The following is a 96,891-nucleotide window of genomic DNA, read 5'->3' as shown; positions in this document are numbered from 1 at the left end:
CTCCCCTTGCGGGAGGGGGGCAGGGGGAGGGGTTTGGCGCCGCCGCAACCGATGTCGAGCGTCGCCGCAGTCCGGCAGAAATCCTCGGAATCGTACGCCGGCTCTCGTCATCGACACCCCCTCCCCCTACCCCCTCCCGCGGGGGGAGGGGGAGGATAAAAATCCACGGCGGAGCGCAGGAGTGATTCTGAAAAGGTATCGCAAGCGGAGAGGCAATCTGTTCGCAGGCCGGCCGATCGGTGTGACAGCCGGCCGGAGCGCCCCAGCCCTATCCCCGCTTCCGCAGCCAGTGCGCGATCTCGCCGACGATGCCGCGGCGGAACAGCAGGACGACGACGACGAAGATGGCGCCGGTCACCACCGTCACCGGCAGGGCGGATTCGGCCAGGTAGTTCTGCAGCGTCACCACCAGCCCGGCGCCGACCACCGGGCCGACCAAGGTGCCGATGCCGCCCAGCAGCGTCATCAGGATCACCTCGCCCGACATCTGCCACTGGATGTCGGTCAGCGAGGCCAGCTGGAACACCAGCGCCTTGGTGCCGCCGGCCAGGCCGGCCAGCGCCGCCGACATGACGAAGGCGGTCAGCTTGTAGGCGTCGACCCGGTAGCCCAGCGAGACGGCGCGGGGCTCGTTCTCGCGGATCGCCTTCAGGATCTGGCCGAAGGGCGAGTGCACGATGCGCCAGATGACGAAGAAGCCGAGGCCGAAGATCGCCAGCACGACGTAGTAGAAGGTCAGCGACTCCGACAGGTCGAACAGGCCGAACATGCGGCCCTGCGGCACCGACTGGATGCCGTCCTCGCCGCCGGTGAAGGGCGCCTGCAGCGCGACGAAGAACACCATCTGCGACAGCGCCAGGGTGATCATCGCGAAGTAGATGCCCTGGCGGCGGATGGCCAGGAAGCCCATCACCAGCCCCATCGCCGCGGCGGCGGCGGTGCCGGCCAGGATCGCCGCCTCCGGCGGCCAGCCCCAGACCTTGGCGGCATGGGCGCTGACATAGGCGGCGCCGCCGAAGAAGGCGGCGTGGCCGAAGGACAGCAGGCCGACATAGCCGATCAGCAGGTTGAAGGCGCAGGCGAACAGGGCGAAGCACAGCAGCTTCATCAGGAAGACGGGGTACAGCACGTAGGGCGCGCCGAGGGCGAGGACCGCCACCGCCAGGGCGACCGCGATCCTCGTGCCGTTCAGGGCTTCCGCCCGGCCCTGATCGATCGCCGCCATCTCAGCGCTCCCGCCCGAACAGGCCGGCGGGGCGGACCAGCAGCACCAGCGCCATGATGACGAAGACCACGATGTTCGAGGCCGGCGGGTAGAACACCTTGGTCAGCCCCTCGAAGATGCCGAGCGCGAAGCCGGTGACGATGGCGCCGAGGATCGACCCCATGCCGCCGATCACCACCACGGCGAAGACGACGATGATCAGGTTCGACCCCATCAGCGGGCTGACCTGGTAGACCGGCGCCGCCAGCACCCCGGCGAGGCCGGCGAGGCCGACGCCGAAGGCGTAGGTCAGGGTGATCATCCGCGGCACGTTGATGCCGAAGGCCTGGACCAGGGTCGGGTTCTCGGTGGCGGCGCGGAGGGTGGCGCCCAGCGGCGTCTTCTCGATCACGAACCAGGTGGCGAAGCAGATCACCAGCGAGGCCAGGACCACCCAGCCGCGGTAGATCGGCAGCACCATGAAGCCGAGATTGACCGCGCCGGTCAGCATCGCCGGCGGGCTGTAGGGCTGGCCCGAGGTGCCGTAGAGGCTGCGGAACAGCCCCTCCAGGATCAGGGTGACGCCGAAGGTGAGCAGGAGGCCGTAGAGCGGGTCTAGCCGGTAGAGACGCGACAGGAACAGCTTCTCCAGCACGATCCCGGTGATGGCCACGGCGATCGGCGCCAGCACCAGCGCCGGCCAGTAGCCGATGCCGAGGAAGGTCAGCAGCATCCAGGCGGCGAAGGCGCCCAGCATGTACTGCGCGCCATGGGCGAAGTTGATGACGTTGAGCAGGCCGAAGATCACGGCCAGGCCCAGGCTGAGCAGGGCGTAGAAGGAGCCGTTGATCAGCCCCAGCAGCAGCTGGCCGAACAGCACCTGGGTCGGGATGCCGAGCAGCGGGATCATCGAACCGCTCCTTGCCGTTCCGGCCTGTCAGTCCCCAGCCCTCCGGCACATTCCGATTGCCTCTCCCGCTTGCGGGAGAGGTCGGAGCCGCGCCAGCGGCTCCGGGTCAGGGCCAACGGCCGTGACCCCGGGAACCGAGGCCTCAGTATCGTGAGCGGATCATCCGCTTGCTCGCGGCAGGGCCGTGCTCTCGGCGAGACCGCGACGCCCCTCACCCGGTCTCGCTTCGCGAGCCCGACCTCTCCCGCGAGCGGGAGAGGCAATCTGTTCTCGCGTCCAGGACCTGTCCGGGCGATCCGCAGATGTGCGAACGCCATAGCCCGCAAGGAGAGGGGAAGAAGCGCGGTCGGGGATCGCATTCCCATCTCAGACCCCCAGCGTCTCATGCAGCAGATCCATCTTGCCGGCCATCTCCTCGCGCCGGATCTCGGCCACCACGCGGCCGTCCTCCATCAGGTAGTGCCGGTCGGCGAGCGTGCTGGCGAAGCGGAAGTTCTGCTCGACCAGCAGGATGGTCATGCCCTGCGCCTTCAGCGTGCGCAGCACCTCGCCGATGCGCTGCACGATCACCGGCGCCAGGCCCTCGGTCGGCTCGTCCAGCAGCAGCAGGCGCACGCCGGTGCGCAGCACCCGGGCGATCGCCAGCATCTGCTGCTCGCCGCCCGACAGCTTGGTGCCCTGGCTGCCCGCCCGCTCGGCAAGGTTCGGGAACAGGCGGTGGATCTCGGCCAGGCTCATGCCGCCCTCGGCCACCTTCGGCGGCAGCGTCAGGTTCTCCGCCACCGACAGCGAGGCGAAGATGCCGCGCTCCTCCGGCACATAGCCGATGCCGGCGCGGGCGACGCGGTGCGGCGGCGTCGCCATCAGGTCGGTCCCGTCCATCCGGATGGTGCCCTGGCGGCGGCGCAGGATGCCCATGATGGCGCGCAGCGTCGTGGTCTTGCCGGCACCGTTGCGGCCCAGGAGGGTCACGGTCTCGCCCGGGAACACGTCGAGGTCGACGCCGTGCAGCACGTGGCTCTCGCCGTAGAAGCCCTGCAGGCCGCGGACATGCAGGAGAGGGGCGGGTTCAGCCATGGTCCGACCCCATATAGGCCTCGCGCACCCGCGGGTCGGCCGAAACCTCGGCGTAGCTGCCCTCGGCCAGGATCTCGCCGCGCTGCAGCACCGTGACCCGGTGGCACAGGTCGGCCACCACCGAGAGGTTGTGCTCGACCATCAGCACCGTGCGGTCGGCCCCGACCTTGCGGATCAGCTCGGCGATGCGGCCGATCTCCTCATGGCCCATGCCGGCCATCGGCTCGTCCAGCAGCAGCATCGGCGGGTCGAGCGCCAGGGTGGTGGCGATCTCCAGCGCCCGCTTGCGGCCGTAGGACAGGTCGACCGCGGCGGTGCGGGCGAACTCCGTCAGGTTCACCGCCTCGATCAGCTCGAGGGCGCGCGTGTCCAGCCGGCGCAGCACCCGGTCGGAGCGCCAGAACTGGCGCGACAGGCCTTCCGGCCGCTGCAGTGCCACCCGGACGTTCTCCAGCACCGTCAGATGCGGGAACACGGCCGAGATCTGGAACGAGCGCACCAGGCCGCGGCGCGCCACCTCGGCCGGCTTCAGCCGGGTGATGTCCTCGCCCTTGAAGGCGATGCGGCCGGAGGTCGGCTGGTGGAACTTGGTCAGCAGGTTGAAGACGGTGGTCTTGCCGGCGCCGTTCGGGCCGATCAGGGCGTGGATCGTGCCCTCGCGCACGCTCAGGTCCACGCCCTTGACCGCGATGAAGCCGCGGAAGGCCTTGGTCAGGCCCTCCGCCACCAGGATCGGCTGGGAATCCGCCATCAGCCGTCTTACTTCTTCGCCGTCAGCGGGCAGCCGCTCTCCTGCGGGTTCAGGAAGGCCTGGTCGCCGGGGATGGTGGCCAGCAGCTTGTAGTAGTCCCAGGGCTTGCTGCTCTCCGACGGCGCCTTGACCTGGAACAGGTACATGTCGTGCACCATGCGGCCGTCCGGCTGGACCTTGCCGTTCTTGGCGAAGACGTCGTCGACCGGCAGCTCCTTCAGCTTGGCCGCGACCTTCTCGCCGTCGTCGGTGCCGGCGGCCTGCACCGCCTTCAGATACTGCAGCACCGAGGAGTATTCCGAGGCCTGGACCGAGTTCGGCATGCGCTGGGTGCGCTCGAAGAAGCGCTGGGCGAAGGCCCGGCTCTCGTCGTTGCGGTCCCAGTAGAAATCCTCGGTCAGCACCAGGCCCTGCGACGCCTCGAGGCCGAGGCCGTGCACCTCGGCCAGGGTGAAGAGCAGGCCGGCCAGCTTCTGGCCGCCGGCGACGATGCCGAACTCCGCCGCCTGCTTGATCGCGTTGGCGGTGTCGAGCCCGGCATTGGCCAGGCCGACCACCTTGGCGCCGGAGGCCTGGGCCTGCAGCAGGAAGGAGGAGAAGTCGGTGGTGTTCAGCGGGTGGCGCACGCTGCCCAGCACCTTGCCGCCCTTGGAGGTGACGAACTTGCTGGTCTGCTCCTCCAGCGAATAGCCGAAGGCGTAGTCCGCGGTCAGGAAGAACCAGCTGTCGCCGCCCTGCTCCACCAGCGCGCCGCCGGTGCCGACCGCCAGCGCATGGGTGTCGAAGGCCCAGTGGAAGCCGGTGGTGGTGCAGGCCTTGCCGGTTAGGTCCGCGGTGACGGCGCCGGAGGTGATGGTGACCTTGTGCTTCTCGGCCGCCAGCGCCTGCACCGCGAGGGCGACGGAGGAGGTGGTGAGCTCGCTGATCATGTCGACGCCGTCGACGTCGAACCACTGCCGGGCGATGTTCGAGCCGATGTCGGGCTTGTTCTGGTGGTCGGCGGAGACGATCTCGATCGGGGCGCCCAGCACCTTGCCGCCGAAATCCTCGACCGCCATCTTCGCGGCCTCGACCGACCATTTGCCGCCGTAATCGGCATAGACGCCGGACTGGTCGTTCAGGACGCCGATCTTGACCACGTTGCCCGAGACCTGGGCCGCGGCCGGCCAGGCCAAGCCTGCGGCCAGCAGCCCGACAGCAACAGCGTTCCGCTTCATGGTGCCTCCCGATGACGGTGCATTCGCCAGGATTTTAAGTTTTCGGAACCCTGCCTGAGTCGGGGCGGGCGGTGCAATCGCCTTTTCGCAGTGCGGGAGGAAATCCGTTACTGTCTTCCGGTTCGAGCGGAGGAGTCCGATGCGGAACACCCTGATCGGCCTGGCCGTCCTCGCCGGGGCCGGCCCCGCGGCGGCCGGCGAGATCGCCAGCGCCTACACCGATCTCGATTTCGGCCGCGACTGCGCCACCGTCGCCATGGCCGGGCCGGATGACGGCGACTGGCAGGATTTCGTGTGCAGCGGCTGGCGCGGCTACCCGGTGCTGCTGTCGATCGCCGACCTGCGGGCTTCGGCCTTCTACGGATTCCCGCCGGCAGGCGACCGGCCGTTCGAGACCTTCGCCGCCTTCAACGCCGTCGGACCCAGGATCGAGTGGCGGATCGAAAACGAGGGCGACCGCAGCACGCCCTTCGCCACGATCCATCGCTGGACGGTCGAGGGGGCGGAGGGGCAGCGGACCGAGGTGCTGGTGGTGTCCAGGGTCGCGCAGCTGGCGGACCGGCAGGGCTGCGTCGTCGGGCTGGTGACGGCCAGCGGCCATCCCGAGGCCAACGAGGCCGCCCGCAGGCTGGCCGACGAGCGGGCGCGGAGCTTCGCCTGCGGCACCGACGCGCCGGTGGAGGTCGGCCGGCCGCCGGGCTTCGGAAGCCCTAGGACGAGCGGTTCGCGGGCGGCGCCGAGATGATCAGATAGTATTCCGCCGGCCCGGATGTGCGGTTCTCGAACCAGTGTTCGACGTCCGCCTCGAAATACAGGCAGTCACCCTCGTTCAGCACAGTCTCGTCGTCCGGGGTCGCGACGACCACGTGACCGCGGGAGACCACGACGTGCTTGCCGGTCCCCGACGGGTGCGGCGGCGAACGGCCGGTCGACGTGTTCGCCGGCAGATGGTGCAGAACGACCTCGACGGTCATGCCGGGCATGTTCGGTGACAGCAGGGAGCGTTCGAACCCCGTCTCCGGATCCCGGAACACCTGGCGCTGATCCTTCGTCACGAGCGCGAAGGCGCGGCGCGTCGGCGCCTCGTCGCCGACAAGGGACGAGAATGAGGCGCCGAGAGCGTGCGCGATCTGTTTGGCGACGCCGATGGTCGGGCTCTTCTCTCCCCGCTCGATCTTGGACAGCATCGCCCGGCTCACCCCGGACAATCGGGAGAGCTGTTCAAGCGTGAGAGTCTTCTGCTCGCGGAGGGTTCGGACACGGTCGCCGAAAGCGCTGGCGGCATCGCGTGCCCCGGGCCGGGCTTGTCCAGAGTTCCTCAAGTGGCTGCGCTTTCCGCTCGCGTGCTTCGGCGGCCATCCTAGATACGGGGCGGGCGCATGTCACCCGGGCGGCCGGCGCCGAGGCGCCCACGGGATCAGAGCGGCAGGAACCGATAGGCCTGACCGGCGCGCTCGACAGACCCGACGCCCGGGAAATCGAGATGCGCACCGGCGACGAACACGCCGCGCCGCGCCGTGCGCTCCAGCAGCCTCCGTCGGGTTGAACGCGCCTGACCCTGATCGGCATCGAACTCCCAGGTCAGCTCCGGCCTTTCGAACTGGATCGAGGGCACATGGATGAGATCCCCCCAGATCAGCAGAGTCTCGCCTCCGCCCGACACCTCGAATGCGGTGTGTCCGGCTTCATGGCCATGCGCCTGAACGGCGGTGATGCTGTCGCTCAGCCTGAAGCCGTCCCCGAACGGCAGACGCGACCGGCGAAACCGGGAAAGCCGTTCGTACCCGTCGAACATCGACACTTCCTCTTGCGGAACGAGCAGCCGCCGGAGGTTGGGAAAGGCATCCGAGCCGTCGGCGGCCACCAGGCCGTGGACGTGGTCCGCATGGGTGTGCGTGACGGCGACGGTCCCGATGCTCTCACGCGCCACGCCCGCCTCGGCCAGCGCATCGAGCAGCAAGCCCATCGTCGGCAGCCACGCATTCGCCGCGCCCGTATCGATCAGCACATGCTGGTCGCGATCGATCACCAGAAAGGCGTTGACCGACAGGCGGAGGTGCCCGTCGACCAGCCTCACCTGGGCCGGCATGTCCGATCCGAAAGGACGGTCGCCCGCCTGGCGCAGGCGGCTGGGCGGCATGTCCACATGGCCGTCGCGGAGGGCGATCACGGTGAGATCGCCGAATTCGTAGCGCGCGAAGTTCGTGCCGGACGCCGTCCTTTTCAGACGCGGCTCACCGGCCGAGGCATCGTTCTGCGAAGCGGCCGCACCGGCCGCTCCCGGACTGTTGCGATGTGTCATGGCGCCAAAGCCCTCAGATGACGGCACGGTTCGCTTCCATGGCGACGGCCGTGCCGAGGCCGGATCCAACCTAGGGTGTCTTCTATAGCAGAATTTAATCTCCTATAGAAGAATTTCCCTCAGTTCACCCCGCGCCCCGTCGCGAAGATCATCAGCCGGTCGAACAGCGCCGCCGGGATCAGCCGCTTGATCCAGAACACCGCCTTGGAATCGGCACCCAGGCGCAGCCGCGCCGGCATCCGCCGCGCCTCGGCCAGGCGCAGCAGCCGCGCCGCCGCCCGGCCGCTGATCGCGGCCGCGCGCTCCGGCGCCACCCCGCCCAGCGCCGCCCGCCGGGCCGCAGACCGGTCATATGCGCCGCGATAGGGCGAGTCCGCCGCCGGCACCGGGTGGTCCAGCCGGGCGTTGAAGCCGGTGTCGTGGCGCCCGGGCTCGACCGCGCAGACCTGCACGCCATGCGGCGCCAGCTCCAGCCGCAGCGCCTCGCTGAAGCCGGACAGGCCGTGCTTGCTGGCGCAGTAGATCGTCATGAAGGGCGTGCCGATGAAGCCGAGCACCGAGGAGATGTTGATCACCCGGCCGCGCCGCTGCCGCAGCGCCGGCAGCAGGTCGCGGGTCAGGAGGATCGGCGCCTCGAGGTTGGTCGCGATCTGGCGCCGGATCTGATCGTCGTCCAGCGCCTCGACCGGGCCGTAGAGGCCATAGCCGGCATTGTTGATCAGGCAGTCGAGGCCATCGGCCACCGCAGCGGCCGCCGCCGCCCGCTGCGCCGGGTTGGTGACGTCGAGCGTCAGCACGGTGACGCCGGGGATCGCCGCCAGCGCCGCCGCTTCCGGCCGGTCGGCGGGGCCGCGCAGCGTCGCCAGCACAGACCAGCCGGCGGCGGCGAAGCGCTGCGCCGCGGCGAAGCCGAAGCCGGAGCTGCAGCCGGTGATCAGCACGGTCTTCATGCGTCCTCTCCCACCGCTCGTGCCGAGATGCCGTGCTTGCGCAAGAGGTGCCGCAGCTGGTCGTAGCCGAGGCCGAGCGCGCCGGCGGCGCGACCCTGGTGCCCGCCATGGGCCTGCAGCGCCGCCTCCAGCCAGCGTTTCTCGACCGCCGCGATCTCCGCCCGGAAATCATAGGGCAGGGGCGGCGCGGCGGCGGGAGTCTCGGCTCCGGCGCCGGTCTGCTGGCCTTTCGGCCGCCAGGGCGAGGCGAAGGGGTCCAGCACGATCTCCACCACCGTCTCGCCCGGCGGCGTGCGATAGACCGCGCGCTCGACCGCGTTCTTCAGCTCGCGGATGTTGCCGGGCCAGGGATGGCCCTGCAGCGCCGTCATGGCCGCGGGAGCGAACCCCGGGAATCCCGGCCGGTCGAGGACATGGGCCATTCCTTGAGCGAAATGCGCGGCCAGCAGCGGGATGTCCTCCGGCCGGGCGCGCAGCGGCGGCACGGTCAGCACGTCGAAGGCCAGACGGTCCAGCAAGTCGCCGCGGAAGCGCCCGGCCGCGACCTCGCCCGGCAGGTCGACATTGGTGGCGGCGACGACGCGGACGTCGACCGTCATGGCCTGGGTGCCGCCGACCCGCTCGATCTCGCCGTACTCGATCGCGCGCAGCAGCTTCTCCTGCACCCGCAGGCTGGCATTCGCCAGCTCGTCGAGGAACAGGGTGCCGCCGTCGGCGCGCTCGAACCGGCCGACATGGCGGCGGACCGCCCCGGTGAAGGCGCCGGCCTCGTGTCCGAACAGCTCGCTCTCCAGCAGCTCGGGCGACAGCGCGGCGCAGTCCAGCTTGACGAAGGGCCGGTCCCAGCGCGGGGAGAGGAAGTGCAGCCGCGCCGCGATCAGCTCCTTGCCCGTGCCGCGCTCGCCGATCACCAGCACCGGCCGGTCCAGCGCGGCCGCGGCCGAAACCCGGTCCAAGAGGTCGACGAAGGCGGGCGCCTCGCCCAGCAGATGCGGCAGACCGTCGACCATGGGTTCCTTTCGGCGAAATGTTCCGAAGAATTGGAAATTCCCGCCGAAGGATCAAGGGCTGATCCGAGCGAAGCGGCGGAAACCGGCGGATTCGACTTTGGCACGGGCTTTGCAACCCAGGGGGATGACCCGAACGCATCGGGCTTGAGGAGGACCAATGAGCTACGGCTTCGACCCGACCGGCACCCGCTTCCGCACTGGCCGCAGCGCCGGAACCGCCGACTGGCGCCGCACGGGCGAGCGCCTGCTGGCCTGGATCAGCAGCCGGCCGACCGAGAACTGGGTGTTCTTCGGCGCCGGTGTGCTGATCGCTTCCCTGTTCCTGTAACAGCCCGCCCGCAAACTCGCCCCGGCGGCCGTCTGACGTGGCTTTCCGCGCTTCCGGTGCTCACGGACCTTCATGTCCGCTGCGCTCCGGTTCTCGAAACCCACGCCAGCCGACTCACCAGGACGAGCTTCCGGGCAGACCTTATGGATCGAAAGAGGACCGTGTGATGGGTATCTTTTCCCGCCTTGGCGACATCATCAACTCCAACATCAATTCCATGCTCGACCGCGCCGAGGATCCCGAGAAGATCGTCCGGCTGATCGTGCAGGAGATGGAGGACACGCTGGTCGAGGTGCGCGCCGCGGCCGCCCGCTCGATCGCGGAGAAGAAGGACATCCTGCGCAAGGTCGACCAGCTCGAAGCGGCGCAGGCCGAATGGCAGCGCAAGGCCGAGTTGGCGGTCGAGAAGGGCCGCGAGGACCTAGCCAAGGGCGCGCTGGTCGCCAAGGCCCAGGCCGCGACCGCGGCCGACCTGCTGCGCCGCGAGCTGGAGACGATCGAGGCCGCACTGGCCAAGACCAACGAGGATCTCGGCCGGCTCGAAGCCAAGCTGACCGAGGCCAAGAACAAGCAGAAATCCTTCGCCATCCGGCACGACGCGGCGCGCGACCAGATCCGCATCCGCACCCAGTTGCATGACGGAAGGATCGACGAGGCGCTGGCCCGCTACGAGCAGATCGAGCGCAAGATCGACACGCTGGAGGGCCAGGTCGAGTCCTTCGATCTCGGCCGGCGCAAGACGCTGCAGGACGAGTTCGCCGAGCTCGAAGCCGAGGGCGGCGTCGAGAAGGAGCTGCAGGCGATCAAGGCCCGCCTCGGCCGCACCGGCGGCTGATCGCTTTCGTCAAACCGGCCCGGCGTCTTCCGCCGGGCCGCAGACGCAAGGACAACCATGTTTCACGCCTTCTTCTTCGTCCCGGTCATCCTCTTCCTGGTGATCGTGGCGCCGATCTGGCTGGTGCTGCACTACGTCACCCGCTGGCGGTCGACCCGGACGCTGTCGCGCGAGGACGAGCGCATGCTGGTCGACCTGTGGGAGAGCGCCAAGCGGATGGAGCTGAGGATCCAGACACTCGAGAAGATCCTCGACGCCGAGGCGCCGCAGTGGCGGAGGCCGACGCCGTGACCGACCGCTTCACCGAATCGCCGAACCCGCATCGCCTCTACCGCGATCCGGACAACGGGGTGTTCCTCGGCGTCTGCGCCGGGATCGCCGCCTATTTCGGGGTGTCGCCCGGCAAGGTCCGCTTCGGCACCGTCGTCCTGGCGTTCATCTTCTTCCCGCACATCCTGATCGCCTATCTGGCGGCGGCGGTGTTCCTGAAGCGCCGGCCGAGGCTCTTGTATCGCAGCCCGGACGAGGAGGTGTTCTGGCGCTCGGTCTCGGTCCAGCCGGCCGACACCTTCTCCGCCATCCGCCACAACTTCCGCGAGCTGGAGCAGCGCCTGGTGGGGATGGAGCGCTACGTCACCTCCAGCGAGTTCAAGCTGAACCGGGACTTTCGCGACCTCGAAGGTCGTTGAATCTCCGGATCCACCCTGAAGAAAGGAGCCAGAAATGGCCGCTTCCTACCGACCGGACTACGACATCGTCTCGCCGCGCGGCACGCGCGGCAGCCTGAGCACGGTCGGCCATGTCGTCTATGCCATCTACGCCGTCTCGCTGTTCACCGCCCTGCCGATGCTGATCGGCGTGGTCATCGCCTATCTGGCGCGCGGCGACGCCCGCGGCACCGTCGGCTGGGACCACCTCACCTGGGCGATCCGCACCTTCTGGGCGTTCCTGCTGCTCGGCCTCCTGTTCGGCGCCCTGACCTGGGTGCTGGTCGGCTGGCCGCTCCTGGGCCTGCTGTGGCTGTGGACCGTCTACCGCGTCGTCCGCGGCTGGATGGCCGTCGCCAACCGCACGCCGCTGTACCGCTGACCCCGATGCATCGCTGAAACCAGGCCGGCGCCGCCGGCCGTCTGAGGAGGGATCGTGATGGGTTCGTTGCAGACCTTGGCCTTCCTGGCGGGACTGGGCACCGCCGATCCCTCCGCGGCGGAGCTGGCGGCGCCGATCGATCTCTCCGGGGTCGACACGGTGGTGGTGACCGGCGGCGGCCTGTCCGTCACCGCCACCACCGATCCCGGCCGGCCGCTGCTGGCGACGCTGCAGCGGTCGGAGGACTGCGCCGCGACCCTGCGGGTCGAGGGCCGCGTCCTGACCGTCGATGTCCGCGAGCAGTCCTCGGTCTGGCCGCGCGACTGCCGGCCGTCGCTGTCGCTCAACCTCCGGCCCGGCGCTGACCTGTCCCTGCGGCCGGCCGCGGTCTCGGCCACGCTGAGCGGCCGTTTCGGCGCCGTCGCGGTCGAGGTCCAGGCGGCCGAGCTGTCGCTGGCCGGCCAGGCCCGGACGCTCGACCTCTCGGCCCGGGCGCTGCAGGCAACGCTGCGCGCCAACGATCCGGGCCAGGCGATCCGCATCCAGGCCGACGCCGCCGATCTCGACCTCGGCTTCCGCCGCGGCACCCCGGTCAGCTATCAGGTCGACGCCCGGATGTCGGTCGTCGACAGCACCATCCCCGCCAGCGCCGTCGACCGGCCGCTGGTTTCGATCAAGGGCGAATTTGTCCGCGCCCGCATCGGCTACGCCGACTGAGCCTGGCGCACGGCGCCGGCCATCCCAGCATCCGCAGGTCCGATGCCGCGCCCCGTGGGGGCATAAAAGGGGGGGAATCGTGAGGATCCTGGCCTCGATGCTGGCGGCCGTGCTCCTGCTCGCGGCAGGACCGGCCGGTGCGGTCGGCTTCCAGCGAGCGACCGCGCCCGACCCGGACGACCGCCCGCTCGCCATCGGCATCTGGTACCCCAGCGACGCGGCGGTGCCGGAGCAGCCGAACACCCCCTTCGGCCAGGCGCTGGCGCTGGACGCGCCGGTCCTGGGCGACCGGCTGCCGCTGGTCGTGATCTCCCATGGCAGCGGTGGGTCGCTCGGCAGCCATGCCGGCCTGGCCAAGACCCTGGCCGAGGCCGGCTTCGTGGCGGTCGCGGTCACCCACACCGGCAACAACCGCAAGGACAACAGCTATCCGGCGGCGCGCCGGAACCAGGACCGGCCGCGCCATGTCAGCCGGGTGCTCGACTCCATGCTCACCGGCTGGTCCGGGCACGACCGGCTCGATCCCTTGCGGATCGGCATCTTCGGCTTCTCGGCCGGCGGCTTCACCGCCCTGGTGGCGATCGGCGGCACGCCGGATCTGCGGCTGCTGGTCGAGCACTGCCGGCAAGTTCCTGAGGAGCCGGCCTGCGCCGCAGGAGAGAAGAACAGTTCCGGCACGAGGCCGGCCGGGCGCCCCGCCCCCGTCTGGACCCATGATCTGCGCATCCGGGCCGCCGTGATCGCGGCGCCGGGCCTGGGCTTCGCCTTCGACAAGGCCGCGCTGGCCGCGGTCGCCGTGCCGGTCCAGCTCTGGACCGGGACCGCCGACAGGGTGGTGCCCGAGGCGACGAACGCCGCGCCCGTGCGCCAGGCCCTGCCGGTGCCGCCCGACTATCATCGGGTCGAGGGCGCCGGCCACTATGCTTTCCTGGCGCCTTGCAATCCGCGCCTCGAGCTGGCGGATCCCAAGGTCTGGGCGCGGGCGTGCGTCGATGCCCCCGGCTTCGACCGGGCCGCCTTCCATCGGCAGCTCGACAGCGATGTCGTCGCCTTCTTCCGGGGCCATTTCGGAGCCGATCCCTGACGGCTGGCGCCCCTGGAGATTTCCTTGGTCATTCTCCCGTTGTGCTTGTCGAAAGTAACCCAATGGGTTATTGTCCAAGCATGCACAGCGTCGTCGAAACGCCGATCTTCACTCGTCGTGCCGACGCTCTGCTGTCGCCCGAGGACCGGGCCGATCTGATCACGATCCTCGCCCTGACTCCGCGGGCCGGTGCCTTGATCCCGGGACTCGGCGGCATTCGCAAGATGCGGTTTGCGCCTTTGGGCCGGGGCAAGAGCGGCGCATTTCGGGTGATCTATTATCTGCTGGACGACGACACGCCGGTGCTGGCCCTGCTGCTCTACGGCAAGAACGAACAGATCAACCCGTCTGCCGAGCAGCGCAGGGTCATGCTCCGATTGGTCGAGATGTTGAAGGATGAGGCGCGGAAGCGCCGAGGGCATGGGAGAATCGACCGATGACAAAGCGTAGGGGTAAGGCGATCGATCTGGCCGACGAATTGGTGGCCTCACTGGAGCAGGCCGTCGCCATCGTCAAGGGCGACATGGCGGCCGGCCGCGTTCACGAGCCGGTCGAGATTCCGGACGTCGACGTGCGGGCGGCGCGCCGCCGGCTCGGCATGAGCCAGCCGGCCTTCGCCGCCGCGTTCGGCGTCGCGCTGCCGACTTTGAGGAAATGGGAGCAGCGCGTCCGCCGGCCGGAAGGACCGGCACGGGTCTTGCTGCGCGTGATCGAACGCGAGCCCGACGCCGTGCGGCGCGCGCTGGCGGGCCACGCGACATCGGATCCGCAGGGATGAACGTGAAGCCGATCCGCATCTTGTCGGCCCGTTCCCTTGCAAGTGCCGGCTATCGTCCTTAAAACAGACAATAGACACACCGATCTGCCGGCCAGATCCGGCGGCCGGCGCGTCTGTTGTCGTGTCCGGCTTCGTTCCGGGTCGGCAATCTTTACGGAAAATTGACATGGAGATGTGACCGCGCATGGCGCCGCAGACCATCGACTCGACTGCCTTCGCCGACAGTATTTCCGGCATGGCCCTGTTCCTCGACGTCGATGGCTGTCTGATCGACTTGGCGGAGCGGCCCGAGGACGTGGTGGTGCCGCCCGGCCTGATCGGCGATCTCGAGCGGCTCTCCGCCCGGGTCGGCGGCGCCCTCGCCCTGGTCTCCGGCCGGGCCATTGCCGATCTCGACCGGCTGTTCGCGCCGCTCTCCCTGCCCGCCGCCGGGCAGCATGGCCTGGAATGGCGCGCGACGCCGGCCGGGCCGGTCGAGCGCGTCCCGGTCGACCGCGCGGTGCTCGACCGGCTGGCCTCGTCCCTGGCCGGATTCGCCGCCGCAAAGCCCGGCCTACGGGTCGAGCCCAAGGGGGCGGCGGTCGCGATCCACTACCGCCAGGCGCCGGCCCTCGGGCCGGAGGTGATCGCCTTCGCCGACGCGCTCCTGGCCGGAACCCCGGGCTGGCATGCCCTTTCCGGCAAGATGGTGGTCGAGCTCAAGCCCGACGGCGTCGACAAGGGCGCCGCGGTCGACCGCTTCCTGGAATTGTCCCCCTTCGCCGGCCGCCGGCCGCTGGCCGCTGGCGACGACGTTACCGACGAGGACGCCTTCGCCGCGGCGCTGCGCCGGGGCGGCATCGCGCTCCAGGTCGGCGACAGGGAACCGACCGTGGCGAACCGGCGTTTGCCTGATCCCGCGGCCATGCGCGCCTGGATCGCACGCCTGGCCGCCTCCCGCTGACGAGAAGGGAACGGAATGGGCCGCCTGATCGTGGTCTCGAACCGCATCGCCCCGGTGGAAGAGGGCAAGGCGCCGCAGGGCGGCCTCGCCGTCGCGGTGCTCGCGGCCTTGAAGGAGACCGGCGGCATCTGGCTGGGCTGGAGCGGCAAGCTGGTGGCGGAGGCGACGGCGCAGCCGAAGCTGAAGCGCGCCGGGCCGCTGACCTATGCGATGCTGGACCTGACCCAGGCCGATTTCGACCTCTACTACAACGGCCATGCCAATTCGACGCTGTGGCCGATCTTCCACTACCGGATCCAGCTGACCCATTACAGCCGGGCGGCGGAGGACGGCTACCGCCGGGTCAACGGCCTGTTCGCCGACGCCCTGCTGCCGCTGCTGCGCCCCGGCGACCAGATCTGGGTGCACGACTACCAGCTGATCCCGCTGGGCCGCGCGCTGCGCGACCGCGGCGTCACGGCACCGATCGGCTTCTTCCTGCACACGCCGTTCCCGACGCCCGAGGTGCTGCGCACCCTGCCGACATACCAGGCGCTGCTGCAGGACCTCGCCGCCTATGACGTGGTCGGGCTGCACACCACGCGCGACCGCGACGCCCTGCTCGCCGCCTGGCACCGCAACTGGCGCGAGACCACCGACGGGCGGGTCGAGGTCGACGGCCGCCGGATCGTGGTCGAGGCGTTCCCGATCTCGATCGAGACCGAGGAGATCGCGGCCGACGCCCCGGCCGCCTGGAACATGCGGTCGGCGCACCGGCTGCGCGACAGCCTGGTCGGGCGCGACCTGATCATCGGCGTCGACCGGCTCGACTACTCCAAGGGCCTGCCGCGGCGCTTCGAGGCCTTCCGCACCCTCCTGGAACGCTGGCCGGACCGGCGCGGCCGGGTGTCGTTCATGCAGATCGCGCCGCCCACCCGCAGCGACGTCGCCGAGTACCAGGAGATCCGGCACCAGCTGGAAAGCCTGGCCGGGTCGATCAACGGCGAGTTCGCCGATATCGACTGGGTGCCGCTGCGCTACCTGAACAAGAGCGTGCCGCGCAAGACGCTGCTGGGCTTCTACCGCTCGGCCCGGGTCGGGCTGGTGACGCCGATGCGCGACGGCATGAACCTGGTCGCCAAGGAGTATGTCGCGGCGCAGGACCCGGAGGATCCGGGCGTGCTGGTGCTGTCGGAATTCGCCGGCGCGGCGGAGGAGCTGGACGCGGCGCTGATCGTCAACCCCTTCGACGTCGAGGGCGTGGCCGAGGCGCTGGAGCGGGCCCTGACCATGCCGGTGGAGGAGCGGCGCGAGCGCCACGCCGCGCTGATGCGGGTGCTGCGCGGCAACGACATCGGCCATTGGCGGCGCCGCTTCCTGGCGGCGCTGGAGGGGGCTGCGGCTTAGAGACCGTTTGGAAATGCTACTGGTGCGGCCGTCTGACGCCGGTTTCTGCGCTTCCGGTGCTCACGGACCCAAACGTCCGCTGCGCGCCGGTTCTCGAAACCACCGCCAGCCGACTCACACCAGCGCATTTCCAAACGGTCTCTTAGCGGACTACGGATACCGCTTCCGGATCGAGGCCTTCAGCGTGTCCAGCAGCACCGCCGTCAGCACCAGGGCGCCCTGGATCACCTGCAGGTAGAGCGGCGGCATGCCCATGATGTCGATCGCGGCGTGGATCGCGCTCAGCAGCAGCACGCCGGCAAAGACGCCGGAGAGACGGCCGGCGCCGCCCTTCAGGCTGACGCCGCCGATCACCACCGCGGCGAAGGTCTCGAACAGCATGCCGACGCCGAGATAGGGGGTGACGCGAGCGGTGCCGGCGGCCAGCAGCCAGCCGGCGAAGGCGGCGAGGCCGCCGGACAGCATGAAGGCGATCGTCACCAGCCGGCCGGCCCCGTCCTGCGCCGGTCCCGGCCGGCTGCCGGTCATGCTCAGGCGCCGGCCGAACGGGGTCCTGGCCAGGACGAGGCCGAACGCCACGAACACCGCGACCAAGATCCAGGTCGGCACCGGAACATCCAGGATCGTGCCGGCGCCGACGGCGCGCAGCTCGGCCGGCAGGCCGGACACCGCGCGGTTTCCGGAAGACGCCACCGCCGCGCCGAAGAGAATGACGTAGGCGGCGAGGGTGACGACGAAGGCGTTGACCTTGAACCTCACCACGAGCGCCGCGTTGACCAGGCCGATCAGGCCGCCCAGCAGGATCGCGCCGGCCAGCGTCACCGGCACCACCAGCCAGGGCGGGTCCGGCGCCCATCCCAGCCCGGGGCCCGTGGTGCCGAGGAGCAGAGCCGTCGTCATGGCCGACAGCGCCAGCACGGATTCGATCGACAGGTCCATCTGCCCGGCGATGATCACCAGCGACAGGCCGACGGCGAGGATGCCGACGAAGGTCGACTGCTGCAGGATGCCGGTGAAGGTGCCGGCCTGGAAGAAGCCGGGGATCGTCAGCGAGAACGCCGCCAGCACGGCCAGGAGGATCAGCCAGACGATGTGGTCGAGCACCGGCCCGGCCCAGACGGAACCGCGCCGGTCGGCGGTCGGGGACGCTGGCTGCGCCGCGGTGCGGTCCATCGGCTGGCCTCGGGCAATGGCTGCGGCATTCGCATGTCGAACCCCTTTTCGGCTCCCCTTGCCCGTCCCGCAAGGGGCCTGAAAGGCGCGACGGAGCCGTCGGCGCTACAGATACCGCTTGCGGATCGAGGTCTTCAGCGTGTCCAGCAGCACTGCGGCCAGCACGAGGACGCCCTGGATCACCTGGGTGTAGTGCGGCGGCATGCCCATGACGTTGATCGCGGTCTGGATCGCGGCCAGCAGCAGCACGCCGGCGAACACGCCGGACAGGCCGCCGATGCCGCCCTTCAGGCTGACGCCGCCGATCACCACCGCGGCGAAGGTCTGGAACAGCATGCCGACGCCGAGATTGGCGGTGGCGCCGGCGGTGCGGGCGGCCAGCAGCCAGCCGGCGAAGGCGGCGAGGCCGCCGGCCAGGACGAAGGCGATCATCACCAGCCGGTCGACCTTGATCCCGGCGCGGAACGGCGCCTGCGGGTTGCCGCCCACCATATAGAGGTGCCGGCCGAACGGCGTCTTCCGCAGCATGAAGCCGAAGACGACGAACACCGCGATCAGGATCAGCCCCGGCACCGGAATGCCGAAGAGATTGCTGGTCGAGACGGCGCGGATCTCGGCCGGCAGGCCGAAGACCGACCGGCCGCCGGACGACGCCACCACCGCGCCGCGCAGGGCGATGTAGCCGGCGAGGGTGACGATGAAGGCGTTGATCCTGAACCGCACCACCAGCACGGCGTTGACCAGCCCGACCACGCACCCCACCAGGACCGCGCCGACCAGCGTGACCAGCACCGCCAGCCAGGGCGGGTCCAGCGTCCAGCCCAGCCCGGCGCCGGCGGTGCCGAACAGCAGCGCCGTGACCATCGCCGCCAGCGCCATGGTCGATTCGATCGACAGATCCATCTGCCCGGCGATGATCACCAGCGACAGCCCGACGGCGAGGACGCCGACGAAGGTCGACTGCTCCAGGATGTTGGTGAAGATCCCGGCCTGGAAGAAGCCGGGGATGGCGAGGGAGAAGATCGCCAGCACGGCCAGCAGGATCAGCCAGACCAGGTTGTCGAGCACCGGCTCGATCCAGGCGCGCCGGCCGGCGGTCGGGGAAGCGGACTGGGCCACGGTGCGGTCCATCATCGGTCCTCAGGGAAGGGGCTGCCGCAACTCCCTCCGCCGTCATTGCGACCCCGGCCTTGAGCCGGGGGAAGCAATCCAGGGCAGCACGCGCCGGCCCCTGGATTGCTTCGTCGGCTTCGCCTCCTCGCAATGACGGTGAGGGAGGGGCGCTCGAAGGTTTTCGCCCGTCTCACTTCACCGGCTGCACCGGCGTGGCCGGCGGCTTCAGGTTGCCCCAGAAGCGCGGGTCGTCGACATTGGCCTTGGTGATCGCGGCGCCCGGGATCTTCAGGTTCGGGCCCCAGGATTCGATCGTCAGCTCGGATTTCAGCCCCAGCACGTCATAGGTGCCGGGCTTCAGCTCCTCCTTGGCCACGATCTTGTCGATGAACATCGCCAGTCCATAGGCCTGCGCGTAGAGCGGCTGCTCCACCTCCACCTGCTCCCAGCCCTTGCGGATCAGGTCGAGGCCCACCGGCGCGCCGTTCGAGCTGACCAGCATGACGTCGCCCGGCTTCTTGCCCTTGGCCTCCAGGATCGCGGCCACCGGCACCGCCAGATGCGCGGCATGGACGAAGACCAGGTCGATGTCCGGGTTGGTCAGCAGTTGGTCCGAGGCGATGTTGCCGGCGTTGGTCGCCTCCCATTGCAGCGCTGCCTGGGTGATGATCTTGACATCCGGGAAGGCCTTCATCTTGGCCTCGAAGCCCTTCTGGATGTCGAGCGTGTAGCTGTCGCCCGGGTCGCCCAGGATCTGCAGCACCTTGCCCTTTACCGATCCGTGGCGCGCCTTCAGCAGGCCCTGGATCTGGTCGGCCGCGATCTCGCCGATCTCGACCGTGCCGGCGACCGAGGTCAGGTCGAACGGGGTGCTCTTGATCTGCCGATCGAACACCAGCACCGGGATGCCGGCGGCCCGCGCCCGCTCCACCCCCGGCACCACCGAATCGAAATCGACCGCGGCCAGCACGATCGCCTTCGGCTTCAGCTTGATCACGTCGTCGATCTGGTTCAGCTGCAGGTCGGTGCGGTTCTGGGCGTCCAGCGACACCGTCTCGTAGCCGACCTGCTTCATCGTGCTGGTGATCACCGCCACCGATTCGGTCTGGAACTCGTCCAGCAGCGTCGGCACCAGGTAGTAGACCTTGCCCTTGTCCTGGGCGAAGGCGCCGCCCGCCGCCAGGGTCGCGAGGGCGATCGCGGCCGCCCCCAGGGTCCGTCGCGCAATCCGCATGATGCTGCCTCCTCTGTTCCGGTTTTCTTCAGGCGACGCGCTGCGTCACGTCGCCGGTGATCATCCGCACCACCTCCTCGGGGCTGGTCCCGGCCGTCGCCACGTCGCCGGACACCCGGCCGTGGCGCAGCACCACGATCCGGTCCGCCACCTGGAAGGCATGCGTCATGTTGTGGGTGATCAGGATCACGGCGACGCCCTGGTCCCGCACCCGCGCGATCATCTCCAGCCCCCGCCGGGTCTGCTCGACGCCGAGCGCCGCGAAGGGCTCGTCCAGCATCACCATCTTGCCGCCCCAATGGACGAAGCGGCTCAGCTCGATCACCTGGCGCTGGCCGCCGGACAGGTGCTCGACATTGGTGCGGACCGAGGGGATGCGGGTGCCGGCGGCGCCGAGCGCGCGTTCGGTGATCGCCTGCATCTCGCGCTCGCGCAGCACCGGAATGCCCAGGACCTTGCGGGTCAGCTCGCGGCCCATGAAGAAATTGGCGACGACGTCGACATTCATGCACAGCGACAGGTCCTGGTAGACCGTCTCGATGCCGCGCGCCTTGGAATCGGCCGGGCTGGCGAAGCGGCATTCCTCGCCGTCGAAGACCACGCGGCCCGCGGTCGGCTGCAGCCCGCCGGAGATGATCTTGATCAGGGTCGACTTGCCGGCGCCATTGTCGCCCAGAAGGGCCAGCACCTCGCCGGCGCGGGCGGTGAAGCTGACATCGGCCAGCGCCGTGACCGCGCCGAAGCGCATCTGGATGTGCTCCAGCCGCAGCAGCTCCCGGTCTCCGGTTGCGATCTGGGCGGTATCGGTCATGCCCGTCCCTCCGTGGCGATGGCGGTGGCAAGCCGGGCCGGCGGCGGCGCCGGCCCGGCCTCGGCGAACAGCAGGCCGGAGCGCGGCGACAGCAGGCCGGAGATGGCCAGCACCGCGGCCCCGACCAGCGCGTTGTCGGCGCCGATCGCGGACAAGGCGAGGCGCGGATGGGTGCGGTCGCTGCGCCGGCTGACGGAGGGCAGCAGCGGGTCCAGCCGCCCGGCGAGCCGGTGCAGGATGGCCTCCGGCATCTCCCCGCCCAGCACGACGCAGGCCGGGTCCAGCAGGTTCTCGATGCTGCAGATGGCGCGGCGCAGCGGCGGCACCGCGGTCTCGATCCAGGCGGCGACGGCGGGATGGTCGGCCGCCGCGGGATCGGCCAGGTCCAGCGCCACCCCGGCTTCGGCCAAGGCGGTGCGCAGCGCGTGCACCGAGACATAGGTCTCGAGGCAGCCCTCGTTGCCGCAGCTGCAGGCGCGGCCGCCCGGCACCACCGGCATGTGGCCGAACTCGCCGGCATTGCCCCAGGCGCCCTGGTGCACCTGGCCGTCGACCACCAGCCCGCCGCCCAGGCCGAAGCCGAAATGGATGTAGAAGACATCGCGCAGGCTGCGGCCCAGGCCGAACATCGCCTCGCTCAGTGCCGCGGCCGGTGCGTCGCCGCCGACGAAGGCGGGCAGGCCGGTCACCTGCCGCAGCCGCTCCGCCACCTTCACGCCGGCCCAGCCGGACAGGGTGGTGGGGCCGACGAAGCTCATCGCCTCGACATCGAAGGGCCCGGGCATGGCGAGGCCGACGCCCAGCACCCGGCCCGGCGCCGCCGCGCGCAGCCGCGCCACCATGTCTGCCATGGCCGGCAGCGCGGTGTCGGGGGTCGCGGCGGGCAGGGATGTCTGGGCGTGGTCGCGCACGGCGCCGGTCAGGTCCAGCAGCAGGCCGCGCAGGCGGTCCCGCATCAGCTGCAGCCCGACGGCGAAGCCGCCGTCCGGGTCGATCGCCAGCTCGATCGCCGGCTGGCCCGGACCTTTCGGCGTCTCGCGCCGGGCGGTCAGCAGGCCCATCTCCTCGAATTCGCGGATGATGTTGGTGATGGTCTGCGGGCTCAGCGCCACCAGCCGGGCGATCTCGGCGCGCGAAATCGGCCCGTGCAGGCGCACCGCCTCCAACACGATGCGCCGGTTGTACGGCCGTCCGAGATCCTGGTTCGTGCCCTTCAGCCGCGTCGCCATGCAGCCTCCCGACCCGAAGCGTGATCCCGGCGCCGGAATTCGTCAAACGGATTTATGAATTCGGTCGGAAGCGGCCGGGGGCCGGATCCTCCACAGGGTGCATCAGCGGCCCTGGGGAGCATCCGATCGGCCGAACTGACGCGCGGCCGGGTGTCGGGCATTGTCTGGAGTCGCCGCTGTCGAACCCCACCTGAGCAGCGGAACTGGTCTCGGGCACGAGATCGGGAGCCGGCGGCGAGGCGCCCCAAACAGCTGTCTCGCCGCCGGTGCCCTGCGCTCAGCCCGCCGCGGCGGCCTTGGCCTCGCGGCGGCGGCGGTGCAGGATCGGCTCGGTGTAGCCGTTGGGCTGGTCGAGGCCCAGCAGCACCAAGTCCAGCGCCGCCTGGAAGGCGATGCTGCGGTCGAAATCCGGCGCCATCGGCCGGTACAGCGGGTCGCCGGCGTTCTGGCCGTCGACCACCGCCGCCATGCGCCGCATCGTCTCCCGCACCTGCTCCTCCGTGCACAGCCCGTGCTTCAGCCAGTTGGCGATGTGCTGGGACGAGATGCGCAGCGTGGCGCGGTCCTCCATCAGCCCGACATCGTTGATGTCCGGCACCTTGGAGCAGCCGATGCCCTGGTCGATCCAGCGCACGACATAGCCCAGGATGCCCTGGGCGTTGTTGTCCAGCTCGCGCTGCACCTGCTCCGCCGCCAGGTTGCGGCCGCCGAGCAGCGGCGGGGTCAGGATCGCGTCCAGCTTCGCCTTCGGCCGGGACTTCAGCTCCTCCTGCCGCGCCGCGACGTCGACCGCGTGGTAGTGCGTCGCGTGCAGAACGGCCGCGGTCGGCGACGGCACCCAGGCGGTGCTGGCCCCGGCGCGGGGATGGCCGATCTTGGCGGCGAGCATCTCGGCCATGGCGTCGGGCTTGGCCCACATGCCCTTGCCGATCTGCGCCCGGCCCTTCAGCCCGGCCGCCAGCCCCTGGTCGACATTGTTGTCTTCATAGGCGGCCAGCCAGACGGCGTCCTTGATGTCGCCTTTCGGCAGCACCGGCCCGGCCAGCATGCTGGTGTGGATCTCGTCGCCCGTCCGGTCCAGGAAGCCGGTGTTGATGAACACCAGCCGGTGCCGCACCGCGCGCATGCACTCCTTCAGGTTGACGGTGGTCCGCCGCTCCTCGTCCATCACGCCGACCTTCAGCGTGTGGCGCGGCAGGCCCAGCGCGTCCTCGACCCGGGCGAACAGCGCGTCGGTCAGCGCCGCCTCGTCCGGCCCGTGCATCTTCGGCTTGACGATGTAGACGCTGCCGGTCCGGCTGTTGCGCGGCCCTTCGGTCTTCTTCAGGTCGTGGACGGCGCAGAGCGAGGTGACCATGGCGTCGAGGAAGCCTTCCGGCACCTCGTTGCCGTCCTGGTCCAGCACCGCGTCTGTGGTCATCAGATGGCCGACATTGCGGACCAGCATGAGACTCCGGCCGGGCAGGGTCAGGGTACCGCCGCCAACGGCGGTGTAGGTGCGGTCCTCCGCCAGCCGGCGGGTCATCGTCCTGCCGGCCTTGACGAAGGTCTCGGCCAGGTCGCCCTTCATCAGCCCCAGCCAGTTGCGGTAGACCGCGACCTTGTCCTCGGCGTCGACCGCCGCGACCGAATCCTCGCAGTCCTGGATGGTGGTGATCGCCGCCTCCAGCACCACGTCCTTGACACCCGACGGGTTGTCGGCGCCGATCGGGTGCGACCGGTCGATCTGCAGCTCGACATGCAGGTTGTGGTTTCGGAACAGCAGGCGGCGCGTCCCGTCCTCGCCGGCATGGCCGACGAACTGCTCCGGATGCGCGAGGGTGGTGGTCGACCCGTCGGCGAGCGCGATCTCCAGCGCCGCGCCGGCCAGGCGGTATTCCGCGACCTGGCCGTGGCGGCCGGCGGCGAGCGGGATGGCGGTGTCCAGCAGCCGCGCCGCCTCGGCGATCACCGCCTGGCCGCGCTTGCGGTTGAAGCCGGCGCCGGGCGCAAGGTCGCCGGTCTGCGGGATCGCGTCGGTGCCGTACAGCGCGTCGTACAGGCTGCCCCAGCGGGCATTGGCGGCGTTCAGGGCGAAGCGTCCGTTCATCACCGGCACCACCAGCTGCGGCCCGGCGATGGTGGCGATCTCCGGATCGACATTGGCGGTGTCGACGGCGAAATCCGGCCCCCCCTCGCGCAGATAGCCGATCGCGGTCAGGAGGGCGCGGTATTCGGCCGGGTCGAAGCCCCGGCCCCGCCGCTCCTTGTGCCAGGCGTCGATCTCCCGCTGCAGCCGGTCGCGCTCAGTCAGCAATGCCCGGTTGACCGGGCCGAGCTCCGCCACGATCGCGGCGAAGTGGCGCCAGAACGCGTCCGGGTCGACGCCGGTGCCGGGGGCGATCTCCCGCTCGACCAGATCCGCCAGGGAGGAGGCCACCTTCAAGGTGTGCCGGGTAACAGTGGTCATGCTCTGCGCCGTGGTTGAAGGGCCATGCTCATCCGGCTAGTCGAACGGCCGCGGCCGGTCCAGGGCGCCGCGAGATGTTTCCCGCGATGCGGAAACCGGCGATGCTATGAACAGTCTACAGCCTTGGGCGGGACGGCGTCCCGCACGGCCTCAGGTCGGATGGAGTCATGAGAGAGAGGCGATCGGCGCCGGCCAAGGCGGAAGGCGCCGCCAGATCCGGCAGCGTGCAGTCGGTGGAGCGGGCGCTGTCGCTGCTCGAGGCGCTGGGCGAGGACGAGGAGGGCACGCGGCTGACCGACCTCGCGCTGCGCACCGGCCTGTCGCCCTCGACCGCGCACCGCCTGCTGACGACGCTGGAGCAGCGGCGCTTCGTGCAGTTCGACCCGTCGGACGGGATGTGGCACATGGGCCGGCAGGCCTTCGCCGTCGGCTCGGCCTTCGTGCGGCAGCGCAACTTCGTCGCCCCGGCCCTGCCGTTCCTGCGCCGGCTGCGCGACCAGACGCGCGAGACCGCCAATCTCGGCGTCGCCGACGACGGCGAGGTGGTGTGCCTGACCCAGGTCGAGAGCCGCGAGATCATGCGCGCCATCACCCGGGTCGGCGGCCGGGCGCCGATGGCGTCCTCCGGCATGGGCAAGGCGATCCTGTCGACCTATTCCGAGGCCGATGTCGCGGCCGCGGTTGCCCGGCACGGGCTGCCGCGCCTCACGCCCCGGTCGCTGACCGACGCCGCCGGCCTGGCGGCGGAACTCGCCCGGGTGCGCGCACGGGGCTATGCGGTCGACGACGAGGAGTTCGTCACCGGGCTGCGCTGCGTCGCCGCCGTGGTGCACGACGCGCAGGGCGAGGCGCTGTGCGCGATCTCGGTCTCCGGCCTCGCCACCCGGCTGACCGCGGAGCGGGCGGCGGTGCTGGGCCCGCTGCTGCGCGATACCGCGCGGGAGCTGACGCGCACCCTGGGCGGGCGCGCGCCAGATCCGGAAGACTAGACGGCCTTCAGGTTCTCGGCCGATGACTTGTTGCGGCGCGGGTCCATCTGCTCCTCATAGGAGATCCGCTGGCCCTCGTTCAGGCCGCGCAGCCCGGCGCGCTCGACGGCGGAGATGTGGACGAACACGTCCGGCCCGCCGCCTTCCGGCTGAATGAACCCGAAGCCCTTGGTGCTGTTGAACCATTTCACGGTGCCGATCGGCATCGCTCGCCTCCCAGGATGGATGGCGCCGCGCCACAGCGCGCGACGCGTCAGTCGGTCCCCACGAAGGCAACGATCCAGGACCGCGGTTGCGGTCGGCCGGCCATCCGAACCGGAGTGACCACCCATGATGGAGCGGGTTTCGTCGCGATGGCAAGAAGATGATGAAATGATCTCGACATCCGGCCCCGGTGCTTGGCTTTGCTGTCCCCGCTTCGACGCCCCGATCCTGAAGGCCGGATCATGCGGGAAGCTTCAATATCGACGCGATAGGAATTTGTCTGAAGCGGATGAGTTCTGCTCGGGCGCGGGGCGGCCGCAATGAGAATTTATGCATTGCCGATCAAGTCTGTCCGATGTCGGCCGTCCGTCAGGGCGAGCCGTCGGATCCTCCCAGCAGCCCGCCGATCGAGGCCTTGAACCCGCCGAGGAAGCGCTCGACGATGGCGACGGACGGGCCGGCGATCTCGACATTGATCCGGCGTTTGTCGATGGGGTCGACGCTCTTGCGCAGGTAGCTCTTCTTGGCCAGCTCGTCGATCCGGCGGACGGTGGTGGAATAGGGCGCGTCGATCAGGCCGCACAGCTCGCTGACCGACACGCCGCGCCGTCCGGCCAGCCGGCTGCGCTGCAGGAACATCAGGATCTGGACGTATTCGACGCTGACGAACTCGTCGCCCAGCGCGCCGGCGAGCGACTTGATGATCGCCAGCGAGGCGTCGATCAGGGCGACCGGGCTGTCGGTCATGGCAGGGCCTCCTCCGCCGGCATGGCCCGGACCGGCCGGGCCGTCGTGATGCAGGCTCAGCATCTCCGCATGCTGGGCCACGATGTCCTGGCTGAGGTCGGCCATGCGGTCGAGGGTGGAATCGATCCGCCCGATCTTCCGCCGGAAGCCGGCCAGGAAGGCGAGGTTGCGCCGGATCAGCATGCGGATGGCCGCGTCGCCGAGGCCTTCGTCGTAGACGACGTGGCCGATCAGGTCGAAGGCCAGGTCGCTGGCGGTCATCAGGTCCCGGTCGCCGACGACGACCAGCTTGCGCGCGCCGCGCAAGGGGCCGAGGATGCGGCGGGCGAAGGCGACGTCCACGGGCCGGGGCAGCGAGCCGAGATGGACCAGGACCAGATCCGGCTCCAGCGAGCGGATCTGCGGCATGTGATCGCCGGCGATCGGCAGCTCGAACAGATCCGCGAGGGGGCGGATCTCGCCGCGCACCAGGTCGAGGTCCCGGGGCCGGGTGCCGTAGAGGATCGCGAGCTTGAGCCGGCCTTTCGCCGTCATGCCGGCGGTGCTGTCTTGTTGCTCGCCCATGGAGTCCCCCAAGCCTTTCCTCAGAAGGTCGCGGTGACGACGACGAGGTCGGTGTAGGTGCCCGCCGCCGGCGCCACCGCCAGCGGGGTGGTGAGCTGGCCGCAGACCTGGTGGTTGTTGATCGCGCTGACGATGGTGCCGGTGCCGGCCAGCGGCGACGCCGTGGTCCAGGCGGTGTTGCAGCCCGGCTGGAACAGCGCATAGGCCAGATAGTCGGTGCCCTTCCGCATGCGCCGGGTGCCGCCGCTGACGTTCTGGCCGTCGCCGATGGTGATGCTGTAGGGCGTCTGGTAGGTGCAGCGGATGCCGACATTGCCGAACTGCCGCACGCCGGTCGAGCTGGCCCGCGCCGCCGAGACCGAGCCCCAGGAGCCGAAGTCGATATCCTGGAAGTTCTCGAACTGGCAGTTCTTGGGCACGATCGAGGTGACGGTGAAGCTGGTGGTGATGGTGCCGGTCGGGTTGCTGAGGCCGGCCTCGCAGCTCGCATTGCCGGAGTTGAACAGGTACCTGGTGACGAGCTGATAGGTGTCGGTGTAGGTGCCCGGCCGGACACGGTCCTGCTGCTGCCGGTCGAGATAGGTCAGGGTCAGCGTGTTCGTGCCGTTGATGTTCGTGGTGGTGCCGCCGCCCACGACATACAGCTTGATGCCGCCGGTCGACGCGCTGCCGCCGCCGTCCCGGGCATAGCGGCGGTTGAACTGCTCCCTCATCTCCCAGGCCAGGCGGGAATCGGTGTCGCGGGTCTGGTAGAAGGCGTAGTCGCTCGGGCCGACCTGGCTGCCGGTGGCGCGGATATAGGCGCAGAGCCGGACGTCGGTGAACGGCGTGCGGGCCGAGCAGTTGTAGCTGACCTCGCCGGTCGTGGACGCCGCTGCGTTCGGCACGATGTCCACCGTGGTCGTCCCGAAGTTGCTGATGCCGGTGACCCTGCAGGTCTGTGCCTGGGCGCCGGCCGCCAGCAGCACCGTCGCGACGGTGGAAAGCGTGAAGAGGAGCAGGCGGGGCAGCGCGGTCATGGCGGCGGGCTTCCTGGACATCGTCAATAGGCGACGGTGAGGCGGACCGGGGCACGGTCGCCGGCGGGGGCGCCCGCCGCGGGAGCGGCGCGGGCATAGAGCGGGACGGTGACCGGGGCGCCGGTGCCGCTGCCGGGAACGGTGTCGATGCCCGGCCGGTCGCCCCAGACGCTCCGGCGGCCGGGATCGCTGTACAGCCGGGTGGGGACGGCGGGCGCGCCGCCGGCGTCGAGGGCGAGGAGATAGGGCAGGCCCCGGGTGCAGTCGATGGCGACGCTGCCGGCGCCGTCGACGGCCCCGCCGCCGGGCGCGAGACCCGGGAAGGTCAGGCGCGCGTCGCGGTCGACGCTGCAGGCGGGCTCGATCGGGATCGCGATGCGCAGCGCCGAGGCGCCGGCGACGCGCGGGCCGGCGGTGCCGGGCGCGTTGTCGCCGGGCAGCGCGCCGAGGCCGGCGGTCGGCGCCGGCCCCTGTTGCGGCGCCTCCTGGGCCCGGGCCGGCAGCCAGCCGGCCGCGAGGACCAGGGCGATGGCGGTGCCGGCCAGGGCGATGAGATATGAGGAGCGCATGGGATCCTCCATTCTCAGCGGCAGGGGACGGGCCCGATCTCGGGCTGGGCGCCCGCGACGGCCTGGTAGTCGAAGCCGGCGCGGCAGGTGCCGGCGGCCTCGGGCAGGGTGACGGTGACGCCGTTCCGGCCGGACAGACCGCTGAGGTAGGTGCGGCCGTCATAGCCGGCGACGGTGGCCTGGTCGGTGCCGTCGAGCTGGACCACCGACCCGACCGGCAGCCGCTTGCCGTCGGGGCCGGTCAGGGTGACGATGGCGGCGTCCACCTTCTTCACCCCGAAATCGACCACCGCGCCGGACCGGTCGGCCGGAACCACCACGGTCTGGGTCGCGTCCGGCTGCAGGTCGAGCGCCAGGTTGGCCGGATCGATCGAGATCGTGTTGTTCTGGTACGACTGCAGATAGGGCACGAAGGCGCGGCCGCTGGAGTCGGTGGTGGCGACCCGGCGGTTGTTCAGCGAGACCTCGACGTCGGGGCCGCCGGCCTTGACCACGGCGAAGGCGTCGTCGACCCGGTTGGCCAGGAACACGCCGCCGCCGGCGGCGACGATCGAGCCCTCGACCGTGCCGGTGATCCGGCCCATGTCGCCCGACTGCTCGAGCGAGCCGGCGAGATAGGCGACGGCGGTGCGGTAGTTGACCGAGGCCGAGCGGTTGCCGGTGCCGTCCACCGTCTCCTGGTCGCGGACGGCCCAGCCGAGCGAGCCTTCCTCGAGCCGCGCGGACTTGGTCAGGCTGGTGTCGAAGCTGGTGCGGTTGCCGGTGCGCGAGACATTGGCCGAGGCGGTCATGTCGCCGCCCAGCGGGATGGTGACGCCGGCGAAGACGCCGTAGTTGCTGCGGTCGTCGAAATCGCCGTAGCCGGTGACGTAGACCGAGACGTCGTCGAAGATGGTGCGCGACCAGGACGCGGTGAGGATCGACGAGTCGCCGTTCTCGCCGGCGCCGCGGATGCGGGAGAAGCCGAGGCTGAGCGAGGACGGGTCGAAGCCGAGCGGGAAGGACAGGCCGGTGCGCAGGATCTCCCGGGCGCGCGAGGAGACCGGGGCGTCGTTGCCGTGGCGGCGGTCGACCACCAGGCCGACATCGTTGTAGTCGCCGATCATGCGGTCTGCGCCGGCATAGAAGGACCAGCCGAGGCGGGAGACCTGGTAGAAGGCCGAGACCTTGCCGCCGGTCTCGTCGCCGTCCTTGGCGCCGTATTGGCTGGCGGCGGCCGAGGCGTTGACGGCGCCATAGGGGCCGAGGCTGGTGACGACGCCGGCGCCGCCATTGATCAGGCCGCGGGTGGCCTCGAAATGGCCCTCGAGCGTCACGCGGTCGGTGAGGCCGTAGCGGATGCTGGCCGAGCCGGCGAGGCTGCGGTCGTATTTGAACGAGCTGTCGCCGTAGCCGAGGCGGACGAAGCCGAGCTCGACCGAGAAGTCGAAGAAGTCCTCGCGCAGCATGTCCGGCGCGAAGAAGTAGGAGCGCTGGGTCACGACCTCGCGGCCGAGGGCGTCCTTCATGACGATGCGGGCGTCGCCGCCGCCGCCGAGGAAGGGCAGGCCGGTGAAGTCGAAGGGCCCGGCCGGAACCTCGCCGGAGAACACCCGGATGTTGTTCAGATAGAGGTCGAGGGTCGAGGGCACCGAGGCGGTGCCGGCCAGGTTCGGCACCGGGGTGGTGACCAGATCCGGGCGGATGTCGAAGTTGCGTTTGAACTGCAGGCCGCCGAAGCGGTAGGACGAGGTCCAGGACAGCGATCCCGAGATGCTGTCGCCGGCCTGGTAGACCAGCAGGTTCTCCGGATCGGTGGTGCGCCAGGCGCTGTCCAGGCGGATGAAGCCGTTGCTCTCGTCGTCGAAACGGTCGAAGTCGTTGACCCGGGCCAGCGCCGTGGTCGAGCCGATGCCGTAGGGCGTGAGGATTCGCGCGTCGAAGCTGCCGCTGAGCGTGCTGGTGCTGCCGTCGTTGCCCCAGTCGTACTGGGACGTGCCGTACAGCGTGTAGTTCATCAGGAAGCCGAGATCCGAGCGCACGGCGGACAGGTCGACCGGCCGAGACCCGGAGCCGACATCGACGCTGGTCGGCACCCGGGCATCGTCGGGGGCGGTGAAAACCACCACCTGCTTCGGTTCGTCATAGCGCCAGGTCACGCCGGCGAGGCTGTCGAGCGGGACCAGCCCTTCGGCGCCGACGGTGCCGATCTTCGGCTTGATGCCGGCGGTCTGCAGGTCGCCCGGCGTGGCTGCCAGCCGGCCGTCCGGCAGGCGCTTGAAGGTGGCCAGCGTGCCGGTCGAACGGTCGTTGACGATGACGCCCAGCAGCAGGTCCTGGCTCGGATCCGCTGCGTCGGGGGGCGGCACGTCGGGTGGTGGCACGTCCTGCGAGGACGGCGCGTCCTGGGCGATCGCCGGCGCCGCAGCGCCGGCGGCGCCGAGGGCGATCAGCAGGCACCAGGTGGCGACGCGCGACTCAGCGGACCGTCGCCGTCTGGTTGACCGCATAATCGTCCCCCTTGGCGGTGATGGTGACGCTGCTGCCCGGCTGGATGCGCTGGGCCCCGGCGCCGGCGACCCAGCGCTTGGTGCTGCCCGGCAGGACATAGCCGTTCAGCCCCTGGCCGAAGGCGACCTGGCCGGCGGGCGAGGCGACCGTCAGGTTGGCGATCTTGGCGTGGCGGCTGCCGGTGTTGGTGGCCTCGACCACCAGGCTGCCGCCGTCGCGGCGGACGTCCCAGCGCAGCTCGGCGCCGGCGGTCCGGTCGGCGAAGAACACCGGGATCGAGTAGCGGATGACGAGGTTGATGGCGTCGGCCGGCCGGCGGACATTGACCTCGGGCAGCTCGTCGACCAGCAGGCGATAGGTCGCCTCGCCGCTGGTCACCGGCGCCGCGGTGCGGGCGACGCGGATGGTGTAGGTCGTGCCCGGCTGCAGCGACGCGGCCGGCGGGCTGGCGACCACGTCGGTGGCCGGGGCCAGCTGGTCCTCGCCGCCGCTTTGCGTCCATTTGTAGACGCGGATCTGGACGTTGACCGGCCGGTCGCCGTTGTTTCGGAGATTGACGGAAGACGCCTGGGCAGGCGCGGTCCGGTCGACGGAGACGGGCGACACCTGGAGGGATGCCGCCCGCCCGTCGACTGCGAAGACCAGCCCAGGGACCACCGCCAGAAGCGCGAGAAGCCTGCGCATCGGCGTGTCCTCGGGTTGGCGGTCAGTAGGTGACGGTGATGGTGACGGTGTCGGTGTAGACGCCGGCCGAGGGGGTGGTCTGCGGCGGGACGCGGCCGAAGACCTGGGTGCTCTGCACCGTGCCGTCGGCGGTTTTGGAGACGGTGTTGCCGCCGGCGCCGGTGGTGTTGCCCCAGACGGTGGTCCGGGCCGAGTCCTGGTACAGCTGGTAGGACACGAACTCGGTGCCGTTCTTCATCCGGCGGGTGTTGACGTCGCCGGGCGAGGACGGGTTCAGGCCGGCGTTGAGGCCGATCTGATAGGCCGTGCCGTTGGTGCACTGCACCTGGATCGACCCGGTGCCGCTGGTCGCGGTCTGGCCGTCCACATTGCCGTTCAGCACGCCATGGCTGCCGAAGTCGAGCACGGCGTCGCCGGCGCCGGTGCCGCCGCTGCCGGCATTGACCTGGCATTCCTTGGTGATGGTGATCTTGACCTGGAGGTTGCCCTGCGCGGTCGCGGCGTCCGCCGCTGTGTACAGCCCGGTCGCGACCAGGGCGGCCGCGGCCAGGATCGGGGTAACTGCCTTCATCATCCTCTCCAAACCATGTTATGAGGCCGGGCTTCTGCAATTGCCCGGTTCAGCCCGCACCCCCTTTCCCCTGGCCGAAATTGGCCTGCAGGCGAGTCGTGCGCTCTGATGGCGTGCTCCGAAGGCGGATCCGTCCCCCGGAACCGTGTTCGAGCTGATTTGTATCAAATTTTAGATAATTTATCTGAACTCCCGCAACAGCAATCTGTCCCGATTTTGAGAAGATCTTCCGGGGGTATCGTCGGGAGGCTGAAATCCGCTGGAACCGGGGGCCTATGGTCCTTCGCCGCAGACGCCGGAACCGGCGTTCCGCCGGCGCCATTGTCCAGGCATGCCCAAGGAAACCCTCCAGTCCGTGGCGGCCGAGGCGAGAGGCTGCGAGCGCTGCCCGCTGTACAAGGCGGCGACGCAGACCGTGTTCGGCGAAGGCCCCGAAGATGCGCTGGTGGTCTTCGTCGGCGAGCAGCCGGGCGACCAGGAGGACCTGCAGGGCCGGCCTTTCGTCGGCCCGGCCGGGCGGATCTTCGACAAGGCCCTCGCCGAGGCCGGCATCCCCCGCGACCGCGCCTACATCACCAACGCGGTCAAGCACTTCAAGTTCGCGCCGCGCGGCAAGCGCCGCCTGCACAAATCCCCGAACGCCTTCGAGATCGACCGCTGCAAATGGTGGCTCGACCGCGAGCTGGCGCTGATCCGGCCGCGGCTGACCGTCGCCCTCGGGGCCACGGCGGCGCGGTCACTGGCGGGGCGGCCGCTCGCGATCGGGCAGAACCGCGGCCGGATCCTGGCCTTCCCGGGCGGGCTGCAGGGGCTGGTCACCGTCCATCCGTCCTCCCTGCTGCGCGTGCCCGACCCCGAGGCCCGGCGCCGCGCCTATGCCGAGTTCGTCAAGGATCTCGCCGTGGTGGCCGGGGCGGTTGCCGGGGCCGCCGCAGCGTGATCCGGAACCGGACCGGCGGGCCCGCCATTCCCCGGATAGGCAACAGGGGAATCGCCATGGGCCACACCTATGCCATCACCGAGCTCGCCGGCTCCTCCGAACGCAGCCTCGAGGACGCGATCCAGGGCGCCATCGCCACCGCCTCGAAGACCCTGCGCAACCTCGAATGGTTCGAGGTGAAGGAGATCCGCGGCCATATCGAGGGCGATCGCGTCGGCCACTACCAGGTCGTGCTGCGCCTCGGCTTCCGCTACGAGCACGCCCATGCCCAGGCGGTGGCGGAGCGGGAGGGGCGGGCGGCGGACCAGGCCGATCTCCCCGTCGCCGAGGCCGGGCCGGTGGCCTGACGGCCGGCGCTCAGCCGTCGAGCGAATCGAGGAGGGCCGTCGCCACCCGGCCCGCGCCCAGCCCGTCGCACAAGGCCGCCGAGGCCTGTGACAGACGGTGCTGCTGATCGGCATCGGCCAGAAAGGCCGCGATCGCCGCCCGCAGCGCGGCGTCGTCCAGCACCGCCGCATCGCCGGCCAGCGCGACGATGCCGGACGCGGCCAGGGCCAGCGCCGTCGGCCGCTGGTTGTCGGCCAGGGTGACGGCGAGCGTCGGCAGGCCGAGGCAGCAGCGCTCCCACGAGCTGCTGCCCATCGCGCCGATCGCCGCGTCGGCCTGCAGCATGACCTGCGCCATGTCGTCCAGCCCGACATGGCAGCGGATGCGCGGATCGGCGGCGGCGATCGTCCGCGCGCGCGGGATGCTCGGCGCCGCCGGCCCCAGTACCACCTCGGCCCGGGCGAAGTCCGGGATCGCCGCCAGGGCGGCGCAGACCCGGCCGGTGATGCCGCCGACATCGGTCAGGCCGAGCGAAACCAGGATGGTCCGTGGCCGCCCCGCCTCCCGGCGCCGCTCCAGCGCCGCCGGCCGCAGCGCCGCGAAATCCGGCCGCAGCAGGGCGTGGTCCAGGCCGATCAGCCGCCGGCAGCCGGGCGGCAGAAGCCCGTCATAGCCGGCCGGGTCGGCGCCGAAATTCTGGTTGAGCAGCAGGTCGCAGTGATGCTGTGCCGCGATCAGGTCGTCGATCACCAGCAGGCGCCGCGCGGCAGCGGCGAAAATCCGCTCCTCCGGCGCCGTCCAGCGATAGAGGTCGCAGACCGCCGCATCGGCCCCGTCCGGCCAGGCGGCGCGGACCGCCGCCACCGCCGCCTCCGGGGTGGGCCCGACCACCCGGCGGGCGACGCCGGCCAGGGCCGGCACCACCGCCTCGGCCTCCCCGTTCACCAGGAACAGGCAGTCCGCCCCGCGATCGGCCAGCGCCCGGGCCAGGGACAGGCATCGCATGGCGTGGCCACCGCCGATCGCGCCCGACGCGTCCAGCCGGAAGGCGACGCGCGGCGCCTCAGACGGTCCAGCCATCGAGGGCGCCGGGCCGCTTGATCTCGATCTCGACGAAGGCGATCGGGTGCGGCGAGCCGTTCATCACGTCGTGGCGGATGCCGGCAGGACGCATATAGGACTGGCCCTCGGCCAGCGGCACCGCGGTCTCGTCCTCGCCGTTGTGGATCCGCAGCGTTCCGGCGCGCAGCATGACGACGAAATAGGGGTGGCCGTGCTGGTGCCAGCCGGTCGCGGCGCCGGGCTCGAAGTCCCAGCGCGTGATCCGGACGGTGTCGTCATCCTGCTGCACGGTCGGCACCGCCCGCGGCGCATCTTGGAAGGCCATGGTGTTCAGCTCCCGCTCGATCGGCGCCCACAGTGCGGGCTGGCGCGGCCGGGAGCAAGCGGTGCCGGTCGTTGTCAGCCCCGGGCGGAGCGGCTAGACAGACGAAAACGAGGAGGAGGGGCGGACGATGCGGGGATGGATGGGGGCGATCGCCCTCGCGGCGGCGGTCACGGCGGGAACGGCCGGCCCTGCCGCCGCCCAGACGGTGTCGGTGCTGACGCCCTATCTCTCCGCCGTCGCCACCGGCGAGATGGTCGAGACCTTCAAGGCCGATGCCGAGAAGCGCGGCTGGACCGTCTCGGTGGTCGACACCGCCGGCGATTTCGGCGCCCTGGCCAGCCGGGTCGAGGACGTGGTCAACGCCCGCACCGGAGCCGTCGTTCTGGTCTCGATCAACCCGGCGCAGATCCAGGACCAGGTCGGCAAGGCCGCGGCCGCCGGCATCCCGGTCTTCGCCATCGACGGGGCGACGGGGCCGGGGGTGACGCTGAACGTCACCTCGGACAACCACGCCCTCGGCAGGACCATGACCGACCACCTGTTCGGCCGGCTGGGCGGCCAGGGCACGATCGTCCGCTTCTTCCATTCGGCCCATCCCGGCGTGCATCAGCGCGAGATCGCGCTGGACGAGGCGCTGCAGGCGGCGCCGGGCATCCGCCAGGTGGCCGATCACTACGTCCAGGTGCCGGGCCAGATCGACGACAGCCGCAACGCCATGGACGCGATGCTGGCCGCCCATCCGGCGCCGGGCGCGATCGACGCCGTCTGGGCGGCCTGGGACGAGCCCGGCATCGGCGCGCTCCTGGCGCTGCAGGCGGCCGGTCGGACCGACGTCGTCATCGCCGGGATCGACGGCAACCCGCAGGCGGTGGAGCTGATCGGGCAATGCACGCCCTTCATCGCCACGGTGCGCCAGAACTTCGCGGAGATGGCGACGATCACCGCCGGCCAGATGGCCAAGGTCTTCGCCGGCGGCAAGCCGGACGCGGCCGAGCTTTACGCCCCCGGCACGCTGGTCACGCGCGAGAGCCTGGGCGTGACCTGCCCGTGAGACCGTCGCAGGCCAGCGCCGTCAGGCAGATCCATCCCTTCTATCCTCCCCCTCCCCTTGCGGGAGGGGGCAAGGGGGAGGGGTTTGGCGCCGTCGGTACAATATCGAGCGTCGCCGCCGGCCCCGCAGACATCTGGGTCACTCCACGTCAGCTCCTGTCCTCGGCACCCCCTCCCCCTACCCCCTCCCGCGAGGGGAGGGGGAGTGTGGAAAACATGCGTCGGTTCGGGTCGCCGAATTCCGAACAGGCCTCACCCGCGAGCGACCGGATGGTCCGGAGCGCACGCCGTGATGGCTGAGGCGCGGCTGGTCGAGCGCTTCGGCACGCCGGCGGCGCTGGCAGCGATCGTGCTGGGCTTCGCCCTGGCGCGGCCGGACGCCTTCGCCACCGCCGCCAACCTGCTCAACGTCACCCAGCAGATGGCGATCCTGGCGATCGTCGCCGCCGCCGCGACCCTCGTCATGGTGATCGGCGAGTTCGACCTGTCGGTCGGCTTCGTCGCCTCGCTGGCCGGCGTGCTGGCGGTCAAGCTGCTGGCCGCCGGCCTCGGGCCGGGCCCGGCGATCCTGCTGACGCTGCTGGCCTGCGGCCTGGTCGGCGGGCTCAACGGGCTGGTGGTGCACGGGCTCAGGGCGCCGTCCTTCATCGCCACGCTGGCACTCGGCACCATCGCCTCGGGGCTCGCCTACTGGCTGTCCGGCGGCGCCAGCCTGTTCCAGGGCATCCCGCCCGGCTTCACCGCGCTGGCCCGAACCGCGGCCGGACCGGTGCCGGTGCTGACCCTGTGGATGCTGGCGGTGCTGCTCGCAGCCGGCGGCACCCTGGCCCTGACCGTGTTCGGCCGGCGGCTGATCGCGATCGGCAGCAACCGCGAGGCGGCGCGCCTGTCCGGCGTGCCGATCGGCCGGCCGGTGGTCGCCGTCTTCGCCATCGCCGCCGCCCTGTCCGGCCTGGCCGGGGTGCTGCTGGCGGCGCGGCTCGGCAGCGTCCAGCACACCATGGGCGAAAGCCTGCTGCTGCCGGCCTATGCCGCCGTCTTCCTCGGCATGACCGCCTTCCGCGGCGGCCGGCCGAACCTACTCGGCACCGCGGTCGGCGTCGCCATCATCGCCGTGCTGGCGAACGGGCTCACCATCCTCAACGTCGATCCCTTCTTCCAGAAGATGGTCACCGGCGCGATCATCATCGGCGCGGTGATGTTGCGCCGCTTCGGCATGGCGGCGGCACGATGAGCATCCTTCTGGTCTTCGACCTCGGCACCACGGCGCTGAAGCTGGTGGCCTTCGGCGAGGACGGCCGGCCGGCCCGGCAGGTCGAAGCCCGCCATCCGACCCGGGCGAGTCCCGGCGGCGGGCAGGAGCAGGACCCGGAGGATTGGTGGACCGCCGCCGCCACCGCCTGCGCCGCCCTGCCGGCGGCGCTGCGCGAGTCGGTGCGGGCGATCGCGCTGGTCGGCACCATGGAGAACCTGGTGCCGCTCGACGCCGAGGGGCGCCCGGTCCGGCCGGCGCTGCTGTACAGCGACGGCCGCAGCGGCGCCGTGTTCCCGGCGATTCGCGACCGGCTGCTGGCGGCAGGCGCCCCGGCGGTGCTGGGCAACGCGCCCGGGCCGCTGAACACGGTCGCCAAGTTCCGCTGGCTGCAGCAGGCGGAGCCCGAGGCGGCGCGGCGGGTCGCGACCATCCTGCCGGGCGCCAAGGACCATCTGGCGCTGCGCCTGACCGGGCGGATCGCCACCGACCCGGCGGCCGGCACCACCGTCGGGCTGATGGATATCGCCCGGCGCGAGTGGTCGGCGCCGCTGGTGGAGGCCGTCGGCCTCGACCCCGCCCTGCTGCCGCCGATCCTGCCGGCGGATGCGGTGATCGGGGAGTTGCTGCCCCTTGCCGCGCGGGCGCTCGGCCTGCCGCCGGGCTGCCCGGTGGTGAACGGCTGCGGCGACGCCGCGGCCTCGACGATCGGCGCGGCGGCCGACGGCCAGCTCCATGTCTATCTCGGCACCAGCGGCTGGGTCGCGCGCAGCCGGCCGCTCGACCCCGCGGCGCTGCCGCGCCCCTTCACCACCCTGGCGCATCCGCGCGCCGGCTGGGCGATCGAGATCGCGCCGCTGCTGACCGCCGGCGACGCTGCCGGCTGGTTCGGCCGGATCGCCGGCGCCGAGCTCGCGGTGCTGGATGCCGAGGCGGAGGCCGCCGACGCGGCGCTGCCGGAGACGCTGTTCCTGCCCTATCTGAAGGGCGAGCGGTCGCCCTTCGTCGATCTGGCGTTGCGCGGCGCCCTGCTCGATCTCGACATCGCCCAGGGCCGCGGCGCCTTGCACTATGCGGTGCTGGAAGGGGTGGCGCTGGCGCTGCGCAACAATCTCGACGCGATGGCGGCGATGCCCGGGCCGATCCGGCTGACCGGCGGCGGCGGCGCCAGCCGGATCTGGCCGCAGCTGATCGCCGACGCGACCGGGCGCCTTGTCGAATGCGCCGACCTGCCGACGGCGACCACGGCGATGGGCGGCTACCGCATCGCCGCGGCGGCGCTGGGCTGGCCGGTGCCGCCGGATGCGGTCGGCGCCGTGCACGCGCCGCGGCCGGACCGCGCGGCCCGGGCCGTGCGGCGCCTCGACCGGTTCCGCCGGGCCACCGAGGAGGCCCGGCGCCGCGCCGCCGAAGGGGCGGAATGAAAAAAGGGCCGCCCCGAAGGGCGGCCCCGAACACGCGATTCGCTTCGCTTACAGGACGAAGTCGCTTGCGGTGAAGCTGACCGAGCCGTCGGCCAGGATCTGCAGGTCGATCACCTTGTCGCCGTTGACGTCGCCCTGGATGACGGTCCCGTCGGCGGTCGTCTCGAAGCGCAGCTGCCCGGCCGCGCCGCTGAAGGCGGACGTGCCGATGAAGGTGAAGGCCTGGTCGCCGGCGACGCCGGTGTTGGCGTCGATCCCCGCCAGGTCGATCTTGTCGGCCTGGTCCTGGCCGAAGTCGGCGATCACGTCCACGCCGGTGACGGTGTTGCTGTCGCTGGTCGCGGTGAAGACGAACTTGTCCGCCCCCGCGTCACCGTACAGCGTGTCCTGGCCGCCGCCACCGCGCAGCACGTCGTCGCCGGCATAACCGCGCAGGATATTGTGCCCGGCGGTGCCGGTGAGAGTGTCGTTGAACTGCGATCCGGCGACCGCCTCGACGTCGATCAGCAGGTCGCCCTGGGCATGGCCGCCGAAGCCCTGGCCGGTGGTCAGGTTCACGGTCACGCCGGCGTTGCTCTCGTAGTAGTAGGCGGTGTCGAACCCGTTGCCGCCGTTCAGCGTGTCGGCCCCGCCGCCGCCGCGCAGGTCGTCGGTGCCGTCGCCGGCATTGATCACGTCGTTGCCGCTGCCGCCGCGCAGGTCGTTGTAACCGCTGTTGCCGGTCAGGGTGTCGGCGAAGGACGAGCCGACGACCTTCTCGATGCCGGTCAGCGTGTCGCCCTGGGCATCGCCGCCCGTGCCGGTGCCGGTGGCCAGGTTGACGGACACCGCGGCCGACGAACTCTCATAGGTCGCCGTGTCGATACCCGCTCCGCCGTTCAGCACATCCGCCCCGGTCCCGCCGGCGAGGATGTCGTTGGCCGCGCCGCCGCTGAGGACGTCGTTGCCGGCCAGGCCGGTCAGGACATTCTCGCGGAAATCGCCGGTGAGGGTGTCGTTGAAGGACGATCCGACGACGTTCTCGACATTGGTGATCGAGTCGCCGGAGGCTTCGCCGCCGGTGTTGACGTTGGTCGCGAGGTTGACGGATACCGCGGCCGTGGAGTTCGAGTAGTAGGCGGTGTCGACGCCGGTGCCGCCGTCCAGGCTGTCCGCGCCGACACCACCGATGAGGGTGTCGTTGCCGCCGCCTCCCACCAGGATATCGGTGCCGCGGTAGCCGTTCAGGATGTTGGCGCCGTCGCTGCCGGTCAGCCTGTCGTCGAACAGGCTGCCGGTCAGGTTCTCGATCGCCGTCAGCACGTCGCCGGAGGCATGGCCGCCGGTGTTGATGCCGGTCGCCAGGTTGACGGTGACCGCCGCGTTCGAGGTCGAGTAGTTCGCCGTGTCGGAGCCGGTGCCGCCGTCGATCGCGTCCTTCCCGGCGCCGCCGGTGATGGTGTCGTCGCCGGCCCCGCCGCTCAGCGCGTTGTCGGCGGTGCTGCCGACCAGGATGTCGTTGAAGCGCGACCCGACCACGTTCTCGATGTTGAGCAGCGTGTCGTTCTCGGCATCGCCGCCGGCGCCCGTCCCGGCCGCCAGGTCGACGGTCACCCTGGCACCCGACTCGCTGTAGTTCGCGGTGTCGACGCCCGTGCCGCCCTCCAGCCGGTCGGCCCCGGCGCCGCCGATGAGGAGGTCGTTGCCGGCACCGCCGTCGAGGGTGTCGTCCCCTGCGAGCCCGGCAAGGGTGTTGCCCGTGTCGTTGCCGGTGATGGTGTCGGCGAAGGCCGAACCGACGACGTTCTCGAAGCCGATGCTGACCAGGTCGCCGGTGGCGTCGCCGCCGTTGTTCAGGCTGATCAGGCCGAGCAGGCCGGGCACCAGGCTGACCCGCACCGCCGCCGGCGAGGTCTCGTAGCTCAGCGTGTCGATGCCGTCGCCGCCGCTGATGACGTCGGCGCCGCCCTTGCCCTCGATGACGTCGTTACCGGCACCGCCGCTCAGCACATCGATGATGTTGCCACCGGTCAGCACCTCGTCGTCGGTGTCCTCCAGATTGATGCCCAGCAGCCCAAGGAGCTCAAGTGACAATGCCATATTCGTTCTCCGCTATCGCGTGTTCCAGTATCGGCTGCCGGCGCACGGCGCCGCTATCGGCCTACGATCACAAAATCGTCGTTTACAAACAACTTAAAGGATCATGACGATGCCGGAGACTCTTCTTAGTATGAAGAATTTATTTAAGATTTTTCATTATGAAATTTCGACTATTGATTTTAATATTTCTAAAATAAGCAATATTATTTCATATTTCGCCGAAATGATTTCGCGGATGACAGAGAACGGATGGAAATTTCCAGATATGGAGTTGTTTCGTTGTCGCCGGCGAATGGGGAGCGCTCTGCAACTCTCAAATGGTCCATGAGTTGGAACTAAATTTCAGTTCTGAGGAGTGAGCTTTCTTTTGATTGCGCTTTTTGCATGGTCCCTATGCATCGAATGCATATAATCGTATGTCATGACCGGATGTCCTTCGCCGCCGGCCCGACGGCCCGGGACGCCCCCGGGCCGGCCGCGATGGTGTGGAAGCGTCAGCCCAGCCGGGTCTCGACGGTGGTCTTCACCGAATTGGCCAGGAAGCATTGCTCATGGGCGGCGTGGTGCAGGGCCTCCTCCGCGGCCCGGTCCGGTGCCGGTCCGGCATAGGTCACGCGGGGGTTCAGCACCACCCGGGTGACCGCCAGCCGGCCCTCGGCGTTCTTCTCCATCACCCCCTCCGCCGTGTCGCTGTACCGGTCGACAGCGAAGCCGCGCTTGGCCGCGATCGACAGGAAGGTCAGCATGTGGCAGCTCGCCAGGGCGGCGACATAGGCCTCCTCCGGATCGACCGCCTCGGGGGCCGAGAAGGGCGGGGGCACGATATGCGGCGAGGCCGAGGCCGGCACCTCGACGCCGCCGTCGAATCGCCAGAGATGCGCCCGGCTGTAGCGGCTGTCGGTGAAGGCGACGTCCGGCGGGCGCTGCCACAGCACCGTGGCCTGGTAGTGGCTCATGAGGTCTCTCCTGGTTGCGGATCGGCTGCCGTCTGCAGATGGACGGCCAGGGCGGCGACCGCGGCGGCGGCGTCGCCGGCCCGGCAGGCGGCGAGGATGGTCTCGTGCTGCGCCGCCATTGCGGCACGGAAGGCGGAGCCGGGGGGCTGCAGCGCATAGGCGCGCCGTCCTTCCCGCCGCAGCGAATCGATCAGGCGCAGCATGCGGGCGTTGCCGCAGGCGCCGTACAGGACGGCGTGGAAGGCGACGTCCAGCTCCTCGATCACCGCCGGATCCTCTTCCTCGGCCAGGTCCCCGGCCAGCCGCGCGGCCCGGCGCAGCTCGCGCGGCTCCAGCCGCGGCAGCGACAGGCGCAGGGCCTCGCCCTCGACCAGGACGCGCAGGGCGGCCAGATCGCGGCTCTCCCCCGCCGACAGGCCGGCGACGGCCAGGCTGCGGTCGGACCGGCGCACCACCAGCCCTTCGGCCAGCAGCCGGTCCAGCGCCTGCCGCACCGGCTGGCGGCTGACCCCGAATCGTTCCGCCAGGCTCTCCTGGCGCAGCACCGTGTCCGGCGGCAGAAGGCGCGCCTCGATGTCTAGCCGCAGCGCATCGGCAATCGAATTTGGATCCATGGATCCAAAATATAGGAGAATCGACGTCGCATCAACCCCGCCGTGCCGGTTCGACCGACGTCGGAGGACCGCTATGCTGCGGATGTCGCCTGCCGGTCCTTGCCGGGATTCCCTGGTCCTGGCAGGGGTGTGGCGGAGCAACCGACCCGTGGACGGCATGAGCGGCTTCTGGACGACGTACTGGTCCGACATCGTGCTGGCGGCCAGCCTCGTGCTCGGCATCGCCGGCGCCATCCATGCGATCATGACCAAGGACGACGTGCGCGCCGCCACCGGCTGGGTCGGCGTGATCGTGCTGAACCCGATCCTCGGGGCCCTGATCTATCTGGTGCTGGGCGTCAACCGGGTGCGCCGCGCCGCGATCGCGCGCCGGCGGCGGCGGTCGGGCGCCGGCATGGACGACCGGGAGACAGGCCCGGCGATCGACGTGGCGGCGGCCTCGGCGCCGCAATTCGCCTCGCTGCAGCGCCTCGGCGACCGGGTCTCACCCTTCCCGGTGACCCCGGGCAACGACCTGCGGCTGCTGCAGGGCGGCGACGAGGCCTATCCGGCGATGCTGGAGGCGATCCGCGGCGCCCGGTCCTCGATCGCGCTGCAGAGCTACATCTTCGACAATGACGCGGTCGGGCGGGAGATCGCCGGGGCGCTGATCGAGGCCGCCCGGCGCGGCGTCCAGGTGCGGGTGCTGATCGATGCCATCGGGGCGCGCTATTCGCGGCCCCAGATCGTCGGCCTGCTGCGCGACGGCGGCGTCCGGACGGCCCGCTTCATGGGCAACGTGATCGGCCTGAAGCTGCCCTATGCCAATCTGCGCTGCCACCGCAAGCTGCTGGTGGTCGACGGCGAGACCGCCTTCACCGGCGGCATGAACATCCGGGCCCAGTTCTCCACCGCCCATGCCGACGGGCCGCCGGCCCGCGACAGCCATGCCCGGATCTGCGGCCCGATGGTGCAGAGCCTGCTGGCCGCCTTCGTCCAGGACTGGCGCTTCACCACGGGCGAGCGGCTGCACGGCCGCGCCTGGCAGTCGCTGCCGCAGCCGCAGCCGGCGCCGTCGGTGCTGGCCCGGGCCATCCTGTCCGGGCCGGACGTCACCCTCGGCTCGAACCACAGCCTGGTGATGGGCGCGATCGCCGTGGCGCAGCGCTCGATCCTCATCTGCTCGCCCTATTTCCTGCCCGACCTGCCGCTGACCAGCGCCCTGGCCATCGCGGCGCAGCGCGGGGTCGAGGTCGACATCGTCATCCCCAGCGTGAACAACCTGGCGCTGGTCGACGCCGCCATGACGGCGCAGCTCGACCAGGTGCTGCGGCCCGGCTGCCGGGTGTGGCGGGCGACCGGCCCCTTCGACCATTCCAAGCTGATGGCGGTGGACGGCGCCTGGGCGCTGATCGGCTCCTCCAACCTCGATTCGCGCAGCCTGCGGCTCAACTTCGAGCTGGATGTCGAGATCTACGACCGCGGCGTGGCCGGCGCGGTCGACGCCGCCATCCGGCAGCGCATCGCCTCGGCCCGGCCGGAGACGCTGGCGACGCTGCGGGCCCGGCCGTTCCTGACCCGGCTGCGCAACCGGACGGTGTGGCTGGCCTCGCCGTATCTCTGATCCGTCCCGCCGTGATCCGCCCCGCCATGCCGAATCCGGCGCGTCGTCCCGACGTCTGCGAATGCTTCGCAGGCTTCCGGCCGTGCTAGGACTGCGCTCATGGTGAACGGACTCTCCAAGGCGGTGCGGCCGGCCGGGCCGGCGTGGCGCATCACCCTCCTGCTCGGTCTCGGCATGGTGGCGGCGACGGCGGCGATCCTGCTGGCCATGGGCCGGGTGCCGATCTGCGCCTGCGGCACGGTCAAGCTGTGGGCGCCGGATGTGATGAGCGCCGACAACTCGCAGCACATCGCCGACTGGTACACGCCGTCGCACATCATCCACGGCTTCCTGTTCTTCGGGCTGACCTGGCTGCTTGCCCGTCGCCTGCCGCTCGGCGCCCGGGCTCTGCTGGCCATCGCCGTCGAGGCGGCCTGGGAGATCGCCGAGAACAGCCCAATGGTGATCGACCGCTACCGCGAGGCGACGATCGCGCTGGGCTACACCGGCGACAGCGTCCTGAACTCGGTCTTCGACATCGGCTTCATGCTCGCCGGCTTCGTCTTCGCGGCGCGGGCGCCGGTGTGGCTGACCGTGGCGCTGGCGGTGTTCTTCGAGCTGCTGACCGGCTGGCTGATCCGCGACAACCTGACCCTGAACGTGCTGATGCTGCTGCACCCCGTCGACTCGATCCGGGTCTGGCAGTCCGGCGGCTGAATTCGAGACGACCGATGCTGAGACGCTTCTTCGCCTATTACCGGCCGCATCGCGGGCTGTTCCTGCTCGATTTCTGCTGCGCCATCGTGTCCGGCCTGCTCGAGCTCGGCTTCCCGATCGCGGTGAAGCTGTTCGTCGACAGCCTGATGCCGAGCGGCGACTGGCCGCTGATCCTGCTCGCCGCAGCCGGCCTGCTGGCGATCTACGTCGCCAACACCGGCCTGATGGCGGTTGTGACCTATTGGGGCCACATGCTCGGCATCAACATCGAGACCGAGATGCGGCGGAAGGCGTTCGACCATCTGCAGAAGCTGTCCTTCTCCTTCTTCGACAACCAGAAGACCGGCCATCTGGTCGGCCGGCTGACCAAGGACCTGGAGGAGATCGGTGAGGTCGCGCATCACGGGCCGGAGGACCTGTTCATCGCGGTGATGACCTTCATCGGCGCCTTCGCGCTGATGCTGACGGTCCATCTCGAGCTGGCGCTGATCACCGCGGCGATCGTGCCGCTGACCGCCTGGCTGACCAGCCGCTACGGCGGCCGCATGACCCGAAATTGGCAGGCGCTCTACGGCCGGGTCGGCAACTTCAACGTCCGGATCGAGGAGAATGTCGGCGGCATCCGCGTGGTCCAGGCCTTCGCCAATGAGGAGCACGAGCGCCGCCTGTTCGCGGACGACAACCAGAACTACCGCCGCACCAAGCTCGACGCCTACCGGATCATGGCGGCCAGCACCTCGCTCAGCTATCTCAGCATGCGGCTGATCCAGATGGTGGTGATGATCGCCGGCGCCTATTTCGTGCTGACCGGCCGGCTCAGCGAGGGCGGCTTCGTCGGCTTCCTGCTGCTGGTCAACGTGTTCTTCCGCCCGATCGACAAGATCAACTCGGTGATCGAGACCTATCCCAAGGGCATCGCCGGCTTCCGCCGCTACACCGAGCTCCTGGACACCGAGCCGGACATCGTCGACCGGCCGGGCGCGGTCGAGGTCCCGTCGCTCAAGGGCGACATCCGCTACGAGGGCGTCAGCTTCGGCTATGGCGACGGCACGCCGGTGCTGCGCGGCATCGACCTGGCCATCCGGGCCGGCGAGACGGTGGCCTTCGTCGGCCCGTCGGGCGCCGGCAAGACCACGATCTGCTCGCTGCTGCCGCGCTTCTACGAGGTCCAGGGCGGACGCATCACCATCGACGGCATCGACATCCGCGACATGACCATGGCCTCGCTGCGCCGGCAGATCGGCGTGGTGCAGCAGGATGTGTTCCTGTTCGCCGGCACGATCCGCGAGAACATCGCCTATGGAAGGCTGGGCGCGACCGAGGCCGAGATCATGGAGGCGGCGCGCCGCGCCCGGCTCGACGGCGTCGTCGCCGGCCTGCCGGACGGGCTGGACACGGTGATCGGCGAGCGCGGGGTGAAGCTGTCGGGCGGCCAGAAGCAGCGCCTGGCGATCGCCCGCATGTTCCTGAAGAACCCGCCGATCCTGATCCTGGACGAGGCGACCTCGGCGCTCGACACCGAGACCGAGCGGGCGATCCAGCAGTCTCTGGCCGAGCTGTCGCAGGGCCGCACCACCCTGGTGATCGCCCATCGTCTGGCCACCATCCAGGACGCCGACCGGATCGTGGTGGTCGACGCCAGCGGCATCGCCGAGCAGGGAAGGCACCGCGACCTGGTCGCCGCCGGCGGCCTCTATCGCCGGCTGCACGACGCGCAATACGGGATGCGGTGAGTGGCCGTCAGCGGCCGGCCCAGTCCCTGACCGTCAGCATTGCCTCGGCGAAGGCCTCGGGCGCCTCCTGCGGCAGGTTGTGGCCGATGCCGGGTGACACCACGCGATGCTCGTGCCGGCCGGTGAAGCGGCTGGCGTGATGGGCGGTGCCGCCGGGCGGCATCACCCCGTCGGCGTCGCCATCCAGCGTGATCGCCGGCACCGTGATCGGCGGCTGCGCCGCCAGCCGGCGCTCCACCTCCGCCACCGCCGGGTCGCCCTCGGCCAGGGCGAAGCGGTGGCGGTAGGACTGGATCACGACATCGACGAAATCGGGGTTGTCGAAGGATCCGGCGCTGCGCTCCCAGGTGGCGTCGTCGAAGCGCCATTCCGGCGACCACAGCCGCCACAGCAGGCGGCACAGCTCGCGCCGGTTGCGCTCCAGCCCCTTCCGGCCGCGCTCGCCGTGGAAATAGTACTGGTACCAGTAGCGGAACTCGGCCTCGGGCGAGGCCGGCTCGCCGGACCTGGCGATGTCCTGGATGTTGTAGCCGTTGACCGAGACCAGGCCGCGCGCCCGCTGCGGCCACAGCGCCGCGACGATGCAGGCGGCGCGTCCGCCCCAGTCGTAGCCGCCCAGCACCGCCGATTCGATCCCCAGCGCGTCCAGGAGATCCAGCAGGTCCTGCCCCAGCGCCGCCTGCTCGCCCGACCGCGGCGTCGCCGCCGACAGGAACCGGGTCGGGCCGTAGCCGCGCAGATACGGCACGATCACCCGGGCGCCTTGCGCGGCCAGATGCGGCGCCACCTCGTCATAGCTGTGGATGTCGTAGGGGAAGCCGTGCAGCAGCACCGCCGGCCAGCCCGAGGGGTCGCCGGTCTCCTCATAGGCGACGTCCAGCACCCCGGCCTCGATCCGCTTCAGCATGGTCGCGACTCCTGCATTCGGATCCGGCCATTGGAGCACATCCGGCGGCCGGACTCATGCGGATCCCCGCTACGCCGAAGGCGATCGGATCGACCTGTCGGCCGTCGATGCCACTTGCCGCGATTGCGGGCAACCGGGCCTTCGCTGTGACGGGGGGCGCCGTCAGTGCGGCGGATGGATCGACAGGATATACAGCGCGTGGATGATGCCGGGAATCCAGCCCAGGATGGTCAGTATGATGTTCAGCCGCAGCTCATCGCCGGCGCCGATGTCGAGATAGACGGCAAGCGGCGGGCAGAGGAAGGCGAGGATGTACAGGAAGGTGGCCAACAGTCTGTCCGGGTGGTGGATCCTGCCCTTCCCTAGCGTTGCCGGGCGGCGCGGACAATCTCGGGGGCGTAACGATTTGTTGCTGGCTGTTTCACCGGGCGGCCGGACGGCGCCATTCCGGCACGTCGTTTGCTTTGCAATGATGATGCCGGAGCACCGCGCGGCCCGCGGATTGCGGTAGGCTGCGTCCGGCCCGGCCCGTCCGCGGCTTCGACCCGATTCGATGGAGCCTTCCCCTTGCCCCTGCCCGAACTGAAGCACATCGCGGGAATGGCGATGCTGGCGCTGCTCGCAGCCTGTCCCGCCGCCCAGGCCCAGACGCCGGCCGCGCCGCGGCCGGTCAAGGTGCTGGTCATCTCGATGTTCGGTCCAGAGGCGAAGCCCTGGATCGAACAGCTGCATCTCGACCAGGAGATCGCGGTGCCCGGCCTCTCGCCCGACTATCCCGCCGTGCACTGCAACGCCGACGGGGTGTGCCAGATGACCACCGGCATGGGCCACGCCAATGCCGCCGCCTCGACCATGGCGCTGCTGTGGAGCCGCCAGTTCGACCTGACCCGCGCCTATGTGCTGATCGCCGGCATCGCCGGGATCGACCCGGCCAAGGGCACGCTCGGCACCGCCGCCTGGGCCCGCTACCTGGTCGATTTCGGCATCCAGCACGAGATCGACGCCCGTGAGATGCCGCCGGGCTGGGCCGGCGGCTATCTCGGCATCGGGGCGAAGGATCCCGCCGGGAAGCCGCCGCTCAACTACCGGACCGAGGTGTTCCAGCTGAACGAGGACCTGCTGCAGGCGGCCCTGGCCCTGAGCAGGGACGCCAGGCTGGCCGACGGCGAGGCCGCGGCGGCCTATCGCGCCCGCTATCCCGAAGCCCCGGCCAACCAGCCGCCCAAGGTCGTGCAATGCGACACGCTGGCCGGCGACACCTATTGGCACGGTGCCCTGATCGGCAAGCGGGCCAAGGAGTGGGTGGCTCTCCTGACCGACGGCAAGGGCGACTACTGCACGACGCAGCAGGAGGACAACGCCACCTTCGAGGCGCTGCGGCGGGGCGAGGAGGCCGGTCTGGTCGACACCCGGCGGGTCGCGGTGCTGCGCACCGCCTCCAACTTCGACCGGCCGCATCCCGGCCAGACGGCGGTGGAATCGCTGCAAGCCAGGTCCGGCGGCTTCCCGATCGCGATCGCCAACCTCGCCGCCGCCGGCGCTCCCTTCGTCCAGGCCGTGGTCAAGGACTGGGCGGCGTGGCAGGCGGGGGTCCCCGCCGCCGTCCAGCTGTCACGCCCATAAGGACCGTTGCCACCGGTCCCGCGGCGCGACAGCATGCGGGCTGGGGGACGGGAGGGGCGGATGCGTTGGTTCCGGGGCCTGTTGATCGCGGTGCTGGTCCTGCTCGGCGCGCCAAGCTGGGCCCAGCAGGTGCCCGCGCCGGCGACGGCGGAGCAGCCCCCGCCGGCCTCGGTGCAGCAGCTGCTCGACCTGCTGCGCAACCCCGAGGTGCAGGGCTGGCTGGCGCAGCGGCAGGCCGTGCCGGCGCAGCAGGGGGCGGCGCCGGCCGCCGCGGCGGCCTCGTCCGAGATGGACGAGATCGACATGATGCGGATGCAGACCCGCAGCAAGCTGCAATGGTACGCCGCGACCGCGCGCGACCTGCCGGGCATCCTGGCCGCGGTCGGGGCCCGGATCGGCCAGGCGCTGGCGGAGCTCGGGCTGCTCGGCCTGGTCCTGGCGGTCGGCGGCTTCGTCGGCATCGGCATCCTGGCCGAATGGCTGTTCCGGCGCCTGACCGCCTCGATCCGCCACCGGCTGATCCACGCGCCGGGCGCCGGGATCGGCGAGCATCTCGCCGTCTTCGCCGCCCGGCTGGTCTTCGCCGTCGGCGCCGTGGTCGCCTTCGCCGTCGGCAGCCTCGGCATCTTCCTGATCTTCACCTGGCCGCACGGCTTCCAGCACCTGGTCATCGCCCTGCTCGCCATCGTGCTGGTTGGCCGGCTGGCGCGGGCGGTGCTGCGGCTCGGCCTCGCCCCCGGCCGGCCGGACCTGCGCCTGGTCGCGGTTCCGGAAACGGTGATCCCGGTGATCATGCGCTGGCTGATCGCGATCCCGACGGTGATGATCGGCGGCGTGTTCCTGGCCCGGCTGATGCGCCGGCTGGACGCGCCGGAGGACGCGGCGCTGCTGATCCGCGAGCTGACCTCCTTCCTGGTGCTGGCCCTGGTCGTCGCCTTCACCTGGCGCCGTCGGGCCTGGACCGACCAGCCGGGCCTCAAGGACGACCTCGCGCGCTGGCTGGTCACGGTGGCGATGGCGGCGGCGGCGGTCCTGGTCGCGCTCGGTGCCGCCCGTGCCGCGGTCACGGTGTTCGTGCTGGCCCTCCTGCCCTGGGGCCTGCATCAGATCCGGGAGGCGGCGCGGTCGGTGGCGTCGCCGGATTCGATCGAAGGCAAGGACCGGCCCTTGGCCATGCTGGTGGAACGCACCGCCCAGGCCTTGGTCATCCTCGGCGCGCTCGCCTTCCTGGCCGACCGCTGGGATGTCGATTCGATGCGGGCGATGATGGCGGCGGGGGATCCGGGCGCCATGGCGCTGCGCGCCGTCCTTCGCATCGTGCTGACGCTGATCGTGGTCGACCTGCTGTGGCATCTCGGCCGGGCCCTGATCGACCACCAGCTGAGCCGGTCGACCGCGACGATGTCGGCGACCGACGCCGCGCATCAGTCGCGGCTGCGCACGCTGCTGCCGCTGTTCCGCAACGCCTATTTCGTCACCCTGGCCACGGTCGCGGTGCTGGTGGTGCTGTCGTCGCTCGGCATCGACATCGGGCCGCTGCTGGCCGGCGCCGGGGTGGTCGGCCTGGCCATCGGCTTCGGCGCCCAGACCCTGGTGAAGGACATCGTCTCCGGCGTCTTCTTCCTGCTCGAGGATGCGTTCCGGGTCGGCGAATATGTCGAGATCGGCAACCTCAAGGGCACGGTCGAGGCGATCTCGATCCGCTCGCTCAAGCTGCGCCACCAGCGCGGCGCGCTGCAGACGGTGCCGTTCGGCGAGGCCCGGGCGATGACCAATCTCAGCCGCGACTGGGTGGTGATGAAGCTGGAGTTCCGGGTGCCCTTCGACACCGATGTCGACCAGGTGAAGAAGATCGTGAAGAAGATCGGCGCCGAGATTGCGGCCGACCCGACGCTGGGCCCGCATCTGATCGACCCGCCGAAATCCCAGGGCGTGCGCCAGATCGAGGAGTTCAACATGGTGGTCGGCGTCAAGTTCACGGCCCGACCCGGCGAGCAGTTCCTGATCCGGCGCCAGCTGTACCAGCGCATCCTCGAGGAGTTCGACGCCGCCGGCATCCACCTGGCCCGGCGCGACGTGGTGGTGCGCAGCCATGACGGTGGCGAGCCCGACCCCGCCCTGGCCGCCGCCGCGATCGCTGCAACCGGTGGTCCGGCACCGGGCTGACGGCGACGCCGGGAGGCCGGACCGGACAGCTTGACTATATCTGGACAATGTCTAGTAATGGACATTGTCCATTTATCTGAACGCAACCATGATCCGTCCGGACCGGCTATCGCGGAAGCGGAAGCAGACGCGCGACCACATCGCCGCGGTGGCCCATGCGCTGTTCGAGCGTCATGGGTACGAGGCCGTCTCGATGGAGCAGATCGCGGCCGAAGCCGATGTCGCGCGAGGCACGCTGTACAACCACTTTCCGGTCAAGGAAGCGGTGCTGGCGCACTGGATGCATGCGGAACTGGCGCGCGACCTGGTGCCGCTCATGCAAGGCGTGCTCTCGCGCACCGGCTTCGCTTCCCGCCTGGCGGGGCTGTTCCAGGCGTCGGCCCGCTGGTGGGATGCTCACCGCCAGTTCGCCGCGCCCTATATCCGGTATCGCTTCCAGGACGTCGGACGGGCGGAAGACGGCCAGCCTTCGTCCGACATGGTCGGCGCTTACGTGCGCTTGATCGCCGACGCACAGGACGCTGGCGAGATTCGGCGTGACGCGCCGGCAGGGCAGCTCGCTCGCTACCTGCACTTTCTCTACCTGTGCGCGCTGATGACCTGGCTCGGCGACGCCGGGATATCGTTGGAAGAGGAACTCGCACAGGCGCTCGACTTCTTCCTGGCGGGGGCGGCGGCACAGGCATGAAGTTTCTCGTCGTGACTTACGGAACGGAGGGTGATGCCCGTCCTCTCGCGGCGCTATGCCGGGCGCTCATGGACGCGGGTCACGAGTCCATGCTGCTGGCCGACAGCGCCACGCTCGGCAGCGCCGGGGCCATGGGCGTTCCAGCCGTCGCGCTCGCCGGCGACATACGCGGAACCCTGCGATCCGGCGACGCGATCTCCGCCGCCGTCGCCGGGGGGCGCCGGGTCACCCATACCGTGAAGGCCCTGTCGCGCATCGCGAACACGAATGCCGGGGCCTGGATGCGCACGGTGGTCGACAACGGGCGCGGATGCGACGCGATCATCGTCTCCGGCCTTGCCGCGTTTATCGGTCTCTCGGCGGCGGAGCATCTCGGCGTGAAGGCGATCGGGGCCGGCCTCATCCCGATCACGCCGACGGCCGCGTTCCCGTCACCCTTCCTTCCGCCCGGGATCGTGCCCCGCTTCCTCCATCGCGCCAGTCATCACCTGGTCAATACCATGCTGTGGCGGTCCTTCCGCGACGCGACGAATGCGGCCCGCGCCGCCGTCGGCGAGCTGCCGCCCCGGCGGGATCTCTGGACCCGGCATCCCATGCTGTACGGCGTTTCGCCCAGCCTGCTGCCGCGCCCGTCGGACTGGCCGGCCAACGCGCTTGTCTGCGGTCAATGGACCCTGCCTCCGCCGCGCTGGTCGCCGTCGCCGCAGCTGCTCGACTTCCTGGCGGCCGGGGAACCGCCTCTTTATGTCGGCTTCGGCAGCATGCTCGGCTTCGATCGCGATGCGATCGTCAGGGCGGTCATCGACGCGGTCGACGGGCGCCGGGCCGTCTTCCACGAGGGGTGGAGCGGCATCGACGTCGCGCGTCTCCCGGCCAATTTCCTGGCGATCGGCGATACTCCGCACAGCTGGCTGTTCCCACGCATGTCCCTGGTGATCCACCATTGCGGCTCCGGGACGACGCATTCGGCGGCACGGGCCGGCGTGCCGTCCGTTCCCGTACCCTTCGCCGGCGACCAGTTCTTCTGGGCCGACCGCCTCACGCGGATCGGCGTGGCGCCGCCGGCCGTGCCGGGCAGGGCGCTCAGCGCCGCCCGATTGGCGCGTGGCATCGCGTTCGCCGAAAGCGCAGGGACAAGGCAGCGTGCGAAAGCGGTCGGCGAATCCATGGCGGCGGAGGACGGTCTGGGCGCCGCCGTCACGGCGATCGAAACGATCATGGCCACATGATCTGCCGGGACAACCCGCCGCCGTCGGCCTCCGCCAATGCTGGAGCTCACGCCCCCGGCACCATGATGTGCGGCGGCAGCGGCTCCAGCCCCGGCGCGCCGAGATAGCTGACCAGCGGCTTCCTGGCGTCGTCCTTGCGGTACTCGCCGTAGATCGCCCCGGCCCGGCATTGCCGGTCCAGAGCCGGGGTGCGCCCGTCGCGGTTGATCCAGACCTTGGAGCCGACGCGGGTGAAGCGGATCAGGGCCGAGGGGTTGTCCGGATCGGCCAGGTACAGGCGGTCGCTGCCGCCGATCGCCCCGGCGCGCAGGTCCGGCAGCGGGAAGCGGTCGTGCAGGTCCAGGCGCACCCCGGTCAGCGCCAGCGCGCATTCGCGGCCGTTGTGGTCCAGGGTGAAGAACACGTTGACCTCGCCGACATACTGGGCCGGCAGGACATACATGGTCCAATGGGGACCGTCGTAGCGGCCGCCCCATCGCGCCGCGTCGATCGAGGCGGTCAGGGTGCGCAGCATGCCGAGCTGCCGCGACTGGATGCAGGCGATGTCGGCGCCGCACTGCCCGATCCAGCGGCGCACGGCCAGGCGCATGGCGTCGGTCTCGGCGCGGCCGACGGCGGCCGGCCCGGCGGTCTTCCAGCCCTGGATGCCGTCGAGCTGGCGGTCCAGCCACAGCGCCGTCGGAGACCCGCAGATGGCCCGCTGGGTCGGGCTCAGCCCGTCCGACCGGCAGCCGGGCCCGGCGCCCACCTCGGCGACCGCGTCGGGCGGCGACGGCTCGGGCATCGCCGCGACCCGCGGCATCGGCGGCGTCACGCCGGGAATGACGGTGCCGGGCCAGGGCACCGTGGTCAGCGGCCCCTCGGTGACCAGCGGCGCCGCAGGGTTGGGAACGTTGCCACAGGCGGCCAAGAGAAGGCACGCCACCAGGCGGAATCCGTGTTTCATGGCCGTTCGTCCCGCTCGTGGTCGAGGACAACAGCGACGGCTGGGAAGATCCAGTCGAGCCGGCTTTAAATCTGCGGCCGGCGCGTCTCGATTTCGGTCAACACATCGTGTGTCAAATAAACCCCAATAATGGGGTGCTTAAGATAAGGTTAATTGCCGGCTTTGTCTTCAGGGAATTGCAATCAGAAATCGGATAAAGGTTTATGCTTATTGATTCGATCCTTTGGTGGGTCGATGCCGAGTCCCGGGCCGGGGACGGCCGATGCAGCCCGGCCCGGGACGGGGCGCGATCACATCAGCCCGTTCTGCTTCAGGATCTCCGGCGCGTTCTCCTTGGTGATGGTCAGGGTCGGCAGCACGATCGTCTTCTCGACCTTTTCGCCCTTCAGCAGCTTCACCGCCTGGCGCAGGCCCTCGGCGCCGGGGGTGGGGTAGAGGAAGGTGGCCGCCAGCTCGCCCTTGTTGACCCAGACCACGCCCTCGTTCGGCAGCCCGTCGACGCCGACGAACTTGATCTCCTTCTCCCGGCCCGCATCCTTGGCGGCGAGATAGGCGCCATAGGCCATCGGGTCGTTGTGGCCGTAGACCAGGTCGATGGTCTCGAAGTTGCGCAGGGCGGTCGACATGATGTCGTAGGCCAGGTTCTGCTTCCAGTCGGCCGACTGCTTGTCCAGCAGGAACTTCAGCCCGGGCTCCTTGTCGGCCACCGAATGGAAGCCGTTCGACCGGTCATGCGCCGGCTGGGTGCCGAGCCCGCCCCAGATCTCGACCACGTTGCCCTTGGCCTGGCCCGGCCCGCCCAGCGCCTTGACCACGAAGTCGCCGACCGCCTTGCCGATCACGACGTTGTCGCCGCCGATGAACTGGGTGTAGCGGTCGGTGTCGACGTTGCGGTCCAGCACGAAGACCGGGATCTTGGCGTCGATCGCCTTTTCCACCACCCCGGTCAGGCCGGCCGATTCCTTCGGCGAGATCAGCAGGGCGTTCACCTCCTGCCGGATGAAGTTCTCGACATCGGCGACCTGCTTCTCGGTCTTGTCCTCGGCATCGGCGATCAGCAGCTCCACCTCCGGGTGCTTCTCGGCCTCGGCCTTGATGTCCTTGTTGAACTGCACCCGCCACGGCTCCAGCGTCGTGGCCTGGGAGAAGCCGATGCGCCATTGGGCAGCGGCGCGGGCCGGGGTCCAGCCGGCGGGCAGGTGCAGGGTGACGCCGGCGCCCAGCGCCAGCGCGGTGGTTTTCAACAGATCGCGACGGTTCATGGTTGCGTTCCTTCCCGATGGATCAGCGACGATCCTTGTTGGCCCGGCGCCTCGGATCGGGCGGCGGGGTCCCGCCGGGCTGCGCGCGCCGTGCGGAACGGCGCCAGCAGATCGGCCAGGTTGCGCTCCTGCAGCAGCACGGTGACGACGATGATCGCCCCCTTGAACACCAGCTGCAGGTTGGAGTTGATGTTGTGGAGCTGCAGGATGTTCGACAGCAGCCCGAAGATCAGGACGCCGACCAGCGTGCCGGCCAGGGCGCCGCGGCCGCCCATCAGGCTGGTGCCGCCGATCACCACCGCGGCGATGGCGTCCAGCTCCAGCCCCGCCCCGGCATCCGGCTTGCCCTGGCGGTACTGGGCGACATAGAGGATGCCGGCCAGGGTGGCGAGCATGCCGGAAAAGGCGTAGGCGGCGATCTTCACCCGGTCGACCGGGATGCCGGACAGCCGCGCCGCCTCCTCGTTGCCGCCGATGGCGTAGACGTAGCGGCCGAACACGGTCAGGCGCAGCAGCACGGCGAAGACCGCGACCGCGGCCAGGAAGAACATGCCGGGCACCGGCAGCACGCCCCACAGCATGCTGCGCAGCAGCTCGATGTCCTCGGTGGCGTTGGTGCCGGCATAGACCGGCAGCACGGCGCTGTCCTGCCCCGCGGTCAGGCGCGACAGGCCCAGCATGCCGACCATCATGGCGAGGGTGACGATGAAGGGCTGCAGCCGTCCGGCGACGATGATGGCGCCGCTGACCGCGCCGACCATCAGCCCGGCGCAGGGCACGGCGACCAGCAGGGCCGGGACGCCGAACTTGGTGCCGACCTGCGGCACCAGCCAGGCGGCCACCAGCGCCGCCAGGGCCAGGCCGGCGGCGCCGGGGATCCAGCCGTCGCGCAGCGGGTCGCGGCCCGGTCGCCGGCGGGCGCCGACCGGCCCCTCGGTGTGCCTCAAGCCCCGACCGAGAAAGCGGACCAGCAAGAAGGCGGCGGCGAAGGCGACCAGGATGGCGGCCGGCACGGCGACGCCGGCGGAGCTGGTCCAGCCAGCCTCGGTCAGCAGCGTCGCGGTCAGCACCGTGCCGAAGGCCATCACCGACCCGACCGACAGGTCGATGCCGGCGATCAGGATCACCACGGTCATGCCGACGGCGACCAGGCCGGTGATCGACACCTGGCGCAGCACGTCGGTCAGGTTGCCGTAGGACAGGAAGATGTTGCGGCCGCTGCCGCTGACCGGCGAGAAGGCGATGCCGATCAGCAGGATGACCAGCAGGCCCCAGTACAGCTTGGTGCGGGACAGGAGGCGAAGCACGGTCATGACACGGTCTCGACAGATCGGGAAACGGGGTGGGACGTGCGGGGGGAGGCGAGCTCCATGATCGCCTCCTGGCCGGCCTCGGCGCGGGACAGCAGGCCGGTCTGCCGGCCTTCGCACATCACCAGGATGCGGTCGGCGAGCAGCAGCAACTCCGACAGCTCGGAGGAGACGAGCAGGATGGCGATGCCCTGGTCGGCCAGGGCGAAGACCAGATCGTAGATCTCCTTCTTGGCGCCGACATCGATGCCGCGGGTCGGCTCGTCCAGCAGCAGCACGCGCGGGGCGGTGGCCAGCCACTTGCCGATCACCACCTTCTGCTGGTTGCCGCCGGACAGGCGCCCGGCCGGCTGCTGCGGCCCGGTGCAGCGTACGCCGAGCCGGCCGATGGTGCCGCGCGCGAGATTCGCCTCGCGCCCGAAGCGGCGCAGGCCGAGGCGCGCGAGCGCGGGCAGCGAGGGCAGGGCCAGGTTGTCGCGGATCGAGGCGCCGAGCAGCAGGCCGGTCACCTTGCGGTCCTCGGTCACCAGCGCCAGGCCGTGGCGCTTGGCCGCGGCCGGGTCGTCGATCGCCACCGCCTCGCCGTCGATGCGGATGGTGCCGCCGCGGCGGCCGCGGGCGGAGCCGAAGATCGTCTCCAGGATCTCGGTGCGGCCGGCGCCCAGGAGGCCGGCGATGCCCAGGATCTCGCCGGCATGCAGGTCGAAGCCGACGCCGTCCAGCACCCGGCGCCAGCCGCCGCGCCGGCCCGGCACCTCCAGCGACAGGTCGCGGACCGACAGCACCGGCCGGCCGCCGGCGCCGCCTCGCCCGGCCGGATGCTCCGCGCGGGCCAGTTCGCGGCCGACCATATGGGCGATGATCCGCTCCCGCGTCAGCTCGGCGATCGGGGCGGTGACGACGTGGCGGCCGTCGCGCAGGATGGTAACGCGGTCGGCCAGCTCCATCACCTCGTCCATCCGGTGCGAGATGTAGACGACCGCGACGCCGTCGCGCGCCAGCTGCCGCACCACGCCGAACAGGGTGGCGCATTCGGCCTGCGACAGGGCGGAAGTCGGCTCGTCCATGATCAGGATGCGGGTGTCCAGCGACAGCGCCTTGGCGATCTCGACCAGCTGCTGCTCGCCGACCCGCAGGCTGCCCACCCGCGCCTCCGGGTCGACGGCGATGCCCAGCCGGCGGATCAGCCGCGCCGCCGCGTCGCGCAGGGCGCGCCCGTCGACGAAGATGCCGCCGCGCAGCGGCTCGCGGCCCAGGAAGATGTTCTCGGCCACGGTCATGCCCGGCACCAGGTTCAGCTCCTGGTGGATGATGCCGATGCCGGCCTCCTCGGCGTCGCGCACCCCGGCGAACGCGCGCGGTACGCCGTCGACCAGGATGGTGCCGTCATAGTCGGCGTAGATGCCGGCCAGGATCTTCATCAGCGTCGACTTGCCGGCCCCGTTCTCGCCCATCAGCGCGTGGATCTCGCCCGGGAACACGTCCAGGCCAACGCCGTGCAGCACCGTCACCCCGGCGAAGGCCTTGCCGATGCCCGCGGCCTGCAGCACCGGCGCCGCGGCCGGACGAGTTTCTGCGACTGGACTCGACACCTCTCCTCCCTCTTTTGCCGCGGGCGGCTTCGTGGCGGCCGCCCGTTCCGGTGGTTCAGGGCGGCCCGGCCGTCCCTTCCACCGTGTCCTTGAAAGCTTTCATACGGCGCCGCATCGCCGCCCTTCCGGGCGGCGCGGCCGTGGTCTCGCGCACGATCAGCGGCGCCGGCAGGCGGATGTGCTCCGCCGGCCGGTCCGGCGCCTCGAAGGCCGCGGTGAGAATCCGCCAGGCATGGCCGGCCAGCGCCTCGGTCGGCTGGCGAATGGCGCTGACGAAGGGGCGCAGCACGGTCAGCCAGGCGAAATCGTCGAAGGCCAGCAGCGACAGGTCCTGCGGGATCGACATCCCGGCATCCTGCACCGCCCGCAGCACGCCCAGCGTGGCGACGTTGCTGCCGGTGAACACCGCGGTCGGCCTGTCCGCGGCGGTCAGCACGGGCAGCACCCCGGCTCGGGTCTCCTCCTCGGTCATGCCCGGCAGCAGGACGCGGGCCCGCTGCTCCAGCCCGGCGGCACGCATGGCGGCCAGGAAGCCCTCGACCCGCGCGGCGCTGTTCCACAGGCGGGTGGAGTTGATGACGAAGGCCAGGTCGCGATGGCCCAAGCCCAGCAGGTGCTCGGTGCCCAGCCGGGTGGCGGCGGCGTTGTCGACCGCGACGGACGGGAAATGGTCGCGGGCGGCGACGCGGTCCAGCCCCACCACCGGGATGCGGTGGTGCCGCATCTCGCGCTCGGTCGCCGACCAGTCGCGGGTCGGCACGATGATCAGCCCGTCGACCCGCCGCGACAGCAGGGCCCGCACCCGCTCGTGCTCGCGCTCCGGATCCTCGCGCGAGGTGACGATGATCACCTCGTAGCTCTGCGACAGGGCGATGTTCTCGAGATGCTCGACCAGCTCGTTGAACACGATGTTCAGCACGTCGGGCACCACCAGGCCGATGGTGCGGGTGCGCTGGCGGCGCAGCCCCGCGGCCAGGCTGTTCGGGCGGTAGCCCAGCGCCTCCGCCGCCTCCAGCACCCGCCGGCGGCTCTCAGCCCCGACCCCGGCCTTGCCGTTGAACACGTTGGACGCCGTGCCGAGCGAGACCCCGGCACGCGACGCCACCTCCCTGATCGTCGTCTTACGCTGCGACATGGCATCACTATGAAACGTTTCATCCGGGAGTCAAGACGCCCGTCAGGGCACCTCTGCGGGGGACGCGGTGGCGCTCCGCCCCGTTCCCGTCTAGGCAGGGTCTGCGATCTGGAGGATCCGATGACGGCGAGCGTGCGGGCGATCTCGGGGGTCGGGGGCAAGGGTCCCGCCTGCTTCCTGGTGCAGGCGGCCGGGCTGCGGCTGCTGCTCGACTGCGGCGCCGGGCCGGACGAGGGCATGCGGCCCGACCTGTCCGGCCTCGGCCCGATCGACGCCATCCTGCTCAGCCATGCCCATCCCGACCATGTCGCGGCGCTGCCGGAGGCGGCGGACCGGTTCGGGCCGGTGCCGGTCTACGCCACCCCGCCGGTGCTGCAGGCGCTGCCGGAGGGCGCGCCGGCCGACCGACGGCCGCTGGCCCTCGGCCGCAACCGGCTGGCCGGCGACCTCACCGTCACCTGCGGCCGCTCCGGCCACGCGCCGGGCGGGGTGTGGCTGCATCTCGCGATCGGCGGCGGGCTGTTCTATGCCGGCGACATGGGCTTCGACTCGGTGGTCTTCGCCGTCGACGCAGAGCCGCCCCGGGCCCGGGTCGCCATTCTCGACGCCTCCTATGGCGACGACGACACGCCGCATGAGGAGCGGCTGGCCGCCTATGCCCCGGTCTTCACCGCGAAGCGCGCCCTTCTGCTGGCCCCGGCCGGCGGGCGCGGGCCGGAGATGGCGCTGGCCGCCGCGGCCGCGAACGGCCGGAAGCCGGCGGTGTGCGACGCCAACCGCGCGATGATCGACGCTCTCATCGCCGACCCGGCCTGGCTGCGCCCCGGCGCCGGCACGATGCTGGATTCCCTACGCAGCCGGATCGAGCCGATCGGGTCGGTCGAGCCGCCGCCGGAGCGGCCGATCATCGCCGCCAAGCCGAACGCCACCGGCGGCGCCGCCAGGCCGCTGCTGGAGGGCTGGAGGGCGGAGGACGGCCCGGTGGTCGCCACCGGCTATGTCGCCGCCGGCACCCCGGCGCGAAAGGCGGTGGAGGAGGGGCGGGCGATCGCGCTGCGCTGGCCGGTGCATCCGCGGCTGTCGCAGAACGCTGCGCTGGCGCGGGCGCTCGGGGCCGAGACGGTGGTGCCGGCCTTCGGCGACGCCAAATACCGCGACGCCTGGACCAAGGCCTTCGCCCCCGCCCGCATCGCCCTCGAGGAGATCGTGGAGATCTGACTTGTGCGGGTCATGTCCCTTCCCGTCATGGCGAGGAGCGAAGGGGCTCGCCATGACGGGAATGTTTCGGTCGCTGGTATCAGGCCTCGACGAAGTTCAGGCGCTTCCGGATTTGCTCGATATCACTGAGCAGCAGGCCGAGCCTGGTCTTGACCTCGCGCAGGTCGGTCTTCACCTCGGCAAGGTCGGTCCGGATCGCACGCAGATGCCCAAGCACCGGGTTGTCCGTCTTGTCGTCCATCGTGCACCCGACCCCGCGTATGCGCTGACGTCCGATCGCATTCTATAACATAGGAACGATTCAGATCGATGCAGCCCTTCCTGTTCCTGCGCCACGGCCGGAGCATCGCCAATCGCGACCGGGTGATCGCCGCCGGACACGGCAGGCTTGCCCCGGCGGCTCGAACCGGTCACGAAACTGCAACCGGAACCTGCTAGCACCCCGGGCATTCTCTAAAATCCTTGGGATCGACGCCGATGCTGACCCGCCTTCTCCTCGCCGCCGCCGTCACGGCCGTATCCACCGCGGCGCTCGCCGCGCCGGGATCGCTGATGATCTACACCTCGACCCCGAACGAGGCGATGACGGCGCTGGTCGCCGAGTTCAACAAGGCGCATCCGGAGGTGAAGGTCGAGTTCTTCCGCTCCGGCACCACCGAGGTGCTGAACAAGCTGCAGGCGGAGTTCGCGGCCGGGTCGCCGCAGCCCGACGTGGTGTTCATCGCCGACGCGGTGGCGATGCAGCAGCTGAAGGATGACGGCCGCCTGTTGGCCTATGCCGACGCGCCGATCCAGGGCTTTCCCGACGGCTTCGCCGACCCGGACAAGACCTATTTCGGCACCAAGCTGATCCCGACCGGCATCGCCTGGAACACCAAGTCCGGCGTGCCGGCGCCGAAGTCCTGGGCCGACCTGCTGTCGGCCGCGGCCAAGGACCAGGTGATCATGGCCAGCCCGCTCTATTCCGGCGCCGCGGTGATCCATGTCGGCACCGTCGCGGCGCAGCCCGGGCTCGGCTGGGACTATCTCGACAAGCTGGCGGAGAACGGCGCCGTCGCCGGCCAGGGCAACGGCACGGTGATGGAGGCGGTGGCCACCGGCCAGAAGGCCTACGGCGTGATCGTCGACTTCATGGCGCTGAACGCCAAGGCCAAGGGCTCGCCGGTCGACTTCGTCTATCCGTCGGACGGCGTGTCGGTGGTGACCGAGCCGGTGGCGATCCTGAAGACCGCGGACGATGTCGCCGACGCCAAGACCTTCGTGAACTGGCTGCTCTCGGATGACGGCCAGGCCTATATGGCCAAGCAGGGCTACATCCCCGGCAAGCCCGGCGTCGCCCTGCCGCCCGGCCGCTCCGCCGCGTCGGCGCTGAAGCTGATGCCGGTCTCGGCCGAGACCCTGGCCAAGGGCGTCGACGAGAACAAGCGCAAGTTCAGCGACGCCTTCGGCGGGTGAGGCTTTTCGCTTCTCCGCCTTCTCCCTCCTTGTCATTGCCGGGCTCGACCCGGCAATCCAGGGGCCACCGAGAGCGGCTCTTGAAAGCCCCTGGATCCTCGGGTCAAGCCCGAGGATGACAAAAAAATTGAACAAATCCGAAATGGACACGCTTTAGTGCCCTTCCCCTGAGCCGGACAGCAGCGGGTCAAGCCCGGCAATGACAGGGGGGAATAGGCGTGTCCATCGCGATGGGCTAAACGCGGAGGCTCCGAGATCGTCGAGCACAGTTCCATCGGCCCCGTGAGCCATTCTCTCACATCAGCCCCCACTCTCCGCCCCCGCCGCTGGGGCGATCCGGTCCTGGCCGGGGCGGCCGGGGCCTATGTGCTGCTGCTCTGCGCCCTGCCGCTGCTTCGCCTGTTCGCCGAGGGGCTGGCGCAGCCGGAGGCGGCGCTGGCCATGCTCGGCGGCCGGGCGACGCTGCGGGCGCTGCAGAACACCGTCGTCTCCGGCCTCGGCTCGACCCTGGTATCGGTCGTGGTCGGCGGCGGGCTGGCGCTGGCCATCGGACTGACCGACATCCGCCGCCGCGGCTTGCTGGCGCTGCTGTGCCTGCTGCCGATGCTGATCCCGCCGCAGATCGCCGCCCTGGCCTGGATCCGGCTGCTCGACGCCGGCACCCCGGCCCGCGGCCTGCTCGACGCCGTCACCGGCCCCTGGCCGAACCATCCGCTCTATTCCGGCGGCGGGGTGGTCTGGATCATGGGGCTGGAGCATGCGGCGCTGGTCTTCCTCGCCGTCACCGCCGCCATCCGCGGCCTGCCCTGCGACCTGGTCGAGGCCGCACGCGCCGCCGGCGCCAGGGGGCCGCGGATCCTGCTCGGCATCCTGCTGCCGCTGCTGCGCCCGGCCTTCGGGGCCGGCGCCGCGCTCGCCTTCGTCTCGGCCATCGGCAATTTCGGCGTGCCGGCGCTGCTCGGCATCCCCGGCCGCTACAGCGTGCTGACCACGCTGATCTACCAGCGGCTCAGCGGCTTCGGCCCATCGGTGCTGGGCGAGGTCGCGGCGTTGGCCCTGGTGCTGGCCGCACTGGCGGCGCTCGGCCTCGGGCTGCAGCGCTGGGCCGCGTCGCGGGCGCCCGTCCTTGTGCGTACCGGGCCGACCGGCCCCGTCCTGCCGCTCGGCCGGGCCCGGCCCTGGGCCGAGGCCGCGCTCTGGCTGATCGTCGGCCTGCTCTCGATCGCCCCGCTCCTCGCGCTGTTGGCCTCGGCCCTGGTGCCGGCGCTGGGGGTGGAGCTCAGCCTCGCCACCGCCAGCCTCGACCAGTTCGGCTACATCCTGTTCCGGCACGACGCCACCCGCCGCGCCTTCCTCAACAGCGCGCTCCTGGCCGCCGCGGCAGCGCTGGCCACGGCGGCGGTCGGGCTGGTCCTGGCCTATTACGCCGAGGCGCGGCGCTGGCGAGCGATGCGCTGGCTCGACGCCGTGGCCGACCTGCCCTATGCGCTGCCCGGCGTGCTGACCGCGATCGCCGCGATCCTCCTGCTGCTGCGGCCGCTGCCGCTGCTCGGGATCAGCCTCTACGGCACGCTGTGGATCATCCTCGCCGCCTATCTCGGCCGGTTCCTGGCGCTGGCGCTGCGGCCGGTGGCGGCGGCGATCGCCCAGGCCGACCCGGCGCCAGAGGAGGCGGCCCGGCTGGCCGGCGCCCGCGGGCCGCGGCGCCTCTTCGGCATCCTGCTGCCGGTGGCGGCGCCGGCGGTCGCGACCGGCGCCATCCTGGTGTTCCTGACCGCCTTCAACGAGCTGACCGTCTCGGCCCTGCTGTGGTCGCGCGGCAGCGAGACGGTCGGGGTGATGGTGTTCTCGCTGCAGGCGGAAGGCGCCGCCACTGCCGCCTCGGCCGTCGCCGTGCTGACCGTGCTGGTCACGCTCGGCCTCGCCGGACTCGCCACCCTCTTCGCCCGCCGCCTGCCTAGGGGATCGCTGCCATGGCTGCCGTAGACATCGAGCGCGTCGTCCGGCGCTTCGGCCAGCGCATCGCGGTCGACGGTGTCGACTTGGCTGTGGCGCAGGGCGAGTTCCTGGCGCTGCTCGGCCCCTCCGGCTGCGGCAAGACCACGCTGCTGCGCCTGCTGGCCGGCTTCGACGCGCCGGATGCCGGCACGATCCGGATCGGCGGCCGCGTCGTCGCGGGGGGCGGGGCGATGGTGCCGGCGGAGGAGCGCGGCATCGGCATGGTGTTCCAGTCCTACGCGCTCTGGCCGCACATGACCGTGCGCGAGAATGTCGACTACGCCCTGCGCATCCGCCGGCTGCCGGCGGCGGAGCGGGCGCAGCGGTCCGACCAGGCGCTGGCGGCAGTGGGCCTGGCCGACCGCGCCGACACCCGGCCCGACGCATTGTCTGGCGGCCAGCGCCAGCGCGTCGCCCTGGCCCGCTGCCTGGCCATGGCGCCGGCCCTGGTGCTGATGGACGAGCCGCTGGCCAATCTCGACGTGCATCTGCGCGACGCGTTGCAGGCGGAGTTCCGCCGGCTGCACCGGCAGCTCGGCGCCACCGTGGTCTACGTCACCCACGACCAGGCCGAGGCGATGGCCCTGGCCGACCGCATCGCGGTGATGGACCACGGAAGGCTGCAGCAGGTGGCGCCGCCGCGGCGTCTCTATGCCGAGCCGGCGACGGCGATGGTGGCGGATTTCGTCGGCCGCGGCATGGTGGTGCCGGTGACCTGGCGCGGCGGCGCCGGTGCCGGCCTGTGCGCCGCCGAGCTGTGGGGCCATCCGGTGCGGCTGCGCGGCGGCGCGGGGGCGCACATGCCGACGCAGACCGCCTGCCTGCGGGCCGAAGGGCTGGCGGTGGATCCGGCCGAGGGCATCCCGGTCCGGCTCGACCGCGCCGTGTTCGAGGGGGCGGTCACCATCCTGCACTGCCGGCCGGACGCCGATCCCGGCCGGGTGCTGCGCGTCGCCCATCGCGGCCCGCCGCCAGAGGAGGGCTCGGCCCTGCGTCTGAAGGTCGAGGATGGCTGGCTGATGCCGCCGGACTCGGCTGCCGGGGCGATGGCGGCGGAGTAGCCTCCGCCGCTGAAAGCAGGCTACGGCAGGACCTCGCGGCTCAGCCGGGAGTCCCAGGGGCACCAGTGGCATCCCGGCAGGAAGGCGCCGCAGGCCTCGTCGAGATGGTCTTCCACATAGATCATGCTGGCGTCGCACACCTCGATCGCCACCTCGAAGAAATCGATCGTCTGAGGGTCAAGATAGAAGTTGAATCGCGGATTGTAGGGCTGCCTGCGTTTGATGATCCGCCCGTGGACGTGGGTTCGGTTTTTCTCCTTTCCGGACAGGATGTCGCGGGCCATTTGAATTTTGATGTCATCGTTGAGTTCGATGATGAATTCCTGTCCCGGCGCCGATGTCTGTGTGAATGCGAAATAAGCGGGCACGTCCGGCTCCATTTGCTATTAAGTTACGGCAAAAATGTATTGATAAAACGAGTTCTATTATGAAGATAATCATATATTCAGAATGAGTCAATTGCCAATTTCTGAGCAATTGCGCAAATTTATGCAATATTTAATTGCATTGCCGAATGCTGGAATCGTGCTGCGCCAGCCAGCGGGGCGCAGGCAAGGGCCCTTTGCTGTCCATCGCAGGCCGGGCTATGGTCGCGCGCCCGCCGCCGCAAGAACGCCCATGCCCCAGCCCCGCCTGATCGGCCGCATCAACTGGATCGGCCTGTGGACCCTGACCGCCAAGGAGATCCACCGCTTCCTCAAGGTCGCGACCCAGACCATCGCCGCCCCGGTGGTCACCACCCTCCTGTTCTACGCCATCTTCGCGCTCGCCCTCGGCGGCGCCGGCCGGCAGGCGGCGGGGGTGCCGTTCCTGCAGTTCCTGGCACCGGGGCTGATCATGATGGCGATGGCGCAGAACGCCTTCGCCAACACCTCCTCCTCGCTGATGATCGCCAAGATCCAGGGCAACATCGTCGACGTGCTGATGCCGCCCCTGGCGCCGGCCGAGCTGGCGGCCGGCTACATCGCCGGCGGCATCGTGCGCGGCCTGCTGGTCGGGACGGTGACCTGGGCCGCGATCCGGATCTTCGTGCCGGTCGACCCGGTCCATCCGGGCTTCGTGCTGTTCCACGGCGTCGCCGCCTCGATGATGCTGGCGCTGCTGGGCGCCATCGGCGGCATCTGGTCGGAGAAGTTCGACCACATCGCCGCCGTGACCAACTTCGTGGTCACGCCGCTGGCCTTCCTGTCCGGCACCTTCTACTCGCTCGACCGGGTGCCGCCGGCCTGGCACTTCGTCGCCCATCTCAACCCGTTCTTCTACATGATCGACGGGTTCCGCTACGGCTTCATCGGCGTCAGCGACGGCACGCTGGCCGTCGGCATCGTGGTCCTGCTCGGCGTCAACGCGGCGCTGCTGGCGCTGCTGCTGCGCATGCTCGCCACCGGCTACAAGCTGAAGGCGTGACCGTGCCGCATCCCGCAGGCGCGGCGCGCCCCGCAGGGGCGGCGCGCCCGGTCCGGCGCTACGGCGCGGTGCACTGGCTGGGCCTGGCCACGCTGGTCCGGCGCGAGTTCCGGGCCTATCTCAAGGACTGGATGGAGACGATCGTCGCCCCGACCTTCTCGATCCTGCTCTACGTCGCGGTGTTCGCCATCGCCTCGGGCGAGGCGGCGGGGGATCCGGCTGGGACGGCCGCCTGGGCCGGGCCTGGGGGGCTGCTGCCGTTCCTGGCGCCCGGCCTGGTGGTCTATGTCGTGATCCTGCGCGCGGCCGAGGCCACGGTCTACAGCATCACCTTCCTCAAGGTCGAACGGCTGGTCGGCGACATCCTGATGCCGCCGCTGGCGGCGTGGGAGGTGGCGGCCGGCTACGCCCTGGCCGGCACCGCCTCCGGCCTCGTCACCGGCCTGCCCTGCCTGATCGCCCTGCTGCTGGCCTCCGGCACCGGCGTGGCCGACCCGGCGCTGCTGGCCCTGGTGCTGCTGCTCGGCGCCTTCCTGCTGGCCGCCGCCGGCACGCTGGTCGGGCTGTGGGCGGAGAAATGGGACCAGGCCGCCGCCTTCTTCGGCTTCCTCCTGATCCCGGTCACCTTCCTGTCCGGCGTCTTCGCCCCGGTCGCGCTGCTGCCCGGCCCGCTCGCGGCCGTGGTGGCGCTGAACCCGGTCTACTACGCGATCGACGCCGCACGCATCGCCTTCGGCGGCGCGGGAACGGAAACGGTCGGCCGCAGCCTCGCGGCCCTGGCCGCCGGCGGCGTGGCGCTATGGGCTTGCGCCGCTCTCCTCATCGCCCGCGGCTGGCGGCTGAAGCCCTAGGTCCGACGAATATCGGACATGATCTTGTCCTGATCTCGGCCTCATCATTTCGGATATTGTCCCATACCCCTTGGATGACGGCGCTTTATTCAAAATTGTATCGATTTTGACAGTGGCTCAGAGCGATTTCACCCGAAGATTCGACTGGACAGGGAACTTATTGTGCAGTGCAATGTTGATAGCTTCACCTGCCGGATTGTTCGCCGCATCAGGCACCGATATTGCGCAAGGGAGAGGTTCCGTGGGCCAGTCCGTTCCTTCCATCAGCGACCTCGTGATCAGCGCCTATGAGGCGCGCCGCGCCGCCGGCGCGGATGAATGGACGGCCTGCGACGCCGCGCTCGAGGCGTTCCGCAAGCGTCACCCGGAAGCGTCGTCGGACCTGGCCAACACCTTCATCGCCGACGTGCTGCGCGATTACACCGCCCGGCACTGATCCCTGCGTTATGGCGGCGTCAGAGCATGATCAGACGCCGAGCGTCCTGGCCTTGCCTCTCCCGCCGGACGCGGGAGAGGCAGCGCGGTTCTTCCTGCTTAACCTAGCTCTAATCAGGCGGTTTCTCTAGGCGGCGCCCGCCTCTTCGATATGCCGCAGCAGCGGCGCCCAGTCCTCGCGCAGCTCCTCGGCGCGGCGGCCGCGCAGGTCGAACACGCTCAGGCCCTCCGCCGCGGCCTCGGTATAGGCGGCGCTGTCGCGGATCCGCGATACCACCGTGTGCCCCAGCCCGCCCAGGAAGGCGTCCAACTGGGCGGCCGCCCGGGTCCGCACCCGCATCCGGTTGCCAACGATCGCCACCGCCGCGCGGCTCTTGCGGATCGGCTTCAGCTCCTCCAGCCGGGTCAGGAACCGGCGGGTCGCCGCCTCGTCGAAGGCCGAGGGCAGCACCGGCAGGACGATCACGTCCGCGATCTTCACCAGCGCCTCGACATCCTTCATCTTCAGCGCCGCCGGCGCGTCGATCACCAGCCGGTCGGCCTCCTTCGGCACCGCGAATTCCGACTTCGCCCAGTCCAGCCCCGCCAGGGCCGGGGCCGCGTCCGGCCGGCGCTTGGCCCAGTCCAGGCTGGAATGCTGGCGGTCGACATCGGCCAGGACGGTGAACCGGCCCTGCCCGGCGAAGGCCGAGGCCAGCGTCGTCGCGATCGTGGTCTTGCCGCAGCCGCCCTTGGTGTTGGCGACGAGCACGGAAATCATGCCGGCATCCCCCATGCTCATTCCCCCCGAATCGTCCAGAACGGCCTCACGGCGCGGAAGGCGTCCCATTGCGCCAGCAGCTCCGGCTCGGTCGATTCGGCGCCGCGGGCGTGCCAGCCCAGCACCATGCCCGCGGCCCGGTGCAGCGCCGGATCCGCGGATTCGCCGGTCAGGCGTGCCAGCAGCGCCTCGGCGGTGGCGACGTCGTTGAGATGGCCGAAGGCGTCCTGCAGCTTCGACAGCTGCGACGCGAAGGGCTTGGCCCGCTTCTCCGGATACAGCGGGCGGAAGAAATCCATGGCGTAGCGCAGCCGCTTCAGCGCGATCCGCACCTGGTGCCGCTGGTGCGGGTCCAGCCGGGCGCGATGCCGGCCGCGGGTCGCCACCTTGCGATGCGCCCGGCCGATCAGCCGCCCGGCCAGCCCGTCGATCGGCTCGACCAGCGCGGTCAGCGTCGCGGTCGAGGCGTGGTCGCGCCAGCCCCGCCGCTCCAGCCACTCGCCGAGGGTCAGGTGCAGCCGGGCGCAGCGCGGATCGGCCAGGGCCTGGCGCACCGCGGCGTATCCCGCCTCGCGCTGGCGCTGCGCCGCGGCGCGCAGGGCGCCGATGCCGGGATCGTCCGGCCGCATCGTGTCCAGCGGCTCGACCGTGGCGTTGAGGAAGACGTCCCAGTCGCGCGCCGGCCCCAGCGCGCCGGCCAGCCATTTCGCCTCCTCGCGCAGCCAGTCGAGCGTGGGCGAGGGCACGGTCTTCTTGAACAGGGCCAGCGCCGACCGCAGCCGGCGCAGCGCCACCCGCATCTGATGCACGCCGCCGGGGTCGCCGCCATCCTCCGCCGCCGCCTCGTTGGCGGTCCAGTGCCGCAGGCACCGGGCCAGCACGGTGGCGATCGCCTCGTCCACCGTCATGCGCGAGGTCAGCGGCGTCTTCGGGTCGTACATCACCCCGGGGGGGCGGCGCGCCACCAGGCGATAGCCGCGCTCGGCCTTGGTCACCTCGCTGACCCTGAGCGGCACCTCGTCCAGGAAGGACAGCGCCAGCCGGTACAGGGCGGCGGCCCGGCCCTCCTTCAGCTCCAGCTCGACCTCCGCCACCGGGTCGCTGGCGTCGCGGGTCTCGATCGTGCCGGTGTCGAAGGCGCATTCCACCACCGCGTCCGGCAGCGACAGGATCCGGGTCTCGCGCTGGATGCGGGAGGTGAAGAGATGGGTCAGCGCCTCGACCGGCACGCCGTCCAGCAGCGCCTTCGCCTCCGGGTCGTCGAAGGCCTCGGGCGCCGGCACCATCGCCGGCAGCGCCACCTCCCATTCGCCGCGGGCCAGCCCGTCGCCGCGGCGCTCGGTCTTCAGGCTCTGGACGAAGCGCTGGCCGATGCGGCGCACGCGCAGAGTCACGCCGCGGCGCTGCAGCGCGCAGTCCGGCGTGTCGTAGTAGAAGGAGGTCAGCGACCGGGTGGTGCCGGGCCCGGCCGCGATCCGCGTCAGCACATCCGCACCGCGAAGCCGGGCGAGATCCCCCGGCGCCACGCGCAGCTTCAGCTCGATCTCGACGGGGGCTTCCGGGGGCGGGCCGCCCCCGCCCGGCTGCTCGTTCGGCCGGCTCGGCTGAACGATCGACATCGACATCTCCCGGCGCCGCGACGTCCACACGTCGGAGCCCCGTACCTAACCCAAAACGCGGCGCCGGAGAATCCCTAAAAAAGTCTAGAACGCGGCGCCGGAGAAGCTGTCCGGCGCTGCTTCGACCACGGTCGGCCCGGTCGGCTCCGCCTGCAGCACCGCCAGGCCGCGCTGCACCAGCCCGTTCGGGCCGAAGCGGAAGATGCCATCGATGCCGACGAAGCCGTTCGGGTCCTGCAGCGCCGTGGTGTTGAACGGGTTGCCGCCCGAGGCCGGCTGGCCCGCCAGCGCCGCGGTCAGCGCCACCGCGTCATAGGCCAGCGTCGCCAGCCGCGGCGGCGGGCCGCCGAACTGCTGGGCGTAGCGGCTCTCGAAATCGGCGCGGCGCGACGGATCGGGTGCCGCGTACCAGGCGCCCGCCAGATAGGACTGGCGGTTCACCTGCGGGTCGTCCCACTGGCCGGTGCCCATCAGCTTGGCGGTGACGCCGGAATAGCCCAGCATCGGCGCCACCACGCTCAGCCGGCTGCCGACATCGGCCACGATCACCGCGTCCACCTGGCTCGACTGCAGCTTCTGCTGCAGCGGCGTCGGGTCGGACAGCTTGCTGTCGTACAGCTCGATCACCGGCGCCTCGACATTGTATTTGATGGCGGCCTCGGTCAGCGCCCGGCTGACGATCTGGCCGTAGGCCGAGCGCGGCGCCAGCAGGGCGAAGCGGCGCATCCCCTGGCTGGCGCCGTAGCCGACGATCCGGTCGATCGCCTGCTGCGGCAGGAAGCTCAGCAGGAACACGTTGCCGCCGGCCTGGGCGGTGTCGGTGCTGAAGGCGACGACGTTGATGCCGGCCGCCCGGGCCTGCTGCGCCACGGGCGCGACCGACTTGCTGAACAGCGGCCCCAGAATGATGTCGGCGCCCTGGGCGATCGCGGACCGCGCGGCCTCGCCGGCCGCGTTCGGGCTGTCGCCGGTGTCGCGCGGCAGCAGCTCGACCTGGGTGCCGGTGTCGAACACCGCCATCTGCGCCGCGCGCTGCATCGCCTCGCCCAGCGCGGCGCTGCCGCCGGTCAGCGGCAGCAGCAGCCCGACCCGCAGCACGCCGTCATCCGGCCGGGTCGACGCACTGGGCGCGGTCGGCGCTTGCGTGATCGGGGTCGGCCTCGGTACGGTCTGGAACTGGGCGCAGGCGGCGAGCGCCGCGGCCATCGCGGCGGCCCCCGCCAGCCGGACGAGGCGGCGCAGCCTCGCGCGGCCTTCGCCCTCGACCCCCTCACTGACTGTCGCAAGTCTTGTCACGGACGCCCCCTCACTCTCGACAATCCATCGGCGCCGGGCAGCGGCGGCCCTCTGCCGCCGACCCTACCGGCGCAGCATCTCCGAGTAAACCGGGCCCGAGCAAGCCGGCGCCGGGCCTGTATCTGACGGCGGTCCCCATCGGCAATGCCGGCGACATAACGCTCCGGGCGCTCGATTTGCTCCGCGGCGCCGACGCGATCGCCTGCGAGGACACGCGCACCACCCGCAAGCTGCTGTCGCTCTACGGCATCGGCACCAAGCTGATCCCCTATCACGAGCACAACGCCGCCGAGATGCGGCCGCAGATCCTGCGCCGGGTCGCCGAGGGCCAGGCGGTCGCGCTGGTCTCCGACGCCGGCATGCCGCTGATCTCCGACCCCGGCTACAAGCTGGCCCGGGCGGCGCGGGACGAGGGGCTTGCCGTCACCTGCCTGCCCGGCGCCTCGGCGCCGCTGACCGGCCTGCTGCTGTCCGGCCTGCCGTCGGACCGCTTCCTGTTCGCCGGGTTCCCGCCGCCGAAATCCGCGGCCCGCCGGACCTTCCTGGCCGAGCTGGCACCGATCGCCGCCACCCTGATCCTGTTCGAGGCGCCGCATCGCCTGCCGGAATGCCTCGAGGATCTGGCGGCGGTTCTGGGCGACCGCGAGGCGGCGGTGACGCGAGAGCTGACCAAGCTGTTCGAAGAGGTGCGTCGCGGCCCGCTGCCGGATCTGGCGGCGCATTACGCCGAGGCCGGGCCGCCCAAGGGCGAGATCGTCATCGTCGTCGGCCCGCCCGGCGAGGCGGCGCGGCCGACCGAAGCGGACCTCGCCGGCCAGCTGCGCCGCGCGCTGGCGAGCATGAGCCTGCGCGACGCGGTCGAAGCCGTGGCGGCGGCGACCGGGGAGCCGAAGCGCGAGGTCTACCGCCTGGCGCTCGACCTCGCCGCCGATGAGAAATAGCGCGCCCGGGGACGGCTCCCGCCGCCGGGCCGAGGCCTTCGGCCTGCGCGCCGAGCGGGCGGCGGCGTGGCTCTTGCGGGCCAAGGGCTGGCGCATCCTGGCGCGGCGGCTGAAGACGCCGCTCGGCGAGATCGACATCGTCGCCCGGCGCGGCCGCACCGTGGCCTTCGTCGAGGTCAAGGCGCGGCCCGACCTCAGCGCCGGGATGCTGGCGCTGCAGCCGCGCCAGCGCGAGCGCCTGCAGCGCGCGGCGATCCTGTTCCTGGCGCAGCGGCCGCGTTACGCCCAGGGCCATGATCTGCGCTTCGACCTGGTGGTGGTGCGGCCCTGGCGCTGGCCTGTCCATATCGCCGACGCCTGGCAGGTCGATCGGTAGCAAGACGACCGGATGAAGGGCGCGTCCTCAGAAACTGTCATCCTCGGGCTTGACCCGAGGATCCAGGGGCTTTCAAGAGCCGCTCTCGGTGGCCCTGGATTGCCGGGTCAAGCCCGGCAATGACAAAAGGGAGGTGGTTCACCCGACAGCCCGTTCGATCGGTAGTGGAATCCCCGGCGGGATCGGGCTAAGTCAGGACTCATGGACCCGACGATCCAGTCGATACTCGACCGCGCCGGCGCTCAGCCGGACGACGCCATCGATCTCGCCGAGGCGGCGCTGGCGCTGGCGGCGCTCGACCGGCCGCGCGGCGTCGGGTTCGACTGGTATCGGCGCCATCTCGACCAGCTGGTCGGCGACGTCACCCGTGAGGCCGAGCGGCTGCCTCCCTCCGAAGCGCTGACCGCGGTGCTGGCACGGCGCTGGGGTTATGCCGGCGACGTCGACAGCTACGACGACCTGCAGAACGCCAACCTGATGCGGGTGATCGACCGGCGGAAGGGCCTGCCGGTGACGCTCGGCATCCTCTATCTGCACGTCGCCCGCGCCCAGGGCTGGACCATGGTCGGGCTGAACTTCCCCAGCCATTTCCTGGTCCGGCTCGACGCCGGCGGCGCCCGCACCATCCTCGACCCGTTCCACGCCGGCATGAGCCGCGGCCCGGGCGAGCTGCGCGACCTGCTGAAGGCCGTGCTCGACGCCGGGGCCGAGCTGGTGCCCGAGCATTACGAGCCGGTGTCGGACCGCGACATCCTGCTGCGGCTGCAGAACAACCTGAAGGTCCGCCACATCCGCGCCGGCGAGTTCGCCAAGGCGCTCGGCGTGATCGAGGCGATGCGCCGCTTCGCCCCCCACCACGCGCCGCTCTTGCGCGAAGCCGGCATCCTCTACGCCCGGCTCGGCAACATGCGCGCGGCGATCGACGCCCTCGACCGCTACGTCTCCGCCCCCGGCGAGCCGGAGACCCAGCGCCACGAGGCGGCGATCCTGCTCCAGTCCTTCCGCAGCAGCCTGAATTAGCAGAGGCAATCATGGGCCTTGCCGTCGCCATCCAGATGGATCCGATCGAGACCATCGACATCGGCGGGGATTCGACCTTTGCCATGGCGCTGGAGGCGCAGGGGCGCGGCCACCGCCTGTGGCACTACCTGCCGCGGGCGCTGACCCTGCGCGACGGCCGGCTGACCGCCAAGGCCCGGCCGCTGACGGTGCAGGCGGTGCGCGGCGCCCACTTCACCTTCGGCGAATGGGAGACGGTCGACCTCGGCGCCGTCGACGTCATCCTGATGCGCCAGGACCCGCCCTTCGACATGGGCTACATCACCGCGACGCATCTGCTGGAGCATGTCGCCGACCGCGTCCTGGTGGTGAACGACCCGAAGGAGGTGCGCAACGCGCCGGAGAAGCTGCTGGTCACGCATTATCCGGAGCTGATGCCGCCGACGCTGATCACCTCCGACCGCGACGAGATCCGCGCCTTCCGGCGCGAGCATGGCGACATCATCGTCAAGCCGCTCTACGGCAATGGCGGGGCCGGGGTGTTCCGGATCCGGCCGGACGACGAGAATCTCGGCTCGCTGCTCGAGGTCTATGAGCGGATGTATCGCGAGCCGATCATGATCCAGCGCTACCTGCCGGAGATCCGGCAGGGCGACAAGCGCATCATCCTGGTCGAGGGCGAGCCGGTCGGCGCCGTCAGCCGCATGCCGGCGGAAGGAGAGGCCCGGGCCAACCTCCATGTCGGCGGCCGGGCGCAGAAGACCGTGCTGACCGACCGCGAGCGCGAGATCTGCGCCCGCATCGGCCCGGACCTGCGGGCCACCGGCCAGATCTTCGTCGGCATCGACGTGATCGGCGACTGGCTGACCGAGATCAACGTCACCTCGCCGACCGGCATCCACGAGATCAACCGGCTGGACGGGGTGAAGATCGAGGCCGTGCTGTGGGACGCGATCGAGGCCCGCCGCGCGGCGATGAAGGGGTAGGGCGCCGCGGCCTCCCGGGACCTATCCGCCGACCGGGCGGAGCCGGACCCGGTGGAACGACAGGCTTCCGGGGCTGTTCTCTGAGCGGAGCGCAGCAGAGGCGCCGATGGAAGCCTTCTTCCTCTTCCTGGCCGTGGGTTTCGTGGCGCAGGTGATCGACGGGGCGATGGGGATGGCCTACGGCGTCATCTCCTCCTCGGTGCTGATGGCCTTCGGTGTGCCGCCCGCGGCGGCGTCGGCCAGCATCCATGCGGCCGAGGTGTTCACGACCGCGGCCACCGCCACCTCGCACATGGCCCACAGGAATGTGAGCTGGCGCCTGTTCTTCCCCCTGGCCGTGTCCGGGGTGGTCGGGGCCGTCCTCGGCGTGACGGTGCTGACCGGCATCCCCGGCGAGGCCGTCAAGCCGTTCGTGGCGACCTATCTCGCCCTCGTCGGGCTGTTCATCCTGGCGCGGGCCATCCGTGAGATCCGGCCCCGCCATCTGCGCCCGGCCTGGACCGCGCCGATCGGGGCGGCCGGGGCTTCCTCGATGCGCTCGGGGGCGGCGGCTGGGGCCCGATCGTCTCCTCCACCATGGTGGGCGCGGGGGTGGAGCCGCGGCGGGCGATCGGCACCGTGGGGGCGTCGGAATTCATCGTCACCTGCACCGTCTCGGCCGCCTTCGTGGCCGCCCTGCTGTCCGGGCGGTGGGAGGAGGCGGGCGACCTCCGGCAGCATGCGGTGGCCGTCGCGGGCCTCGTCGTCGGCGGCCTGGCGGCCGCCCCCTTCGCCGGGCTGATCGTCAAGCGCGTGCCGGCCAGGCCGATGACCTGGGGCGTCGGCGTCGTGATCCTGTGCCTCGCCGGCTACCAGTTCACCCAGATCTTCGGCATCGCGCCCTCGGCGGGCTGACCGGCCGGACCGCACGGGCCGGCTCAGGAACCGAACTGCTTCGCCTCTCCCGCTCTGCGAGAGGGCTTAAAACGTCATTGCGAGGAGGCGAAGCCGACGAAGCAATCCAGGGGCCACGCCAAGCGGCCCTGGATTGCTTCGCTGCGCTCGCAATGACGGTGTTTGGAATTCTGAAAAGGTCTCGCCGACCGGAGGGGCCGGGGGCGCTCCTCCTCCGGGGCTTACGCCGCCGCCTTCCTCTCCTTCAGGAACCGGAAGAACTCCACGCCCTCGCGCAGGCGGCGCTTCATCATCTCCGGGCTGCGCACCATCTCGCCGACGATCGAGGCGATCTTCGGCGCCCGGAAGTAGAAGCGCCGGTAGAAATCCTCCACCGAGTGGAAGATCTCGTCATGGCTCAGATGCGGGTAGTGCAGCGGCGCGATCTGCACGCCGCGCTCGTCCACCAGCTCGGCATTGGCGGCGTCCAGCCAGCCGTTCTCCACCGCCTGGTTGTAGAGGTACGTGCCCGGATAGGGCGCCGCCAGCGACACCTGGATGGTGTGCGGGTTGATCCGGGTGGCGAAGCGGATCGTCTCCTGGATCGTCTCCTTGGTCTCGCCCGGCAGGCCGAGGATGAAGGTGCCGTGGATCTGGATCCCGAGCTCGTGGCAGTCCTTGGTGAACCTCTCCGCGACCTCGATCCGCATGCCCTTCTTGATGTTGAACAGGATCTGCTGGTTGCCGGATTCATAGCCGACGAGAAGCAGGCGCAGGCCGTTGTCGCGCATCACCTTCAGCGTCTCGCGCGGCACGTTGGCCTTGGCGTTGCACGACCAGGTGACGCCGAGCTTGCCCAGCTCGCGCGCGATCGCCTCGGCCCGCGGCGCGTCGTCGGTGAAGGTGTCGTCGTCGAAGAAGAACTCGCGGATCTGCGGCATCGTCTGCTTCGCCCAGCGGATCTCGTCGATCACATGGCCGACGCTGCGGGTGCGGTAGCGGTGCCCGCCCACGGTCTGCGGCCACAGGCAGAAGGTGCAGCGCGATTTGCAGCCGCGGCCGGTGTAGATCGACAGGTACGGGTGCTTCAGATAGCCGATGAAATAATCCTCGATCACCAGGTCGCGGTGATAGACCGGGCTGACGAAGGGCAGCGCATCCATGTTCTCGAGGGTGGCGCGCTCCGGGTTGTGGACCACCACGCCTTCGGAATTGCGCCAGGTCAGGCCGTCGATCTTCGCGAGATCCCGGCCGTCCGCCACTTCCTTGATGGTGAAGTCGAACTCGTTGCGCGCGACGAAGTCGATCAGCGGCGACCCTTCCATGCTGCCGTTCGGGTCCACCGCCACCTTGGCGCCGACGAGGCCGGCCTTCAGGTTCGGGTTCACCGCCTTCAGCGCCTCGATCATCTTGACGTCGGAGGCGAAGGACGGGGTCGAGGTGTGCAGGACGGCGAGGTCGTAGTCCTTGGCCTGCGCGGCCACCGCGGCCGGGCTGATCCGCGACGGCGGGCCGTCGATCAGCTTCGAGCCCTCGACCAGCGCCGCCGGCTGGGCCAGCCAGGTCGGGTACCAGAAGGACTTGATCTCGCGCCGGGCCTGGTAGCGCGACCCGGCACCGCCGTCGAAGCCGTCGAAGGACGGCGCCTGCAGGAACAACGTCTTCATCGTCATGGGGAGGGAGGCCTCCGATCCGTCACCAAGGTGCCGTCTGGTACGAGTTGATACAGATGCCCCCGCCAGTTCACGCCGGAGCCGAGATAGCTCACGACGAACACCGCGAAGGCCAGCAGGTCGCGCGCCGGAATCAGCCAGTACGGCCGCGGCGGCAGAGAGTAGGCGCGTTCGAAGCGGATGCACAGGGCGATCCGCAGGAGGAGCGCCAGCCCGGCAACCGCCAGGGCCGGCAACCCGCCGCCCAGCGCCCAGGCGATCAGGGCCAGCGGCAGGGGATGGGTGATCAGGGACCCGGCGTAGCCGAGGGGGTCGATGCTCTTGATGGTGCGGGCCCAGCGCAGCTCATGCGCCCACATCGTGGCGGCCGAGGCCTCGCTGCACAGATGGCCGATCAGCTGGGTCGACACCGCCACCTTGCGGCCGGCCGCCCACACCGCGGCGCCGATCGCATGGTCCTCGGCCAGCAGGTCGGCGAAGGCCTCGAGCCCGCCGATCTCGGCCAGCATGTCGCGGCCCATCACGATGGTGGTGCCGATGCAGGGCCGCGCCAGGCGCAGCCCCAGCCCGACGATCACGCTCGGGGTGAAATGGGTGTCCATGCCCAGGCCGATCAGCCGCGACCATACGCCGCCGGTCGGCACCCCGTGATACAGGCAGGTGACGCAGCCGACGCCGGGGGCCTGCAGCTCCGGCATCATTCGGCGCAGATGGTCGGCCGGCACGCGCACGTCGCTGTCGGAGAACACTACGACCTCGTGGCGGATCCGCTCCGCCATGTTGATCAGGTTCGACACCTTGCGGTTGGTGCCGTGCCGGCGCGAATCGACCACCAGCTCCAGCGCCGCCCGGGGGAAGGCGCGGCGAATCTCCTCGACCACCGCGATCGCCGGGTCGCGCGGGTCGGCGACGCCCAGCAGGATCTGCACCGGGCCGGGATAGTCCTGGCTGCAGAACGAGGCCAGGTTCTCGAACAGCCCGGGCTCGGCGCCGTGCAGCGGCTTGATCACGGTGATCGAGGGGAAGGTGCCGGCCTCCGGCATGCGCCGCCGGGCCTGGCGGCCGGTCAGCAGGATGGCCAGGCCCAGGTAGAGGCACCCGAGCACCGCCAGGACCAGGATCGGGATCTGGAGGACGTCCAACATCGTTCCGTGCCCGCGCGCTTCCATGCAGCCGGCGCGCTCGCCGCCGCCGGCCGGGCCGGGGCGATGGCGTTCCGATCGTCCACGCCAGACCCCGGATCAGGTCTCCGGCATCCGGAAGGATGATGCGCAAGCTAGGCGGTCGGTTCCCTTTAGGGAATCCCAAAATTGCCACAGTCGTCATGAGGGGGCGCCGGCGGTGCCGCCGGCGCCCGCCCGGTCAGTTGCCGGCGGCGACCTTGTAGTCCGGCAGGGCGCCGAGGTCGCCCTTGTAGACGAAGGCCGGGTGGCCCTTCACCAGCACCGGCTCCAGCTGGCCGTAATCGGCCGCGACCAGCCGGCCGCCGACGCCCAGCGTGCCGCCGATGCGGATGATCGCCAGCAGCACCTGGCCGTTCGGCGCGATCACGAAATCGGCGATCTCGCCGATCGGACGCTGGGCCGAATCGAGCACGTCGGACCGGATCAGCCGGGTCGCCAACGAACCGTAGGCCGGGTCCTGCGGGTTGGCGATCGCCTGGTCGATCGCCTTGGCGGTGTCCTCATAGCCCTGCTGCACCCGGCGGCCGGCCTGGTCGAGGGCCTTGCCGGCCTGGTCCAGCAGGTTCTGCATGTCCTGGGCGGAGGCCGGGCCGGCCAGCAGGAGGGCGGCGGCGACGGTCAGGGGCAAACGGATGGAACGCATGACTTTTTCTCCAGTCTCGCGGTCGCGGGTGCGGACCGAGATAAGGGTCGAGGGCAGGAGGATGTTCCGCAAATGCGGCGGGAGATAGAGCTTTTGATGCAGCCTCACTGCGGCGCGGAGCTGCCCTCCAGCCAGTCGATCCGGTCCATCGCGCGGTCGGCCAGGCAGCGGCTGCGCGCGGGCTCGCCCGACAGGCGCGCGGCGACCACGCAGTCGCTCTCGGCGAACTGCGTCCATCGCCGCTGCGCCGCCAGGAAGGCGTCGCGCCAGCGCGCGGCCTCGGCATCGTCGACCGGCGGGTTGTCGGCCAGCTCGGCCGCGAAGGCCTTCAGCTTGCCGGCATAGATCCGGTGCAGGGTCTCGAACGGGTCCTGCGGGTCCAGCGCGCCGTTGTCGTAGTCGGACAGCAGCAGCACCGTTTCCGGGTCGTGATTATAGAAGCCGTTATAATCGACGCGCAGGCTGACCCGCCGCTCGCCGGCTGCAGCCGACGGCCAGGTCAGCAGCAGAAAGCTGTCGGTGCCGCGGGTCTCCAGGATGCGGTAGGAATAGCGCGCGACCGGCGCGCTGTTCTCGGCGATGGTCACGGCATAGCAGCCGGACGCGGCCTCGCCGATCCCGGGTTGGCTGCTGTCGCATTGCCCTTCCGGGCGCAGCACGCCGATGCCGCTGTCGTCGACCAGGCGCAGCAGCACGTCGGTCCGGTCCGGCGCCAGCTTCGCCGACAGGACCTCCAGCGTCAGCACCTGCTCCGCCCGCGCCGGCAGGGCCGGGAGGAGCAGCACGGCCAGCAGGGCCGCGACCCGCCTCACGGCCTGGCCTCGGCCAGGCTGCGCTGCAGCGCAGCCAGCTGGTCGATCCGCACCACCGTGTGCAGCGTCCGACACTGGTCAGCCTCCACCGGCGACGGCGCCAGGGGCGCCGCGCAATCCGCCTCCTTGAGCGCGATCCAGTCCCGCTCGGCCTGGACGACCAGCCGGCGCAACTCCGTGTCGTCGGCGACCTTCGGGCTCGACATCACGCCGTCATAGATCGCGTTCAGCCGCCGGTCCTGGAAGGCGTAGAGCGGCGCCCAGGGGTTGTCCGGGTCGGCGAAGGCGTCGCCGGGGATGCCCTCCATGGCGATCTCCGCCGGGCGGTTGCGCACCACCCCGTCCCCCAGCCGGAAGGAGATGTCGATGCGCAGGGCGCGGGCGAAGCGCGGCTCGACCGGCGAGCGGTAGCGCAGCGCCAGGACGGTCGTGGCGCCGCGGTTGATGAGATGGTCGTAGGACAGGCCGCCGACGGGCTTGCCGTTCTCGGTGATCGCGATCCTGTAGCAGCCGATCTCCTGCGGGTCGTCGGCGCGGGCATAGCCGCTGCCGTCGCAGCCTTCCGCATCGATCGGCAGGGCGCTCGGGTCCACCCCGTCGCCGGTGACCATCAGCACCATTGCGACGTCGTTCTGCGGGCCGGTCCGCGCCGCGACCACCTGGGCCTCGAGCGACGGCGCCTCGGCCGCCGCGGCGGGGTGGAGCGCCGCCAGGCACAGGCCGAGCGCGGCGACGGTCGCCCTCATGACGTCCGGCCGGGCCTCAGGCAGCGCTGCGCGGGCGCGGCGTATCGCCGACACCGTCCAGGTCCGGCGCCTGGCCGTAGCTCATGCGCCGCATCTGCTCGATCACCTGCGCCATCTCCGCCTCGGTCAGCCGCGGCGGTTCGCCGATCGCCAGCGCATGGACATACATCCTGGCCAGCACCTCGACCTCGGTGGCCCGCCACAGCGCCTGGGAGAAGCTCTCGGCCAGCACGATCAGCCCGTGATGGCCCAGCAGGCAGGCGGTGCGGCCCTCCAGCGCCTTCAGGGCAAAGTCCGACAGCTCCTGGGTGCCGAAGCAGGCATAGGGCGAGCAGCGGATGTCGATGCCGCCGGCCACCGCCACCATGTAGTGGAAGCAGGGGATGCCCTTCTCATGCACCGCCAGCGTGGTCGAGAACACCGAATGGGTGTGCAGCACGACGTTGACGTCGGGCCGGTTCTTCAGGATGTCGCGGTGGAAGCGCCACTCCGAGGACGGCATGCGGCGGCCCTCGTAGCTGGCGTCGAAGGCCATCTCGACGATGTCCTCGGGCTGCATCTGGGCATAGGGCAGGCTGGTCGGAGTGATCAGCATGCCGCCCTCGATCCGGTGCGACACGTTGCCGGAGGTGCCCTGGTTCAGCCCGCTGGCGTTCATCTCGCGGCAGGTGTCGATGATGCCTTGCCGCAGCGTGAGATGGTTGAGGGCGGACATCGGGGTTTCCTCGGCTGGTTGATTGGTGGGCGGCGATACGTCCGATCTATAGCGCCGCGGCGCCCGGCGCGCCAGCGAGGCTCTTCCAGCGTTCGGCATAGGCGGCGAGGCCGGGCAGGGCCAGGGGCTCCGCCGGCCGCAGCGGCACCCGGGCGGCCGCGCGGCCCCGGTTGCGGGCCCACAGCAGCGCCGCGCCGATGGCGCTTCCGTCCGATTCCGTCGAGGTCTCGACCCGGTCGCCCGGCCGCAGCGCCGCCAGCAGCGGCGCGAAGTTCGGGTTGGCGGCGACGCCGCCGTCGACGATCACCCGGCCGCGCGCCTCCAGCAGGTCCAGCGCCGCGGCGCAGCACAGCGCGGTGTACAGCGTCGCCAGGGCGGCGCGGCCGGCCGGCCCCGCCGGCGCCGGGCCGGTGATCCCGCCGCGCCCGGCCCGGCCGGGGAACAGCCCGTCGCCCTCGGCGAAGCTGGGCAGCGCCATCGTCCCGGCGGCGATCAGGGCGGCGACGTCCCCGGCGGTCGCCTCGCTCCGGACATCGCCGGCGATCCGCTCCCACTCCCGGCCGCCCATATGCAGGGTGCAGCCGATCGGCCGGCCGTCGACATCGACATTCGCGACCATGCCGCGGCGCGGGTCCAGCCGGTCCAGCGGCAGCCCCGGCCGGAAGCCGATGATCCAGGTGCCGGTCGACAGCAGCGGCACGTCGCCGAGGCCGGCGGCCAGGAAGCGGTGGTAGTTGGCGTTGCTGTCATGCACCCCGCACAGCAGGGCCAGGTCCGGCGGCAGCCCGTGCGCCGCGGCCAGATCCGGGCGGATGGTGCCCAGCACGTCCCAGGCGTTGCGGCGTGGCGGGGTCAGCCGGTCCCCGCCGCGGCGCCGGACGATGCCGGGGAACTCCGCCGCCGCCGGGTTCCACAGATGGGGCTGGGCCGCCAGCGTGGGGGTCTCGCTGGCCGGCGCGCCGCCCCGCCGCCAGGCGAAGTATTGCGGCAGGGGCAGCAGCCGGCGGGCGCGGGCGAAGCCGTCCGGGAAGTCGCGCTCCAGCCACAGCATCTGCTTGGCCAGGCGGTGCGCGCCGGGGTCGACCAGGCAGCCGGTCTCGGCGAAGCCCGGCCCCTCGGCGGCGTAGGCCTCGTCCAGCCAGCCGGGCGCCTCGGCCTCGTAATCCATCATCGGCAGCACCGGGCCCCGGTCGTCGACCAGCACGCCGCTGGTGCCGTAGCCGGTGGCGACGAAGGCGGCCAGGCGGTGGCGGCGGGCCAGGTCGCCCAGCGCGCCCAGCAGCCAGGCCTCCATCGCCGCCAGGTCGACATGCAGATAGGGCGGGCCCGGCCGCGACAGGTTTCGGGGGCGCCCCGCCTCCAGCACCTCGCCCTCCGGCGATGCCGCGAGCAGCTTCAGATTGGTCTTGCCGACATCGAGCACCGCGACGACGGACATGCGCTTCCTGCCCCGCTTATGGCCCTCCCGTTCCGGGATGCCGCGGAAGTGTTACGCAAAGGCCGGGCGGATGAATAGGTCCGACTTAGGGTCCCTCAGGACGGTGGTGGTCTTGCCGTTGCCCTCATTGTCATGCCCGGGCTTGACCCGGGCATCCAGAAGATGTCGACGCTCTCTGGATTGCCGGGTCAAGCCCGGCAATGACAGAGGGGGTGGGGCGGGGACCTATGCCAGGGTCACTCCACCATCGACCAGGCCAGCGGCTCGCCGCGGGCGAGGTCGCGGGCGGCGCGGCGGCCCAGCACCTCCGGCAGGTGCTTCGGCGCCAGGCCGTAGCCCGGGCGGATCGAGCGTACGTTGGCCTCGGTCAGCGTCTCGCCGGCCCTGACGTCGCGGGTGACGTACAGCGAGCGGCGATAGACGATGTTGCCGGCCTCCGACCCCTTGAGGTCGTAGCGGATCCGGCCCAGCGCCGCCCAGGCGCCCCTGCAGTCCTCGACCAGCCGGGTGAACTCCGCCGGCTCCAGCGAGAAGGCCGAATCCGGGCCGCCATCGGCGCGGGCCAGGGTGAAGTGCTTCTCGATCACCGACCCGCCCAGCGCCACCGCGGCGACCGAGGCGGTGGTGCCCAGGGTGTGGTCGGACAGGCCGCTGATCACGCCGAAGGTTTCGGCCAGGTTCGGGATGGTGCGCAGGTTCGCGTCCTCCATCGGCGCCGGATAGGCGCTGATGCAGTGCAGCACCACCAGCCCGTCGGCCCCGCCCCGGCGCGCGGTGTCGATCACCTCCTGGATCTCGCCGAGATTGGCGAGGCCGGTGGAGATGATCATCGGCTTCTTCTTGCTGGCGATGTACTCGACCAGCGGCAGGTCGACGACCTCGAAGGACGCCACCTTGTAGGCCGGGGCGCCCAGCCCCTCCAGCAGGTCGACCGCGGTCTTGTCGAAGGGCGTGGAGAAGATGGTGATGCCCAGCTCGCGCCCCTTGGCGAACAGCGCCTCGTGCCACTCCCAGGGGGTCGAGGCCTCCTGGTACAGATCGTACAGGCGCTGGCCGTCCCACAGCCCGCCCTTGATCCGGAACTGCTCGCCGTCATGGTCCAGCGTGATGGTGTCGGCGGTGTAGGTCTGCAGCTTGACCGCGTCGGCGCCGGTGGCCTTCGCCGCCTCCATCATCCTCAGCGCCCGGGCCAGCTCGCCATTGTGGTTGCCCGACAGCTCGCAGATCACATAGGGCGGGTGGTCGGGGCCGATCCTGCGGCCGGCAATGGAAATCTCCTGCATTCGGGCAACCTCGGGACGCTATGGGCTTGGCTGAAACGGCGGCAGTTGAGCCCAGCCGGGTCCACCCGTCAATGCGCGCCGCCGAGGTTCATCCCGACGATGCCGGCGATGACGAGCGCAACCGAGGCCAGCTTCAGCATGGTCAGCGCCTCCTGGAACCACAGCACGCCGATCGCCACGGTCAGCGCGGTGCCGATCCCGGCCCAGATGGCGTAGGCGAGGCTCAGGTCCATCCGCTTCAGGGTCAGCGTCAGCAGGCCGAAGGCGGCGGCGTAGAACACGAAGATCAGCACCGAGGGCAGCGGGTTGCGGAACCCGTCGGACAGCTTCATGCAGACGGTGCCGGCGACCTCGAAGCCGATCGCGGCGAGCAGCAGGATCCAGGCCATGGGGACGGCCCTCAATGCGGGGTGACCAGCTTCAGCCCGATGATCCCGGCCACGATCAGGCCGATGCAGGCCAGCCGGGCGAAATCGGCCGATTCGCCGAACAGGTAGATGCCGAGGATGGCGGTGCCGACCGCGCCGACGCCGGTCCAGATCGCGTAGGCGGTGCCGATCGGCAGCGTCTTCAGCGCCAGGCCCAGCAGCGCCAGGCTGACGATCATCGCCGCCGCGGTCGCCACGCTGGGCCACAGCCGGGTGAAGCCCTCGGTGTATTTCAGGCCGATGGCCCAGCCGATCTCGAACAGCCCGGCGACGATCAGGATCACCCAAGCCATGACGGAAACTCCTTGGATTGAAAGGTCAGGCGCCGCGCGTCATCGCGTCCAGGCGCTGCAGCACCGCCGCCCGGTCCGCCGGGTCGACGGCGCGGATGCCGAACACCTCGTTCAGCCACAGCCCGTCCGCCGCCAGCCGGACGATGGCGGCCAGCACCGGGTCGATCCCGTCCGCCCGCTGCTGCGCCACCCAGCCGGCATATTGCGCGGCATAGGGCGCCAGCAGCGCCGGGTCGTTGCCCAGGGCGGCGATCAGTGCCGCCTCCCGCGTCGCATCCCGGTCCTCCGGGGTCCCCGGCGGCGGGAAGGCCGCGCCGAGATAGGCGCGGGTGCGGGCGCCCGGCCGGCCGTCGGCGGCGGAGAGGCGGTCCATCCGCTCCTGCATGCAGGTGCCGATCCGCGCGATCATGGCGCGGATCAGCGCCTCCTTGCTCTCGAAGTGGTAGATCAGCCCGCCCTTGCTCAGGCCGGCCGACTCCGCCACCGCGTCCAGCGTCAGGGCCGGAACGCCGCGCTCCAGCACCACCTGCTCGGCGGCGTTCAGGATCCGGGTCTTGGTGTCGGGCGTGCTCATGGCAGATACTGTACCGACTGGTCGGTATAGTGGCAATCCGATGCCGGGGCATGGCAGCCATGCCATGATGCCGCATGGCTCATCGCAACCGCGTCACGCCCTTCGGCGAGATCGTCGCCGACCCCGCCCGCGGCACCATGCTGGGCAATCGCGGCGTGATCCACGATGCGGCGGGGCGCATCCGCCGGCCCTGGTCGACCACGCGCTGGATCTGCTGCCGGCTTTCGTTCAAGGGGTGGTGGCGGCCGGTGATGGAGCCCAACCGCTGGACCCATCTGTTCTTCCTGGACGAGGCGGTGGCGATCGCCGCCGGCCACCGGCCCTGCGCCGAATGCCGGCGCGAGGCCTACAATGCCTGGCGCGCCGCCTGGATGCGGGCCCATGGCCTGGCCGACCCGCCGCGGGCCGAGGCGATGGACCGGGGGCTGCACGCCGCCCGCATCGACCCCGCCACCCGCCGGCAGCGCGTGGTGCCGCATCGGGCGGCCGATCTGCCGGACGGGGCGATGGTGGCGCTGCCCGACGATCCCGGCGGCGCCTGGCTGGTGCTGGGAGGAATCCTGCGGCGCTGGACCCCGTCGGGCTATGGCGCGGTGCGGCCGCGCCCGGATGAGAGGCCGGTCGGGCTGCTGACGCCGCTGCCCGGCGCCGCCGTCCTCGCCGCCGGCTACCGGCCGCAGCTGCACCCTTCGGCGGCTGTGTCCTCCCCTTGACTTCAAATGTTTTTCAAACCGAACATTTGTCGGATCTAACCCGGTGATTCCGCCGGAACAGAACAGGTCGATGGGAGGCCGCAACGTGACCAGGAAGCTCTTGAGATACGCCCTGCCGCTGACTGCCGCGCTGCTCGCGGGCCCGGCCGTGGCCCAGGACAAGCCCGAGGTGGTGACGGTGGTGAAGATCGCCGGCATCCCCTGGTTCAACGCCGTCGAGCAGGGGATTCAGAAAGGCGGCGAGGAGTTCGGCCTCAACGCCTCGATGGTCGGCCCCAACACCGTCGACCCGGCGCAGCAGGTGAAGCTGGTCGAGGACCTGATCGCCCGCAAGGTCGCCGCCATCGGGCTGATCCCGCTCGACATCAACGTGATGGAGCCGGTGCTGCAGCGCGCCGCCGCCGCGGGCATCCCGATCATCACCCATGAGGCGCCGGAGCAGAAGACCAAGACCTGGAACATCGAGCTGATCGATTCGAAGGAGTTCGGCGAGGTCCAGATGGAGCGGCTGGCCCAGTCGATGGGCGGCGAGGGCGAATACATCGCCATGGTCGGCACGCTAACCACGCCGCTGCACAACCAGTGGGCCGACGCGGCGATCGCCTATCAGAAGGCGAAGTACCCGAAGATGAAGCTGGTCACCGACCGCTTCCCGGGCGCAGATGAGGTCGACAGCGCCTACAAGGTGGCGATGGACGCGATCACCGCCTATCCGAACCTGAAGGGCATCATCGGCTTCGGCTCGAACGGCCCGATCGGCGCCGGCAACGCGGTGCGCGAGCGCGGCCTGCAGGGCAAGGTCTCGGTGGTGGGCACCTGCCTGCCCAGCCCGGGCCGGGCGCTGATCGCCGACGACGTGGTGCAGGAATGCTTCCTGTGGAACCCGATCGACGCCGGCTACGCCATGATGGCGGTGACCCGGCTGGTGCTGGACAAGAAGGAGATCACCGACGGCATGGAGATCCCGGGCGTCGGCAAGGTCGCGGTCGACCCGGCGACGCACAACATCCGCGCCAACCTGATCCTGCACATCAACAAGGACACGGTGGACAAGCTGGTCGACGCCGGGCTGTGAGACGGGCCAGGCACGGCTGACTCGGACAACGGCCTTGCCCCGCACGATCTCCCCCTCCCCTTGCGGGAGGGGGCAGGGGGAGGGGGCTCGGCCGCCGGAGCCGGACATGATGGCCCACTGAACGGACTCGGCGGTGCGGCCATGTGGACCGCCGCCGCTTCGGAGACAACCCTCTCTACCCTCCCGCGGGGGGAGGGGGAGGTCATAGAGGGGGCCCTGCCCCGCATGACGGATCTGTTCCTCGACCTCCAGGGCATCGGCAAGCGCTTCGGCGGCGTGCATGCCCTGCGCGAGGTCGATTTCGATCTCGCCGCCGGCGAGGTGCATTGCCTGGTCGGCGAGAACGGCTGCGGCAAGAGCACGCTGATCAAGATCATCGCCGGCGTTCTGGCGCCGGAGCCGGGCGGCCGCATCGCCATCGGCGGCGAGGCGATCGGGCACCTGACCCCGGTCTCCTCGGTGCGCCGCGGCATCCAGGTGATCTACCAGGACCTGTCGCTGTTCCCGAATCTGACCGTGGCCGAGAATATCGGCATCGGCCACCATGTCGGCCGCAGCTTCACCCCGGCGCGCTGGGCCGCGATCAAGGAGTCGGCCCAGGCGGCGATGGCGCGGATCGGCGTCCGGCTGGACCCCGAGGCGCCGGTCGGGTCGCTCAACATCGCCAGCCGCCAGCTGGTGGCGATCTGCCGGGCCCTGGCCGCCGACGCCAGGCTGGTGATTATGGACGAGCCGACGGCGTCCCTGACCCGGACCGAGGTCGACGCCCTGCTGCGGCTGGTGCTGGACCTGAAGGCGCACGGCATCTCCACCCTGTTCGTCAGCCACCGGCTGGACGAGGTGATGGAGATCGCCGACCGGGTCACGGTGATGCGCGACGGCCGCAAGGTCGGCACCTGGCCGGCGGCGGAGATGGACGCGAAGCGCATGGCCTTCCTGATGACCGGCAAGGAGTTCCACTACGACGTCCTCGACCCCGGCGCCACGCGGGCCGAGCCGGTGCTGGAGGTGAAAGGGCTCGGCAAGGCCGGCGAGTTCGCCGATATCGGCTTCACCGTGCATCGCGGCGAGATCCTGGGCATCACCGGCCTGCTCGGCTCCGGCCGCACCGAGATGGCGCTGTCGCTGTTCGGCATGAACCCGGCCGATGCCGGCGAGGTGCGGGTCGAGGGCCGGCCGGTGCGCATCGGGTCGCCGCGCCAGGCGATCCGCCAGGGCATCGCCTATGTGTCGGAGGACCGGCTGACGCTCGGCCTGGTCCTGCCGCAGTCGATCGCGCGCAACGCCACCGTCACCATCCTCGACCGGTTGACCTCGGCCTCGGCCTGATCCGGCGCCGCGCCGCGAACGACCAGGTGCAGGGCGCCATCCGGTCGCTCAACATCAAGGTGTCGGACCCGGAGAACCCGGTGCGCACCCTGTCCGGCGGCAACCAGCAGCGCGTGGTGCTGGCGAAGTGGATCGCCACCAAGCCGAAGGTGCTGATCCTGGACAGCCCGACGGTCGGCGTCGACATCGCCAATAAGGACGGGATCTACGAGGTGGTGAAGCGCCTGGCCGCCGAGGGCATGGCCGTGGTCATGATCTCCGACGAGATCCCCGAGGTGCTGTACCACTGCCACCGCATCCTGGTGATGCGGCAGGGGCGGATCACCGGCGAGGTCCGGCCGCACCAGACGACGGAGGCGGAGCTGAGGCAGAGAGTGAATGGCTAGCACCGCAACCCTGGCGCCGGCGGACCGGCCGCCGCTGCTCGGCCGCCTGTTGCGGCGGACCGAGTTCTATCTGGTGGTGGTGATCGCCGTGGCGGTGGCCGGCCTCGGCCTGGCCGCGCCGAACTTCCTGACGCTCGGCAACCTGTCCAATCTCGCCAACTCCTACGCCGTCACCGGCGTGCTGGCGGCGGGGCTGCTGGTGGTGCTGATCTCCGGCAACATCGACATCTCCTTCGCCGCCACCACCATGGTGTCGCAATATGCGGCGGCGCTGTTCGCGCTCAATGTCCTCGGCCGGGCCGGCACCGGCGTGCCGGTGCTGGACTGGGCGATCGTCTTCGCCGTGGCGATGGCGGTCGGGCTGGCGCTGGGGCTGGTGAACGCCGCCATCGTCTACCGGTTCAGGGCGTCGTCGATCATCGTCACCATCGCGACGATGAACCTGTTCTTCGGCCTGCTGATGTTCTTCTCGCGCGGCAAGCAGATCTTCAACCTGCCGACCTTCTTCTTCAAGGGCGTGCTGGTGCAGCTGCCGCTGCCGGACGGCAGCACCCTGCGCATCACCATCCAGATGCTGGCGCTGGTCCTGGCCCTGCTGGCGACCTGGGCGCTGCTGAACCAGACCGCGATCGGCCGGCAGATCTACGCCATGGGCGGCAACCCCGAGGCGGCGAAGCGCCTGGGCTTCGGCATGGGCCGGCTGCACATGTTCGTGTTCGGCTATCTCGGCGCCATGGCCGGCGTCGCCGCCATCATCCACGCCCAGCTGCAGCAGCAGGTGGCGCCGAACGTGCTGGTCGGGCGCGAGCTCGACGTGCTGGCCGCCGTGGTGCTGGGCGGGGCCAGCCTGCTCGGCGGCGTCGGCACGGTGCTGGGCACGGTGCTGGGCATCGCGCTGCTCGCCGTGCTGCAGAACGGGCTGATCATGGTCGGCGTGTCCTCCTACTGGACCCAGGTCTGCACCGGCCTGGTGATCCTGGTCAGCGTCTGCATCACCGCGCTGAGCGACCGCATGAAGACCCGGAGGAAGAGCCGTGGCGTCGTCTGAGTCTGCGTCCGCCCGTCCGGGCCTCCGCCTCGACCCCGTGCTGGGCGGGCTGGCGCTGCTGCTGGTCGCGGTCGTCCTGGTGTTCTCGCTGCTGGTGGGCGAACGCTTCCTGTCTGCCGCCAACCTGCAGTCGATCGCCTTCCAGCTGCCGGAGCTCGGCGTGCTGGCGCTGGCGATGATGATCACGCTGGTCTGCGGCGGGCTGAACCTGTCGGTGATCTCCACCGCCAACTGCGCGGCGCTGCTGATGGGCTGGATCATGGTCCAGGGCGGCGGGGCCGAGGCCGGGGGCGGCACCATCCTGCTGGCGGTCCTGGCCGGGCTGGCGCTGGCCTCCCTCTGCGGCGCGCTCAACGGCGTGATCATCGCCTATGTCGGCGTGTCGCCGATCCTGGCGACGCTTGGCACCATGATCCTGTTCAAGGGGCTGGCCATCGGCTTCACCCGCGGCAACGTCATCGGCGGCTTCCCCGAGGGCATCCTGTTCCTCGGCAACGGCATGGTCGGGCCGGTGCCGATGCCGCTCTTCGTCTTCGCCGCCTGCGCCCTGCCGGTCGCGGTCCTGCTGAACCGCACGCCCTTCGGCGTCAACCTGTACCTGATCGGCTCGAACGAGCAGGCGACGCGCTTCTCCGGCGTCGACACCCGGCGGATGCTGCTCTGGACCTACACCCTGTCCGGCCTGCTCTGCGGCGTCGCCGGGCTGGTGCTGATGGCGCGGTTCAACTCGGCCAATGCCAGCTACGGCGAAAGCTATCTGCTGGTCACCATCCTAGCCGCGGTGCTGGGCGGCACCGACCCGTTCGGCGGCTTCGGCAAGGTCGGCGGGCTGGTGCTGGCGCTGATCATCCTCCAGGCCATCTCCAGCGGCTTCAACCTGCTGGGCTTCAGCACCCACCTGACCCTCGCCATCTGGGGCGGCATCCTGCTGCTGGTGATGGCGGTCGGCTATCTCCGCGCCCGGCTGACCCGGCAGTCGGGCTAGAGCGGGATAAGTTCAGGCCAGATCGGGTCATCCGATCGCATCCGGCAGCAAGTTGTTGCCTCTCCCGCTTGCGGGAGAGGTCGGAGACGCGAAGCGGCTCCGGGTGAGGGAGTTTGTCGAGGCCGGGACCAGCCCTCACCCGGTCGTTCTGCGGACGCCCGACCTCTCCCGACACGCGGGAGAGGCAACGCAAAGTCGCTCGACATCCTGTCAGACCGTGACGCGACCGGACCTCAAATCATCCTGCTCTAACCCTCCACCTCGCCGCCCTCCGCCGCCACGGCGGCGAGCCAGCGGCGGATGACGGCCTCCTCCTCCGGCGACAGCCCGGCGGCCAGCTGGCGTTCCAGCACCTGCACGCGCTCGCGGCACTGCGCCAGCAGGGCCCTGCCGCCATCGGTGATCTCCAGGGTCAGGATACGGCCATGCACCGGGTGCGGCCGCCGCGCCACCGACCCGGCGCGCTCCAGATTGGCGACGATGACGCTGACCGTCTGCGGCGTCAGCAGGGTCAGCCGCGCCAGGTCGGCGCCGGACAGGCCGGGATAGGCCGCGACCATGGTCAGGATGGTGAATTGCGGTGGCGTCACCTCCAGATCGGCCAGGGCGCGCTCCATCCGCAACCGGTAGATGCCGCTGGCCTGGCGCAGCAGATAGCCGAAATGCCCCGCCTCGCCCCGCTTGCCCTCGCCGGGACGCGGAATCGCCGGCCCGTCGCCGCGCTTGACCATAGTATCAGAGCTCTTATATGTTGTTCGTGCTCTGATATTAGTCCGGCTTTCCCGAAAGGGCCATCGCCATGTCGGCCGATGCCGAAACCGTCGATCTCCGCCCCGTCGAGGACGAGGCCGCCGTCGCCGCCTGCTGGCCGCTGATGCGGCAGCTGCGGCCGCATCAGGACTCGGAGGCCGAACTGGTGGCGCGCTGGCGCCGGCAGACCGCTGGCGGGTACCGGCTGGCGGCGCTGTGGCGCGGCGGCCGGCCGGTGGCGCTGGCCGGCTTCCGGGTGCAGGAGAACCTGGTCTACGGCCCGCATCTCTATGTCGACGACCTGGTCACCGACGAGGCCGAGCGCAGCTTCGGCCACGGCGCCCGGCTGATGGACTGGCTGGCGGGGGAGGGGCGGGCCTCCGGCTGCGCCCGGCTGGTGCTCGACACCCCGCTGGCCAATGTGCTGGGCCACCGCTTCTACTATCGCTGCGGCCTGCTCGCGACCGCGCTGCGCTTCGGCCTGCCGCTGGCCTGATCCAAGGAGAAGACGATGCCGTTCCGGATCTTCCTCGCCGGCGCCAGCGGCGCCGTCGGACGCCGCCTGGTGCCGCTGCTGCGCGACGCCGGGCACCAGGTCTCCGGCACCACCCGCGACCCGGCCAAGGCCGAGGCGCTGCGCCGGCTGGGCGCCGAGCCGGTGGTGGTCGACGTGTTCGACGCCCAGGCCCTCTATCGCGCCGTGACGGCGGCGCGGCCGCAGGTGGTGATCCACCAGCTGACCGACCTGCCGCCCGGCCTCGACCCGGCGCGGATGGCGGAGGCCGCGCCGCGCAACGCCCGGATCCGCAGCGAGGGCACGCGCAACCTGGTCGCGGCGGCGCGAGAGGCCGGCGCCCGCCGGCTGATCGCCCAGAGCATCGCCTGGGTCTATGCGCCGGGCACGCCGCCTTATGCCGAGGACCACCCGCTCGACCGGTCGCCCGACAACCCGCGGCGGATCAGCATCGACGGCGTAATGGCGCTGGAGACGCAGGTGCTGCACACCCCGCCGCTCGAGGGCATCGTGCTGCGCTACGGCCAGTTCTACGGCCCCGGCACCGGCGCCGAGGCGCCGCCGGGGCCGGGCGCGGTGCATGTCGACGCCGCGGCGCAGGCGGCGCTGCTGGCGGTCGACCGCGGCCGGCCCGGCATCTTCAACGTGGCCGAGCCGGGCGGCCCGGCCCTGGTCGAAAAGGCGGTGCGCGAGCTCGGCTGGGACGCCGGGTTCCGGCTGTGCGGCTGAGGGAGGCGGGATCATGTCCGCCCTGCATCCCGGTCCGCAGCCGATGCGGCTGATGCTCCTGGTGGCCGGCGGCGCGGCCCTGGTCGCGCTGGCGGCGCTGTGGGGCGCCCGGCCGGCCGGCGGCCCCGCCACGGCTCCGGCGATGCCGGCCCATGTCCACGCCCAGGCCGAGGGTCAGGCTCAGATGGGCGCGGTGCCGGGCGCCCGGCCGGCGACGGTGGTCAAGCCGCTGTCCTGCGAGGCGCTGCCGAACGTGCCGGGCAAGTCGATCACCACGGCCATGGTCGACTTCCCGCCCGGCGCCTACACCCCGGCACACCGCCATCCCGGCTCGGTCACCGCCTTCGTGATCGCGGGCGCGGTGCGCTCCCAGCTCGCCGGCAGCCCGCCCCGGGTCTACAGTCCCGGCACCACCTGGTTCGAGCCGCCGGGTGCGCTGCACCTCTTCGCCGAGAACGCCAGCGCCACCGAGCCGGCCCGGATCCTCGCCGTCTTCGTCGCCGACGACAATTGCGGTCCGCTGGTGATCCCGGAGAGGTAGGCCAGGACCAGGACCGCTCGGCCGCCCGCGTACCGCTTGCCGCGCGCCAATCTCGCGTATATAAAACATATACGAATCATATATGCGGGAGCCTCCGATGGGCATCGTCAATATCGAGGATGATCTGCACGAGCAGCTGCGCCGGGCCAGCAAGGCGTCCTATCGGTCGATCAACGCCCAGGCGGCGTTCTGGATCAGGATCGGCATGCTCTGCGAGCTGAACCCGGGCCTCACCTTCCAGGAGATCGTGGCGCGCGAGCTGAAGCAGGCGGGCGTCGACGCCCTCGATCTCGCGGCTGCGGCCAAGTGACGAAGACGCCGGCCGAGGTCGAGCTGCTGGCGGAATCGGGGCGTCTGCTCGCGTCGGTGTTCGCGCATCTGGACGGGCAGCCCCTCGCCGGATTGAGCACCCTGCAGGTCAACGACCTCGTCGAGGCCTTCATCGTCGATCGGCTCGGGGCGCGGCCCGCCAGCAAGGGCCAGTACGGCTACGGCTTCGTGCTGAACAGCTCGAGGAACGAGGTCGTCTGCCACGGCGTGCCGTCGCGGGACGAGGTCCTGCAGGACGGCGATATCGTCAATTTCGACATCACGCTCGAGAAGCAGGGCTATATCGCGGATTCCAGCAAGACCTTCCTCGTCGGGACCGTGGCGCCGGCGGCGAGACGGCTCGTCCGCACCGCCTACGAGGCCATGTGGAAGGGCATCCGCGCCGTGCGCCCGGGCGCAAGGCTGGGCGACATCGGCCACGCCATCGAGCGGCACGCGAAGCGGAACGGCTATTCGGTCGTGCGGGAATACTGCGGCCACGGCATCGGGCGCGAGATGCACGAGGCGCCGCAGGTGCTGCATTTCGGAAAGCCGGGCACCGGCCTGATGCTGCGGGAGGGCATGGTCTTCACGATCGAGCCCATGCTGAACCAGGGGCGCAGGACGGTCCGGACCGAGGACGACGGATGGACCGTCGTCACGGCGGACGGGACGCTCTCCGCACAGTTCGAGCACACGGTTGCGGTTACCCGTGACGGCGTTCGTGTGCTGACGTTGCGGCCGGACGAAGCGCGGCCCGTCGCATGACGCAAGACCTGCATATGCGCTGACGAAGGCCGTGAGAGGCCCGGGGCTCTGAAGCGCCCGGGCCCCGGGGCGTCACAGCACGAAATCCGCTGCCGTGAGGGCGTGGTCGGAATAGACGGTGATGATCGCGTCCTGCGTCCTGTCGCCGTCGACGTCGAGATAGACGCCCTGGCGGCCGTCGCCGAACGCCACCACCCGCAGCTGTCCCGCGATGCCGGTGAAGTTGCCGGTGCCGAAGGTGAAGGCGGTGTCGCCGTTGGCGCTGTTGCCGTCCGCGTCGATGCCGGACAGGTCGATCCGGTCGCCGGTGGCGAAGTCCGAGATCACGTCCCGGCCGGCGGTCGCCGCGGCGCTGTCGCCGATCGCGGCGTAGACGAAGCTGTCGTTGCCGGCCCCGCCCTTCAGCACATCGGCCCCGGCACCGCCGGTGAGCACGTCGTCGCCCGCGCCGCCCCAGAGGGTGTTGTTGCCGGCATCGCCCGACAGGACGTCGTTGAAGCCCGACCCGATCACCTGCTCGATCCCGGTCAGCGTGTCGCCCTCGGCATCGCCGCCGAGGGCGGTGCCGGCCTGGATGTGGACGGTCACCGCCCCGGCGGAACCGGCATAGGACGCCGTGTCGATGCCGGCCCCGCCGATGATGGTGTCGGCCCCGGCCCCGGCCTCGCTGATGTCGTTGCCGTCGCCGCCGATCATCCGGTCCGCGCCCGCGCCGCCGCGGAGCATGTCGTCGCCGGCGCCGCCGTCGAGCACATTGGCGTCCGCGCTGCCGGTGAGACGGTCGGCGGAGGCGGAGCCGGTGAGGTTCTCGATCTCCCGCAGCGTGTCGCCTTCGGCATCGCCGCCGGCGCCGGTGCCGGCCGCGAGATTGACCGTGACACCCGCGGAGGAGCCGCTGTAGTCGGCGGTATCGATGCCGACCCAGCCGCTGAGCGCGTCGGCTCCCGCGCCGCCGGCGAGCCGGTCATCGCCGACCCCACCGTTGAGCTCATCATTGCCGTCGTCGCCGCGGAGCAGGTCCGCGCCCGCGCCGGCATTGACGAGATCGTCACCCCCGGCGGCGTTGAGGACGTCGTCGCCGTCCCAGCCCCAGAGCTGGTTGTTGCCCGAATCGCCCCGCAGCGTGTCGCCGAAGTTGCTGCCGTTCAGATACTCGATGCCCGAATAGGTATCCCCGGCGGCATCGCCGCCGGCGCCGGCGGCGCCGGATTCGAGATCGATGGTCACCGCGGCCGGCGAGCTGAAGTAATCGACGAAGTCGTTGCCGCTGCCGCCATTCAGCACATCGGCCCCCGCGGCGCCGGCGAGGACGTCGTTGCCGTCATCGCCGTTGAGGGTGTCGTTGCCATCCCCGCCGACGACAACGTCCTGGTCCGCCCCGCCGTGGAGGATATCGTCTCCAGCAGCGCCGGTGACTTGGTCGTCACCCCCGTCGCCATTGACCGTGTCGTCCCCCCCGTCGCCATTGACCGTGTCGTTGCCGCCGGCGCCTTCGAGCACGTCGTTGCCGTCCAGGCCGCTGATCGTGTCGGCGTCGGCCGTGCCGGGATAGTAATCGGCGCCTGCAGTCCCGGTGAAATTCGCCATCTCAAATGATCTCCGCACAGGTTCGTGGCCCGCGATGTCGCCGCGGACCGGCATGAAGTCGGAATGGGATGAAGTGCTGTGAAGCGCCGGCCGACCGACGCTGCCGGCCCAGGCATATCAGCCTGCCGGTCGAGAGCCCTGAACCTCCGCTGCAGCACCTCTGGAGAGATGGAACGCGACCTCGGGGCCGGAATCCAGCAAAAATGGGATGAGCCGGCGGGCAGCCCTCTCGGAACCGGACCTGGCGCCCACCCGCACCGCCCTGCGACCGCTTCACGCAATGTTCATTGCGCGGCCGCATCAATCTCGTTCATGATATGTTCTATGGACGCAGGCACGGACTCCGATCTCGACATCCAGGCCACCTGCCGCAGCCTCGCGCTGCAGCAGATCGGGATGCTCACCCGCATCGCCGAGATCGGCATGCGGCTGGTCGAGGCGGAGGGCGCCAAGGCCATCGCCCAGGCCGAGCAGCCTGAGGCCGAGCAGCCCAGTGCTCCGCCGGCCAAGGACCACGGCCTTGCCTTCGCCCGCCATGCCGGCACGGTGCAGCGGGCCCTCATGCAGCGCAGCCGCGCCGCCGCCGATCTCTGCGCCCGCGACAAGACCGACCGGAAGGCCCGCCGGGCCCGCCAGCGCAACCACGTCACCGAGGCCCTCTACGCCCTGATCTGGGACCCCGCCCAGTCGATCGAGGAGCTCGACGAGGCCGACCATCGCACCGGCATGCTGCACCAGAGGCTCGAC

At 70.7% G+C, this 96,891-nt stretch carries 101 protein-coding genes and 1 pseudogene; 50 read left to right on the top strand and 52 right to left on the bottom strand.

From position 1 onward, the window contains the following. Positions 1 to 268: 268 nt before the first annotated feature. The 5 genes from LG391_RS34285 to LG391_RS34265 form a co-directional block, all read right to left on the bottom strand. Positions 269 to 1,225, bottom strand: coding sequence for a branched-chain amino acid ABC transporter permease (locus LG391_RS34285; protein WP_225773619.1), 957 nt, complete (start codon positions 1,223 to 1,225; stop codon positions 269 to 271). Position 1,226: 1 nt separating this feature from the next. Continuing rightward, a complete protein-coding gene (locus LG391_RS34280; RefSeq protein ID WP_225773617.1) occupies positions 1,227 to 2,114 on the bottom strand; it encodes a branched-chain amino acid ABC transporter permease in 888 nt (295 codons plus the stop codon). A 366-nt stretch (positions 2,115 to 2,480) separates the two neighbouring features. Continuing rightward, positions 2,481 to 3,191: an ABC transporter ATP-binding protein gene (locus LG391_RS34275; RefSeq protein ID WP_225773616.1), complete on the bottom strand. Its 711-nt coding sequence runs from the start codon at positions 3,189 to 3,191 to the stop codon at positions 2,481 to 2,483. Beyond that, positions 3,184 to 3,942, bottom strand: a complete 759-nt coding sequence (locus tag LG391_RS34270; protein WP_225773614.1) for an ABC transporter ATP-binding protein — start codon at positions 3,940 to 3,942, stop codon at positions 3,184 to 3,186. The genes LG391_RS34275 and LG391_RS34270 overlap by 8 nt, the downstream gene beginning before the upstream one ends. A gap of 8 nt (positions 3,943 to 3,950) precedes the next feature. Continuing rightward, positions 3,951 to 5,159, bottom strand: a complete 1,209-nt coding sequence (locus LG391_RS34265) for an ABC transporter substrate-binding protein (RefSeq protein ID WP_225773610.1) — start codon at positions 5,157 to 5,159, stop codon at positions 3,951 to 3,953. A 139-nt stretch (positions 5,160 to 5,298) separates the two neighbouring features. Between LG391_RS34265 and LG391_RS34260 the strand changes: the two genes are divergently transcribed. Beyond that, positions 5,299 to 5,904 (top strand): hypothetical protein, encoded by a 606-nt coding sequence (locus LG391_RS34260; RefSeq protein WP_225773608.1) that lies wholly within the window; start codon positions 5,299 to 5,301, stop codon positions 5,902 to 5,904. Here LG391_RS34260 and LG391_RS34255 read toward each other — a convergent pair. The 4 genes from LG391_RS34255 to pspF form a co-directional block, all read right to left on the bottom strand. Further along, positions 5,870 to 6,481, bottom strand: coding sequence for a helix-turn-helix domain-containing protein (locus LG391_RS34255; protein WP_225773606.1), 612 nt, complete (start codon positions 6,479 to 6,481; stop codon positions 5,870 to 5,872). The genes LG391_RS34260 and LG391_RS34255 overlap by 35 nt on opposite strands. 95 nt (positions 6,482 to 6,576) lie before the next feature. Further along, on the bottom strand, positions 6,577 to 7,461 hold the full coding sequence (locus LG391_RS34250) for an MBL fold metallo-hydrolase (protein ID WP_225773605.1): 885 nt from the start codon (positions 7,459 to 7,461) through the stop codon (positions 6,577 to 6,579). Positions 7,462 to 7,580: 119 nt separating this feature from the next. Then, positions 7,581 to 8,411 (bottom strand): SDR family NAD(P)-dependent oxidoreductase, encoded by an 831-nt coding sequence (locus LG391_RS34245; protein WP_225773603.1) that lies wholly within the window; start codon positions 8,409 to 8,411, stop codon positions 7,581 to 7,583. Beyond that, a complete protein-coding gene (gene pspF / locus LG391_RS34240) occupies positions 8,408 to 9,421 on the bottom strand; it encodes a phage shock protein operon transcriptional activator (RefSeq protein WP_225773601.1) in 1,014 nt (337 codons plus the stop codon). Before pspF ends, LG391_RS34245 begins: the two co-directional genes overlap by 4 nt. 157 nt (positions 9,422 to 9,578) lie before the next feature. On the opposite strand from pspF, the gene LG391_RS34235 reads away from it, so the two are divergent. The 11 genes from LG391_RS34235 (at position 9,579) to otsA (ending at position 16,581) form a co-directional block, all read left to right on the top strand. Beyond that, positions 9,579 to 9,749 (top strand): hypothetical protein, encoded by a 171-nt coding sequence (locus tag LG391_RS34235; RefSeq protein ID WP_225773599.1) that lies wholly within the window; start codon positions 9,579 to 9,581, stop codon positions 9,747 to 9,749. Between the two features lie 166 nt (positions 9,750 to 9,915). Continuing rightward, complete coding sequence (pspA, locus tag LG391_RS34230) at positions 9,916 to 10,584, top strand: phage shock protein PspA (RefSeq protein ID WP_225773596.1); 669 nt, start codon at positions 9,916 to 9,918, stop codon at positions 10,582 to 10,584. A gap of 57 nt (positions 10,585 to 10,641) precedes the next feature. Further along, positions 10,642 to 10,875 carry an envelope stress response membrane protein PspB gene (gene pspB / locus LG391_RS34225; protein ID WP_225773594.1) on the top strand — a complete coding sequence of 78 codons (234 nt, stop codon included), beginning with the start codon at positions 10,642 to 10,644 and terminating at the stop codon, positions 10,873 to 10,875. Further along, entirely contained in the window at positions 10,872 to 11,273 is a 402-nt protein-coding gene (gene pspC / locus LG391_RS34220) for an envelope stress response membrane protein PspC (protein ID WP_225773592.1), read from the top strand. Before pspB ends, pspC begins: the two co-directional genes overlap by 4 nt. A 34-nt stretch (positions 11,274 to 11,307) precedes the next feature. Beyond that, positions 11,308 to 11,673: a hypothetical protein gene (locus LG391_RS34215; protein ID WP_225773590.1), complete on the top strand. Its 366-nt coding sequence runs from the start codon at positions 11,308 to 11,310 to the stop codon at positions 11,671 to 11,673. Between the two features lie 57 nt (positions 11,674 to 11,730). Then, entirely contained in the window at positions 11,731 to 12,390 is a 660-nt protein-coding gene (locus LG391_RS34210; protein ID WP_225773588.1) for a hypothetical protein, read from the top strand. A gap of 79 nt (positions 12,391 to 12,469) precedes the next feature. Continuing rightward, positions 12,470 to 13,474, top strand: coding sequence for a hypothetical protein (locus LG391_RS34205; protein ID WP_225773586.1), 1,005 nt, complete (start codon positions 12,470 to 12,472; stop codon positions 13,472 to 13,474). An 80-nt stretch (positions 13,475 to 13,554) separates the two neighbouring features. Beyond that, positions 13,555 to 13,914 (top strand): addiction module toxin RelE, encoded by a 360-nt coding sequence (locus tag LG391_RS34200; protein ID WP_225773584.1) that lies wholly within the window; start codon positions 13,555 to 13,557, stop codon positions 13,912 to 13,914. Further along, complete coding sequence (locus LG391_RS34195) at positions 13,911 to 14,252, top strand: DNA-binding transcriptional regulator (protein ID WP_225773581.1); 342 nt, start codon at positions 13,911 to 13,913, stop codon at positions 14,250 to 14,252. Before LG391_RS34200 ends, LG391_RS34195 begins: the two co-directional genes overlap by 4 nt. Before the next feature lie 184 nt (positions 14,253 to 14,436). Next, complete coding sequence (otsB, locus tag LG391_RS34190) at positions 14,437 to 15,195, top strand: trehalose-phosphatase (RefSeq protein WP_225773579.1); 759 nt, start codon at positions 14,437 to 14,439, stop codon at positions 15,193 to 15,195. A gap of 15 nt (positions 15,196 to 15,210) precedes the next feature. Beyond that, a complete protein-coding gene (gene otsA / locus LG391_RS34185) occupies positions 15,211 to 16,581 on the top strand; it encodes an alpha,alpha-trehalose-phosphate synthase (UDP-forming) (protein WP_225773577.1) in 1,371 nt (456 codons plus the stop codon). Between the two features lie 150 nt (positions 16,582 to 16,731). Here the strand turns inward: otsA and LG391_RS34180 are convergent, their stop codons facing one another. From LG391_RS34180 to LG391_RS34155, 6 genes are all read right to left on the bottom strand, one after another. Continuing rightward, positions 16,732 to 17,754 (bottom strand): ABC transporter permease, encoded by a 1,023-nt coding sequence (locus tag LG391_RS34180; RefSeq protein ID WP_225773575.1) that lies wholly within the window; start codon positions 17,752 to 17,754, stop codon positions 16,732 to 16,734. A 105-nt stretch (positions 17,755 to 17,859) separates the two neighbouring features. Then, positions 17,860 to 18,888 carry an ABC transporter permease gene (locus tag LG391_RS34175; protein WP_225773574.1) on the bottom strand — a complete coding sequence of 343 codons (1,029 nt, stop codon included), beginning with the start codon at positions 18,886 to 18,888 and terminating at the stop codon, positions 17,860 to 17,862. Positions 18,889 to 19,057: 169 nt separating this feature from the next. Then, entirely contained in the window at positions 19,058 to 20,101 is a 1,044-nt protein-coding gene (locus LG391_RS34170; protein WP_225773573.1) for a sugar ABC transporter substrate-binding protein, read from the bottom strand. Positions 20,102 to 20,129: 28 nt separating this feature from the next. Beyond that, the gene (locus LG391_RS34165; protein WP_225773571.1) at positions 20,130 to 20,912 is read right to left on the bottom strand and encodes an ATP-binding cassette domain-containing protein; all 783 of its coding nucleotides are present in this window, start codon (positions 20,910 to 20,912) and stop codon (positions 20,130 to 20,132) included. Further along, positions 20,909 to 22,141, bottom strand: a complete 1,233-nt coding sequence (locus LG391_RS34160; protein ID WP_225773569.1) for an ROK family transcriptional regulator — start codon at positions 22,139 to 22,141, stop codon at positions 20,909 to 20,911. The genes LG391_RS34165 and LG391_RS34160 overlap by 4 nt, the downstream gene beginning before the upstream one ends. Positions 22,142 to 22,418: 277 nt before the next feature. After that, positions 22,419 to 24,590, bottom strand: a complete 2,172-nt coding sequence (locus LG391_RS34155) for a malate synthase G (protein WP_225773567.1) — start codon at positions 24,588 to 24,590, stop codon at positions 22,419 to 22,421. 167 nt (positions 24,591 to 24,757) lie between these two features. Here LG391_RS34155 and LG391_RS34150 point away from each other — a divergent pair, with 167 nt between their 5' ends. Beyond that, the gene (locus LG391_RS34150; RefSeq protein WP_225773566.1) at positions 24,758 to 25,579 is read left to right on the top strand and encodes an IclR family transcriptional regulator; all 822 of its coding nucleotides are present in this window, start codon (positions 24,758 to 24,760) and stop codon (positions 25,577 to 25,579) included. Here LG391_RS34150 and LG391_RS34145 read toward each other — a convergent pair. From LG391_RS34145 to LG391_RS34115, 7 genes are all read right to left on the bottom strand, one after another. After that, entirely contained in the window at positions 25,576 to 25,785 is a 210-nt protein-coding gene (locus LG391_RS34145; RefSeq protein WP_225773564.1) for a cold-shock protein, read from the bottom strand. The two genes, LG391_RS34150 and LG391_RS34145, sit on opposite strands and share 4 nt — an antisense overlap. 367 nt (positions 25,786 to 26,152) lie before the next feature. Beyond that, positions 26,153 to 27,094, bottom strand: a complete 942-nt coding sequence (locus LG391_RS34140) for a helix-turn-helix domain-containing protein (protein ID WP_225773562.1) — start codon at positions 27,092 to 27,094, stop codon at positions 26,153 to 26,155. 20 nt (positions 27,095 to 27,114) lie between these two features. Further along, positions 27,115 to 28,113 (bottom strand): spore coat U domain-containing protein, encoded by a 999-nt coding sequence (locus LG391_RS34135; RefSeq protein ID WP_225773559.1) that lies wholly within the window; start codon positions 28,111 to 28,113, stop codon positions 27,115 to 27,117. Between the two features lie 23 nt (positions 28,114 to 28,136). Then, on the bottom strand, positions 28,137 to 28,682 hold the full coding sequence (locus LG391_RS34130) for a spore coat protein U domain-containing protein (RefSeq protein ID WP_225773557.1): 546 nt from the start codon (positions 28,680 to 28,682) through the stop codon (positions 28,137 to 28,139). Between the two features lie 14 nt (positions 28,683 to 28,696). Next, a complete protein-coding gene (locus LG391_RS34125; protein ID WP_225773555.1) occupies positions 28,697 to 31,171 on the bottom strand; it encodes a fimbria/pilus outer membrane usher protein in 2,475 nt (824 codons plus the stop codon). Then, a complete protein-coding gene (locus tag LG391_RS34120) occupies positions 31,140 to 31,856 on the bottom strand; it encodes a molecular chaperone (protein ID WP_225773552.1) in 717 nt (238 codons plus the stop codon). Before LG391_RS34120 ends, LG391_RS34125 begins: the two co-directional genes overlap by 32 nt. A gap of 22 nt (positions 31,857 to 31,878) precedes the next feature. Further along, entirely contained in the window at positions 31,879 to 32,427 is a 549-nt protein-coding gene (locus tag LG391_RS34115) for a spore coat U domain-containing protein (RefSeq protein ID WP_225773550.1), read from the bottom strand. A gap of 331 nt (positions 32,428 to 32,758) precedes the next feature. On the opposite strand from LG391_RS34115, the gene LG391_RS34110 reads away from it, so the two are divergent. Both LG391_RS34110 and LG391_RS34105 read left to right on the top strand, forming a co-directional pair. Next, positions 32,759 to 33,367, top strand: a complete 609-nt coding sequence (locus LG391_RS34110) for a UdgX family uracil-DNA binding protein (RefSeq protein WP_225773548.1) — start codon at positions 32,759 to 32,761, stop codon at positions 33,365 to 33,367. Positions 33,368 to 33,423: 56 nt separating this feature from the next. Beyond that, positions 33,424 to 33,714 carry a dodecin gene (locus tag LG391_RS34105; protein ID WP_225773547.1) on the top strand — a complete coding sequence of 97 codons (291 nt, stop codon included), beginning with the start codon at positions 33,424 to 33,426 and terminating at the stop codon, positions 33,712 to 33,714. 10 nt (positions 33,715 to 33,724) lie between these two features. Here LG391_RS34105 and pseG read toward each other — a convergent pair whose 3' ends face one another. Further along, positions 33,725 to 34,774 (bottom strand): UDP-2,4-diacetamido-2,4,6-trideoxy-beta-L-altropyranose hydrolase, encoded by a 1,050-nt coding sequence (gene pseG, locus LG391_RS34100; RefSeq protein ID WP_225773544.1) that lies wholly within the window; start codon positions 34,772 to 34,774, stop codon positions 33,725 to 33,727. Then, complete coding sequence (locus LG391_RS34095; RefSeq protein WP_225773542.1) at positions 34,758 to 35,081, bottom strand: cupin domain-containing protein; 324 nt, start codon at positions 35,079 to 35,081, stop codon at positions 34,758 to 34,760. The genes pseG and LG391_RS34095 overlap by 17 nt, the downstream gene beginning before the upstream one ends. 127 nt (positions 35,082 to 35,208) lie before the next feature. Here LG391_RS34095 and LG391_RS34090 point away from each other — a divergent pair, with 127 nt between their 5' ends. The 3 genes from LG391_RS34090 (at position 35,209) to LG391_RS34080 (ending at position 38,807) form a co-directional block, all read left to right on the top strand. Beyond that, positions 35,209 to 36,132, top strand: a complete 924-nt coding sequence (locus tag LG391_RS34090; RefSeq protein ID WP_225773540.1) for a substrate-binding domain-containing protein — start codon at positions 35,209 to 35,211, stop codon at positions 36,130 to 36,132. 291 nt (positions 36,133 to 36,423) lie between these two features. Continuing rightward, complete coding sequence (locus LG391_RS34085) at positions 36,424 to 37,365, top strand: ABC transporter permease (RefSeq protein ID WP_225773538.1); 942 nt, start codon at positions 36,424 to 36,426, stop codon at positions 37,363 to 37,365. Then, positions 37,362 to 38,807 carry an FGGY-family carbohydrate kinase gene (locus LG391_RS34080; RefSeq protein WP_225773537.1) on the top strand — a complete coding sequence of 482 codons (1,446 nt, stop codon included), beginning with the start codon at positions 37,362 to 37,364 and terminating at the stop codon, positions 38,805 to 38,807. The genes LG391_RS34085 and LG391_RS34080 overlap by 4 nt, the downstream gene beginning before the upstream one ends. A gap of 48 nt (positions 38,808 to 38,855) precedes the next feature. Here LG391_RS34080 and LG391_RS34920 read toward each other — a convergent pair whose 3' ends face one another. The 3 genes from LG391_RS34920 to LG391_RS34055 form a co-directional block, all read right to left on the bottom strand. Continuing rightward, a complete protein-coding gene (locus LG391_RS34920; protein WP_304608584.1) occupies positions 38,856 to 40,886 on the bottom strand; it encodes a calcium-binding protein in 2,031 nt (676 codons plus the stop codon). A gap of 494 nt (positions 40,887 to 41,380) precedes the next feature. After that, positions 41,381 to 41,842, bottom strand: a complete 462-nt coding sequence (locus LG391_RS34060; RefSeq protein ID WP_225773535.1) for an OsmC family protein — start codon at positions 41,840 to 41,842, stop codon at positions 41,381 to 41,383. Continuing rightward, positions 41,839 to 42,456, bottom strand: a complete 618-nt coding sequence (locus LG391_RS34055; protein ID WP_225773533.1) for a GntR family transcriptional regulator — start codon at positions 42,454 to 42,456, stop codon at positions 41,839 to 41,841. Before LG391_RS34055 ends, LG391_RS34060 begins: the two co-directional genes overlap by 4 nt. 157 nt (positions 42,457 to 42,613) lie before the next feature. On the opposite strand from LG391_RS34055, the gene LG391_RS34050 reads away from it, so the two are divergent. The 3 genes from LG391_RS34050 (at position 42,614) to LG391_RS34040 (ending at position 46,488) form a co-directional block, all read left to right on the top strand. Next, a complete protein-coding gene (locus LG391_RS34050) occupies positions 42,614 to 44,059 on the top strand; it encodes a phospholipase D-like domain-containing protein (RefSeq protein WP_225773623.1) in 1,446 nt (481 codons plus the stop codon). 99 nt (positions 44,060 to 44,158) lie between these two features. Next, positions 44,159 to 44,755 (top strand): DUF2585 domain-containing protein, encoded by a 597-nt coding sequence (locus LG391_RS34045; RefSeq protein ID WP_225773531.1) that lies wholly within the window; start codon positions 44,159 to 44,161, stop codon positions 44,753 to 44,755. Between the two features lie 14 nt (positions 44,756 to 44,769). Then, positions 44,770 to 46,488 (top strand): ABC transporter ATP-binding protein, encoded by a 1,719-nt coding sequence (locus LG391_RS34040; RefSeq protein WP_225773529.1) that lies wholly within the window; start codon positions 44,770 to 44,772, stop codon positions 46,486 to 46,488. Between the two features lie 7 nt (positions 46,489 to 46,495). Here the strand turns inward: LG391_RS34040 and LG391_RS34035 are convergent, their stop codons facing one another. Together LG391_RS34035 and LG391_RS34030 are read right to left on the bottom strand one after the other, a co-directional pair. After that, positions 46,496 to 47,395, bottom strand: coding sequence for an alpha/beta fold hydrolase (locus tag LG391_RS34035; RefSeq protein ID WP_225773527.1), 900 nt, complete (start codon positions 47,393 to 47,395; stop codon positions 46,496 to 46,498). Positions 47,396 to 47,557: 162 nt separating this feature from the next. After that, on the bottom strand, positions 47,558 to 47,725 hold the full coding sequence (locus LG391_RS34030; protein WP_225773526.1) for a YqaE/Pmp3 family membrane protein: 168 nt from the start codon (positions 47,723 to 47,725) through the stop codon (positions 47,558 to 47,560). A 237-nt stretch (positions 47,726 to 47,962) separates the two neighbouring features. Between LG391_RS34030 and LG391_RS34025 the strand changes: the two genes are divergently transcribed. The 4 genes from LG391_RS34025 to LG391_RS34010 all read left to right on the top strand — a co-directional run bounded on the left by LG391_RS34025 (position 47,963) and on the right by LG391_RS34010 (position 53,101). Beyond that, positions 47,963 to 49,018: a purine nucleoside permease gene (locus tag LG391_RS34025; RefSeq protein ID WP_225773524.1), complete on the top strand. Its 1,056-nt coding sequence runs from the start codon at positions 47,963 to 47,965 to the stop codon at positions 49,016 to 49,018. Between the two features lie 60 nt (positions 49,019 to 49,078). Further along, positions 49,079 to 51,184 carry a mechanosensitive ion channel family protein gene (locus LG391_RS34020; protein WP_225773522.1) on the top strand — a complete coding sequence of 702 codons (2,106 nt, stop codon included), beginning with the start codon at positions 49,079 to 49,081 and terminating at the stop codon, positions 51,182 to 51,184. An 88-nt stretch (positions 51,185 to 51,272) separates the two neighbouring features. Beyond that, complete coding sequence (locus tag LG391_RS34015; RefSeq protein ID WP_225773521.1) at positions 51,273 to 51,872, top strand: TetR/AcrR family transcriptional regulator; 600 nt, start codon at positions 51,273 to 51,275, stop codon at positions 51,870 to 51,872. Further along, a complete protein-coding gene (locus LG391_RS34010; protein WP_225773520.1) occupies positions 51,869 to 53,101 on the top strand; it encodes a glycosyltransferase in 1,233 nt (410 codons plus the stop codon). The genes LG391_RS34015 and LG391_RS34010 overlap by 4 nt, the downstream gene beginning before the upstream one ends. Before the next feature lie 46 nt (positions 53,102 to 53,147). Here the strand turns inward: LG391_RS34010 and LG391_RS34005 are convergent, their stop codons facing one another. The 5 genes from LG391_RS34005 to LG391_RS33985 all read right to left on the bottom strand — a co-directional run bounded on the left by LG391_RS34005 (position 53,148) and on the right by LG391_RS33985 (position 59,316). Next, positions 53,148 to 54,047: a hypothetical protein gene (locus tag LG391_RS34005; RefSeq protein WP_225773518.1), complete on the bottom strand. Its 900-nt coding sequence runs from the start codon at positions 54,045 to 54,047 to the stop codon at positions 53,148 to 53,150. A gap of 290 nt (positions 54,048 to 54,337) precedes the next feature. After that, positions 54,338 to 55,309 carry a substrate-binding domain-containing protein gene (locus tag LG391_RS34000; RefSeq protein WP_225773516.1) on the bottom strand — a complete coding sequence of 324 codons (972 nt, stop codon included), beginning with the start codon at positions 55,307 to 55,309 and terminating at the stop codon, positions 54,338 to 54,340. Next, the gene (locus LG391_RS33995) at positions 55,306 to 56,622 is read right to left on the bottom strand and encodes an ABC transporter permease (protein WP_225773515.1); all 1,317 of its coding nucleotides are present in this window, start codon (positions 56,620 to 56,622) and stop codon (positions 55,306 to 55,308) included. The genes LG391_RS34000 and LG391_RS33995 overlap by 4 nt, the downstream gene beginning before the upstream one ends. Then, a complete protein-coding gene (locus LG391_RS33990) occupies positions 56,619 to 58,211 on the bottom strand; it encodes a sugar ABC transporter ATP-binding protein (RefSeq protein WP_225773513.1) in 1,593 nt (530 codons plus the stop codon). The genes LG391_RS33995 and LG391_RS33990 overlap by 4 nt, the downstream gene beginning before the upstream one ends. Positions 58,212 to 58,266: 55 nt before the next feature. Then, on the bottom strand, positions 58,267 to 59,316 hold the full coding sequence (locus LG391_RS33985) for a LacI family DNA-binding transcriptional regulator (RefSeq protein WP_255647012.1): 1,050 nt from the start codon (positions 59,314 to 59,316) through the stop codon (positions 58,267 to 58,269). A gap of 150 nt (positions 59,317 to 59,466) precedes the next feature. Between LG391_RS33985 and LG391_RS33980 the strand changes: the two genes are divergently transcribed. After that, positions 59,467 to 60,564: an MBL fold metallo-hydrolase gene (locus tag LG391_RS33980; protein ID WP_225773509.1), complete on the top strand. Its 1,098-nt coding sequence runs from the start codon at positions 59,467 to 59,469 to the stop codon at positions 60,562 to 60,564. A 79-nt stretch (positions 60,565 to 60,643) separates the two neighbouring features. Here LG391_RS33980 and LG391_RS33975 read toward each other — a convergent pair whose 3' ends face one another. Then, entirely contained in the window at positions 60,644 to 60,805 is a 162-nt protein-coding gene (locus LG391_RS33975) for a hypothetical protein (protein WP_225773506.1), read from the bottom strand. A gap of 236 nt (positions 60,806 to 61,041) precedes the next feature. Here LG391_RS33975 and LG391_RS33970 point away from each other — a divergent pair, with 236 nt between their 5' ends. From LG391_RS33970 to LG391_RS33960, 3 genes are all read left to right on the top strand, one after another. Continuing rightward, positions 61,042 to 62,019, top strand: coding sequence for an ABC transporter substrate-binding protein (locus tag LG391_RS33970; protein WP_225773505.1), 978 nt, complete (start codon positions 61,042 to 61,044; stop codon positions 62,017 to 62,019). Between the two features lie 282 nt (positions 62,020 to 62,301). Next, positions 62,302 to 64,005 (top strand): iron ABC transporter permease, encoded by a 1,704-nt coding sequence (locus tag LG391_RS33965; RefSeq protein WP_225773503.1) that lies wholly within the window; start codon positions 62,302 to 62,304, stop codon positions 64,003 to 64,005. Continuing rightward, positions 63,993 to 65,078 carry an ABC transporter ATP-binding protein gene (locus LG391_RS33960; protein WP_225773501.1) on the top strand — a complete coding sequence of 362 codons (1,086 nt, stop codon included), beginning with the start codon at positions 63,993 to 63,995 and terminating at the stop codon, positions 65,076 to 65,078. Before LG391_RS33965 ends, LG391_RS33960 begins: the two co-directional genes overlap by 13 nt. 20 nt (positions 65,079 to 65,098) lie before the next feature. Here the strand turns inward: LG391_RS33960 and LG391_RS33955 are convergent, their stop codons facing one another. Next, positions 65,099 to 65,446, bottom strand: a complete 348-nt coding sequence (locus tag LG391_RS33955; protein WP_225773498.1) for a hypothetical protein — start codon at positions 65,444 to 65,446, stop codon at positions 65,099 to 65,101. Between the two features lie 250 nt (positions 65,447 to 65,696). Between LG391_RS33955 and LG391_RS33950 the strand changes: the two genes are divergently transcribed. The 3 genes from LG391_RS33950 (at position 65,697) to LG391_RS33940 (ending at position 67,772) form a co-directional block, all read left to right on the top strand. Beyond that, the gene (locus LG391_RS33950; RefSeq protein WP_225773496.1) at positions 65,697 to 66,485 is read left to right on the top strand and encodes an ABC transporter permease; all 789 of its coding nucleotides are present in this window, start codon (positions 65,697 to 65,699) and stop codon (positions 66,483 to 66,485) included. A gap of 2 nt (positions 66,486 to 66,487) precedes the next feature. Continuing rightward, on the top strand, positions 66,488 to 67,336 hold the full coding sequence (locus LG391_RS33945; RefSeq protein WP_225773494.1) for an ABC transporter permease: 849 nt from the start codon (positions 66,488 to 66,490) through the stop codon (positions 67,334 to 67,336). A 241-nt stretch (positions 67,337 to 67,577) separates the two neighbouring features. Continuing rightward, positions 67,578 to 67,772, top strand: coding sequence for a hypothetical protein (locus tag LG391_RS33940; protein WP_225773492.1), 195 nt, complete (start codon positions 67,578 to 67,580; stop codon positions 67,770 to 67,772). A 126-nt stretch (positions 67,773 to 67,898) separates the two neighbouring features. On the opposite strand, the gene LG391_RS33935 is transcribed toward LG391_RS33940, so the two are convergent. The 3 genes from LG391_RS33935 to LG391_RS33925 form a co-directional block, all read right to left on the bottom strand. Next, a complete protein-coding gene (locus tag LG391_RS33935) occupies positions 67,899 to 68,531 on the bottom strand; it encodes a ParA family protein (RefSeq protein WP_225773490.1) in 633 nt (210 codons plus the stop codon). A gap of 17 nt (positions 68,532 to 68,548) precedes the next feature. Further along, on the bottom strand, positions 68,549 to 70,150 hold the full coding sequence (locus tag LG391_RS33930; protein ID WP_225773489.1) for a CYTH and CHAD domain-containing protein: 1,602 nt from the start codon (positions 70,148 to 70,150) through the stop codon (positions 68,549 to 68,551). A gap of 84 nt (positions 70,151 to 70,234) precedes the next feature. Continuing rightward, entirely contained in the window at positions 70,235 to 71,446 is a 1,212-nt protein-coding gene (locus LG391_RS33925) for a penicillin-binding protein activator (protein WP_225773487.1), read from the bottom strand. On the opposite strand from LG391_RS33925, the gene rsmI reads away from it, so the two are divergent. The 6 genes and pseudogenes from rsmI (at position 71,440) to LG391_RS34845 (ending at position 75,642) form a co-directional block, all read left to right on the top strand. After that, the gene (rsmI, locus tag LG391_RS33920) at positions 71,440 to 72,387 is read left to right on the top strand and encodes a 16S rRNA (cytidine(1402)-2'-O)-methyltransferase (protein ID WP_374200836.1); all 948 of its coding nucleotides are present in this window, start codon (positions 71,440 to 71,442) and stop codon (positions 72,385 to 72,387) included. The two genes, LG391_RS33925 and rsmI, sit on opposite strands and share 7 nt — an antisense overlap. Next, the gene (locus LG391_RS33915; protein WP_225773486.1) at positions 72,377 to 72,763 is read left to right on the top strand and encodes a YraN family protein; all 387 of its coding nucleotides are present in this window, start codon (positions 72,377 to 72,379) and stop codon (positions 72,761 to 72,763) included. The genes rsmI and LG391_RS33915 overlap by 11 nt, the downstream gene beginning before the upstream one ends. Before the next feature lie 201 nt (positions 72,764 to 72,964). Then, on the top strand, positions 72,965 to 73,783 hold the full coding sequence (locus LG391_RS33910; protein WP_225773485.1) for a SirB1 family protein: 819 nt from the start codon (positions 72,965 to 72,967) through the stop codon (positions 73,781 to 73,783). Between the two features lie 11 nt (positions 73,784 to 73,794). Then, complete coding sequence (gene gshB / locus LG391_RS33905; protein ID WP_225773484.1) at positions 73,795 to 74,748, top strand: glutathione synthase; 954 nt, start codon at positions 73,795 to 73,797, stop codon at positions 74,746 to 74,748. 106 nt (positions 74,749 to 74,854) lie between these two features. Next, a pseudogene (locus LG391_RS35110) lies at positions 74,855 to 75,247 on the top strand (sulfite exporter TauE/SafE family protein); the annotation flags it as partial. Further along, the gene (locus LG391_RS34845; RefSeq protein WP_255647016.1) at positions 75,244 to 75,642 is read left to right on the top strand and encodes a TSUP family transporter; all 399 of its coding nucleotides are present in this window, start codon (positions 75,244 to 75,246) and stop codon (positions 75,640 to 75,642) included. The pseudogene LG391_RS35110 and the gene LG391_RS34845, both read left to right, overlap by 4 nt. 221 nt (positions 75,643 to 75,863) lie before the next feature. Here LG391_RS34845 and hpnJ read toward each other — a convergent pair whose 3' ends face one another. From hpnJ to LG391_RS33845, 11 genes are all read right to left on the bottom strand, one after another. Beyond that, positions 75,864 to 77,294 carry a hopanoid biosynthesis associated radical SAM protein HpnJ gene (gene hpnJ, locus LG391_RS33895; RefSeq protein WP_225773483.1) on the bottom strand — a complete coding sequence of 477 codons (1,431 nt, stop codon included), beginning with the start codon at positions 77,292 to 77,294 and terminating at the stop codon, positions 75,864 to 75,866. Then, positions 77,291 to 78,439 (bottom strand): bacteriohopanetetrol glucosamine biosynthesis glycosyltransferase HpnI, encoded by a 1,149-nt coding sequence (gene hpnI, locus LG391_RS33890; protein WP_225773482.1) that lies wholly within the window; start codon positions 78,437 to 78,439, stop codon positions 77,291 to 77,293. Before hpnI ends, hpnJ begins: the two co-directional genes overlap by 4 nt. A 217-nt stretch (positions 78,440 to 78,656) precedes the next feature. Beyond that, complete coding sequence (locus tag LG391_RS33885; protein WP_225773481.1) at positions 78,657 to 79,121, bottom strand: PRC-barrel domain-containing protein; 465 nt, start codon at positions 79,119 to 79,121, stop codon at positions 78,657 to 78,659. 104 nt (positions 79,122 to 79,225) lie between these two features. Further along, complete coding sequence (locus LG391_RS33880; RefSeq protein ID WP_225773480.1) at positions 79,226 to 79,933, bottom strand: lysozyme inhibitor LprI family protein; 708 nt, start codon at positions 79,931 to 79,933, stop codon at positions 79,226 to 79,228. Next, the gene (locus LG391_RS33875; RefSeq protein WP_225773479.1) at positions 79,930 to 80,679 is read right to left on the bottom strand and encodes a lysozyme inhibitor LprI family protein; all 750 of its coding nucleotides are present in this window, start codon (positions 80,677 to 80,679) and stop codon (positions 79,930 to 79,932) included. The genes LG391_RS33880 and LG391_RS33875 overlap by 4 nt, the downstream gene beginning before the upstream one ends. 16 nt (positions 80,680 to 80,695) lie before the next feature. Further along, positions 80,696 to 81,394 carry a class II aldolase/adducin family protein gene (locus tag LG391_RS33870; RefSeq protein ID WP_225773478.1) on the bottom strand — a complete coding sequence of 233 codons (699 nt, stop codon included), beginning with the start codon at positions 81,392 to 81,394 and terminating at the stop codon, positions 80,696 to 80,698. A gap of 46 nt (positions 81,395 to 81,440) precedes the next feature. Further along, positions 81,441 to 82,832, bottom strand: coding sequence for an FGGY-family carbohydrate kinase (locus tag LG391_RS33865; protein WP_225773477.1), 1,392 nt, complete (start codon positions 82,830 to 82,832; stop codon positions 81,441 to 81,443). 236 nt (positions 82,833 to 83,068) lie between these two features. Next, positions 83,069 to 84,115 (bottom strand): pseudaminic acid synthase, encoded by a 1,047-nt coding sequence (gene pseI, locus LG391_RS33860; RefSeq protein WP_225773476.1) that lies wholly within the window; start codon positions 84,113 to 84,115, stop codon positions 83,069 to 83,071. Between the two features lie 68 nt (positions 84,116 to 84,183). Continuing rightward, on the bottom strand, positions 84,184 to 84,504 hold the full coding sequence (locus LG391_RS33855) for a multidrug efflux SMR transporter (protein WP_225773475.1): 321 nt from the start codon (positions 84,502 to 84,504) through the stop codon (positions 84,184 to 84,186). 11 nt (positions 84,505 to 84,515) lie between these two features. After that, positions 84,516 to 84,836 (bottom strand): quaternary ammonium compound efflux SMR transporter SugE, encoded by a 321-nt coding sequence (gene sugE, locus LG391_RS33850; RefSeq protein ID WP_225773474.1) that lies wholly within the window; start codon positions 84,834 to 84,836, stop codon positions 84,516 to 84,518. 25 nt (positions 84,837 to 84,861) lie between these two features. Next, positions 84,862 to 85,410, bottom strand: a complete 549-nt coding sequence (locus LG391_RS33845) for a TetR/AcrR family transcriptional regulator (protein ID WP_225773472.1) — start codon at positions 85,408 to 85,410, stop codon at positions 84,862 to 84,864. 74 nt (positions 85,411 to 85,484) lie between these two features. On the opposite strand from LG391_RS33845, the gene LG391_RS33840 reads away from it, so the two are divergent. The 6 genes from LG391_RS33840 to LG391_RS33820 all read left to right on the top strand — a co-directional run bounded on the left by LG391_RS33840 (position 85,485) and on the right by LG391_RS33820 (position 90,946). Continuing rightward, entirely contained in the window at positions 85,485 to 86,123 is a 639-nt protein-coding gene (locus LG391_RS33840) for a hypothetical protein (protein WP_225773470.1), read from the top strand. An 85-nt stretch (positions 86,124 to 86,208) separates the two neighbouring features. After that, the gene (locus LG391_RS33835) at positions 86,209 to 87,198 is read left to right on the top strand and encodes a substrate-binding domain-containing protein (protein ID WP_225773468.1); all 990 of its coding nucleotides are present in this window, start codon (positions 86,209 to 86,211) and stop codon (positions 87,196 to 87,198) included. 225 nt (positions 87,199 to 87,423) lie between these two features. Further along, complete coding sequence (locus tag LG391_RS33830; RefSeq protein ID WP_255647010.1) at positions 87,424 to 88,527, top strand: sugar ABC transporter ATP-binding protein; 1,104 nt, start codon at positions 87,424 to 87,426, stop codon at positions 88,525 to 88,527. Continuing rightward, complete coding sequence (locus LG391_RS34840; protein WP_255647015.1) at positions 88,524 to 88,913, top strand: ATP-binding cassette domain-containing protein; 390 nt, start codon at positions 88,524 to 88,526, stop codon at positions 88,911 to 88,913. Before LG391_RS33830 ends, LG391_RS34840 begins: the two co-directional genes overlap by 4 nt. After that, positions 88,906 to 89,961, top strand: coding sequence for an ABC transporter permease (locus tag LG391_RS33825; protein WP_225773466.1), 1,056 nt, complete (start codon positions 88,906 to 88,908; stop codon positions 89,959 to 89,961). The genes LG391_RS34840 and LG391_RS33825 overlap by 8 nt, the downstream gene beginning before the upstream one ends. Beyond that, a complete protein-coding gene (locus tag LG391_RS33820) occupies positions 89,948 to 90,946 on the top strand; it encodes an ABC transporter permease (RefSeq protein ID WP_225773465.1) in 999 nt (332 codons plus the stop codon). Before LG391_RS33825 ends, LG391_RS33820 begins: the two co-directional genes overlap by 14 nt. A 248-nt stretch (positions 90,947 to 91,194) precedes the next feature. On the opposite strand, the gene LG391_RS33815 is transcribed toward LG391_RS33820, so the two are convergent. Further along, entirely contained in the window at positions 91,195 to 91,677 is a 483-nt protein-coding gene (locus LG391_RS33815; RefSeq protein WP_225773463.1) for a MarR family winged helix-turn-helix transcriptional regulator, read from the bottom strand. A gap of 68 nt (positions 91,678 to 91,745) precedes the next feature. Here LG391_RS33815 and LG391_RS33810 point away from each other — a divergent pair, with 68 nt between their 5' ends. The 5 genes from LG391_RS33810 to map all read left to right on the top strand — a co-directional run bounded on the left by LG391_RS33810 (position 91,746) and on the right by map (position 94,557). Beyond that, positions 91,746 to 92,192: a GNAT family N-acetyltransferase gene (locus LG391_RS33810; RefSeq protein ID WP_225773461.1), complete on the top strand. Its 447-nt coding sequence runs from the start codon at positions 91,746 to 91,748 to the stop codon at positions 92,190 to 92,192. Between the two features lie 15 nt (positions 92,193 to 92,207). Beyond that, positions 92,208 to 92,939, top strand: coding sequence for an NAD(P)-dependent oxidoreductase (locus LG391_RS33805; protein ID WP_225773459.1), 732 nt, complete (start codon positions 92,208 to 92,210; stop codon positions 92,937 to 92,939). Between the two features lie 13 nt (positions 92,940 to 92,952). Beyond that, positions 92,953 to 93,480: a cupin domain-containing protein gene (locus tag LG391_RS33800; RefSeq protein ID WP_225773457.1), complete on the top strand. Its 528-nt coding sequence runs from the start codon at positions 92,953 to 92,955 to the stop codon at positions 93,478 to 93,480. Between the two features lie 97 nt (positions 93,481 to 93,577). Then, positions 93,578 to 93,790 carry a ParD-like family protein gene (locus tag LG391_RS33795; protein WP_225773455.1) on the top strand — a complete coding sequence of 71 codons (213 nt, stop codon included), beginning with the start codon at positions 93,578 to 93,580 and terminating at the stop codon, positions 93,788 to 93,790. Then, a complete protein-coding gene (gene map / locus LG391_RS33790; RefSeq protein ID WP_225773452.1) occupies positions 93,787 to 94,557 on the top strand; it encodes a type I methionyl aminopeptidase in 771 nt (256 codons plus the stop codon). The genes LG391_RS33795 and map overlap by 4 nt, the downstream gene beginning before the upstream one ends. A gap of 72 nt (positions 94,558 to 94,629) precedes the next feature. Here the strand turns inward: map and LG391_RS33785 are convergent, their stop codons facing one another. After that, a complete protein-coding gene (locus LG391_RS33785; protein ID WP_225773450.1) occupies positions 94,630 to 96,144 on the bottom strand; it encodes a calcium-binding protein in 1,515 nt (504 codons plus the stop codon). 324 nt (positions 96,145 to 96,468) lie between these two features. Here LG391_RS33785 and LG391_RS33780 point away from each other — a divergent pair. Beyond that, on the top strand, positions 96,469 to 96,891 hold a 423-nt coding region (locus LG391_RS33780; protein WP_225773448.1), incomplete at its 3' end, for a hypothetical protein.

Origin of the sequence: Inquilinus sp. Marseille-Q2685 (genome assembly GCF_916619195.1) — a bacterium.
Classification (GTDB): Bacteria; Pseudomonadota; Alphaproteobacteria; order DSM-16000; family Inquilinaceae; genus Inquilinus.
This window is presented reverse-complemented; position numbering and strand designations above follow the sequence as displayed.

Excerpts from the sequence above, each read along its gene's own strand:
- LG391_RS33795 (WP_225773455.1), top strand. The coding sequence starts at position 93,578 with ATGGGCATCGTCAATATCGAGGATGATCTGCACGAGCAGCTGCGCCGG.
- LG391_RS34160 (WP_225773569.1), bottom strand. The coding sequence starts at position 22,141 with ATGGCGACGCGGCTGAAGGGCACGAACCAGGATCTCGGACGGCCGTAC.
- LG391_RS34060 (WP_225773535.1), bottom strand. The coding sequence starts at position 41,842 with ATGAGCCACTACCAGGCCACGGTGCTGTGGCAGCGCCCGCCGGACGTC.
- LG391_RS33910 (WP_225773485.1), top strand. The coding sequence starts at position 72,965 with ATGGACCCGACGATCCAGTCGATACTCGACCGCGCCGGCGCTCAGCCG.
- LG391_RS33870 (WP_225773478.1), bottom strand. The coding sequence starts at position 81,394 with ATGTCCGCCCTCAACCATCTCACGCTGCGGCAAGGCATCATCGACACC.
- LG391_RS34080 (WP_225773537.1), top strand. The coding sequence starts at position 37,362 with ATGAGCATCCTTCTGGTCTTCGACCTCGGCACCACGGCGCTGAAGCTG.
- LG391_RS34180 (WP_225773575.1), bottom strand. The coding sequence starts at position 17,754 with ATGGACCGCACCGCGGCGCAGCCAGCGTCCCCGACCGCCGACCGGCGC.
- pseI (WP_225773476.1), bottom strand. The coding sequence starts at position 84,115 with ATGCAGGAGATTTCCATTGCCGGCCGCAGGATCGGCCCCGACCACCCG.
- LG391_RS34140 (WP_225773562.1), bottom strand. The coding sequence starts at position 27,094 with ATGGGCGAGCAACAAGACAGCACCGCCGGCATGACGGCGAAAGGCCGG.
- LG391_RS34000 (WP_225773516.1), bottom strand. The coding sequence starts at position 55,309 with ATGAACCGTCGCGATCTGTTGAAAACCACCGCGCTGGCGCTGGGCGCC.
- LG391_RS34265 (WP_225773610.1), bottom strand. The coding sequence starts at position 5,159 with ATGAAGCGGAACGCTGTTGCTGTCGGGCTGCTGGCCGCAGGCTTGGCC.
- LG391_RS33980 (WP_225773509.1), top strand. The coding sequence starts at position 59,467 with ATGACGGCGAGCGTGCGGGCGATCTCGGGGGTCGGGGGCAAGGGTCCC.
- LG391_RS34105 (WP_225773547.1), top strand. The coding sequence starts at position 33,424 with ATGGGCCACACCTATGCCATCACCGAGCTCGCCGGCTCCTCCGAACGC.
- LG391_RS34125 (WP_225773555.1), bottom strand. The coding sequence starts at position 31,171 with ATGCGGTCAACCAGACGGCGACGGTCCGCTGAGTCGCGCGTCGCCACC.
- LG391_RS34115 (WP_225773550.1), bottom strand. The coding sequence starts at position 32,427 with ATGAAGGCAGTTACCCCGATCCTGGCCGCGGCCGCCCTGGTCGCGACC.
- LG391_RS34210 (WP_225773588.1), top strand. The coding sequence starts at position 11,731 with ATGGGTTCGTTGCAGACCTTGGCCTTCCTGGCGGGACTGGGCACCGCC.
- LG391_RS33970 (WP_225773505.1), top strand. The coding sequence starts at position 61,042 with ATGCTGACCCGCCTTCTCCTCGCCGCCGCCGTCACGGCCGTATCCACC.
- LG391_RS34260 (WP_225773608.1), top strand. The coding sequence starts at position 5,299 with ATGCGGAACACCCTGATCGGCCTGGCCGTCCTCGCCGGGGCCGGCCCC.
- LG391_RS34270 (WP_225773614.1), bottom strand. The coding sequence starts at position 3,942 with ATGGCGGATTCCCAGCCGATCCTGGTGGCGGAGGGCCTGACCAAGGCC.
- LG391_RS34285 (WP_225773619.1), bottom strand. The coding sequence starts at position 1,225 with ATGGCGGCGATCGATCAGGGCCGGGCGGAAGCCCTGAACGGCACGAGG.
- LG391_RS33855 (WP_225773475.1), bottom strand. The coding sequence starts at position 84,504 with ATGGCCTGGATCCTGCTGCTCGCCGCGATCGGCTTCGAGGTCGCCGGC.
- pspA (WP_225773596.1), top strand. The coding sequence starts at position 9,916 with ATGGGTATCTTTTCCCGCCTTGGCGACATCATCAACTCCAACATCAAT.
- pspB (WP_225773594.1), top strand. The coding sequence starts at position 10,642 with ATGTTTCACGCCTTCTTCTTCGTCCCGGTCATCCTCTTCCTGGTGATC.
- LG391_RS34040 (WP_225773529.1), top strand. The coding sequence starts at position 44,770 with ATGCTGAGACGCTTCTTCGCCTATTACCGGCCGCATCGCGGGCTGTTC.
- LG391_RS34155 (WP_225773567.1), bottom strand. The coding sequence starts at position 24,590 with ATGACCACTGTTACCCGGCACACCTTGAAGGTGGCCTCCTCCCTGGCG.
- LG391_RS34055 (WP_225773533.1), bottom strand. The coding sequence starts at position 42,456 with ATGGATCCAAATTCGATTGCCGATGCGCTGCGGCTAGACATCGAGGCG.
- LG391_RS34095 (WP_225773542.1), bottom strand. The coding sequence starts at position 35,081 with ATGGCCTTCCAAGATGCGCCGCGGGCGGTGCCGACCGTGCAGCAGGAT.
- LG391_RS34195 (WP_225773581.1), top strand. The coding sequence starts at position 13,911 with ATGACAAAGCGTAGGGGTAAGGCGATCGATCTGGCCGACGAATTGGTG.
- pseG (WP_225773544.1), bottom strand. The coding sequence starts at position 34,774 with ATGGCTGGACCGTCTGAGGCGCCGCGCGTCGCCTTCCGGCTGGACGCG.
- LG391_RS34050 (WP_225773623.1), top strand. The coding sequence starts at position 42,614 with ATGAGCGGCTTCTGGACGACGTACTGGTCCGACATCGTGCTGGCGGCC.
- LG391_RS33845 (WP_225773472.1), bottom strand. The coding sequence starts at position 85,410 with ATGAGCACGCCCGACACCAAGACCCGGATCCTGAACGCCGCCGAGCAG.
- LG391_RS33785 (WP_225773450.1), bottom strand. The coding sequence starts at position 96,144 with ATGGCGAATTTCACCGGGACTGCAGGCGCCGATTACTATCCCGGCACG.
- LG391_RS33815 (WP_225773463.1), bottom strand. The coding sequence starts at position 91,677 with ATGGTCAAGCGCGGCGACGGGCCGGCGATTCCGCGTCCCGGCGAGGGC.
- LG391_RS33950 (WP_225773496.1), top strand. The coding sequence starts at position 65,697 with ATGCCCCAGCCCCGCCTGATCGGCCGCATCAACTGGATCGGCCTGTGG.
- LG391_RS33840 (WP_225773470.1), top strand. The coding sequence starts at position 85,485 with ATGGCTCATCGCAACCGCGTCACGCCCTTCGGCGAGATCGTCGCCGAC.
- LG391_RS34150 (WP_225773566.1), top strand. The coding sequence starts at position 24,758 with ATGAGAGAGAGGCGATCGGCGCCGGCCAAGGCGGAAGGCGCCGCCAGA.
- LG391_RS34215 (WP_225773590.1), top strand. The coding sequence starts at position 11,308 with ATGGCCGCTTCCTACCGACCGGACTACGACATCGTCTCGCCGCGCGGC.
- LG391_RS33875 (WP_225773479.1), bottom strand. The coding sequence starts at position 80,679 with ATGAGGGCGACCGTCGCCGCGCTCGGCCTGTGCCTGGCGGCGCTCCAC.
- otsA (WP_225773577.1), top strand. The coding sequence starts at position 15,211 with ATGGGCCGCCTGATCGTGGTCTCGAACCGCATCGCCCCGGTGGAAGAG.
- gshB (WP_225773484.1), top strand. The coding sequence starts at position 73,795 with ATGGGCCTTGCCGTCGCCATCCAGATGGATCCGATCGAGACCATCGAC.
- LG391_RS34235 (WP_225773599.1), top strand. The coding sequence starts at position 9,579 with ATGAGCTACGGCTTCGACCCGACCGGCACCCGCTTCCGCACTGGCCGC.
- LG391_RS33805 (WP_225773459.1), top strand. The coding sequence starts at position 92,208 with ATGCCGTTCCGGATCTTCCTCGCCGGCGCCAGCGGCGCCGTCGGACGC.
- LG391_RS34175 (WP_225773574.1), bottom strand. The coding sequence starts at position 18,888 with ATGATGGACCGCACCGTGGCCCAGTCCGCTTCCCCGACCGCCGGCCGG.
- LG391_RS33810 (WP_225773461.1), top strand. The coding sequence starts at position 91,746 with ATGTCGGCCGATGCCGAAACCGTCGATCTCCGCCCCGTCGAGGACGAG.
- LG391_RS33800 (WP_225773457.1), top strand. The coding sequence starts at position 92,953 with ATGTCCGCCCTGCATCCCGGTCCGCAGCCGATGCGGCTGATGCTCCTG.
- LG391_RS34005 (WP_225773518.1), bottom strand. The coding sequence starts at position 54,047 with ATGAAACACGGATTCCGCCTGGTGGCGTGCCTTCTCTTGGCCGCCTGT.
- LG391_RS34130 (WP_225773557.1), bottom strand. The coding sequence starts at position 28,682 with ATGCGCTCCTCATATCTCATCGCCCTGGCCGGCACCGCCATCGCCCTG.
- LG391_RS34090 (WP_225773540.1), top strand. The coding sequence starts at position 35,209 with ATGCGGGGATGGATGGGGGCGATCGCCCTCGCGGCGGCGGTCACGGCG.
- LG391_RS34110 (WP_225773548.1), top strand. The coding sequence starts at position 32,759 with ATGCCCAAGGAAACCCTCCAGTCCGTGGCGGCCGAGGCGAGAGGCTGC.
- LG391_RS34280 (WP_225773617.1), bottom strand. The coding sequence starts at position 2,114 with ATGATCCCGCTGCTCGGCATCCCGACCCAGGTGCTGTTCGGCCAGCTG.
- LG391_RS33865 (WP_225773477.1), bottom strand. The coding sequence starts at position 82,832 with ATGTCCGTCGTCGCGGTGCTCGATGTCGGCAAGACCAATCTGAAGCTG.
- LG391_RS34275 (WP_225773616.1), bottom strand. The coding sequence starts at position 3,191 with ATGGCTGAACCCGCCCCTCTCCTGCATGTCCGCGGCCTGCAGGGCTTC.
- LG391_RS33830 (WP_255647010.1), top strand. The coding sequence starts at position 87,424 with ATGACGGATCTGTTCCTCGACCTCCAGGGCATCGGCAAGCGCTTCGGC.
- LG391_RS33960 (WP_225773501.1), top strand. The coding sequence starts at position 63,993 with ATGGCTGCCGTAGACATCGAGCGCGTCGTCCGGCGCTTCGGCCAGCGC.
- LG391_RS34145 (WP_225773564.1), bottom strand. The coding sequence starts at position 25,785 with ATGCCGATCGGCACCGTGAAATGGTTCAACAGCACCAAGGGCTTCGGG.
- LG391_RS33995 (WP_225773515.1), bottom strand. The coding sequence starts at position 56,622 with ATGACCGTGCTTCGCCTCCTGTCCCGCACCAAGCTGTACTGGGGCCTG.
- LG391_RS34035 (WP_225773527.1), bottom strand. The coding sequence starts at position 47,395 with ATGCTGAAGCGGATCGAGGCCGGGGTGCTGGACGTCGCCTATGAGGAG.
- LG391_RS34120 (WP_225773552.1), bottom strand. The coding sequence starts at position 31,856 with ATGCGCAGGCTTCTCGCGCTTCTGGCGGTGGTCCCTGGGCTGGTCTTC.
- LG391_RS34045 (WP_225773531.1), top strand. The coding sequence starts at position 44,159 with ATGGTGAACGGACTCTCCAAGGCGGTGCGGCCGGCCGGGCCGGCGTGG.
- LG391_RS34245 (WP_225773603.1), bottom strand. The coding sequence starts at position 8,411 with ATGAAGACCGTGCTGATCACCGGCTGCAGCTCCGGCTTCGGCTTCGCC.
- LG391_RS34170 (WP_225773573.1), bottom strand. The coding sequence starts at position 20,101 with ATGCGGATTGCGCGACGGACCCTGGGGGCGGCCGCGATCGCCCTCGCG.
- hpnJ (WP_225773483.1), bottom strand. The coding sequence starts at position 77,294 with ATGACGATGAAGACGTTGTTCCTGCAGGCGCCGTCCTTCGACGGCTTC.
- LG391_RS33825 (WP_225773466.1), top strand. The coding sequence starts at position 88,906 with ATGGCTAGCACCGCAACCCTGGCGCCGGCGGACCGGCCGCCGCTGCTC.
- LG391_RS34020 (WP_225773522.1), top strand. The coding sequence starts at position 49,079 with ATGCGTTGGTTCCGGGGCCTGTTGATCGCGGTGCTGGTCCTGCTCGGC.
- LG391_RS33915 (WP_225773486.1), top strand. The coding sequence starts at position 72,377 with ATGAGAAATAGCGCGCCCGGGGACGGCTCCCGCCGCCGGGCCGAGGCC.
- LG391_RS33935 (WP_225773490.1), bottom strand. The coding sequence starts at position 68,531 with ATGATTTCCGTGCTCGTCGCCAACACCAAGGGCGGCTGCGGCAAGACC.
- LG391_RS34135 (WP_225773559.1), bottom strand. The coding sequence starts at position 28,113 with ATGACCGCGCTGCCCCGCCTGCTCCTCTTCACGCTTTCCACCGTCGCG.
- LG391_RS34200 (WP_225773584.1), top strand. The coding sequence starts at position 13,555 with ATGCACAGCGTCGTCGAAACGCCGATCTTCACTCGTCGTGCCGACGCT.
- LG391_RS33975 (WP_225773506.1), bottom strand. The coding sequence starts at position 60,805 with ATGGACGACAAGACGGACAACCCGGTGCTTGGGCATCTGCGTGCGATC.
- LG391_RS34165 (WP_225773571.1), bottom strand. The coding sequence starts at position 20,912 with ATGACCGATACCGCCCAGATCGCAACCGGAGACCGGGAGCTGCTGCGG.
- sugE (WP_225773474.1), bottom strand. The coding sequence starts at position 84,836 with ATGGCTTGGGTGATCCTGATCGTCGCCGGGCTGTTCGAGATCGGCTGG.
- hpnI (WP_225773482.1), bottom strand. The coding sequence starts at position 78,439 with ATGTTGGACGTCCTCCAGATCCCGATCCTGGTCCTGGCGGTGCTCGGG.
- otsB (WP_225773579.1), top strand. The coding sequence starts at position 14,437 with ATGGCGCCGCAGACCATCGACTCGACTGCCTTCGCCGACAGTATTTCC.
- LG391_RS34250 (WP_225773605.1), bottom strand. The coding sequence starts at position 7,461 with ATGACACATCGCAACAGTCCGGGAGCGGCCGGTGCGGCCGCTTCGCAG.
- LG391_RS33885 (WP_225773481.1), bottom strand. The coding sequence starts at position 79,121 with ATGCGTTCCATCCGTTTGCCCCTGACCGTCGCCGCCGCCCTCCTGCTG.
- LG391_RS34015 (WP_225773521.1), top strand. The coding sequence starts at position 51,273 with ATGATCCGTCCGGACCGGCTATCGCGGAAGCGGAAGCAGACGCGCGAC.
- LG391_RS34920 (WP_304608584.1), bottom strand. The coding sequence starts at position 40,886 with ATGGCATTGTCACTTGAGCTCCTTGGGCTGCTGGGCATCAATCTGGAG.
- LG391_RS34085 (WP_225773538.1), top strand. The coding sequence starts at position 36,424 with ATGGCTGAGGCGCGGCTGGTCGAGCGCTTCGGCACGCCGGCGGCGCTG.
- LG391_RS33930 (WP_225773489.1), bottom strand. The coding sequence starts at position 70,150 with ATGTCGATCGTTCAGCCGAGCCGGCCGAACGAGCAGCCGGGCGGGGGC.
- LG391_RS34010 (WP_225773520.1), top strand. The coding sequence starts at position 51,869 with ATGAAGTTTCTCGTCGTGACTTACGGAACGGAGGGTGATGCCCGTCCT.
- pspF (WP_225773601.1), bottom strand. The coding sequence starts at position 9,421 with ATGGTCGACGGTCTGCCGCATCTGCTGGGCGAGGCGCCCGCCTTCGTC.